The sequence below is a fragment of the Anaerosporobacter faecicola genome (genome assembly GCF_012070565.1).
In the GTDB taxonomy this organism is placed as follows: Bacteria; Bacillota; Clostridia; order Lachnospirales; family Lachnospiraceae; genus Anaerosporobacter; species Anaerosporobacter faecicola.
This window is the reverse complement of record NZ_JAAQRO010000023.1, coordinates 57,672-173,014: the sequence shown is the minus strand read 5'-3', so window position 1 is coordinate 173,014 and position 115,343 is coordinate 57,672. Positions and strand designations below refer to the sequence as shown.

The 115,343-nt window shown below is 37.1% G+C and carries 104 protein-coding genes (2 of these 104 cut by a window edge); 96 read left to right on the top strand and 8 right to left on the bottom strand.

Annotation, left to right across the window (positions count from 1 at the left end; all coding sequences use genetic code 11):
- Positions 1-400, top strand: partial view of an MBL fold metallo-hydrolase gene (locus tag HBB17_RS10630; RefSeq protein ID WP_167957472.1) — the 3' portion only. The gene continues 362 nt to the left of window position 1, outside the view; 400 of the gene's 762 nt are visible here — the last part of the coding sequence; the start codon falls outside the window, past its left edge; its stop codon occupies positions 398-400.
- Between the two features lie 10 nt (positions 401-410).
- Here HBB17_RS10630 and HBB17_RS10625 read toward each other — a convergent pair whose 3' ends face one another.
- Positions 411-962, bottom strand: a complete 552-nt coding sequence (locus HBB17_RS10625) for a TetR/AcrR family transcriptional regulator (RefSeq protein WP_167957471.1) — start codon at positions 960-962, stop codon at positions 411-413.
- 131 nt (positions 963-1,093) lie between these two features.
- Between HBB17_RS10625 and HBB17_RS10620 the strand changes: the two genes are divergently transcribed.
- The 15 genes from HBB17_RS10620 (at position 1,094) to HBB17_RS10550 (ending at position 13,703) form a co-directional block, all read left to right on the top strand.
- Entirely contained in the window at positions 1,094-1,933 is an 840-nt protein-coding gene (locus tag HBB17_RS10620; protein ID WP_167957470.1) for an SDR family NAD(P)-dependent oxidoreductase, read from the top strand.
- A gap of 47 nt (positions 1,934-1,980) precedes the next feature.
- Positions 1,981-2,736 carry a hypothetical protein gene (locus tag HBB17_RS10615; RefSeq protein WP_167957469.1) on the top strand — a complete coding sequence of 252 codons (756 nt, stop codon included), beginning with the start codon at positions 1,981-1,983 and terminating at the stop codon, positions 2,734-2,736.
- A gap of 389 nt (positions 2,737-3,125) precedes the next feature.
- Positions 3,126-4,361 carry an iron-containing alcohol dehydrogenase gene (locus tag HBB17_RS10610; RefSeq protein WP_167957468.1) on the top strand — a complete coding sequence of 412 codons (1,236 nt, stop codon included), beginning with the start codon at positions 3,126-3,128 and terminating at the stop codon, positions 4,359-4,361.
- A 24-nt stretch (positions 4,362-4,385) separates the two neighbouring features.
- Complete coding sequence (locus tag HBB17_RS10605; protein ID WP_167957467.1) at positions 4,386-4,952, top strand: TetR/AcrR family transcriptional regulator; 567 nt, start codon at positions 4,386-4,388, stop codon at positions 4,950-4,952.
- A gap of 190 nt (positions 4,953-5,142) precedes the next feature.
- The gene (locus HBB17_RS10600; RefSeq protein WP_167957466.1) at positions 5,143-5,940 is read left to right on the top strand and encodes a M23 family metallopeptidase; all 798 of its coding nucleotides are present in this window, start codon (positions 5,143-5,145) and stop codon (positions 5,938-5,940) included.
- 194 nt (positions 5,941-6,134) lie between these two features.
- Positions 6,135-6,785 carry a TetR/AcrR family transcriptional regulator gene (locus HBB17_RS10595; protein WP_167957465.1) on the top strand — a complete coding sequence of 217 codons (651 nt, stop codon included), beginning with the start codon at positions 6,135-6,137 and terminating at the stop codon, positions 6,783-6,785.
- A gap of 391 nt (positions 6,786-7,176) precedes the next feature.
- A complete protein-coding gene (locus HBB17_RS10590) occupies positions 7,177-7,761 on the top strand; it encodes a Crp/Fnr family transcriptional regulator (RefSeq protein WP_167957464.1) in 585 nt (194 codons plus the stop codon).
- A 153-nt stretch (positions 7,762-7,914) separates the two neighbouring features.
- Complete coding sequence (locus HBB17_RS10585; RefSeq protein WP_167957463.1) at positions 7,915-8,685, top strand: SDR family NAD(P)-dependent oxidoreductase; 771 nt, start codon at positions 7,915-7,917, stop codon at positions 8,683-8,685.
- A 185-nt stretch (positions 8,686-8,870) separates the two neighbouring features.
- The gene (locus tag HBB17_RS10580; RefSeq protein WP_167957462.1) at positions 8,871-9,227 is read left to right on the top strand and encodes a CoA-binding protein; all 357 of its coding nucleotides are present in this window, start codon (positions 8,871-8,873) and stop codon (positions 9,225-9,227) included.
- 269 nt (positions 9,228-9,496) lie between these two features.
- The gene (locus tag HBB17_RS10575) at positions 9,497-9,997 is read left to right on the top strand and encodes a MarR family winged helix-turn-helix transcriptional regulator (RefSeq protein ID WP_167957461.1); all 501 of its coding nucleotides are present in this window, start codon (positions 9,497-9,499) and stop codon (positions 9,995-9,997) included.
- A gap of 101 nt (positions 9,998-10,098) precedes the next feature.
- The gene (locus tag HBB17_RS10570) at positions 10,099-10,509 is read left to right on the top strand and encodes an FMN-binding protein (protein ID WP_167957460.1); all 411 of its coding nucleotides are present in this window, start codon (positions 10,099-10,101) and stop codon (positions 10,507-10,509) included.
- Between the two features lie 13 nt (positions 10,510-10,522).
- A complete protein-coding gene (locus HBB17_RS10565; RefSeq protein WP_167957459.1) occupies positions 10,523-11,017 on the top strand; it encodes a flavodoxin domain-containing protein in 495 nt (164 codons plus the stop codon).
- A 300-nt stretch (positions 11,018-11,317) separates the two neighbouring features.
- Positions 11,318-11,767, top strand: a complete 450-nt coding sequence (locus HBB17_RS10560) for a MarR family winged helix-turn-helix transcriptional regulator (RefSeq protein ID WP_167957458.1) — start codon at positions 11,318-11,320, stop codon at positions 11,765-11,767.
- Positions 11,768-11,887: 120 nt separating this feature from the next.
- Positions 11,888-12,766 (top strand): DUF6544 family protein, encoded by an 879-nt coding sequence (locus HBB17_RS10555; protein ID WP_167957457.1) that lies wholly within the window; start codon positions 11,888-11,890, stop codon positions 12,764-12,766.
- 181 nt (positions 12,767-12,947) lie between these two features.
- The gene (locus HBB17_RS10550; RefSeq protein WP_167957456.1) at positions 12,948-13,703 is read left to right on the top strand and encodes an N-acetyltransferase; all 756 of its coding nucleotides are present in this window, start codon (positions 12,948-12,950) and stop codon (positions 13,701-13,703) included.
- Between the two features lie 82 nt (positions 13,704-13,785).
- Here HBB17_RS10550 and HBB17_RS10545 read toward each other — a convergent pair whose 3' ends face one another.
- Positions 13,786-14,457 carry a Crp/Fnr family transcriptional regulator gene (locus HBB17_RS10545; RefSeq protein WP_167957455.1) on the bottom strand — a complete coding sequence of 224 codons (672 nt, stop codon included), beginning with the start codon at positions 14,455-14,457 and terminating at the stop codon, positions 13,786-13,788.
- Between the two features lie 211 nt (positions 14,458-14,668).
- Here HBB17_RS10545 and HBB17_RS10540 point away from each other — a divergent pair, with 211 nt between their 5' ends.
- From HBB17_RS10540 to HBB17_RS10410, 27 genes are all read left to right on the top strand, one after another.
- A complete protein-coding gene (locus HBB17_RS10540) occupies positions 14,669-14,884 on the top strand; it encodes a DUF4177 domain-containing protein (RefSeq protein WP_274380779.1) in 216 nt (71 codons plus the stop codon).
- 38 nt (positions 14,885-14,922) lie between these two features.
- Complete coding sequence (locus HBB17_RS10535; protein WP_408609344.1) at positions 14,923-15,705, top strand: ZIP family metal transporter; 783 nt, start codon at positions 14,923-14,925, stop codon at positions 15,703-15,705.
- 112 nt (positions 15,706-15,817) lie between these two features.
- The gene (locus tag HBB17_RS10530; protein WP_167957453.1) at positions 15,818-16,627 is read left to right on the top strand and encodes a MerR family transcriptional regulator; all 810 of its coding nucleotides are present in this window, start codon (positions 15,818-15,820) and stop codon (positions 16,625-16,627) included.
- 18 nt (positions 16,628-16,645) lie between these two features.
- The gene (locus tag HBB17_RS10525; protein WP_167957452.1) at positions 16,646-17,383 is read left to right on the top strand and encodes a helix-turn-helix domain-containing protein; all 738 of its coding nucleotides are present in this window, start codon (positions 16,646-16,648) and stop codon (positions 17,381-17,383) included.
- 269 nt (positions 17,384-17,652) lie between these two features.
- A complete protein-coding gene (locus tag HBB17_RS10520) occupies positions 17,653-18,036 on the top strand; it encodes a cupin domain-containing protein (protein WP_238483729.1) in 384 nt (127 codons plus the stop codon).
- Positions 18,037-18,306: 270 nt separating this feature from the next.
- The gene (locus tag HBB17_RS10515; RefSeq protein WP_167957450.1) at positions 18,307-21,852 is read left to right on the top strand and encodes a TrmO family methyltransferase domain-containing protein; all 3,546 of its coding nucleotides are present in this window, start codon (positions 18,307-18,309) and stop codon (positions 21,850-21,852) included.
- Between the two features lie 113 nt (positions 21,853-21,965).
- Positions 21,966-22,169, top strand: coding sequence for a DUF1858 domain-containing protein (locus HBB17_RS10510; protein WP_167957449.1), 204 nt, complete (start codon positions 21,966-21,968; stop codon positions 22,167-22,169).
- 48 nt (positions 22,170-22,217) lie between these two features.
- Positions 22,218-23,753, top strand: a complete 1,536-nt coding sequence (locus HBB17_RS10505; protein ID WP_167957448.1) for a nitrite/sulfite reductase — start codon at positions 22,218-22,220, stop codon at positions 23,751-23,753.
- A 118-nt stretch (positions 23,754-23,871) separates the two neighbouring features.
- Positions 23,872-24,609, top strand: coding sequence for a helix-turn-helix domain-containing protein (locus HBB17_RS10500; RefSeq protein ID WP_167957447.1), 738 nt, complete (start codon positions 23,872-23,874; stop codon positions 24,607-24,609).
- A 116-nt stretch (positions 24,610-24,725) separates the two neighbouring features.
- Positions 24,726-25,475, top strand: coding sequence for an EFR1 family ferrodoxin (locus HBB17_RS10495; RefSeq protein WP_167957446.1), 750 nt, complete (start codon positions 24,726-24,728; stop codon positions 25,473-25,475).
- A 105-nt stretch (positions 25,476-25,580) separates the two neighbouring features.
- Positions 25,581-26,399, top strand: coding sequence for a TraX family protein (locus HBB17_RS10490; RefSeq protein ID WP_238483728.1), 819 nt, complete (start codon positions 25,581-25,583; stop codon positions 26,397-26,399).
- Positions 26,400-26,594: 195 nt separating this feature from the next.
- Entirely contained in the window at positions 26,595-27,623 is a 1,029-nt protein-coding gene (locus HBB17_RS10485; RefSeq protein WP_167957445.1) for a sulfate ABC transporter substrate-binding protein, read from the top strand.
- A gap of 26 nt (positions 27,624-27,649) precedes the next feature.
- On the top strand, positions 27,650-28,489 hold the full coding sequence (gene cysT, locus HBB17_RS10480) for a sulfate ABC transporter permease subunit CysT (protein WP_167957444.1): 840 nt from the start codon (positions 27,650-27,652) through the stop codon (positions 28,487-28,489).
- Between the two features lie 16 nt (positions 28,490-28,505).
- Positions 28,506-29,348 (top strand): sulfate ABC transporter permease subunit CysW, encoded by an 843-nt coding sequence (gene cysW / locus HBB17_RS10475; RefSeq protein WP_207717342.1) that lies wholly within the window; start codon positions 28,506-28,508, stop codon positions 29,346-29,348.
- A gap of 2 nt (positions 29,349-29,350) precedes the next feature.
- Positions 29,351-30,412: a sulfate/molybdate ABC transporter ATP-binding protein gene (locus HBB17_RS10470; protein WP_167957442.1), complete on the top strand. Its 1,062-nt coding sequence runs from the start codon at positions 29,351-29,353 to the stop codon at positions 30,410-30,412.
- A 108-nt stretch (positions 30,413-30,520) separates the two neighbouring features.
- Positions 30,521-32,257: an adenylyl-sulfate reductase subunit alpha gene (locus HBB17_RS10465; protein ID WP_167957441.1), complete on the top strand. Its 1,737-nt coding sequence runs from the start codon at positions 30,521-30,523 to the stop codon at positions 32,255-32,257.
- Positions 32,241-32,555 carry a 4Fe-4S dicluster domain-containing protein gene (locus tag HBB17_RS10460; protein ID WP_167957440.1) on the top strand — a complete coding sequence of 105 codons (315 nt, stop codon included), beginning with the start codon at positions 32,241-32,243 and terminating at the stop codon, positions 32,553-32,555. The genes HBB17_RS10465 and HBB17_RS10460 overlap by 17 nt, the downstream gene beginning before the upstream one ends.
- Positions 32,556-32,608: 53 nt before the next feature.
- Positions 32,609-33,409, top strand: coding sequence for a sulfate adenylyltransferase subunit CysD (cysD, locus tag HBB17_RS10455; RefSeq protein WP_167957439.1), 801 nt, complete (start codon positions 32,609-32,611; stop codon positions 33,407-33,409).
- A gap of 15 nt (positions 33,410-33,424) precedes the next feature.
- The gene (locus tag HBB17_RS10450) at positions 33,425-35,155 is read left to right on the top strand and encodes a sulfate adenylyltransferase subunit 1 (RefSeq protein WP_167957438.1); all 1,731 of its coding nucleotides are present in this window, start codon (positions 33,425-33,427) and stop codon (positions 35,153-35,155) included.
- Positions 35,156-35,300: 145 nt separating this feature from the next.
- The gene (locus HBB17_RS10445; protein ID WP_167957437.1) at positions 35,301-35,999 is read left to right on the top strand and encodes a response regulator transcription factor; all 699 of its coding nucleotides are present in this window, start codon (positions 35,301-35,303) and stop codon (positions 35,997-35,999) included.
- The gene (locus HBB17_RS10440) at positions 35,987-37,231 is read left to right on the top strand and encodes a sensor histidine kinase (protein ID WP_167957436.1); all 1,245 of its coding nucleotides are present in this window, start codon (positions 35,987-35,989) and stop codon (positions 37,229-37,231) included. Before HBB17_RS10445 ends, HBB17_RS10440 begins: the two co-directional genes overlap by 13 nt.
- Before the next feature lie 226 nt (positions 37,232-37,457).
- Positions 37,458-38,129 (top strand): ABC transporter ATP-binding protein, encoded by a 672-nt coding sequence (locus tag HBB17_RS10435; protein ID WP_167957435.1) that lies wholly within the window; start codon positions 37,458-37,460, stop codon positions 38,127-38,129.
- Positions 38,126-40,528: an ABC transporter permease gene (locus HBB17_RS10430; protein WP_167957434.1), complete on the top strand. Its 2,403-nt coding sequence runs from the start codon at positions 38,126-38,128 to the stop codon at positions 40,526-40,528. The genes HBB17_RS10435 and HBB17_RS10430 overlap by 4 nt, the downstream gene beginning before the upstream one ends.
- Positions 40,529-40,610: 82 nt before the next feature.
- Positions 40,611-43,256, top strand: a complete 2,646-nt coding sequence (locus HBB17_RS10425; RefSeq protein WP_167957433.1) for a translation factor GTPase family protein — start codon at positions 40,611-40,613, stop codon at positions 43,254-43,256.
- Between the two features lie 321 nt (positions 43,257-43,577).
- Positions 43,578-44,144, top strand: a complete 567-nt coding sequence (locus HBB17_RS10420; protein WP_167957432.1) for a hypothetical protein — start codon at positions 43,578-43,580, stop codon at positions 44,142-44,144.
- Positions 44,145-44,292: 148 nt separating this feature from the next.
- On the top strand, positions 44,293-46,992 hold the full coding sequence (locus HBB17_RS10415; protein ID WP_330588202.1) for a DEAD/DEAH box helicase: 2,700 nt from the start codon (positions 44,293-44,295) through the stop codon (positions 46,990-46,992).
- Positions 46,993-47,004: 12 nt separating this feature from the next.
- Positions 47,005-49,194, top strand: coding sequence for an ATP-dependent helicase (locus HBB17_RS10410; protein WP_167957431.1), 2,190 nt, complete (start codon positions 47,005-47,007; stop codon positions 49,192-49,194).
- A gap of 170 nt (positions 49,195-49,364) precedes the next feature.
- Here HBB17_RS10410 and HBB17_RS10405 read toward each other — a convergent pair whose 3' ends face one another.
- Positions 49,365-49,733: a metal-dependent transcriptional regulator gene (locus HBB17_RS10405; protein ID WP_167957430.1), complete on the bottom strand. Its 369-nt coding sequence runs from the start codon at positions 49,731-49,733 to the stop codon at positions 49,365-49,367.
- Between the two features lie 403 nt (positions 49,734-50,136).
- On the opposite strand from HBB17_RS10405, the gene HBB17_RS10400 reads away from it, so the two are divergent.
- The gene (locus HBB17_RS10400; RefSeq protein ID WP_238483727.1) at positions 50,137-50,622 is read left to right on the top strand and encodes a Fur family transcriptional regulator; all 486 of its coding nucleotides are present in this window, start codon (positions 50,137-50,139) and stop codon (positions 50,620-50,622) included.
- 81 nt (positions 50,623-50,703) lie between these two features.
- On the opposite strand, the gene HBB17_RS10395 is transcribed toward HBB17_RS10400, so the two are convergent.
- Positions 50,704-50,922 (bottom strand): hypothetical protein, encoded by a 219-nt coding sequence (locus tag HBB17_RS10395; protein ID WP_167957429.1) that lies wholly within the window; start codon positions 50,920-50,922, stop codon positions 50,704-50,706.
- 405 nt (positions 50,923-51,327) lie between these two features.
- Here HBB17_RS10395 and HBB17_RS10390 point away from each other — a divergent pair, with 405 nt between their 5' ends.
- The 4 genes from HBB17_RS10390 (at position 51,328) to HBB17_RS10375 (ending at position 56,781) form a co-directional block, all read left to right on the top strand.
- Complete coding sequence (locus HBB17_RS10390) at positions 51,328-52,449, top strand: cysteine desulfurase family protein (protein ID WP_167957428.1); 1,122 nt, start codon at positions 51,328-51,330, stop codon at positions 52,447-52,449.
- 114 nt (positions 52,450-52,563) lie between these two features.
- On the top strand, positions 52,564-53,409 hold the full coding sequence (locus tag HBB17_RS10385) for a tRNA 2-thiocytidine biosynthesis TtcA family protein (protein ID WP_167957427.1): 846 nt from the start codon (positions 52,564-52,566) through the stop codon (positions 53,407-53,409).
- A gap of 256 nt (positions 53,410-53,665) precedes the next feature.
- On the top strand, positions 53,666-54,832 hold the full coding sequence (locus HBB17_RS10380; RefSeq protein WP_167957426.1) for a glycosyl hydrolase family 8: 1,167 nt from the start codon (positions 53,666-53,668) through the stop codon (positions 54,830-54,832).
- A gap of 11 nt (positions 54,833-54,843) precedes the next feature.
- Complete coding sequence (locus HBB17_RS10375; RefSeq protein ID WP_167957425.1) at positions 54,844-56,781, top strand: sialate O-acetylesterase; 1,938 nt, start codon at positions 54,844-54,846, stop codon at positions 56,779-56,781.
- Here the strand turns inward: HBB17_RS10375 and HBB17_RS10370 are convergent.
- Positions 56,776-57,648, bottom strand: coding sequence for an AraC family transcriptional regulator (locus HBB17_RS10370; RefSeq protein WP_167957424.1), 873 nt, complete (start codon positions 57,646-57,648; stop codon positions 56,776-56,778). The two genes, HBB17_RS10375 and HBB17_RS10370, sit on opposite strands and share 6 nt — an antisense overlap.
- Positions 57,649-57,844: 196 nt before the next feature.
- On the opposite strand from HBB17_RS10370, the gene HBB17_RS10365 reads away from it, so the two are divergent.
- The 48 genes from HBB17_RS10365 (at position 57,845) to HBB17_RS10130 (ending at position 112,271) form a co-directional block, all read left to right on the top strand.
- On the top strand, positions 57,845-59,893 hold the full coding sequence (locus HBB17_RS10365) for an alpha-glucuronidase (RefSeq protein WP_167957423.1): 2,049 nt from the start codon (positions 57,845-57,847) through the stop codon (positions 59,891-59,893).
- Positions 59,868-60,086: a hypothetical protein gene (locus HBB17_RS10360; RefSeq protein WP_167957422.1), complete on the top strand. Its 219-nt coding sequence runs from the start codon at positions 59,868-59,870 to the stop codon at positions 60,084-60,086. The genes HBB17_RS10365 and HBB17_RS10360 overlap by 26 nt, the downstream gene beginning before the upstream one ends.
- 45 nt (positions 60,087-60,131) lie before the next feature.
- Complete coding sequence (locus tag HBB17_RS10355) at positions 60,132-62,273, top strand: glycoside hydrolase family 3 C-terminal domain-containing protein (RefSeq protein ID WP_167957421.1); 2,142 nt, start codon at positions 60,132-60,134, stop codon at positions 62,271-62,273.
- 196 nt (positions 62,274-62,469) lie between these two features.
- Positions 62,470-62,892 (top strand): HIT family protein, encoded by a 423-nt coding sequence (locus HBB17_RS10350; protein ID WP_167957420.1) that lies wholly within the window; start codon positions 62,470-62,472, stop codon positions 62,890-62,892.
- A 190-nt stretch (positions 62,893-63,082) separates the two neighbouring features.
- Positions 63,083-64,054 (top strand): Gfo/Idh/MocA family protein, encoded by a 972-nt coding sequence (locus HBB17_RS10345; RefSeq protein WP_167957419.1) that lies wholly within the window; start codon positions 63,083-63,085, stop codon positions 64,052-64,054.
- 70 nt (positions 64,055-64,124) lie between these two features.
- A complete protein-coding gene (locus tag HBB17_RS10340) occupies positions 64,125-65,663 on the top strand; it encodes a glycoside hydrolase family 43 protein (RefSeq protein WP_167957418.1) in 1,539 nt (512 codons plus the stop codon).
- Between the two features lie 264 nt (positions 65,664-65,927).
- Positions 65,928-66,467: a chromate transporter gene (locus HBB17_RS10335; protein ID WP_167957417.1), complete on the top strand. Its 540-nt coding sequence runs from the start codon at positions 65,928-65,930 to the stop codon at positions 66,465-66,467.
- A complete protein-coding gene (locus HBB17_RS10330; RefSeq protein WP_167957416.1) occupies positions 66,464-67,018 on the top strand; it encodes a chromate transporter in 555 nt (184 codons plus the stop codon). Before HBB17_RS10335 ends, HBB17_RS10330 begins: the two co-directional genes overlap by 4 nt.
- A gap of 518 nt (positions 67,019-67,536) precedes the next feature.
- Entirely contained in the window at positions 67,537-67,848 is a 312-nt protein-coding gene (locus tag HBB17_RS10325) for a metal-sensing transcriptional repressor (RefSeq protein ID WP_167957498.1), read from the top strand.
- 84 nt (positions 67,849-67,932) lie between these two features.
- Entirely contained in the window at positions 67,933-68,646 is a 714-nt protein-coding gene (locus tag HBB17_RS10320; protein ID WP_167957415.1) for an ABC transporter ATP-binding protein, read from the top strand.
- Positions 68,639-70,222, top strand: a complete 1,584-nt coding sequence (locus tag HBB17_RS10315; RefSeq protein ID WP_167957414.1) for a putative ABC transporter permease subunit — start codon at positions 68,639-68,641, stop codon at positions 70,220-70,222. Before HBB17_RS10320 ends, HBB17_RS10315 begins: the two co-directional genes overlap by 8 nt.
- A gap of 350 nt (positions 70,223-70,572) precedes the next feature.
- A complete protein-coding gene (locus HBB17_RS10310; RefSeq protein ID WP_167957413.1) occupies positions 70,573-71,139 on the top strand; it encodes a TetR/AcrR family transcriptional regulator in 567 nt (188 codons plus the stop codon).
- 82 nt (positions 71,140-71,221) lie between these two features.
- Positions 71,222-72,355 (top strand): 4Fe-4S dicluster domain-containing protein, encoded by a 1,134-nt coding sequence (locus HBB17_RS10305; RefSeq protein ID WP_167957412.1) that lies wholly within the window; start codon positions 71,222-71,224, stop codon positions 72,353-72,355.
- 21 nt (positions 72,356-72,376) lie between these two features.
- The gene (locus HBB17_RS10300) at positions 72,377-72,946 is read left to right on the top strand and encodes a hypothetical protein (RefSeq protein WP_167957411.1); all 570 of its coding nucleotides are present in this window, start codon (positions 72,377-72,379) and stop codon (positions 72,944-72,946) included.
- 81 nt (positions 72,947-73,027) lie between these two features.
- Positions 73,028-73,705 (top strand): hypothetical protein, encoded by a 678-nt coding sequence (locus HBB17_RS10295; RefSeq protein WP_167957410.1) that lies wholly within the window; start codon positions 73,028-73,030, stop codon positions 73,703-73,705.
- Between the two features lie 134 nt (positions 73,706-73,839).
- Positions 73,840-74,478, top strand: a complete 639-nt coding sequence (locus tag HBB17_RS10290; protein ID WP_167957409.1) for a biosynthetic peptidoglycan transglycosylase — start codon at positions 73,840-73,842, stop codon at positions 74,476-74,478.
- A 214-nt stretch (positions 74,479-74,692) separates the two neighbouring features.
- Positions 74,693-76,894, top strand: coding sequence for a poly(ethylene terephthalate) hydrolase family protein (locus tag HBB17_RS10285; RefSeq protein WP_167957408.1), 2,202 nt, complete (start codon positions 74,693-74,695; stop codon positions 76,892-76,894).
- A gap of 307 nt (positions 76,895-77,201) precedes the next feature.
- Positions 77,202-78,317 (top strand): helix-turn-helix domain-containing protein, encoded by a 1,116-nt coding sequence (locus tag HBB17_RS10280; protein WP_167957407.1) that lies wholly within the window; start codon positions 77,202-77,204, stop codon positions 78,315-78,317.
- A gap of 139 nt (positions 78,318-78,456) precedes the next feature.
- Positions 78,457-78,675, top strand: coding sequence for a PLDc N-terminal domain-containing protein (locus tag HBB17_RS10275; RefSeq protein WP_167957406.1), 219 nt, complete (start codon positions 78,457-78,459; stop codon positions 78,673-78,675).
- Between the two features lies 1 nt (position 78,676).
- Positions 78,677-79,600: an ABC transporter ATP-binding protein gene (locus tag HBB17_RS10270; protein WP_167957405.1), complete on the top strand. Its 924-nt coding sequence runs from the start codon at positions 78,677-78,679 to the stop codon at positions 79,598-79,600.
- 78 nt (positions 79,601-79,678) lie between these two features.
- A complete protein-coding gene (locus tag HBB17_RS10265; protein WP_167957404.1) occupies positions 79,679-80,443 on the top strand; it encodes an ABC transporter permease in 765 nt (254 codons plus the stop codon).
- Positions 80,444-80,934: 491 nt separating this feature from the next.
- Positions 80,935-82,056: a radical SAM protein gene (locus HBB17_RS10260; protein ID WP_167957403.1), complete on the top strand. Its 1,122-nt coding sequence runs from the start codon at positions 80,935-80,937 to the stop codon at positions 82,054-82,056.
- A 41-nt stretch (positions 82,057-82,097) separates the two neighbouring features.
- Positions 82,098-82,799 carry a TetR/AcrR family transcriptional regulator gene (locus HBB17_RS10255; RefSeq protein ID WP_167957402.1) on the top strand — a complete coding sequence of 234 codons (702 nt, stop codon included), beginning with the start codon at positions 82,098-82,100 and terminating at the stop codon, positions 82,797-82,799.
- Between the two features lie 576 nt (positions 82,800-83,375).
- A complete protein-coding gene (gene abc-f, locus HBB17_RS10250) occupies positions 83,376-84,866 on the top strand; it encodes a ribosomal protection-like ABC-F family protein (RefSeq protein ID WP_167957401.1) in 1,491 nt (496 codons plus the stop codon).
- A gap of 202 nt (positions 84,867-85,068) precedes the next feature.
- Entirely contained in the window at positions 85,069-86,997 is a 1,929-nt protein-coding gene (locus tag HBB17_RS10245; protein WP_167957400.1) for an ABC-F family ATP-binding cassette domain-containing protein, read from the top strand.
- Positions 86,998-87,125: 128 nt separating this feature from the next.
- The gene (locus tag HBB17_RS10240) at positions 87,126-88,340 is read left to right on the top strand and encodes a tetratricopeptide repeat protein (protein WP_167957399.1); all 1,215 of its coding nucleotides are present in this window, start codon (positions 87,126-87,128) and stop codon (positions 88,338-88,340) included.
- A 24-nt stretch (positions 88,341-88,364) separates the two neighbouring features.
- Positions 88,365-89,615, top strand: a complete 1,251-nt coding sequence (hflX, locus tag HBB17_RS10235; RefSeq protein WP_167957398.1) for a GTPase HflX — start codon at positions 88,365-88,367, stop codon at positions 89,613-89,615.
- A gap of 307 nt (positions 89,616-89,922) precedes the next feature.
- Complete coding sequence (locus HBB17_RS10230; RefSeq protein ID WP_167957397.1) at positions 89,923-92,328, top strand: ribonucleoside triphosphate reductase; 2,406 nt, start codon at positions 89,923-89,925, stop codon at positions 92,326-92,328.
- A gap of 153 nt (positions 92,329-92,481) precedes the next feature.
- A complete protein-coding gene (gene thyA, locus HBB17_RS10225; protein WP_167957396.1) occupies positions 92,482-93,327 on the top strand; it encodes a thymidylate synthase in 846 nt (281 codons plus the stop codon).
- A gap of 23 nt (positions 93,328-93,350) precedes the next feature.
- A complete protein-coding gene (locus tag HBB17_RS10220) occupies positions 93,351-93,842 on the top strand; it encodes a dihydrofolate reductase (protein WP_167957395.1) in 492 nt (163 codons plus the stop codon).
- Positions 93,843-94,161: 319 nt separating this feature from the next.
- The gene (locus tag HBB17_RS10215) at positions 94,162-95,232 is read left to right on the top strand and encodes a branched-chain amino acid aminotransferase (RefSeq protein ID WP_167957394.1); all 1,071 of its coding nucleotides are present in this window, start codon (positions 94,162-94,164) and stop codon (positions 95,230-95,232) included.
- Between the two features lie 338 nt (positions 95,233-95,570).
- Positions 95,571-96,338, top strand: coding sequence for a dihydroorotate dehydrogenase electron transfer subunit (locus HBB17_RS10210; protein WP_167957393.1), 768 nt, complete (start codon positions 95,571-95,573; stop codon positions 96,336-96,338).
- Positions 96,338-97,240: a dihydroorotate dehydrogenase gene (locus HBB17_RS10205; RefSeq protein ID WP_167957392.1), complete on the top strand. Its 903-nt coding sequence runs from the start codon at positions 96,338-96,340 to the stop codon at positions 97,238-97,240. The genes HBB17_RS10210 and HBB17_RS10205 overlap by 1 nt, the downstream gene beginning before the upstream one ends.
- A gap of 118 nt (positions 97,241-97,358) precedes the next feature.
- Positions 97,359-97,640 carry a CD3324 family protein gene (locus HBB17_RS10200; protein WP_167957391.1) on the top strand — a complete coding sequence of 94 codons (282 nt, stop codon included), beginning with the start codon at positions 97,359-97,361 and terminating at the stop codon, positions 97,638-97,640.
- A 59-nt stretch (positions 97,641-97,699) separates the two neighbouring features.
- Positions 97,700-98,377: an orotate phosphoribosyltransferase gene (gene pyrE, locus HBB17_RS10195; protein ID WP_167957390.1), complete on the top strand. Its 678-nt coding sequence runs from the start codon at positions 97,700-97,702 to the stop codon at positions 98,375-98,377.
- Positions 98,378-98,404: 27 nt separating this feature from the next.
- Positions 98,405-98,557 (top strand): hypothetical protein, encoded by a 153-nt coding sequence (locus HBB17_RS10190; RefSeq protein WP_167957389.1) that lies wholly within the window; start codon positions 98,405-98,407, stop codon positions 98,555-98,557.
- 350 nt (positions 98,558-98,907) lie between these two features.
- A complete protein-coding gene (locus HBB17_RS10185; RefSeq protein WP_167957388.1) occupies positions 98,908-99,402 on the top strand; it encodes a hypothetical protein in 495 nt (164 codons plus the stop codon).
- A 923-nt stretch (positions 99,403-100,325) separates the two neighbouring features.
- Positions 100,326-100,973 carry a hypothetical protein gene (locus HBB17_RS10180; RefSeq protein ID WP_167957387.1) on the top strand — a complete coding sequence of 216 codons (648 nt, stop codon included), beginning with the start codon at positions 100,326-100,328 and terminating at the stop codon, positions 100,971-100,973.
- Positions 100,967-101,890 (top strand): hypothetical protein, encoded by a 924-nt coding sequence (locus HBB17_RS10175; protein WP_167957386.1) that lies wholly within the window; start codon positions 100,967-100,969, stop codon positions 101,888-101,890. Before HBB17_RS10180 ends, HBB17_RS10175 begins: the two co-directional genes overlap by 7 nt.
- A 16-nt stretch (positions 101,891-101,906) precedes the next feature.
- Entirely contained in the window at positions 101,907-103,583 is a 1,677-nt protein-coding gene (locus HBB17_RS10170; RefSeq protein ID WP_167957385.1) for an ATPase, T2SS/T4P/T4SS family, read from the top strand.
- A gap of 25 nt (positions 103,584-103,608) precedes the next feature.
- Positions 103,609-105,339 (top strand): hypothetical protein, encoded by a 1,731-nt coding sequence (locus HBB17_RS10165; protein WP_167957384.1) that lies wholly within the window; start codon positions 103,609-103,611, stop codon positions 105,337-105,339.
- Positions 105,340-105,380: 41 nt separating this feature from the next.
- Complete coding sequence (locus HBB17_RS10160; protein WP_167957383.1) at positions 105,381-105,833, top strand: hypothetical protein; 453 nt, start codon at positions 105,381-105,383, stop codon at positions 105,831-105,833.
- A 112-nt stretch (positions 105,834-105,945) separates the two neighbouring features.
- Entirely contained in the window at positions 105,946-106,092 is a 147-nt protein-coding gene (locus tag HBB17_RS10155) for a hypothetical protein (protein ID WP_167957382.1), read from the top strand.
- Positions 106,089-106,646, top strand: a complete 558-nt coding sequence (locus HBB17_RS10150) for a hypothetical protein (protein ID WP_167957381.1) — start codon at positions 106,089-106,091, stop codon at positions 106,644-106,646. The genes HBB17_RS10155 and HBB17_RS10150 overlap by 4 nt, the downstream gene beginning before the upstream one ends.
- Entirely contained in the window at positions 106,627-107,541 is a 915-nt protein-coding gene (locus HBB17_RS10145) for a hypothetical protein (RefSeq protein ID WP_167957380.1), read from the top strand. The genes HBB17_RS10150 and HBB17_RS10145 overlap by 20 nt, the downstream gene beginning before the upstream one ends.
- A gap of 67 nt (positions 107,542-107,608) precedes the next feature.
- Positions 107,609-108,934: an AbiH family protein gene (locus HBB17_RS10140; RefSeq protein ID WP_167957379.1), complete on the top strand. Its 1,326-nt coding sequence runs from the start codon at positions 107,609-107,611 to the stop codon at positions 108,932-108,934.
- A gap of 245 nt (positions 108,935-109,179) precedes the next feature.
- On the top strand, positions 109,180-110,421 hold the full coding sequence (locus tag HBB17_RS10135) for a right-handed parallel beta-helix repeat-containing protein (RefSeq protein WP_167957378.1): 1,242 nt from the start codon (positions 109,180-109,182) through the stop codon (positions 110,419-110,421).
- The gene (locus HBB17_RS10130; protein ID WP_167957377.1) at positions 110,418-112,271 is read left to right on the top strand and encodes a right-handed parallel beta-helix repeat-containing protein; all 1,854 of its coding nucleotides are present in this window, start codon (positions 110,418-110,420) and stop codon (positions 112,269-112,271) included. Before HBB17_RS10135 ends, HBB17_RS10130 begins: the two co-directional genes overlap by 4 nt.
- Before the next feature lie 98 nt (positions 112,272-112,369).
- Here HBB17_RS10130 and HBB17_RS10125 read toward each other — a convergent pair whose 3' ends face one another.
- The 3 genes from HBB17_RS10125 to HBB17_RS10115 all read right to left on the bottom strand — a co-directional run.
- Positions 112,370-113,632 (bottom strand): HlyC/CorC family transporter, encoded by a 1,263-nt coding sequence (locus HBB17_RS10125; RefSeq protein ID WP_167957376.1) that lies wholly within the window; start codon positions 113,630-113,632, stop codon positions 112,370-112,372.
- 127 nt (positions 113,633-113,759) lie between these two features.
- Positions 113,760-114,851 carry an HD-GYP domain-containing protein gene (locus HBB17_RS10120; protein WP_167957375.1) on the bottom strand — a complete coding sequence of 364 codons (1,092 nt, stop codon included), beginning with the start codon at positions 114,849-114,851 and terminating at the stop codon, positions 113,760-113,762.
- Positions 114,852-115,050: 199 nt separating this feature from the next.
- Positions 115,051-115,343, bottom strand: the 3' end of a protein-coding gene (locus HBB17_RS10115) for an ABC-F family ATP-binding cassette domain-containing protein (RefSeq protein WP_167957374.1). Its footprint extends 1,336 nt past the window's final position; 293 of the gene's 1,629 nt are visible here — the last part of the coding sequence; the start codon falls outside the window, past its right edge — the gene reads right to left on this strand; the stop codon is at positions 115,051-115,053.

The following is a 115,343-nucleotide window of genomic DNA, read 5'->3' as shown; positions in this document are numbered from 1 at the left end:
ATACGAAGTCTTTCAAGGAACCCCAAAACGTGTATTACAAGATGGAGATTTCATTGACCTCGGAGACCGAAGAATCACAGTGTTGCATACACCAGGCCATTCTCCGGGACATATGTGTTTCTGGGAGGCAGAACGGGAATATCTATTCACAGGAGATCTTGTATATAAGGATACGTTGTTTGCTTATTATCCGTCTACGGACCCACAGGCATATCTACAATCCCTTGAAAAAATTGCGGAATTACCTGTAAAACGTGTATTCCCTGGTCATCACACCTTGAATATACAACCAGAGATCCTTATCCGAATGCGAGATGCATTTCGTCAACTTGATTTGCAGGGAAAACTACATCATGGTAGCGGCACGTTTGATTATGGGGACTGGGCGGTGTGGCTGTAATGGAATACGGCTATATCTCCGGAGACATAAAGCCTGCTTTTAGTTTCTCAATCAATTCGGCTGCGGGGATATCCATGTCATTTTCAATCCATTTGATCAGCATACTGTGCATTCCACCTACTGCATATGCTAGAAGATAAGGGAGTTGACGTGAAAATGCATTCACGATTTCGGTGGAACGTACACATGCAAATACTTCTGGTGCATGTACATAGGAACATTCAAATAGGATTGATAGGAGACCATGTCTCTTAAGTAAACATAGCAGATCTTTCTGTGATTCCCAAAAATCAAAATACAATTGGACAACGTCCCAATAGTGATGGATATCCTGCGATCGAATCTGGGACATACATTCTGCAAATAATTTATCAAAAAGTAACTGCAATACCGATTCTTTATCTTGAAACAAGCGGTAAAATGTCTTTCTAGAAAGATCTGCTTCTTGTGCAATCTGCGTTATGGTAATCTCTTTGTAAGAGTAGCGTTCCATCACACACAGTAAAGCACAGATAATTTTTTCTCTGGACTGTTCTGCTATTCTCCCATTGGTTGTATTCATACATAGTCCTCCTTGTCACAGATTGCACCAATGTGTAACACATTACGGGCATCTATTGTAACTTCCTATTAGCAATTATATAATAACCTCATAAATGTTACAAGTGTGACAGATTAGAATTGGAGGTATCTATGATGAGAAAACGATTGATTGTGGTTGTTACAGGAGCATCAACGGGAATTGGATATAGTCTGGCTAAGGAACTGGCGGCAGATGGAAACCGAGTGTATGCAGGTGCAAGAAAAGATGAGGATATAAAACGACTTTCTGCAATAGAGAACATTACAGGTGTAAAATTGGATATAACGATTCCTGAACAGATTCAAGAAGCAGTGGATAGAATTAGACAAGAGGAAGGCATGGTTGATGTTTTAATCAACAATGCGGGAGTAACCGGCTGGGGTGCTGTTATGGATCGGGATATGGAGTATTTTCGAAAAGTAATGGAGATTAATTTCTTCGGGCATGTACAGACAATAAAGGAATTCTATCCCCTTCTGAAAAAATCTGTGAAGAATCCAATCATTATTAATGTAAGTTCCCAAGCAGGGAATTATGCGTTCCCATATTGGTCGGCTTATCATAGTAGTAAATGGGCAATCGAAGCTTTCTCCCATTGCTTAAGAAGAGAGATACAAAATTACGGAATCCGAGTTGCTATTGTCCAACCAGGTGCAATCCAATCACAAGCTTTTGTGAAAGACCAAACGGATTTTGAACACTATAAAGCAACACCAGACTCTGATTTTGTAAAGTATGCAACACCAATGTTAGAGGCTGCATTTGTTCGGTCACCAACCACAAAAGAGAAAACACCACTCTTAGTAGTTCGTGATGTCAAACGAGCAATTTATGGAAAGAAAAACAAAATCTATTATCAACCAGGACGAAGATTACTGCCGGATCTTGTGGCAGCAAAACTTCCTTATCGGATAGTGGACCGCGTTATGGCGAAGATGCAGAGAAAATAATTGTGTAACGAATGTAACATAATCGAAATAGAGGGGGAACATCAGTTATGAGTAAACCGAATCTAATCATACAACAAGCAACAATCGAATGTAATGTGAGGGAGATAACGGAAACCTTGCAAGCTGCATTTAATCAACAAAATCAAACCCTTCCATTTTTGCAGCGTGTAATCAAGATGTTACCAGAACTAGAAGGACAGATTACGAGTGATCAATCCGAACAGGAACGTAGGAAAGTGGTTGAAGGGATTCTTACAAAACGATACATAGAGGAAGAGCGTATCATTCAGAAAAAAGTAGAAGAAAAGAGAAAGTTAGTAGAAGAGAAAATCATGCCTGCTGTTGAGGAGATGCAGAAGCTCTTTCATTTAACGTATGACACGACACAGGTGATAAACGGTTATTTGGGATATTTTAATCCATTTCCAAGAGATGTGATGAGAAAAGAGTATTGTATACATTATCTTACTTCGGATGAAATATTTGTAAGAGCCTCGCTCCATGAAATCAATCATATGATATTGTTTGATAAATGGAAAGAAATGTTTGGCTATCAAAAGGTAACGGAACCGTCTTTTCCAGACCCCCTTTGGTATCTGGAGGAACTATCAATCGAGCCAACATTGAATATTCCACAAACCAGGCAGATTGCTCCCTATGAGCATAAGGCGTATGATTCTTTCTATGAAACAATAATTGATGGAAAGTCACTACCAGTTCAGATTGGGGAGATTTACAGAGATAGCACGACCATTGAGGAATACTTGGAAAGGGCGTATACGTATATAGAACAACACATATAGATCATAAAATGCAAGAAATCGATTCTTATTCGTTCGATTTCTTGCATTTTTTATAGAGCCAAAGTACCAACGAGTTCATACAGTTGCTCATCAAACTATGTCCTATATTACATGAGATTAGCTAATGTTTGTGCAAATTAACGAAAGAAAGTTTTACTAAGGGCTTTTGGCACCCAAAACAAATAGGAAAGTCCTCTGACTTTCTTATTTTATAAACCCTCCGGGGCTGTGTTCTTGTTCTCAAATTTTTTACTTGACATCATACTCGTTTTAATATACCATATGAAATATATCAATTGGTATATAACAAAAATAACAGTATAAGCGTAACAAGTAACAAATCAATTTATAAATGAATGGATATAAGAGTCAAAAAGAGGAGGATTCGTATGAACAAAATCATATGGAACATAACAAAAGGGTATTATCGATGCTATCAAGGAGTTATGCGAATGGTACTAAGGTTTATGAAGTACCCAAAACAACGTGTAATAACGGAACCAGGATGTATAACGAGGATTCCAGAAATCGTAAGAGAGAAAGGATTGAACCGTGTACTCGTGGTATGCAGTAGATCCGTACGAAAGCAAGGCTTATTAAAGGAGTTATTAGATGGGTTTGAGAAAGAACACATTACCTATGCAATATTTGACGATGTGCATCCCAACACAACTAGCCACAATGTGGAAGATGGATATGCGGTATATATGAAAAACAGATGTGAAGGGATTATCGCTATTGGGGGCGGTTCGGTTCTAGATTGTTCCAAAATCATTGGAATAAAGGTCTCCAATCCAACCGTATCATTTGAAAAGATGAAACATATGTCTGCAATCAAAAAGGCATGTCCTTGTATCATTGCAGTACCAACAACGGCTGGAACGGGATCAGAAAGTACGGTAGCAGCAGTGGTATCCATTGTGGAGAAAAAGGAAAAGTATCCAATTATATCGTTTGGAGCAATGCCTCAAGTAGTTCTATTAGATGCAAACCTTACAAGTGCATTACCAAAGGAAATTACAGCGAATACAGGAATGGATGCATTAACTCATGCGGTCGAGGCCTATATTGGAACATTTGGAACGAGATATACGAATAAGGAAGCATTACTAGCAATCAAATTAATCTTTGAAAATCTTGTTCCGGTTTACAACGATGGTTCCCTGCAACAGGAAAGGCAGAACATGTTACTTGCTTCGAATCATGCAGCGAATGCATTTACAAGAGCGTATACAGGCTATGTACATACAATTTCCCATGCCTTAAGTGCATTATATGATGTAGGACATGGAAAAACAAATGCAATTCTTCTGCCATATGTGTTAAAATATTATGGGAAATCCATAGAAAAGAAGTTAGCAGAAATTGCACGTTATACGGGTATTGGATCACCAAATGATGGACAGGAAGCTTTGGCAAAACAAGTCATTAGGAAAATTGAGTGGATAAACCAACAAATGAATATACCGACAGATATTCCAGAGATACAAAGGAAAGATATTGGAATTATTGTTGATAAAGCGATTCGAGAAGCAAATCCAGCCTATCCAGTACCGAAAATTATGAATAAACAAGAGTGTACACACATTGTCGAAACTCTTATGATTGCGAGTAGCAGAATATAATAAATGGAACAAGGAGGAACAGCAATGCCACCAAAACAGAAAATAACCAAGGACATGATCCTTGAAGCAGCAAGAGCACTTGTTCGCAGAGAAGGAATTGAGCGGATTAACTCAAGGAATGTAGCGAAGGAATTAGAATGTTCAACACAACCAATATTTAGCCAGTTCCCTACGATGGAACAATTACGACAAGGTGTGCATGATTACTGTTGCTCCATGTTTGAACAAGAGGTTTTGGCAGATAAAGAGCAGCAAGATTTTATGAAAATGAGCTATCTAAAAGTTATTCATCTGGCAAGAGAGGAAAAGAATCTTTTTCGACTTGTTTATCTGTCGGAATATTGCGGCGGTCATGAATTCCTTCAAATCCGTATGAATTATGAAAGTAATAATCGTATATTAAAACAAATAATGGGGCAATACCAATTAGAAGAGTTGGATGCCATGGATATTTTGCAGCGAAGTAGTTTACTGATTCAGGGGATCGCAACACTGATTGCTACTACCAATTGTGAATATACAGACGAAGAAGTGTGTCGTTTGGTTGAACAAACAATTCTTGATATGGTAGATGGAAAAAAGAAAAAATAAGCAGAAACGCATAACGGTAACCTAATTTGAATAGAACCGAATAGAATAGATGTAAAAAAGTTGTAAGTTTTTCTTACAACTTTTTTTAGTTTTATTAAGTAGAATGATTGGTAGATAAAGAGCATCCATTTTCAACAATGGAAAGGAAAATGGATGAAAGAATCGTGATGATTGGTAGGAGGGTATAAATATGAAAAAGAAAATGATTGCAGCGGTCCTTATTTTTTTTGAGTTATTCTGTCTGCTAAGTATCTATGTAATAAAAGGAGATCTTGCTCCATGGGTATGGAGTGGCTGGATCTTCATTCTTGCACCAGTTTCCTGTATCGCATTTTTGGTGGAGATTATTCTTATTGTCTATCGGATGTTGAAAAGAAAAGACATTCGGTGGAATGCACGCTATCTATTACTGACAGGTATTGGGGCATTTCCAATAACGATTCTATTTGGTATTTCTCCGATAACTTATCCAGACAATGTAAAAGAGAGTGCAGGGGTGGTGATGCAGGTGCCGGTGGATCATGCAGTTTTATTTGGGGGGAAAGATTATAAAACACATGCAATATGGCCATCAGAACGTTATGCGTATGACATATTAGTGGAACCATATGATGTGAATTCTAAGGATTTATCGGATTATGGAATCTATCTGGCAGAGGTTACTTCACCAGTTACAGGAACAATTATTGATTTGAAGGAAGATGAAGAAGATATACTACCGAATACCGATCAATTTACAAGTTCGCTTGGAAATTATATTGTAATGAAAATTGATTCCACGGGCACTTATGTTGTATTGGCACATCTAGAGAAGGATAGTATTGAGGTAGAAGTTGGTGATCATGTAGAAGTGGGAACGTATCTTGCAAAGGTTGGTAATTCAGGAACTACATCGGAACCACATCTTCATATCCAGCATCAGAAAAATAATCCAAAAGATATTGCATTTCCAACATGTGCAAAAGGATTACCAATTATATTCGAATAATCACATACTATATTAACGGAATGGTTTGAGAGCAATTTGCAATTGTGTTTTAAGAAAAGCGATAGCATAGGAGTAATTAAAAAACATGTGGAATTTTGTCATGTTGGATTGACAATGTATTTTTTGAATATTATAATATAAATACGTTTACAGTAAAATTGTTTATAGTAAAGCAAGAAGCATGAGGTGAGTATATGCCAAGTAGTCCTAAGATACCCAAAGAACGAATATTACAGACAGCACTTAAGATGCTGATCCGTGATGGGTACAGTGCAATAAACATTACGAGTATCGCAAAAGAACTAGGGTGTTCTACTCAACCAATTTCTTGGCAATTCGGTAATATGGAAGGGTTGCGTAAAGAACTAGTAGACGTTGCCGTTCAATATGCAGATCAAAAGATGAGTCCAAGTTCAACCAATGGGTTAATCGCTTTTGATGAAGTTGGTGTTGCCTATGTGGAGTTAGCATTCGACATGCCACATTTATTCCAGTTCCTCTATATGGGTGGTGGAAGTGGACGTGAATTTGATGGTGGGATGACATCGGTACTGACACCAAAGAAGATGGAACTGTTTGTTTCGTTTTTAACTTCTTGGTTTGGCGTGGAGGAATGGGTAGCAAGTAAGTTCATCCAGACCATGGTAATCTATACACATGGAATTGCTACATTGATTGCCGGTGGTATATTGAAGGAAAAGAAGGAAACTGTACAACAGATGATACGTGATACAGGAGATACTTTTTTAGCAGCTTATGGTGTGGATAAAAATAAGTATCTGAATGTAACATTAGCTATCCAAGGGGAGAAAACGGATGACGAAATTAAGAAAATAATTTTCTAATTATGTACAGATTTCTAGTTGGAGTTATATTGATAAGGGAGGAGGGAAATGAAGACGATTACATAGATCCAGATGGGTAGGAGTTGTTGATCATAGTGTTTGTACACTAGGGGAGAGGATTGACAGCTGGGAACTTAAGAAGATGAAACTATTGCATCTGGAGTTGACTACTTTGACAGAAGTAGTATATAGATGAGGGATAGAATAGATCACAAAAGAACAATCTTCATGAAAGCTTGGAAAGAAGTAGCTACGATGCCTACTCTTGACAAGCAGTTCATGAAAGGTTGTTTTTTTATTTCTTTTTTCCATATGTTATAATATAGTGTAAAGGTTATTATATGGTATTAAGGCAAAAGATTTCATATTTACAGGAGGAAGAAGGGGAAAGATGATCGAGTTAGCAGATGTATCTTTTTTAGAAAGTGCATTTTCTATAGTATTTTCGAAAGAAGAACAGGAATTGTTGCTACAGAAAGCCAATCGTGTTACGTATAAAAAAGGAGAAATTCCTATTATGATGGGAGATGAACTAGAGGCGGTATCGGTTATACAGAAAGGTGTAGTCCGTGGCTTTTACATAGAAGCCTCTGGTAAAGAAGTAACAAAATGCTTTAGTTGTGAGAATGGTTTGTTTGGTTGTGAAGGAATGTTTCACTCGAATAGAGCAACCTTTATGGTAGAATGTTTAGAAGAAATACAATGCATAAGAGTTCCCTATCATACAATCAGACAACTGGAGAAAATCGGAGTGGACATAAAGGATCGGATTCAACAAATTCTTTTGCAAGAGTTTGCTAAGTTAGAAAATCGATCAAAAGTGTTATTACTATGTGATGCTCCTACTCGATACCAGATGTTTTGCAAGGAATATGAACCATTGTTAGGAAGGATAAAGCAAAAATATATTGCCTCTTATCTTGGAATAAATCCAGTTTCTTTAAGTCGATTAAAAAAATATAAATATTATGAATGAATATTAGAACGCAGCATTTTTAGGTATGGCATATCTGCACAAGTTTGCGTAAATTATTCTTGTCTCTAACCTATTAAAATTAACATAGGTTAATGAAAAATACTCTTCTTTGCAATAAAATGATGCAAAAGAATTATTGAAGGAGGCATTCATATGCAAACAGTATTAGTAACAGGAGCATCATCTGGGATTGGGAAAGCGTATGCTTATGCATTTGCGAAAAGAGGAGACCATATTATTCTAACAGCAAGGAGAAAAGAAGTACTAGAGCAGGTAGCTGAGGATATAACCAAACAGTTTCATACAACTTGCACTGTGATTGTGCAGGATTTGAGTGATGATGATGCGGCAATCACGCTGGTGAAAGAGATTGAGAAACAAGGGTTACAAGTGGATATCTTGGTAAATAATGCTGGTTTTGCTACGAAGGGGTTGTTATCCCATTCGGATTTTGCAAAACAACAACGGGAACTTGCAGTGAATATTAAGGCAGTTACAGAACTGACGTATCTTTTAATCGATAAAATGGCAGAAAGGAAAAAGGGAACTGTAATTAATCTTGCATCGGCAGCAGCATTTAATCCAGTTCCCTATAATGCGGTATATTCTGCAACTAAAGCATATGTGCTATCCTTTTCACAGAGTATTGCATATGAGTATAAGGATAAAGGCGTGTATGTGTTAGCAGTTTGTCCACAAGCAACGGATACACATTTCTTTGATGAATTCAATAAGATGGAGGGAAGGATGCGACAACCAGATGACGTGGTTCGTTCAACCTTTCGGGCAATGAAAAAAAGGAAAACGATTTGTACAGATGGAAAGATGTGTTATTTACAAGCACTTATGCCACATTTCTTATCAAGAAAGATGTGTGTGCGAATAACAGGTAGAGTGGGAAAGGCTGTGTGGGGAAATACATGAAACATGAACGAAGACACGGAACGGTGAATAAATCCAATTTATTCGTGATATATTGTATACTACAATGAATAAATTATTAACTTAAACTTTGCACTTGAAGGTTTTGAACGAGTAGGCGATTGCTATATTTAATTTGAGCGAAGTTTTCATTAATGGGATGCCTAGATGGAAAAGAGGTGAGAATTATGGATTTGCAAGAAGTAATGCAACAGAAGGTATTTGCAGTGGTTGGAGATACGTTGAAGGAAGAAAAGTATGCCTATAAGATCAAAAAAGAATTGATCGAACATGGATATCAGGCATACGGTGTTGGCAAGGAGTTACTTTCATTAAATGATGTACCAGAAGAAATCGATGTGATCGATCTCTGTATCAACCCAATTCGAGGCTTAGAATTGATGAAGGAATGTAAGAAACCATTTAATACCATCGTGATTCAGCCAGGAGCTGGAGATGAAGCGTTGTTTTCGTATTTGCAGAAGGAGAATATCCCTTATATGGAAGGCTGTGTATTAGTTGGGCTTCGGGTATATGGAAAATAGAAAATGCACGATTCTTGAGCAACTATCATAAGGAAAGTAAATTTACCAAGAAAGAAAGAAAGAAAGAAAGAAATATATAAATAAATATTGACAGATTGGTAAAAAGGTAATATATTACTCAATATAGGTAATGTATTACCTTTTTTGTTTTATTTAAGAACTTCTCATATTATGTATGAAATCTTTATTGCCAATTTGAGGGGTACTGCTGTGAGAAGTTTGAGATACTTTTTAAAAAGTAAGTTTGTTTGATGGAGAAAGGAGGAGTTATGAATAAGGAAATCTTTAAACAACAAGAAAATCCAGTAGATTTTGGAGAGATGGAGCCAACATTTTTTCTGATTGGACTTCTTAATGAATTCATGAATCGTTATCAAACAGTAGGAAATCATTTCTTTGAAGAAATCAGTTGGAAGCAGAATTTTGCAATTGCCTGTATCAGCTTTTTTAAATATCCACCTACCTTAAAGGAATTATCTGAGTTATTGGGAAGTTCCCATCAGAATGTGAAACAACTGATTGTAAAACTTGAGAAAACAGGATTTGTTTCGTTGGTAGTAGATGAGTATGACAAACGGAAACAACGTATCATGTTGACGGAAAAAGCGAGAATTCTTGATGAAAAGTATCGTGATGCCAGTAGATATTTTATGGAGCAATTGTTTCAGGGGATTGACCAACAAAATATAGAGATTACAATTGACACAATTCAGAAGATGGATGAACGCCTTAAAAATATAAAATATGATGTGTTATCCCGTCAAATATGAGCAAAGTAGCATTATTTTGTGGATTGGAATGTTTGTGTGAGTTGTATGCATCGAAACTGAAATATATATGTGTTTACAGAAGAAGATGATGAGGGAGTGTAATGATGAATAAAAGAAAAAAAATTGGACTAATTATATTAAGTATTATAGTAGTAATTGGCATTGCGGGGTTTGCTGGTATATATTACATGGGGAAAATAACAAAGGAAGCGCTGGATCAACAAGTCAACGTTGATATTGATATGAATAAAGTAAAAGATGGTACATATGTGGGTAGTAGTGATGGCGGTTTGGTTAAGGTTGAGGTTGAAGTAGAAGTGAAAGATCATACCATTACAAATATTACTTTGCTGAAACATGATAATGGAAAAGGAAAACCAGCAGAGGTGATGTTAGACGATATGATAAAGAAAAATACAGACCAGGTGGATGAGGTTAGTGGTGCAACAACTTCTAGCAAAACCATAAGGAATGCGGTTAACGTAGCATTGCAGCAAGGATTACAGGAATAAGGAGAGAAAACAAATGAAGAGAATCGTTGTATATCAAAGTAAAACAGGATTTACCAAACAATATGCAGAATGGATTGCAGAAGAGCTAAATTGTACAGCAATCGATATAAAACATGTGAAGATGACGCAGATACAGGAGAATGACCAAGTCATATTTGGTGGTTGGATCATGGGGGGGATGATTAGTGGTCTGAATAAAATTCGTAAGATGAATCCAAAGAATCTTGTTGTATATGCAGTAGGTTCTACACCGGAAGATATTGTTGATCAAGAGAAAATTAAAGGGCAGAATGCGTTACAAGAAACTCCATTTTTCTATATGGTAGGTGGTTTTCAATTTAATAAATTAAACTTCTTGATTAGAGGTATGCTTAATACCATGAAAAAATCAACAGCAAAAAAAGAAAATAAGAATGCAGAGGAAACCTTTATGGTAGAGCATTTGGGCACAAATTTTGATAATTCGGATAAGAAATATACGCAAGAGTTGGTACGCTTCTTAGCCTAAGAAATAGAAAAAAATCGTATAAATTGTATAAATAATAGAAATCTCTGTGAATGGAAAATAGGACGTGTAGTGCTATATATTCCATTTATAGAGATTTTTTGGTATCTTGTTGTATACGGAATGTTATCTTACACGGAAAACATATCATAAAACAATTGATAATAAAACGATTTGACAAAATACATAACATGTTATATTATATTGCATAATATGTTATGTATTTGCAAGAACCGTTTTTATCAATTAATAATAGTTCAATAGTTACCTCAAGAACAAATCTAGTGAAAGGAAGAAAGATTGATGAAGTTAACAAATGTAAGTGAAGAATATGCTATCTATGGTACTTTATTTTCTCTATCGAATCGTATACAGACCATTGGTGACCAAGAATTTAAAGGGATTACACTAAAACAACAGTTTTTAATGATATCCATCGATATGTTTGAGCAAGCGCCAACTTTACGAGAGGTGGGAGAACTGATTGGTTGTTCTTATCAGAATGTAAAGAGAATGGCATTAAGTCTGGAAAAGGAAGGATTTCTTGTGATTCGGAAAGATGATACAGACAAAAGAAAGCTATTGTTGGTATCAACAGGGAAGATTAAGGAGGTTGAGAATGCAAATATGGAAGCGACCCTTCGTTTTATGAAGCGTCTGTATCATCAGATTCCCAAAAAGGATTTAGTAACAACAATGCGTACGCTGATTAAGATGGATCAGAATATCGGTGGATTGATCGAAGAAGCTTAGGAGGTAAGACAAAAAGTATTACCATTCAAAGACAAGGAAATTGATATTCGTGTGAAACTCTCATATGGGAAAGATTGCACAAGCAAACAAAACCTGTAACAAACAATGAGGAGTGTAAGAATGAGAAGAAAAAGGAGAAAACATATTATGATTATAATTGGATTCATATTGATCTTAGTAGGAGGAGTTTTCGTATATTGGAATATATCATATTCTCCATACAAAGCAGCTTTTGATAAAAAGATGAAAGCAAGAGTAAAGAAGATACAGACGGAAAATGCCGTATGCACAGCAGAAGAAATTGCACAATTACCAGAAGTAATGCAACGGTATTGTTCCTATATAGGGTTGGAAGGGTATCCGAAATATCCGGTGTCACATACCGAGTTTTACCAAACTGATTTTGTATTTGATAGCCAATCAGGAAAACGTTTAAAGATGGATTATGATCTGTGGCTGTTCTTTCAAGAACCGTATCGCTCTGCATATTGCTCTTCTTCCATGTTTGGTGTTCCTTTTGATGGAGTTGATTATTGTACCGATGACTTGCAGGGGGGAATGAAAGGCATTCTCGGTAAAGCAATACAAATCTTTGATGTAAAATCAAAACAAGGGTATCAAGCGATTTTGCTCTCCTGGTTAGCGGAATCTGTTGCAATTAATCCATCCGCAATCCTGTCTCCTTACGTTACATATGAGCAAATCGATGATTTACACGTGAAAGCAACGATTGCATATAATGGGGTATCAGGAACAGGAGTCTTTACACTGAATGAAGAAGGTGCCATTGTCACATTCTATACTGATGAGAGACAGGTAGAAAAAATCAATGGAGTGGACACCAAAATTGGTTGGCGCTGTGATTATGAGGATTATCGCCAAGATGAAGATGTGAAGCGAATTCATACAGTACGTTCTGTGAAAGTATTTCCTGATCGTGAAGTTGTTTATTTCGAATCGAATAATTTTAAAATTACGAATATCGGTTGGAAAGAGTAAATCAAAAGTGATTTTAATCTGACAGACTGTTGTCAGGTTATTGTGGTATACTATTCTTGTAACATGTAATTGGTCTACAATACTCGTGCCAATGTGGTTAAGGATTTTTATAGGGGATTGTGAGTTTTGTAAGATTTTTGCTGGCGCACAAGTAATTAAGAATATCATTGGGAGGATATAGATGGAGTATATTAAGATTACCGAAGAGAATTTAGAAGAGGAGCATATCTGTTGTGCTATTACGAAGAATACAGATTGTCAGGTTCAATCAAAGAAAACTTGGCTTAGAGAACGAATGAAAGAAGGACTTGTGTTTCTAAAAGCCGATGCAAGGGGAAAATGTTTTATCCAATATGCACCAGCGGAACATGCTTGGACACCTATTGAGGCAAATGGTTATATGTTCATCGACTGCTTATGGGTTTCTGGACAATTTGTAGGACATGGTTATGCAGGAGAATTGTTACAGCAATGTATTCAAGATGCAAAAGAAAAAGGTAGGAAAGGATTGTGTATCCTATCCGCTGATAAGAAACGTCCTTTTTTAGCAGATCCCAAGTTTTTAACACATCTTGGGTTTGAATGTGTGGATCATGCAGATCCATTTTATACACTTTATACATATTATTTTGAGAAGAAACAGGAAGGGGAAATACCACGATTTAAGGAAAACGTACGACATCCTCAAATCAAGGAAAAAGGATATGTTCTTTATTATTCTTCTGCATGTCCGTTTACCGCACGATATGTTCCTCTATTAGCAGAATATGCAAAAGAACAAAATATACCTTTTCAGGCAATTCAATTTAAAAACACAAAACAGGCGCAAGAAGCACCAGCGCCGTTTACTACCTTTAGCCTGTTCTGTGATGGTAAATTTCTTACCCATGAAATATTATCATTACCAAAATTTAAAAAGATTGTAGGAAAAGAATAAGACTTGTACATTTTTAATATATTAATAAGGCAAGCAACTTGAAAAAGGCAAGAGATAATACAGGACTTAAACAGTAGTTGCTTTATATAAGGGAGCGTAATCGTTTACAATCGCGAATGGTTATGGTCCCTCTTGCTAATTCTACAAGTCCTTCTTTTGAAAAGTAATTCAACATTCTTGATACAACTTCTCTAGCAGAACCTAAGTATTTGGCAATCTGTTCCTGGGTAAAGGTTAGTTGTAAAGAGCCAGAACGTCTGGACTCCTCTAATAAAAATGCAGCAAGTCTTTTGTCAAAACTGGTAAATAAAATCTGTTGCATTGCCCACATCACATCGGAAAAGCGCTCTGTTGCTAATTTGTATGAATAGAGTTCAACGTAGACATTTTCGGCAGACAACTTTGAAAATGCAGCTGCACTAAGCTGAAGAAGTTCACAATCCGTTTCTGTATCGATGGAGACATCAAAATCAATGGTTTGTAGAACACAGGAAGCCGATAATACACACACATCTCCAGATTCAAGGCGATAGAGTGTGATTTCTCGTCCTTCTTCTGAAGTGATATACGTGCGAATGACTCCACTTTTTATAAGAAGGAGACCCATGCATTCATTTCCTGGATCCCGGAGGGTCTGACCTTTTGTAATAGTGCTTACTTTAGAGTTGTCGAGTAAATATTCTTTTTGATCTTCGGTAAGATGATTCCAAAAAGATAGAGAAGATTTAATGAATGCGAAAGCATCTGGTTTCATAGGGATTTCTTCCTTTCTAACGAATTGTATTCATAAGAGTAAATTGTATTATTATTATTATTGAAAGTATAGGATGCCTTACGAGTAATTGTTTCATTAAGTTTATTGAAGTTAAACATACTTGTATCATACATGGTCTGTATCTATGAAGCAAGTTAAAAATTGAATAAAGCAGGAAATCATGTTAAGATAAAGTGGTATCAAATCGATTATGTACGAAACAAGAAAAGGAGACGATAAGATGAAACAGTATGAATACGTGAATGTACATATTAGTAAATTCTGTGGTGCAAAATCAGAAGAACATAGAGAAATCATTAATCAATATGCTGCGAAAGGGTATCGTTACGTCGGGTTCATTCCTACAAAAATTAGTGACTATGGGAAAATTAAAGATATGGATCTAATTTTTGAACTAGATTTATAAGAGGTGAAACGACCGTTACGATAAGAGAGGGGTATTCAATGAATGCAATTGTTATGAAAGGAATATTAATACCATTTTTAGGAACTTTGTTGGGTGCTGGTTGTGTTTTCTTTTTGAAGAAATCCCTAGGGAAACAACTTCAGCGTGCGCTAACGGGTTTTGCTGCAGGAGTGATGGTAGCCGCTTCCATATGGAGTTTGTTGATTCCTGCAATGGAGCAGTCGGAATCTATGGGCAAGTGGTCCTTTGTACCTGGTGTAATCGGTTTCTGGATTGGGATTGGATTTTTATTACTTCTTGATCATGTAATTCCACATCTTCATATGAATAGCGAAAAGAAGGAAGGTCCTAATAGCAAATTAAATAAGACAACGATGCTTTTACTTGCGGTAACGCTTCATAATATACCAGAAGGTATGGCAGTGGGCGTTGTTTATGCAGGTTTTTTGTCTGACAGTAACCAGATTACAGCAATGGGAGCGCTTGTATTAGCAATTGGGATTGCAATTCAGAACTTCCCAGAAGGAGCGATTATATCAATGCCACTTTTAGCGGAGGGCGTTAAAAAACCAAAAGCATTTTTATATGGTATTTTATCTGGTATTGTGGAACCAATCGCAGCTGTTATTACTGTACTGGCAGCTGGAATTGTAGTTCCAACCCTTCCTTACCTATTAAGTTTTGCAGCTGGAGCAATGCTTTATGTGGTGGTGGAAGAGCTGATTCCAGAGATGTCTGAAGGAGAACATTCCAATATAGGAACCATCTTCTTTGCAGTAGGATTTACACTTATGATGACGTTAGATGTAGCTTTAGGCTAGGTGTTCCATTATAAAGAATCGAAATTCATATTGATAATACCGTAATTATTCAATAAAAGAAAAACAAATTAGCAAGTGCTATGTACCAACCGATAAAAAAGGAGGATCAGATATGTTTCGAATCGGAGAGTTTTCAAAGATTACACAAGTTTCTATTCGTATGTTGCGTTATTATGACGAACAGAGAATCTTAATCCCTGCTTGTATTGATGAACAGAATGGGTATCGAATGTATACTGCAGAACAGATTGAACAATTGAATCGAGTACTTATCTTGAAAAATCTAGGTTTATCTGTAAAAGAGATTAAGGAGTTGCTAATCAACTGGGAGCCTGACCGTGTGAGAGATATGTTGGAAAATCAATTAGTTCGAACCCAGAAAGCGATTGAGCAAGAACAAGAACGGTATCGTCAGATTCAAGGATACCTACAAGATTGGGATAAACAAGAGGAACCACAGGTTCAGATTGTTTTGAAGAAGATTCCTGCATATTATGTGCTTTCCTTGCGAAGAGTGATGAAGAACTACTACTGTGAAGAAGAGTTATGGAAGGAGTTAATGGAAACAACTTCAGGTTTGGAAGGACATATGAGTTTTTCTGTTTATCATGATCTGGACTATCGGGAGGAAAATGTTGATATTGAAGCTTGTGTTGTGATTGACGGACAATGGGAAGCGAAGAATGGGAATGTCATCTGCAGACAGATTGAAGAAGTTCCAGTTGCTGCAAGTTTTATGATCTATGGACCATATGCAAATATATCTCCAGCGTATCGTCAATTTGCATATTGGTTAGAACAACATCCCGAATATAAAATGGCAGGAGAAAACAGACAGATCTGCCATGTATCCATGTGTCATACTGAGAATCCGGAGGAATACATAACCGAATTGCAGATTCCATTAGAATCCACTGTATAGCAGAAGGGAGAAATCAACGTGCAATACTATAAGATGAAAGCATATGATTTTGAATTCGTATGGAATGATCATGAAAAGAAAGATTATGAGAAACATAATCATGTATCAAAGTATATCATTGGTTTCGTTTGTAGTGGAAGAATACGAATTGCTACTAACGAGGAAGAATGGACCTGTGAAAAAGATGATCTCTATTGGATTCCAATCTTAAAAACACATGCAGTTTACCAAGAGGAAGAACATACAACGGTATTGTCCTTATGCCTTGGAACAAACATGCTTCATGCGTGTTCCCTTGAAGAGGGGAAGGCAGTCATACAAGAATGCCTCAACCAGATTATAGCGAATGGACATATAGAGAAAGAAAAGGCGGATTCCTTCCTACATGCATATGAGATGCTTTACTATCAAAAGACAGAAAAAATTGCATTAACGAAGGAGATGGGGCAGCTAAAAGAATTATTCGTTTCAGAACCGGAAAAAGAAATGAATCTGGAGAAGTTGGCGAATGAAGTATTCATTAGTAAATATTATATGATTCGAAAGTTTAAAGAAAGCATTGGTCTTACTCCACACAAATTCCAGATGCAGAATCGGATACGAAAAGCAAAACAAATGTTGCAGGAAGGTGAAAAAATTGCGGAAGTTGCCACAGCAACAGGATTTTATGATCAAAGTCATTTTACTAGAGTGTTTACGGATACAGTTGGAATATCCCCAGGGGAATATGTTGCGTCAATTATCCATCTAGAGTGATGGTTGTGTTATTGATCTTTGCCTTATTTGTGTGATATTTCATGGGTGGCAGTCATTATTGTGCATCCTTCTTCCATCAATTATAATAGCAAGTTTTTATGAAGTTGATTAGACAAATTATGGATAGCAAAAGAGTGCAATTTTATACAATACTACATTTATTTTGTATTGTAATATAATGCTATCGAAAAACTTCTATCCAAGATTTGGTGATATACTGATCATATAGATTTGAAGGATTTCGAAATAGGAAGAATGAGGTGGCAGTAATGAATACATTTGAAGCATTTGAGCAAGGTGCGCTGGTATTACCAGAGAAAAAAGTAGCATTTCAAGAGGTGGAGTGGTCAAAGCACCCAACTTTTCAAGGTGTTGAATTGAAGCATATCGTAACGGCAAAGGATACGGAGGGAGCATATAGTTATCATTTGGTTCGAATTGCTCCTAACTGTGCAATAGGAAATCACATACATGCAACACAATTAGAAACGCATGAAGTAGTCGGTGGTGAGGGAATCTGTGTGAATAACGGTGTGAACTTAACCTATCAGGTTGGAACGATTTCTATTATGCCAGCTGGAGTACCACATGAAGTCAAAGCGGGAAAAGACGGTTTATATCTCTTTGCTAAATTTTTCCCTGCATTATGTTAGAGGAAGAACCAGAATTAAAATATACTTTAGAAGTGATTGTTTTGTGAATGCCTTCCTTTCAATTGGCGTGTCGTCCTAACTACATGTATCAGAAAAACGAATCGAATGATCCGAATACCATAGGATTGTTCGATTTTTTTCTTGACTCTCACATCATGTGATGGTTTATCTTGTGAGTAGGACAACGACGGATACAAATGGAACCGTTGTACTAGGTCCTAGAAATTTGTGAATACATAGCAGTAGGATGATTAGAAAGGGTGATGGATATTGTTTCAATTATATTCGATTGGAGAGATAAGAAAACAGGAGGATCAAACAGTTATTCTGATAAAACCTTCATATCGGAAAGCTTTGAAGTATGTAGAGCTATTTAGTCATATCCATGTATTTTCGGTGGATAAGGGAGAAGAAAAGCAATTAGGTGTACAGATAGCACAAGTTCTATTGGTTGATCATAAGCAGGGTTACATTTTAGTAAAAGGGCTGTGTGAGGAGCTTATTGAGGGAGAAGTAATGGATCTAAAACCGTATTTTCCTTGTGAAGATACCGTTCGTTATCTAGAGGAGAGTGGAGATAAAAAGAAGTTGGTGATTAGTAAGGAAGCAACAGCTAGAAAAATTAACATAGAGCAGGAAGAAAATGCGGAATATTACAACATGAAGCCCATTGGAAGCATTCGTAATACGAACGGAAAAATCTATCTACAACTGGATTCGTGTAAGAATCTTACGTCAAATTATGTTAAGGTCATTTGGTGGTTCCATCGATTTGATGATGTGAAGTATCGGAAAGTAACGCAATGTGATCCACCTTATGAGAATGCACCAAGGACAGGAATCTTTGCTTCTCGTTCTCCCGTTCGTCCCAATCCAATCGCTATGACCGTAACCAAGGTAACGAGAGTAGATACGGAGAACAAACGAATCTATCTTGAAAACATGGAGTGTTTTGATAAAACACCTTGTATGGGAATTCTAGAATATGGTCAGGAGGATCGGGTGCTCAATGCAGAAGTTCCTGAATGGCTTGCTCATTGGCCAAAGTTTTTGGAGGAAAAGGAACCGACTAGGAAGGTGCAAGATATGCAATGGAAACGTAGTCCGCTAGAAGACATTTTAGAAAAAGAGAGTAGTAATGAGGAGAGGCATTCGGTTATATCTGAGAAAATGGAAAGAAAAGAGAAGTCGGCACTTTTTGTTAAGGGAGCATATGAGAACAATCTAAAGGGAATTCAAACGACGATTCCTTATGGAAAGATCACAGCAGTCGTTGGCGTAAGTGGAAGTGGAAAATCAAGTCTGGTGAAGGATACGATTTATGCAGAATGTAAGCGTCGTATGGAATTCTTGAATCAAGATGGGGTATTGATACCGAAACCAAAGATGGAAGGAATGACGGGTTGTCTACCTGTGGTATTCTTATCCCAAGATGCAATCCATGCCAATGCCCAGTCGACGATTGGAACCTATACGAATGCATTTGAACATCTTCGAAAAATCTATGCGACGATTGGTGTCCGTCATTGCCCTAATTGTGGGGAAGCAATACTACCATTAAGTGCGGATAAAATTATTCAGATTGTTAAGCAGGAAGAGCTACAGGTTCTAGACTTACAGAAACGACAGGTTCAGGGAGTGGATATAGAGCAAAGAGTGGAGTATGCCTTAAAAGAAGGAAAAGGAGCACTTTATGGAAGAACAAATGATGGAATAGAAATCTTATTGCAAACACGTCAGAAATGCTACCATTGTGATACATTACTATTTTCCTTAACGCCAGCAACATTCAGTTATGTGGATGCAGAAAGCCGTTGTCCAATCTGCAATGGGACAGGCGAAGTAATGGATGTTAAGGAAGAATCAATCGTTGAACATCCACATAAATCCCTATTAGAGGGTGCGTCTTCTTTCTGGGGAAACTTACGAACGTTTATTAAGAATCCAAATGCAAATTGGATGAAGGGGCAAGTTGTAGCGCTTGCTAGGAAACGAGAGGTTGCTTTAGATACGCCATGGAAGGACTTGCCAGAAGATTTTCGCCGAGAGATTTTATATGGTTGCGACGAGGAAGTAACCTTTCAATACAAGAATGACAAGAATGGGAGAAGTGGTGAAATAACAAGAAAAGTGGAAGGTGCGATTGAAATCATCAAAAGATTCTATGAGGAGAATCCTTCAACACGTTCCTTAAGACAATACCTTTCTTTTGTTCCTTGTCATGCATGTCATGGAGAACGAATTGGACAGGAGGGAAGGTTGGTCACTATAAAAGGGAAACGTTACCCGGAAGTGGCACATATGACCTGGTTGGAGTTAAGACACTGGCTGGTTACGCTGTCAGAGCAACTATCACAAAGAGAATTGGATGCAACAAAAGAGGCGCGTAATACATTGTATGAGATGACACTGTCCGCTGAAAATCTTGGAATCGAAGAACTGGAATTTGATCGTTGTACGAAAGATATATCTGGTGGGGAAGGACAACGGTTGAAGTTAATGGCGGCACTACAAAACCAGATGTCAGGTATTCTTTATATCTTTGATGAACCATCAAAAGGACTACACCCGAAAGATTATAGAAAAGTAGCACATCTGTTACGGGAATTAAAAGATGAGGGCAATACGATTCTTATGGTGGAACATAATGAAGAAATGATTAAAATAGCCGACCATGTTATTGAATTAGGTCCAAAAGCAGGAAAAGAAGGAGGATATCTTATGGGAGAAGGTAGCCTTCAGGGAATGCTTTCACACGCAGGGACGCAGCTTCATCAATATATGGGGAATACGAATTATTCCACCAAATCTTGTGAAGAGGATAGCATGCAGCAGACGAGATTGCAATTAGATTGGGAAAAAGGCAATCTGACAAATGCAGTAGAAGCCGATACATTTTTATCCTGTAATCATCTGAAACGACATAATTTGAAAGATATATCCGTTCGATTCCCGAAACAAGGAATTACTTGTGTATGTGGTGTGAGTGGAAGTGGAAAGACTTCTTTAGTTAAGGGAGAAATCTATGAACAAATGAAGAAAAGCCGTACATTTCATAAGATTGTTTTGGTGGATCAACAGCCAATTGGTAAGACATCACGTTCCGTAATCGCCACATACATTGGAATCATGGAAGGAATTAGAAAACATATGGCGATGACAGAATTGGCAAAGGAGAGAGGGTTTGATGAAGCAATGTTCAGCTTTAATAATGAAGCTGGTCAATGCTCTACATGTAAAGGAGAAGGAAGATATAAAGTTGCTTATGCGGGCGATACCTGGCTACCTTGTCCAGACTGTCAAGGAAAACGCTACAAACATTCTGTCTTGGAGATTACGAATCGAGGAAAAAATGTGGCAGAGCTGTTGGAGCAATCAGTGGGAGAAGCGTTGGATTTCTGGAAAGAGGATAATGAAATCTGTAGAAAATTACAAATGCTTGTGGAAGTGGGATTGGATTATCTGAAGATTGGACAGAGTACCATGACACTATCAGGTGGAGAAGCTGCTAGAATAAAATTAGCGACAGAATTGATGGAAGGGCAAAAAAACAATACCCTATATCTATTGGATGAACCTACAACAGGGTTACATTTTTCGGATATTGAGCGGTTACTAACTCTTTTGAAACGTTTGGTTAAGGAAGGCAATACGGTGATAACCATTGAGCATAACAAGCAAATGGTAGCAAATTGCGACTGGTTAATCGAACTTGGACCAGGTGCAGGAAAAAAAGGAGGGCAACTTTTGCAAGAAGGATTCATGAATAGAGAGCGGTTGAGTCAATTGTGGGGTTCTACATCAAATCTTTCGTAAATAGGTTGAGAAAAGAAGTAAGTTATACTACAATAGTATCTGTGTTACAGTATCATAGAAAGATTTGTGATTCATACAAATCGAAAGACTTTTGGAAAGGATATGGTGATAAAATGCAGATAACAAAGGATACACCCATTGATCGTTTGATCCGTATGGATGAAGAAATTGCGTATATATTGACTAATAATGGCATGCATTGTGTTGGATGTGCTGCTGCTTCCCATGAAACATTAGAACAGGCTTGTGAAGTTCATGGAATCAGCTGTGAGGATCTCGTGGATGAGATCAATGATTATCTCAATTGGTCAGAATAATTAAAATGTATGGTAGTCAAATACAATACGGAAAGGGCATATTGAAACATGCAAAAAGAGTATATCGACGAATTTAAGAAGGACTTAACTCAGTTTCATGAAGCAACTAGAAAATTCTATCAAAAGGAGCTATCGGTAGCAGAATATAAATCTTTGTCGGGTGGTTTTGGTAGTTATGCGCAAAGAGGTGGAGAACGTAGTATGTTACGTCTTCGATTAGCTGGTGGAGAAATTAATAAAGAAAACCTAGCATTTATCGCAAACAGCATTGAGAAATATGAGATTGACATGGCACATTTTACAACATGTCAATCTCTACAATTACACAATTTAACAGAGCAGACAGTTTGTAATTTGATTGAAGAGGCCTTTCATCAAGGTATCATTACTAGAGGTGGCGGCGGAGATTACCCGCGTAATGTGATGTGTGCTCCTTTATCAGGAGTGGAAGAGGGGGAAGCTTTTGATGTTCTTCCTTATGCCAAGGAAGCAGCCGATTATCTTCTCGGTCTAATTAATACGGTGAAATTGCCAAGAAAACTAAAGGTATGTTTTGTGAATACAAAAAAGAATGAAACCCATGCAACATTTCGCGATCTTGGTTTTGTTGCAAAAGAGAATCACATGTTTGATGTCTATGCAGCAGGTGGATTAGGTAATAAACCAAAGATGGGGCTTCTAGTTGCACAGAATATTGCACCAACGAAGATTATCTATTGTATTAAAACCATGGTTGATGTATTTACAGCACATGGGAATTATACAAATCGTGCAGCTTCCAGAACGAGATTCTTACAAGATACCCTTGGTGTGGAAGGATTTATCTCCACCTATCAGGAACAATTAAGAAAGAACCTAGAGACGGAAGACCTTGATATCTCTGTTACAGAATCAATGGTATCAAAAACAGGAACAAAAGAAATCACAGGTCCACGGCTTGTGAAACAGAAACAGTCTGGACTTTACGCAGTATCTTATTATCCAATTGGTGGTAATCCAAAACCTGGATTCTTCTGTACCTTATACGATACCATCAAAGATATGGAAGAAGTAAACGTACGAATTACACCAGATCAGGGAATCTATATTATAAATCTGAATGCAGAAGAAGCAAAAAAAGTATTAGCAATAACAGAGGATGGAGCGAATACAGAATTTGAACGTTCTACGGCATGTGTTGGTGCTACAATCTGTCAGGTTGGTATCGGTAAGTCGCAACTTCTTCTGGATGCTTGTGTAAAACGTGTAAGAGAAGAGAATTTTGCAGATCATGTATTACCTGCCATTCATATATCAGGTTGTCCTTCCTCGTGTTCCGCTCATCAAATCGGGGCTCTTGGATTCCGTGGAGGTAAGAAACCAACAATAGATGGACCGAAATTCGCATTCGCTGTTTATGAAAATGGTTGTGAACGCATTGGACAGGAGCAGTTTGGAACGGATTTAGGTGTTATGTTAGAAGAGGAAATACCAGAATTCTTAGTTGACCTTGGGAAAGCAGTGCAGTCCCATGGTTTGACATATGATAAATTCCGTGAAGAATACCCAGAGGAATTAGGGAAGATCGCAGCCAAATACATTTAATCTTGCTACCTTTTATTAATACATCTGCATGTTATGTACAATTGTTTGGTATCTTATAAATAAGACTACTAGCAAAATTAATGAACCAAAGAAAAAAAACGAAAGAAAAGGTGAAACGATGACAGAGCGGTATGATTTTCCCTATTCAACTTTACTCCTGGCCGATTATGCAGATCCTAAACCACATAAACATTTGGCATCACATCTGATGATTTCTTTGGGGGATGAGATGGAATGGCGTATTGGCGAGGATAACGTAAAAGCAAAAGGAATTGCTATTGCATCTAATATCATGCACACAGGACAGACCGGGCAGGAGAGAACGATGGTATTCTTGTTCGCAGTGGTAGGAATCTACGGAAAATGCTTAGAACGGGATTTTTTAAAAGGAAAATCCTATGCAATACTTCCCGATGACTTGGTTGAACGAGCAATTCGAGCCTATCACGAACAACAAGAGGAACAGAGGAGTAATTTACCAGAACGAATCTTATCATGCCTTGGTATTGAAGGAACAGAAGAAGAGATCTATGAACCACGGGTACAACAGATCATTCAAATGATTGGTGCGAAAGAAACAATTGAATCGGATATCGTAGAGGAGATTAGTAAACAGGTTTGTTTATCTAAAAGTAGGTTATCCCATTTGTTTCGGAAAGAAACAGGTATGACTTTGCATAGTTTTTTGGCTTTTGAAAAACTGGTGAAAACAAATGTTTATTTAAAGCAAGGGTTGAATATTACAGAAAGTTGTATGAAAGCAGGATTTGATTCTCCCTCACATTGTGCGGCAACAAGCCAGAAGATGTTTGGAATTGCCTTACGAGAGGTTTATAAAACAATAGCAACTAAATAAAAGTTTTTTTTATCATGGGGTATATAATTAATAGTAACTTATATCCCATGATTTTTTATTTAATAGGAAGTCCACCAACTTTCCTGTTATTGTTTTTAAAAAAGGAGTGATCATTTATGACAATACTATATTTTTCAACAACTGGAAATAACATATATGTAGCAAAAAAATTCGGAGGTAAAGCTATTTCTATGGTTCAAGCAAACAAGCAGGAGAAGCTAGAGTTTGTTGATGACCAAATTGGAATTGTAGTTCCTGTATATGGACTATGTATCCCTCCCTATGTAAATGAATTCTTACATAAAGTTACGTTACGTTCCCCCTATATCTTTGGGGTAGTTACCTATGGATTCTATGCAGGAGCGACAATCAATCAATTGGAGAAGATTGGTAAAGAATGTGGAATTCCATTCGCTTATATAAACAAACTGGAGATGGTGGAGAACTATCTTCCTGGTTTCGAAATGGAGAAAGAAAAGAAGAAACATGCTGATGTGGATGAGAAGTTATCCCTCATTATTAATGATGTGAAAGAGAAACAAAAAAAGATTACGCGTGCGACAGTTGTGGGCAAGTTCTTAACAAAAACACATGAGATGAAATATGCATATCCCATTGGTATTGGAACGACTACATACTTTCAGGTGGAGGATAGTTGCACTGGTTGTGGAATCTGTGGGAAAGTCTGTCCAATGGACAATATTGAATTGAAAGAAAAACCGGTATTTGGTCAGCAATGTAGCAGCTGTATGGCTTGTACTCAGAATTGTCCAAAGAACGCAATTCGTATGACCAATGAAAAGAGCAGAGCAAGATATCGTAATGAACATGTTAGCTTGGAAGAAATCATAAAAGCGAATCAATAACAAATTCTTACGACTTTTTTACAATTATCTTCTAATAGTTGTATCTATCCTATGTTTGGATTATAATGGTAACGCATTATTACGAATATGAGGGAGATTGCAATTATGGAAGAATTAAGGAGTCAAAAAGGAGATAATTGGTTAAATCGTATTATCCATAAGGGGATTAGTGGAAGTACAATTAAGTTAATAGCAATTATCACAATGTTTATCGATCATGTAGGAGCGACGATCGTCAATGCAATGGTGAAGAAACAGTATGATCATGAAGCAGCAGCGATGATCTTTAACGCAGATGGCTATTATCCAGTATTTGATAGTATGCTTTTCCATTTTTATAATGTGTTGCGTGCAATTGGACGAATTGGGTTCCCTTGCTTTTGTTTTTTACTGATTGAAGGATTTATACATACAAGAAGTCGGGGCAAATATATAGTTCGTTTAGGGTTATTTGCATTCCTTTCAGAAATTCCTTTTGATCTTGCATTTAAGCAAGAGGTATTGGAATTCACATACCAGAACGTGTTCTTTACTTTATTCCTTGGAATGGTTGTGATCACGATTATCGACTATCTACTTCAGAAGGAAGGAATGCATGTCCTTGTCAAGGGACTTGCTTCCATCGCAGTCTTTATTGGTGGTATAGCAGCTGCTATTTATTTAAAAACAGACTATGATGCACTGGGTGTATTAACCATAACTGTCATGTATTTCTTAAGGAGAAACCGCAATGCATGTATGTATGGTGGTTGTATGACATTAACTGCGTTCCAATTGCAAGAAGGGTATGCATTCCTTGGAATGATACCAATTGCATTATACAACGGAAAAAGAGGATTAAATCTCAAATATGTGTTCTATCTTTTCTATCCGGTGCATTTGTTATTTCTATTTGGAATTTGTAAATTCTGTGGTTTGTATTAACAAGGTCAACGTGCAACTGGAAAACCAGAGGTTTTAAATAGTATAAATATACTATTTAAGGCCTCTTTTTTTATTTAAATTAAAATAACATATAAAGCCTATTGACATAGTATGAAATAGATGGTATATTTTAGAAAATAATTTATATTATTCCTATATAGTATATATAGTAAATAAATTGAAGGGGGATGTTGTATGAGAAAAGGAAGCAAGAAAGTATTTACGTTAAGTGTTGTTGTACTACTTACAGTGGGAGGATTGACAGGATGCAAAGGGAATTCCTCATCTTCAGATGATTCTATTGACATTACTAACGTATCTTATGATCCTACAAGAGAATTTTATGAAGCTTATAATGTAGAGTTTGCAAAGTATTATAAGGATAAGACAGGAAAAAAGGTTACGGTTACCCAATCTCATGGTGGATCTGGAAAACAAGCTAGATCGGTAATTGAAGGAAATGAAGCAGATATTGTTACATTAGCTTTAGCGCATGATATTACCTCCATAGAAGAGGCCGGATTAATTGAGAAAGGCTGGCTTGAAGAATTTGATAAGAACAGTTCTCCATATACTTCAACAATTGTTTTTCTTGTCCGCAAAGGAAATGAAAAGAATATTAAGGATTGGTCAGATTTGATCAAAGATGGCGTGAATGTCATTACGCCAAACCCAAAAACATCTGGAGGAGCTTGTTGGAATTTCCTATCCGCTTGGGCATATGCAGATTATCTATATATCGGTGATGAAACACAGATTAGGAATTTTGTTACAAAGTTATACAAGAACGTAAGTGTATTAGATTCTGGAGCGAGAGGAGCAACAACAACATTTGTTGAAAATGGGCAAGGAGATGTATTAATTGCCTGGGAGAACGAGGCTTATCTTACACTTGAGGAACATCCAGATGAATATGAGATTATTACGCCAAGTATAAGTATCCTAGCAGAACCTTCTGTAGCTATTGTAGACGATGTTGCTAAGAAACGAAAAACGGAAGAGGTAGCAAAAGAATATTTGGAATATCTTTACTCAGACGTTGGTCAAAGACTTGCAGGAGAAAACTATTATCGTCCATCTAATCCAGAAATTCTTAAAGAATTCTCGGATGTATTTAATTTATCAATCAACATGGTTACTATTGCTGATTTTGGCGGTTGGGATAAAGCATATGAAGTGTATTTTCAGGATGGTGGAGTATTCGACCAAATCTATACGCAATAATTTATCTATGAAAGGAAGAATGTGACATGGTGAATAAGTTTAAACGAACAAAGAGAAGAAGGGTAATACCTGGATTTCCCTTATCATTGGGGATAACATTAGCAATGGTTAGTATGATTGTGCTTATTCCTATGGCATCTATTATTATCTGTGCTTCAGACCTTTCTTTATATGACTTCGTAAAAATCGTAATGGCAAAGGATGTCCGATCGGGGTATATGGTTAGCTTCTCTTGCGCACTTATAGCAGCGCTTATCAATTGTATCTTCGGTGTGATTTTAGCATGGGTATTCGTTCGATATGAGTTCCCAGGCAAACGCATACTAGATGGATTAATTGAACTTCCCTTTGCACTACCAACTGCAGTTGCAGGCATATCGCTTACTGCACTATATTCAGACCAAGGTTGGATTGGCAGTATATTTGCTAAGTTTGGAATTAAGATAGCGTATACAAAAGTGGGAATCACCATTGCTATGGTTTTTATTGGTATTCCTTTTGTAGTTAGAGCAATCCAGCCTGTATTAGAGAAGTTTGATCCACAGTATGAGGAAGCGGCAGCTATGCTAGGCGCGAATGGCAGGAAAACATTCATTAAAGTTATATTTCCTGAGATTTTACCAGCTATGTTGACAGGATTTGGTTTGGCCTTAGCAAGAGGAATTGGTGAGTATGGCAGTGTAATTTTCATAGCAGGAAACATCCCATATAAGACACAGATTGCGCCGCTATTAATCATGTCTAAATTAGAGCAATTAAAATATACGGATGCAACAGCAATTGCACTAGTTATGTTAGTGGTATCTTTCTTAATTTTATTATTGCTTAATATTATTCAAGTTCATGCAACAAAGAGAACGACTTAGAAAGCTGGAGGAAGATATGAATATAGAACAAGAATCAGTAAATCTAAAAAAAGGAACGAAGGTCACAAAAGTGGTATTAATCGGGGTAAGCTTAGTATTTGTCCTTATTATGCTTGTCATTCCAATGCTTGTACTTATCGTCTATGCATTAAAAGATGGGGGAACAAAATACATAGAAGCAATTACAGATCCCTATACCATTAAGGCACTACGATTAACAATAGTAGCAACTGTAACGGCAGTAGCGATTAATACGTTCTTTGGATTGTTCGCAGCTTGGGCGGTTTCCAAATTCCATTTTAGGGGAAAACAATTACTTCTTACAATAATCGATATTCCCTTTGCTGTTTCCCCAGTAATAGCAGGTTTGATTTTTATCCTTACCTTTGGTCGTATTGGCTGGGCACATGATTTCTTGAATGCCCATAATATAAAAGTTGTATTTGCGGTACCAGGTGTAATAATTGCCACTATTTTTGTAACATTTCCATTCATATCAAGAGAGATTATTCCAGTTTTGAATGCGCAAGGAAGGGATGAGGAAGAGGCGGCAGCACTAATGGGAGCCAGTGGATTTCACATCTTTCGTAAGATAACGCTACCACATATGAAATGGGCTTTGTTATATGGAATTGTATTATGCAGTGCCAGAGCTATGGGAGAATTTGGTGCGGTATCGGTTTTGTCAGGGCATCTACGAGGAAAGACCAATACACTTCCTCTTCATGTAGAGATTATTTACAATGAATTCAAATTATCAGCCGCATTTGCAGTGTCATCAATTTTAGTTGTGTTAGCAGTAATTATTTTAATCTTGCGAAACATAGTGGAATATAAGGCGAAGAAAGGAGGAAGGTAGATATGTACGTAGAACTGAAAGACATCAATAAAACCTTTCATAATTATAAAGCTTCTGATCACGTGAATTTTGGAATAGAGCAAGGAAAGTTAATTGGTTTACTTGGTCCAAGTGGAAGTGGGAAGACCACAATCCTTCGTATGATAGCAGGTTTAGAACAACCGGATTCAGGAGACATCTTTATCAATGGGAACAGGGTAAATGATATTCCTGCAAGCAAGAGAGGAGTTGGATTTGTATTTCAAAATTATGCATTGTTTCGTTACATGGATGTATTCGATAATATTGCATTTGGTTTAGAGATTCAGAAGAAGAATAAGAAGGAAATAAAAGACCGTGTTTTTGAACTAATCAAATTAATTGGTTTAGAAGGATTAGAACATCGTTATCCGAACCAATTGTCTGGTGGACAAAGGCAAAGGGTTGCATTCGCAAGGGCACTAGCTCCAAAACCACAGTTATTGTTACTTGATGAACCGTTTGCAGCAATTGATGCTAAAGTTAGGCAGGAACTTAGAAGTTGGTTAAAAGAAATGATTAGTAGGGTTGGAATTACTAGTATCTTCGTTACACATGACCAGGATGAAGCCATCGAAGTTGCAGATGAGATTATCATAACGAATCAGGGACGTGTAGAACAGATGGGATCTCCTGTTGATATATATAAAAAACCTACCACACCATTTGTTGCTCAGTTTATTGGTCAATCTAGCTTAGTTAATGATTACACGAGCTTAATTGGATTTGAACAGGTTGAGGGGATGCATCAGGCAGTCATTCGACCAGAGTTTATAAGAATAGCAAAACAAGGGGAGCTAAAACAGTATCTCAGTGCTGCAGAAGAAGGCATTGTGGCTGGCATTGCCTTTAGAGGAGATAACCTAGAAGTAAAGGTTCAAGTAAAAGGACAGAGCTTCACAGCCACAAGATCACTAGAAAAAGAAAGCATTCAAGTTGGCGAAAAGGTGAATGTATTGGTATATCGTTTGTATGCATTCGACGATAGTAAGACTCTTTTACTGGATAATAAAGCAATGGAAGATCGGAACTCTGTGTATATCTAGGAAGATACATCATTTCATCTAGTCTCGCCTTTTTGAATCGGTGAAGTACAAAAGCAATGAAAATGATTAAAGAGTTTTGCATTCAAAGAAAGGAACAGTGGGTATAAAATGAGGAAGAAAATTATAGTGAAAACCTATAATACAGATATCTTGATCATTGGCGGTGGGACAGCTGGTAGTTATGCGGCACTTACCATTCGGGAGAAATCTGATGCAAGTGTGATTATTGCGGAGAAAGCGAATATTAAGAGAAGTGGTTGTTTGGCAGCAGGAGTAAATGCAATCAATGCGTACATAGTGAAAGGGAGAACTCCTAGGGATTACGTGGAGTATGCTTCATATGATGCAGCTGGAATTGTAAGAGATGATCTACTTATTACAATGTCAGAAGGTCTTAATCGGGTAACGAAGAAATTAGAGGATCTGGGGCTGGTAATTCAAAAAGATGAAAATGGTGAATATGTGGCGAGAGGAAATCGCAACATTAAGATTAACGGTGAGAATATAAAGCCAATTCTTGCGAATGCAGTAGAAGCATTAAAAAATGTTACAATCTTAAATCGAGTTGCAGTCACGGATTATCTAGTGAAAGATAATCAAATCTATGGGGCGTTAGCCATTGATATGAAAGAGAATGTTCTATATGTAATTCATGCAAAAAAAGTGATTTGTGCAACTGGTGGAGCAGCAGGGTTATACCGACCAAACAATCCGGGATTTTCAAGACATAAGATGTGGTATCCTCCGTTTAATACAGGGGCAGGATATGCCATGGGAATTCAATCGGGTGCAGAGATGACCACCTTTGAGATGAGATTTATTGCATTACGTTGTAAGGACACCATAGCACCAACAGGAACCATTGCACAAGGGGTAGGAGCAAAACAAGTGAATTCACTAGGAGAAGTCTATGATAAGAAGTACAAAAATACAACATCAGAGAGAGTTTATGGAACAGTACGTGAGAATCTTGAAGGAAGAGGTCCTTGTTATCTGAAAACAGAAGGGATTACACCAGAGCAAGATCAAGAACTTCTTCGCGCCTATTTGAATATGGCGCCTAGTCAAACTCTTAAATGGGTCGAATCCGGAAAAAACCCAAGTGAACAGAATGTAGAGATTGAAGGAACAGAACCCTATATCGTCGGTGGGCATACAGCCAGTGGATATTGGGTTGATACCAATCGACAAACGACAATCAAGGGATTATATGCAGCCGGTGATGTAGCAGGTGGTTGTCCCCAAAAGTATGTTACAGGTGCATTAGTTGAAGGAGAAATTGCTGCAATTGCTGCAGTAGAAGCATTAAGAAAAGAAAAATGCAAAGAAGAATGTACAAAAGAATCGATTGAAGAAACACGAGAGATACATAGTCAGAATTTTGAAAGAATAATAGGAAATAAGAAAGCAGAGATGGAATCCATTCTAAATCGTGAAGAATCGATGTTTCCTACAGAGCAGTTAGAAGAAGCCATGCAAAAGGTTATGGATACTTATGCAGGAGGCATTAGCAGCCATTATCAATATAATGAGAAACAATTAGATTTGGCAGAAGAAAAAATTAAACAGATTAGCGAATTGAGCAAAGAGTTAAGGGCAGATAACATGCATGAATTATTGTTTGTCTATGAATTGCGCGAACGTCTTGTTGTCTGTCAAAGTGTAATAGCCCATCTCCGAGCAAGAAAAGAGACGAGATGGCATAGCTTCGCAGAAAATCTAGATTATCCAGAGCGTAGTGATGAATGGTTACAATATGTGAATTCCAAACGAGAGGGAGAAACATTGAAGATTATCTTTAGAGACCTAGTAAAGCGAGGTGAAACATATGAGCATAGCAATTAATCAGAATAAATGCGTTGGTTGTACTATGTGTACCTGCGTTTGCCCAGGTACTTTACTAGAGATGAATGATCAAAACAAGGCGTATATTCAGTATCCAAAAGATTGTTGGGGGTGTGCATCTTGTGTGAAAGAATGCAAGTTTGGAGCAATTTCTTTATATCTTGGAGCAGATATTGGTGGAAGAGGAAGTCATCTGTCAACAACCTCTAATGGTGATCTTGTAACATGGTCAATTGCAAACCCATATGGAAAAAGTAAGGAAATTGTGATCGATCGTAAGGAGTCTAATCGATATTAAAGCAAAGAAGGTAATTGCAATTTCTTAAAATCATTATATAGGAGGATTAATATATGGATCATTTAGACACATTGGAAGCGGAAAGTATATATATTCTTAGAGAAGCGTATAAAAAGTTAGGTAAGCTAGGTATGCTTTGGTCAATAGGAAAGGATTCTACCGTTTTATTATGGCTAGCAAAAAAAGCTTTCTTTGGCTATTGTCCATTCCCATTTATTCACGTAGACACCACTTACAAAATTCCAGAAATGATTGCGTATCGTGATAAGGTGGCCAAGGAATTAAACTTAGACTTAATTGTACATACAAACAGAGAAGCCATAGATGCAGGAATGGGCCCTGCCCAAGGTAGATTGGTTTGTTGTAAAGCTTTAAAAACAGAAGCATTACAGCAGGTAGTTAAGAAATATGAATTCGATGGATTAATCGTTGGTGTTCGTCGTGATGAGGAAGGTTCGCGCTCCAAAGAAAGAGTGTTTTCAGAACGTAACAAGAATGATGAGTGGGACTATTCTAATCAACCACCTGAACTTTGGGACCAATTTAAGACCGATTTTCCCAAAGGAAATCATATCCGTGTGCATCCATTATTACACTGGAATGAAGTTGATATATGGGAATATATCTTACGAGAGAATATACCTATTATCGATCTATATTTTGCAAGAGATGGAAAACGTTATCGTAGTTTAGGCTGTGCACCTTGTACGGGGCAGATTGAATCCAATGCAACTTCAGTAGAGGATATTATTGAAGAGTTGAAACATACAACAGTTAGTGAACGAGCAGGAAGAGCACAAGACCAAGAAGACTCATATGCAATGCAGAAGTTGCGAAAAGATGGATACATGTAGAAGGGAGTGGACGGAATGGAGAAAATTGAAAACATAAAAAAGGTGGAAAATATAGATCGTTTAAAAATAGTAGTTGTAGGGCATGTAGATCATGGAAAGTCAACGGTTATTGGTCGTCTACTATATGATACCCACTCGTTACCACAGGGGACCATTGATAAAGTAAAGAGAATTGCAAAGGAAACAGGAAAGCCTTTTGAATATGCATATCTATTAGATGCTTTTGAAGAAGAACAAAAACAAGGAATAACAATTGATACAACACAGATTCAATTTCAGACAGAGCAGAGAGAGTATGTTATTATTGACGCGCCAGGTCATAAGGAATTTCTTAAGAACATGATCTCAGGAGCTGCTAACGCCGAAGCAGCATTTCTTATTATTGATGCGAAAGAAGGTGTACAGGAACAGTCAAAACGCCATGCATATATTCTCTCTTTAATTGGAATTAAGAAGGTATATGTTGTGCTGAATAAGATGGATTTGGTTGAGTATTCAAAGGAAGTATATGATTCTGTTAAGAAGGATATGGGAGAATTTCTTAACACGCTTAATATCAAGCCAATTGATTACATTCCAATCTCTGCCTATTATGGTGAAAATATATTAGAAAAATCAGATAAACTCGATTGGTTTTATGGTCATTCGGTTATTGAGGCAATGGATTGTATAGAGAAAGAAAAAGGCCTTGATAAGAAACCACTTCGTTTTCCAATTCAGGATGTATATAAGTTTGATGATCGCAGAATCATTGCAGGTCGTATCGAAGCAGGAACGTTACAAGTAGGGGATGAGATTACGATATATCCGGAAGGAAAAAAGACAACAGTTAAGACAATAGAGTATTGGGCAGATCGAGATAAGACAGAAATCGTATCAGCAGGACAGTCCGTAGGAATCACGGTATCAGATGAATTCTTTAATAAACGAGGGGAAGTAATTGCTTTGGAAGATAGCAAACCGCTCGTATCCAATTCGTTCAGGGCAAGTATCTTTTGGATGGGAAAGAACAATCTTGTAAAGAATAAGAAATACAAGATTAAATTAGCAACTAGAGAAATAGAAGGTGAATTGGAAGAGATTATCAAAGTGATTGATGCATCGAATTTAGATTCTAGCGAGCAGGTTCAAAAGATCACTCTTAATGATGTTGCTGAGGTTGTAATAACAACGAAGGAACCAGTTGCATTCGACCAGTTCTCACAAAGTCAAGTAACAGGAAGATTTGTAATAGTAGACGGCTATGATGTTGCAGGTGGTGGAATTATAACCCAAGCAGAAGAAGAGAAAGAAAACAAAGAATTGGTTACGTTCTATAAGGGGGCGTTAAAAGCAAGAGGCGATGTTTTTGAAGAATTTTATTATAATGTAGAACAATTTACAGTAGACAAAACAGAAGTGTCATCCAATACATACACAGTTGGAGATGCTATTCCAATTAAAGGCGAAAGCTATAAATATCCTAAGGATTTTGATATCTTGGCATTGCGTGATCAAGTGGCAATACAAGTGAGAGACGGTAAGATTAATGATATGATTCCAATACAGAAGTATCAATATGAAGGTCGACCACTTATAAACGGAAGAGGATTTGCAATTAAGGTAAGTTCAAAAGAAGAACTAAAACATTTCTTAAAAGAGTATCAAAGTTTAGATGAAAGAAGAGAAGTTGCATTTCTTAATAAGTGGATGCGTTTTGATACCTATCGATTTGTCGTATTTCATAATAATTACTGGGTAATTTAGCAAGGAGAAGTACTTTAATTACATAATCGATTCATAGGAATGTACTTTTTATCTATGAAAATCCCATTTATTTGTGTTACAATAGGGAAGAACTTGGAAAAATGAGTTTTGTAAAATTGAGTTTCAAATCGATGGGAGTATAGCTATGAATCGGATATTGATTATAGAAGATGAAGAAAGTGTAAATCGAGGAATTGCCTTCACCCTTGAGAAGGAAGGCTACGAAGTCGAACGGGAGATGACAATTGCAGGTGCAAAGAAAAGCATATTACAGAAGGAACCACAGTTGATCTTATGTGATATTAATTTACCTGATGGCAATGGTTTGTCACTCATTCGTTGGATCAGAAAGCAGAATAAGAATCTGCATATTATCTGTTTAACAGCACTTGAGCAGGAGATGGACCAGGTCATGGGATATGAAGCGGGTGCAGATGATTATATAACAAAACCATTTAGTTTGTCTATTTTAATGCTGAAAGTTGCAGCATTCTTTAAGAAACAAGCAAATAGACAACCTAAGGTCTTACAGTCTGGTGACATTCAGTTCTTTTTAGGAGAAATGCGTGTGGAGAAGGAGGGGGAGGAAGTGCTCTTAACTAAAAATGAGTGGAAGCTTCTTCAACTGTTCCTCCTTCATCCAAAACAGATCTTAACGAAAAATCAGTTGCTGGAACAACTATTTGATTTAGATGGTAATTTTGTAGATGAGAATACCCTTGCAGTAAATATAAGAAGGTTACGGGAAAAGATAGAAAAGGATCCTTCAAAACCAGAGTATATTCAAAATATCCGTGGAGTAGGATACATATGGGAAAAGGACTGTCGAACATGTCAAGAATAAGTAGAGAATCACAGTGTAATAAAAAGATGTATGGGTGGATATGCAGTGTTTTGTTCTTATTAATTGCAGTAGTAACAAGTATTCTTTGTTATAGGGAAGTGGAACAGTATAAAGAGAAGATTGGCATCCTTGCAACAATGGTTGATACTTCAGATCCTTTACATACCGCAGCCAGTTTAATGAAGGGAGAAGAAACGACAAAGAGTGCTTCTTCTGTTCTAAAAGAATATGGATATACCAGTGCATATGAGGATTACTTTAAGAAAAATTGTATACAACAAATCTGGAAGTATATAGGTGGTGCAATAAGCATCTACATGCTTCTTCTGTTGCTGTTTTATGGGACAACCCGTTATCAGAGAAATGTTTATAGAGAACAGATGATAGATATTCAAAAAAGAGTAAGCCAGATTCGTAGCGAGTCAGACGAATGGGTGCCTCCTATTGACAAACAAGGAGAGGAAGTACAGAAAATTTATGAAGAATTAGCCGCCTTTTCTAAAACAATACATCTAATGAAAAAGCAGATGATACAGGAGAAGGAGGAGACGAAGTCACTTGTTACCGATATCTCACATCAACTAAAGACACCCGTGGCCGCCTTAAAGACCTGTTTTGAGATAGTAGAGAAACAGGAATTAAGTGAACTCGAACGAGAGGAATTCCTTGCAAGATGTAACCATCAACTACGTGGTCTTGAGAATATGCTCGCAGCATTGTTGAACATATCTAGAATGGAAACAGGCATGATTACCATACAACTGGAAGAGGCACCAATCTTTTCAACATTCGTAGAAGCGATGAACCGTGTCTATGTGAAAGCTAGAGAAAAGAAAATTGAGTTAGTAGTGGAAGCGGAGGAAGAAGTACAGAAATTACAGATTCCGCATGATCCAAAATGGCTATGTGAGGCGTTGATTAACGTGCTTGATAATGCAATCAAATACAGTACAAGGAACCAAACCATAACCATACGCTTCCTTTTACGGACAACATTTCTACGTATCGAGATAGAGGATCAAGGAATTGGGATACCAAAAGAGGAAGTAAACAAGATCTTTAAACGATTTTACAGAGGACAGTTACAAGAAGTAAAAGAGCAGGAAGGTTCAGGAGTAGGGCTGTATCTTACAAGGGAAATTCTGAATAGACATGGAGGAACCATTACCGTTCATGTTAAATCAGATGGAACGTCGGGGAGTATATTTGTTCTGCAGATTCCCAAAAAGTAATTGGAAAGTATGATAAGACTTCATTGTACATCATTCGATCGTAGAAGATGTGCAATGAAGTTTTTTATCTTATACATTTTCCAATCTTACAAATTTGTAAGTGTTTTTTCTCGCTTTGTAAGTAAGCAGAAAGAAACAACAGGTATAGTTATTGTAGCATAGAACAAATATTTGATTCGTGCGTTTGAGAAATCGGCATTCATAACAGAAAAGGAAGGGAAGAAATATGGAATCAATCGTTAGAACAGAAGGATTGTCTAAGAAGTATGGAAGTAAGCAAAATGAATTCTACGCAATTTCCAATATTAATATGGAAGTGAAGCAAGGAGAATTTGTTGCAATAGTTGGAAAGTCAGGATCAGGTAAAAGTACGCTGCTTCATTTACTAGGAGGATTGGATCGCCCAACAAGTGGAAAGGTATATTTGAATGGAAAGGACATCTATGGAATGAAGGAGGACGATTTGGCCATTTACCGTAGAAGAAAGATTGGATTTATCTTTCAAGCCTTTAATCTAGTTTCCTCTATTAATGTGTGGGAGAATATGGTGCTTCCTTTGGGGTTAGATGGAAAACAAGTGGATGAGACCTATATGAAAGAAATCATTGAGACCTTAGGATTGGAATCAAAGATTCATAGCCTCCCTAATACGTTATCGGGAGGACAACAGCAACGGGTAGCCATTGGAAGAGCATTATCTACAAAGCCAGATGTAATCCTTGCGGATGAACCAACAGGAAATCTTGATACCAAAACAAGTGATGAAGTGATTAGTTTACTGAAGTTGTCCGCAAAGAAGTACGGGCAAACGATCATTATGATCACTCATGATGAAGATATCGCACAGATTGCAGATCGCAGACTCGTGATCGAGGATGGCAAGGTGGTGAGAGAATGAATGCTTTAACAAACGTTGCAAAGTCAAATAATCGCCACAACCGTACGCGGAGTGTCCTATTGATTATATCCATTCTACTTACAACATTAGGTCTTACCGTGATCAGTACATGGGGCTATGCGATTATACAAACGAATAAGAATAATGCTGGAATTCTTTATGGACGGTATGATGGTATCTATGCAGGTATAACGAAGGACCAACTTCATGAGATGGAACTTAAGAGTGCATTTGCAAAGATTGGAAAAATGGAATACGTCGGTGAAGTGGAAAATGAGCGTTCCATTTCCCTGTATGCGACGGATCAGGTTCTTCGAGAACATCTGTATATGGATGATATGTTGGAAGAAGGACGGTTCCCAACATGGAAGGATGAGATTATTGGAAGTCGTGCATTTTATTCGTCCCTAGGATATGAATCTGTTCAAGTAGGAGATTCTATTACCGTTTCCTATCGTCCCGATCTTACAAGTAAATACGCAGATAAGGAGTTTAGAGTCAGTGGAATTTTAAATGCGCAAGGAGATGCAAACTCCATATTGGGATATGTATCAGAAGAATATTATACCAGTACCGTAGCGGAAGAGGACCAATCCTATATGGCATATTTCCTTTTGGATAAGAATGAGAAGGTGAATTCCCATAATGCAATGGAAGTGTTGAAAGAACTTGCAAGTGATTGTGGGATTGATACCAAAAGAGTGTCTCTGAATCGAGCATATGTTATGTGGGCAAGAAACCCAGGTACAGAAACAATCTTGGTGTGTGTTGTAATTATTCTTATTATCATAATGTTGTCTTTGGTAGTAATCTACAATATCTTTCAGGTTGGTATGAAACAGAGAGTCTGGGAATATGGAAAAATCAAAGCAATGGGAGCTACGAAGAAACAATTGCGACGAATTATTCGTAAGGAAGCGCTGTATCTTGGTGCGATTGGAATCCCGTTAGGTTTATTATTTGGCTATGTTATAGCAAAGATCTCCTTTCAATGGTTAGTGAAACAAGTTATGGGAATACAGGGGAATCGACTGGATAACGTTTCCTTATTCCAAGTACCAATCTTCCTTTTGGTAGCGGTACTCTCTCTTATTACCATTTTGCTTGCCATTCGAAAACCAATGAAAATTATTTCGAAAACAACGATTGTCGAAGCAATGCGTTATCAGGAACAAAGAAAGGCGAGGGGAATTCGAAAAGGGAAAAAACAAGTAACTGTAATGGGATTAACGATGGCAAATATGAGTGGAAATCGGAGAAGGACAATATCTACAATCATTACCTTAGGGCTATCCTGTGTGCTATTTGTTGTCATGGCGAATTCTCTTGGTAATATGGATGATGCGTATGAGGCAAGGAAGATTGTGGAACGAGGAAAAATTTATGTGTACTTAACATATTCGTTGAATGATACTGCCTATCCAGAAAATAATTTGGATTCCATACTCAAAGAAGATCCCCTTGATCAAGAATTTTTACAACAGGTAAGAGAAATTGAAGGAGTTACGGAAATCTATACAAACAAGATTGTACTAGCAGCCGATGAAAAACAAAATCCAATCACCATTGGCGTTCTTAACAGAGAAGAATTCAGTCGCTATAAGGCAAAAGCAGGAAAGGTAGGAAACTTGGATTATGATGCTGCTTCGAAAGAAGGTGCAATAATTTACGGGTGGGGAGCGCTTATGGAAACCTACTGTCCATATTCGGTTGGTGATCAAGTACCGATTACGTTAGAAAATGGAACGAAGATAGAACCAAACCTACAGGGAGCATTCGGATCCATTAGTTCGGACTGGGCAGTCACAGAAGACACGTATCAAGCATGGAATCTAGGAGAAGACCATATAGCAAAAGTATGGATTGATTGTACAACTGAGCAACTACGTAATGTTGAGAAGAAATTGAATGAAATCCTTCTTGGAGTGGATCATGTTGAGATAAAAACCTATGAATCGGCACTTAAAGAAACCCAACTAAGTATGAAGATGATAACGGTTGGAATCTACGCTTTATTGATCTTAACCGGATTAATTGGTTTTATGAATATGGCAAATACCATGGTTACCAGTATAACAACAAGAAGACAAGAATTTGGAGTACTTCAGGCAATTGGTATGACAAGCAAACAATTGAGCCATATGTTACAGTTAGAAGGGGTGATCTTTACAATTGGTACTGTTTTTGTATCACTGACTGTGGGAATCCCTTTGGGATATGCAGTATTCCAATATGGAAAGAATAACGGATACATTGGATTACATACCTATCATTTTCCTACAGTAGAGGTTTTATGTATGATCGGCTGCATACTAGTTTTACAAATTGTCTTAGCATATGTGTTAAGTAAGAATATTAAAAAGAATTCCATTGTAGAAAGAGTACGTTATCAAGAATAAAGGGAGTTGGTTTAGGCAGAAGAGTATGTTAGAATAGTAACGGTAAAGAATATGAACAAGAGACAATAAAGAGAGAAAATAGATGAAGAAAATAGTGATTGGAATCGTAGCACACGTGGATGCAGGAAAAACTACCCTGTCGGAAGGGATGCTCTATCTTGCAGGTGCAATACGTAAGCTTGGAAGAGTGGATAATGGAGATGCATTTTTAGACACGTTTTCCTTAGAGCGTGCTCGTGGCATTACGATATTTTCAAAATTAGCAAAGTTTACTTGGAAAGATACGACCGTTACGTTATTAGATACCCCTGGACATGTGGATTTCTCTGCAGAGATGGAGAGAACACTACAGGTTTTAGATTACGCTATTTTAGTGATTAGCGGTGCAGATGGTGTCCAGGGACATACAAAAACTTTATGGAGTCTGTTAGAAAAATATAAGATTCCTACGTTCCTTTTCATCAACAAGATGGATCAACAGGGAACGAATAAAGATGAACTCCTTGGGCAGTTACAAGCAATGCTTTCTGATGGATGTATGGATTTTACGAATCCTGAATCTGAAGAATTTTATGAAAATGTTGCCATGTGCAGTGAAGATTTATTAGAACAGTATATGGAACAGGGAGCAATTACGACAGAACAAGTTACCGAATTGATCAAAAACCGAAAGATTTTCCCTTGTTTCTTTGGTGCTGCACTTAAGTTAGAAGGAGTAGAAGCATTTTTAGATGGCTTAGAAACATATACCGTATCTCCTCAGTATGGAGATAGCTTTGGCGCGAAGATTTATAAGATTGCTCGTGACGAGCAAGGAAATCGACTAACTTATCTAAAAGTAACAGGGGGCACTTTACGGGTGAAGATGGCGCTTTCTTCTCAAGAAGAGAAGATCAATCAAATCCGTATCTATTCTGGTGTCAAATATGATGCAGTTATGGAAGCAGAAGCTGGAACAATCTGTGCAGTTACTGGACTTACCACAACAAAACCAGGAGAAGGGGTTGGTATAGAGAAGTCCTCTATGGGACCCATTCTATCGCCTGTATTAACTTATGAGATTCAATTACCAAGTGGCTGTGACCCAAATGCAATGTTACCAAAACTTCGGATACTGGAGGAAGAAGAACCAGAACTACACATAGTTTGGGATGAGGAATTACAGGAGATTCAAGCACAGATTATGGGGGAAGTGCAGATTGAGATTCTACGAAGTATGATTGCTACTCGATTTGGTATCGATGTTACATTTGGCAACGGTAATATTGTATACAAAGAAACCATTACCGATGTGGTGGAAGGGGTTGGTCACTTTGAACCCTTACGACATTATGCGGAGGTTCATCTGCTGCTAGAACCTGGAGAACCAGGCTCGGGACTTGTATTCGAAAGTAATTGCAGTGAAGATGAACTTGATCGAAATTGGCAGCGGTTGATACGAACCCATCTTGAAGAGAAAGAACACAGAGGTGTTCTGGCAGGGTGCAGTATAACGGATATGAAGATTACCCTGGTTGGTGGACGAGCGCATCAAAAACATACCGAGGGTGGAGATTTCAGACAAGCAACCTATCGTGCAATCCGACAAGGATTACGGCAAGCGACTTCTGTCTTATTGGAACCATATTTTCATTTTCAATTGGAAGTTCCAGAGAAAATGGTAGGGAGAGCCATGACGGATCTGGAACGAATGCAAGCTAGTTTTGAGATGAAGGAAAATAAGAATGGTATCTCAATCCTTGAGGGAAAATCACCGGTTGTTACGATGCGAGACTATCAAAAAGATGTGGTTGCTTATACCAGCGGACATGGAAGATTGTTCTGTGAGTTAAGTGGATATGAACCTTGCCATAATCAAGAAGAGGTCCTTGCAAGATTTGCATATGATCCAGAAGCGGATCTAGCGAATCCGACAGGGTCTGTTTTCTGTGCACATGGTGCAGGGTTCTTAGTAAGCTGGGATCAAGTACCAAACTACATGCATGTGGAAAGTTATCTGATGAACCAGAATAAAGAACTTCGTCTAAAAGATAAAGAAGTTAAAGAATATGCAACCTACCAGGAAGAACGGTTTATTGATACCGATGAGATTGATGCAATCCTCAATCGAACCTTTTATTCCAATAGTGGTTCGAAAGAAAGATATTATACCAATCGAAAGAAGGAAAAGACTTATGAAGGACCGGTTGTGCGAAACTATAAGAAAACAGAGAAACTAGAAGAGTATCTGTTGGTGGATGGCTATAACATTATCTTTGCGTGGGAAGAGCTAAACCAATTGGCGAAGATCAATATGGATGGAGCAAGAAACAAACTACAGGATACTCTATGCAATTACCAGGCAATTAAGCGTTGTAATCTTATCGTTGTCTTTGATGCTTACCGAGTAGAGGGACATCGAACGGAGATTATGGATTACCATAACATTCACGTTGTGTTTACGAAAGAAGCCGAAACAGCGGATCAGTATATCGAAAAGTTCTCTCATGAAAATAGTAAGAAATACGACATTACCGTTGCTACCTCAGATGGGGTGGAACAGGTGATCATACGAGGGCAAGGTTGTCGCTTGCTATCTGCGAGAGAGTTAGAGGAAGATGTAAAACGAATAGAAGAATCTATTCGAGAAAATTATCTGGAACAGGGAACGAATAAAACGGGTGGATTATTTGATCAGGTATCAGAAGAAACAGCGAAGCATATTGAGAAAATATTGAAGGAAGAGTAGGCATCGTCCTACATGTAAAGGATAGGAAACTGTATCGGCAATAAGAATGAATAAAGTGTGAAATTCAGACATAGTGATACATGCAAAAGAGGACAGAATAAATAGTGATCTTTTTACAACATCAAGGACAAGGATTAGGTTAACAAATGACTGGGAAAAACCGATATTATTTTAACGGGAGTTTTCGTATGACTGAAGTTTTAACATGTGCAATCCATGCATTTGTGCTCCTTGCACATGTTAAGCAGATCAGCACGTCATATTATGACTTTGTGTATAGGAGAGCGATAGAATAAGATTGTATAAAGGAGATTGAGGAGTATGAGAATTAATAATACCGTGTCGGAGTACAAGCAGATTAATACACAAAGAGAACAAGGAACGAATGGAACAGGACAGAATACAGAAACATTAGCTACGTCGAATGCGAATGGGATTACCTTGAACATTTCAAATGAGAGTAGGGAACTTTTAGAGAGTCAGAAAAGGCAAGCGGAAGAAATCCAAAATCGAGCTTTGCTAGAGATGTGTGAGGAACAATTAGAAGCAAGTAAAGATGCCGCAAAAGGAGTAGAAGATATGGGAAAGATGATGGAGATTGCTAGACGAATCGCCAGAGGAGATAAAGTTCCCATAAAGGATGAAAAGAAATTAATGGAATATAATTCGAAACTATACCAGACGGCAAAGGCTGCTGCGATGTTGAACATGAATAAGAAACACAAGAAGTACAAATCGATGTTTGATGAGGAAAATGACGAAGAGCAGGCAAAGAAAATACGGGATTTAGATCGAGAAGATGGAGCAGATCTATCCTTAGACGGTGTTTCAGAAACAGATTCCAGTACGTCAGCAGAAGAAAGTACTTCAACTGAGATTACAGAATAAAGGTCTTGATTCGTTCGTCACGTTATATGTATAATAGACGAACAGATGTTTACGTTAGATGCAGAATCTGATACAATAATGAATAGAAAAGGATAAGAATGTATCATAACAAAACATACAGAAAAGCAAGGGCTTTCGAGTCGTAATCATGAAAAAAGGTAGGAGTAGATCGATGGACGGTAAAGATTTGATCATATATGACAAGACAATTCCAGCACGGAAGGGGAGCTTTATTCCATATCCAGAAGAGCTTTCTGAAGATATTAAGAATTATCTCAGAATCAATGGAATCGAAGCATTATATTCCCATCAAGGGGAGATGTTTGAACAAGCAAGAAGTGGAAAAGATGTAGTGATCACTACCGCAACAGCAAGTGGAAAGACCTTAAGTTTTCTTTTACCTGTTTTACAGGAAATCTTAAATAATCCATTGGCACGAGCGATTTTCATCTATCCTACCAAAGCGTTAGCAAGTGATCAATATCGTGCAATCCTACCATATCTGGAGCATTTTGGACAGGAACGGATTGTGGCAGGTGTTTATGATGGAGATACGCCTGTTCATGAACGAAGTCGGATACGAAAAAGTGCCAATATCATCTTAACGAATCCTGAGATGCTCAATAGTGCATTCCTTCCCAATCATAGTAAATTTGGGTTTGATTTTATCTTTTCAAACTTACGTTATATCGTGATTGATGAACTGCATACGTATCGTGGGGCATTTGGTTCTCATCTGGCAAACGTATTTCGACGTCTGCAACGGGTCTGTAATTATTACCATTCGTCACCACAATTTTTGTGTAGTTCCGCAACCATAGCGAATCCATTAGAACTTGCAGAGAACATTTGCTCAAGAACATTTGTATTGGTGGATCAGGATGGCTCACCTGCAGCAAAGCGGCGTTATGTTTTGCTTCAACCACCAAAGGTAATGGGGGAAGATCAAACCTATTATGGACAAGTACAGCCTTCCACTGTTGCAGCGGAATTATTACCAGAGCTTGTGGAAAAGAATCAAAGTTTTATAGCATTTGCCAAATCTAGAAAATCAGTGGAGATTGTATTAAAGGAAGCAAGGGATCGTATGAGAACGGAAAGTTTCTTTGGTTCCTCCATGATGGAGCAGATCTCAGGATACCGTGGTGGTTATACGCCAATCGAACGGAAAGAGATTGAGACGAAGATGATAACGGGAGCAATCAAAGGGTTAGTATCAACGAATGCCTTAGAACTGGGAATTGATATTGGGAAGATTAATACGACAGTATTGATCGGATATCCAGGAACCAGGGCTTCTTTTTGGCAACAGACAGGACGTGCTGGACGAAGTGGAACGGGGTGCAATAATTATCTGATCCTTGATAATCTTCCTTTTGATCAATATATCGCTTTGAATCCAGAATGGTTGTTTGAGAATAGCAGTGAGAATGCTGTAATCGATAAGAATAATCTACTCATAGAACTAGCACATATACGTGCTGCAGCCGCAGAGCTTCCGCTTACCTTAGATGACATTCATTTCTTCCCTGACTTAGGAGAGACGATACCTGTTTTACTAAAGGTGGATGAACTATCCAATCAAAATGGAAGATTTGCCTGGGCGGGCGGAGAATTTCCTGCAGGAGATTTTAGCTTACGTAATATTGATAAAAACCGATACAAGTTGATCGACCAAGAGAATAATAAAGAAGTGACGGAGATGGATGAATCGCAAGCATTTCATGAACTTCATAAGGGAGCAATCTATCTGCATGATGGAATTTCCTATCAGGTGTTGTCCTTAAATCTAGATAGTAAAACGGCATATGGCATCCCCTTCGATGGAAATTATTATACAATGCCAGGTGGGGAGACGAATATTCAGGTGATCCATAAAAGTAAGGAACAAGAGGTAAAACGAGTTAAAGTTGCTTTTGGTGATGTGAATGTTCAGGATTATGTGTATATGTATAAGAAACTACAGTTTCATAATCATCAGAATCTAGGATACGAACAATTACCACAACCGTTAACGAAGGAGTTTGATACAGAAAGTACATGGATCCATTTGCCAGAGAATGTTGTTCGAACATATCGAGGATTGCTTCAGGAAACACAAAATGGACAAGTGGTACGGAATAATCATTTTGAAGGGGTGTGTTATGCCATTCAAAATGCCGCTATGATGGTAACGATGACGGAACAAGCAGATATTGGGGTTACCACATCGCTGAATGCATTAGAATTGAGTGGTCCAAGTGCAGATGATGTATCGGTCTATGTGTATGATCGGTTTGTCGGTGGGTTAGGATTCTCAGAGAAAATCTTTGATTGTATGGAAGATATTGTGGATAGTGCAATTCAGATGGTAAGCGGATGTCCATGTAAAGATGGTTGTGCGGCATGTATTGGTGATTATAAACTGGATAAGAACATGGTGCTTTGGGGCTTGAAGAATCTAAAAGAGGAACTGGAAGTTCCTGTTGGTGTAAAGGCAGTACCCTATGCGCCTGTGTCTTTTATTAAGAAGAAGTTCCTATTCAAAGAACTACCAGAACAATGGGCAGCATTCTGTGCGTATATAAAAATGAATGGCGAATCGTATGGCGATTTCTTATCGAATGTATCAAAAGTGGAGGTAGGAGGCAATAGACTGACCTTAGTCTTGCACCATGCTTTTTATGGAGAATGGGTTATGGAACCTACGAATAAAAAAAGTATCATCAATATCATCCAGTTTCATGTTGAAACACCACCAGTCATTCAATTGCATGTTCGAGTGGAAGAACAAGAAGAACAAGGAGAATTAGGAAAAGAGATTCAAAGAAAGATAGCACGTCGTTATGAACATCTGAACGAATCGTAGGAGAACGAAAGTATGAGAGAACAGGACTTCTCACAATTAAATAAGTATCAGCAGATGGCTGTTCTCGAGGATAGTAAGGCTTGTCTTGTCAATGCACAGGTAGGTAGTGGTAAGACAACCGTATTGATCTCAAAAATCCTGTATTTACATTATGAAAAACAGATTCCTTATAAAGACATGGTCGTACTTACCTTTACGAATAAAGCAGCAGAGGAGATTAAGGAACGACTGAGAAAACAAGAGGAGAACTTGTCAGTGGAAGAACTACAAGGGTTTGGGACCTTTCACCGCGTTGCCCTTCATCTCCTTAAGGAACAATTACCTATAGAACAATTCGGATATACAAGGGAATTTCTCGTTATGGACCCAGAGGAAGAAGTTGATCTAGCCTTGTCCATTCTTCAGGAAGAAAAATTAACCATCAAATACAAGAATCGATTAAAGAAGCGGTTGGAACAAGCGTTTGAACGAGAAGATTTACTAGAAGAGGATCAGCGGTATCAAGATGATCTTTCAGTGTTAGTAAAACGATTAACGGAAGAGAAGATTCGTTTGAATAAGATGAACTTTGTGGACTTGCTAAAGATAAGTGATCAATTATTACAAAAGGAATCGAGTCATTGGAAGCCTGCATGGATCATTGTGGATGAAGTACAGGATTGTGATGCGAGGCAGTTTGCATTACTGAATCATCTTCGAGGTAGGGATACCAAGCTCTTTGCAGTAGGGGACCCGAATCAGGTTATTTATAGTTGGCGAGGTAGTACCTTCGATGTTTTTCGGCGTTGGAAAGAAGAATACCAGGCGAAGGAATTATCGTTGCCTATTAATTATCGCTCCAGTACATCCATCTTAGAAGCTGCGAAAGTATTTCTACAAAATGGAAATGATTTGGTGGGAATACGAGAAACTGGTAATAAAATTATAGTAAAAAATCATTATAATGCATTTCAGGAAGCTGACTATCTGGCGAGGAAGATTAAGAAACTCCATGCTAGTGGAATTCCCTATTCTGATGTTGCAATTTTTTATCGATTGCAGAACCAATCAGAGGAACTAGAGCAGGTATTTGAAAGAGAAGAAATCCCGATTGAAGTTTCTCTTAAGAAAACAATCAAGGATATTCCGGTACTAAACTGGTTCATACGGGTATTACGTTTTTCAATTAATCCACAAGATCTGGCGTCTGGGATTGCTGTACTTTGTGATCCTAATTATGGAATAGGAATCACAGAAAAAGGTGCAAGGAAAAGAATCAGAGAATATGGGGGAAAAAAAGCTGAGACGACGTTACCGTTATTTGCATATCTTGAAAAAAAGGAAGAACCTCAAAAGTACAAAGAACCGGATATACTTTGCCAAATGCTAGAATTTCAAGAAAAGTATCTTCAACAGGCGAATACAAATATTAGCAAGAAGAACTGGATTTTTGGTATACAGGAGTATTTTCACTTGAATTACTATCTTCATCCGACAGCAGCAACATATCAGGAAGATAAAGAAGCGATTCAATCCATTCTTGCATTAATGGAGGAATTCGTAGATGAGCAATCACTTGAGCCTCAACAGGGACTACGGGAATTTCTCAATGCTTCGACTCTATATGGGAAAGAAATTATATCTCGTTCCATTCATAGTGAAAAAGACTCCGTTAAATTAATGACCCTACATGCTTCAAAAGGATTAGAATTCTCTTATGTCTTTATCATTGGAGTGAATTATGGACTCATTCCGCTACACTGTAGGGATGAAGAAGAGGAAGAGGAAGAAAAAAGATTGTTCTTTGTTGGAATTACTCGTGCGAAGGATCAATTAGAGCTTTCTTATTATACAAGTTCAGGGCAGAACCGAGTAGCAAAGGGAGCAAGTTTCTATCTCAATATGATTCCCCGTAAATTAGTAGAGAATGAGACAAGAAAGCAAGAAAAAGTGAATCTTCAAGATTTGAAACGGCAGATTATGAAAAATCGAGAAATTGCGTTTGAGAAGGAGAAAGATTCTATACAGATCGCGGTTAGTCCTGAAGTGAAACAGAAAGAAACGCAGGATACACAATCAAAACGAAATGTTCGACACCTAAAGTATGGGCTTGGCGTGGTAGTTAAAGAAGATGCAGATATGATTACGGTACTCTTTGAAGATTATGGAGAGAAAGAATTTATGAAACTGTTTAGTGAGCTAGAAGAGTTAGGAACACATTAATTGCTGAAAATGCCTTAGGATAACCCTTCAGGGCAGCAATTGAACTGTGAAGTTTGCGTTAATAAGATAAAACGTATATATAGAAAATAAGAACCCAGTACAGGAAAACGACAAGTAGCAATTGACGTATTCCTGTACTGGGTTTTTGAGATCTCTGTTCGTAAAGTTTATTATTGGTTCGCATGAATATACTTCTTGATTGCTGTAAAGCTTTCACTACTAAGAACATGTTCCATCTTACAAGCATCTTCAGAAGCAGTTTCCTTACTTACACCAATGGATTCTAGCCAATTGGATATAATATCATGTCTTTCGTAAATCATCTCAGCAATCTCTTTTCCAGCATCTGTAAGGTAGATAAAACCAGCCTCCGTTACTGTTATATAGTAATTCTCGCGAAGATTTTTCATAGCAACACTAACACTGGATTTCTTGAAATTGAGTTCATTCGCTATATCAACAGAACGTACGACAGGGAGGGTTTTACTCAATCTGAGTATGGTTTCGAGATAATTTTCAGCTGATTCGTTAATGTGCATAGTAACCTCCAATACATTCATTGCTAGTCATTTGCGTTGCTACGTAAGAGTAGCACGCTCTTTGGACTAGTTCGTTTGTTCAATCTTTTGTTAGTATAGCATAGTTTTTGGCCTTGTGCAACGCATGAACAGGAATTTTGAATTGAAAGTTATTGACAACGAATAAATGTTAGGTTATACTAACCATAGAAGACAAATGACAACGAATACCATTTAAAAGTGAGGAGGTCATGTGTATGGAAGTTGTATTTATGGGAAGTGTAGGACTCTGTATAGGATCAGTATATGTAAAAGAATGGTTGATAAGAAAAGCACATGAGATACGAAAGTAGTGAGTTCATTCATACAATGAATTATTATGTAACGTATATAGAAAGGTTTAAGGAAGAAAGGAGTGAAAGAAATGGCAACACAATGTACCTGTTCTGGTAAAGAAATGCAAGAGCGAAGAAGCTATCATCGTTCAGAGATGCAAAAGGAACGCATTATAGAAAAATTAAAGGAAAGTGGTTGTCGTATCACGCAACAACGCTTACTTATTCTAGATATCATACTGCAACAGGAGTGTTCTTGCTGTAAGGAGATTTATTATAAAGCCTCAAAAATAGATGAGAATATCGGGAAAGCAACTGTGTATCGTATGGTGAATACGTTAGAAGAGATTGGCGCCATCAATCGAAGCAATATGTATAAAGTTTTATATTCACAAGAATGCACAAGTGATAAACAGTACACCATTACATTGGATGATGGAACGGCTTATCTCCTGTCAGCAAAGAAATGGAACGAAATTATTTTGGCTGGTTTGACCAGTTATGGATATGTAAAACACCAGATGATCACCTCCATACATATGGATGAAAAAGAAGAGAGTTGCGTATATAAATAAAATCTTCAGGAATAGAACGTCCAGTGATAGACATAGGTTGTCTACACTAGACCTCCATTCATTGGAGATTTTTTTTAAATCCTATCTATATTCTTTTAACAAATAAGGAAGACTTAATAGAAAAACGAAACATTCTACGATTGGCATGATAATCCATAAGGTATTCGCAGGGAGAAAAATCGGTAAAACAAGAATACAGATTCCACTTAGGAATATATTACGAAGTAAGGAAAGAATAAGTGATTCCTTTGTTCGTAAAGTTGATTGCAGATAGTAGGACGATAAAACATTAACTCCCATTGGTAGAAGAGGGAAATAGAAACTTATGATATAATGATTTGATCTTATCTGTCTGTAGATTCATAATGATGTCCTTTCGTAAAATGATCAAGTTGTTTATACACAATAAAGCATCTTTAAAGTCAAGTGTTATTTTAAGGGAAATTACCTTGAATGCATCGTTTCAGCTCTTTTACACAACTCCGTGCTTAGAAGTATATATAAGTTATTGCTTCCTAGGAATCATTTATGCTATAATACTACTATTCCTATAAAACATATAGACAAAAATGACATGAATCATTAAATAAAAAATAGATAGCGTGTTCATGATTGTATGAAAATTTGTATGATCGAGAGGATAGGATTTAAAGTATCCTTATCATAACAACAATATATAAAGAGATAGAAAACGAGGCAAGGAAAATGGTATATCTAGATTATGCTGCCAATACTCCCACAGATGAGCGAGTATTGGCAGAATTTTGTGAAGCAAATCAAACATATTTTGGTAATCCGAATTCTCTTCACCCACTTGGATTTGCAGCGAAAGAGAAGATGGATTGTGTTACAGAGAAGATTACGCAGTTGTTGAATCTGCAGGAACAGGAGATTATCTATACATCAGGAGCAAGTGAATCGAACAATATGGCGATTAAAGGAATTGCCAGAACGAGCCGACATATTGGAAAACATATTATATCATCGGGATTAGAACATTCCTCTGTAAGTGGAACGTTAACCTATCTGCAGGAACAAGGATATGAGATTGATTTAGTTTCTGTAACGAAGGAAGGGAAGATTGACTGTGAACATTTACGTGAATTATTACGTAAGGATACGGTTTTAGTTACGGTATGTGCAGTAGATAGTGAACTAGGAATTGGTCAGCCTGTAGAAGAGATTGCTAAGATCCTTGTGGAATATCCAAATTGTCATCTACATGTGGATGCGACACAGGCATTGGGAAAAGTACAATATAATTTTCAATGTGGTGATACCATAAGTTTTACTCCACACAAATTCTTTGGAATAAATGGATGTGGTATCTTATTGAGAAGAAAAACTTGTATTATGGAACCCTTGATTCATGGAGGTGTTAGTACGACTATGTATCGAAGTGGAACTCCTGTAGTTGCAATGGCAGCTGCTATGGAAAAAGCAATCGAACTTGCTGTTACGGAATATGAACAACGGCTTGCTTGCGTTAGAGAAAATAATACCTATCTACGAAGAGAATTGCAGAAGATGGAATCGGTCATGATTAATAGCCCAAGTACAAGTGTTCCGCATATTCTGAACATTAGCGTTCCGGGAATTCGTGGTTATGAAATGCAGGAGCGATTAGCAGAACAAGGCGTGTGTTTATCAGCAAAATCAGCTTGTGCAGTGAAGAAAACACCGTCAAAACCTGTTTTTCTTCTTACGAAGGATAAGAAACGGGCAATATCGTCCTTCCGAATCAGTATGAGTCACCAAACAACGAAGGAAGAATTAGAGGAATTCCTACGTTGTTTGAGAAGCTGCGTAGAAGCGTTGAATCCGTAGTATTTAGAGGAAAAATACTTTCTGACCATTGCATTATCAGCATATGAGAGAACGAACAGTAAATGTAAATAATAATGAAATTCAAATAGAGAAAAAGGAGTATGTACAAGAAACATGAGTAGAGAACTAACAGCATGTCAAATGATTGAAAGAAGCATTAATAAAAAGTTCCGAAAGGAGATTTGGACACCATTTGTGCAAGGAATTAAACGATATGAATTGATTCAACCGGGTGATCACATTGCGGTCTGTATTTCAGGTGGAAAGGATTCCATGTTACTGGCAAAATTGATGCAATTGTTAAAAAGAATCACGGATATACCATTTGAAGTGACGTTTCTTGTCATGGATCCAGGTTATAATCCAATTAACCGTCAGAAAATTGAAAGCAATGCAAAGCTATTGGAGATACCAATCGTAATATTTGAAACAGAGATCTTTGATATTGTAAATGAAATTGATAAATCCCCTTGCTATCTATGTGCAAGGATGCGTCGAGGAAATCTCTATAGCAAAGCCAAAGAATTAGGCTGTAATAAAATTGCTCTTGGGCATCATAAAAGTGATGTGATCGAAACAACACTAATGGGAATGCTCTATGGTTCACAGATTCAAGGGATGATGCCGAAATTGCATAGTACGAATTTTGAAGGAATGGAATTGATTCGTCCAATGTATTGTATCTTGGAAGAGGATATCATTGCATGGAAAAACTATAATGACTTAGAATTCATACAATGTGCTTGTCGATTTACTGAAAATTGTACGTTATGTGACAATGGTGGCGGTGGTTCGAAACGTCAAGAAGTAAAACAGCTCATTAAGAAATTGAAAAAGGACAATAAAGCAATTGAGAATAATATCTTTAACAGCATTCATAATGTAAGTCTAGATACCTTAATAGGATATAAGCAAAAAGGAGTAGAACACAGCTTTTTGGATGATTATGAGCGTGAGTAAGAGTAAATGATAGGTAATCATCCACAATAGAATATAGTATTGTACGCCCGTAAACAAAGATACAAAACAAGTAGAATGTTTTGAAAATCCTTGTTTACGGGCTTTTTGTATCGTCATTTATGAATGAAGAGAATGGCTTAGCAATATATAAGAAATGATTCGCAATTTTTTATAAGAATGGGAAAACAGATTTTGCTATAGTTATTATAAGTCGACAAATGAAGTAATCGTCGATATTGGAAAGGAGAAGGTTCCAATGGTAGAGCATAAGGTGATAACGGTCCGAAATCTGTTTGAAGAAGCGGGAATACCAAAGAAAGAAATTGAGCAACGTCTGGAAGAGATATTTCAAACCATATTCTATGGAACGAAAGAGGAACGATTCTATGAAGAAGTAGGTATGGACATGGGTTACCTGACGGATACTGGAAATCATGATGTGCGTACAGAGGGAATGTCCTATGGCATGATGATGTGTGTGCAACTTGATAAGAAGGAAGAGTTTGACCGAATCTGGAAATGGGCAAAGACGTATATGTGGAATGCGGAAGGCAGAAACAAAGGATATTTTGCATGGTCTTGTTCACTCGATGGAAGGAAGAATGCTACAGGTCCGGCTCCCGATGGAGAAGAATACTTTGCTATGGCATTATTCTTTGCTTCCCATCGGTGGGGAGATGGAGATGGTATTTTTCAATACACAAAAGAAGCAAAAGCCTTGTTGCGAGAGTGTATACATAAAGGGGAGAAGGAAGACGGTTCCCCTATGTGGGACCCTACCAATCATTTAATCAAATTCGTTCCAGGTTGTGATTTTACTGACCCAAGCTATCATCTACCACATTTTTATGAGTTATTTGCATTATGGGCTGAGGAAGAAGATCGTGCATTTTGGAAGAAAGCAGCTGCCTGTAGTCGGGCATATCTAAAAAAAGCATGTCATCCAATTACAGGATTATGTGCGGAATATGCAGAATATGATGGGACTCCTCATAGAGAAAAGATGTGGCATGGAGAACGACACGACTTGTTTTATAGTGATGCCTATCGGACTGCTCTAAATATTGGATTAGACTACGCTTGGTTTGGTGCAGATTCTTGGGAATGTGACTGTGCAGGTAAGATTCAAACATTTTTTCAAGAGCATACAAAGCTTGAACAATTAATGACATATGAAATTGATGGAAGAGAGATAGAAGAACCAGCTAGACACCCAGTGGCATTAATTGCAACCACGGCTGCTGCATCATTAGCATCGGTTGATTGTAAGAGGACAGAAACAGAGGATTATGGTCGTTATGCAATGGAATGGGTGAAGACATTCTATCATTTACCACTACGGACGGGAGATCGAAGATATTATGATAATTGCCTGTATCTATTTGCATTTCTTGCATTAAGCGGGAAGTATCAAATATGGTAGGAGGAAAAACAATGGAACAATTGCGTTTCGATAACCTGTTTGGAGAGGGGATGGTCTTACAGCGAGAGTCTGAGATTACCATCTGGGGAACGAGCAAATCTGAATCTACGGTTCATTTCAAACTTATGAAGATACAGAAGGAAGAAATCGTGCTTGCAGAAAAAAGTACGATTGCCGATTCGTGTGGGAAGTGGGAAGTGACTTTATACACAGGTGAAGCACAAGAAAACTGTCGAATACAAGTGAAAAATGATGTAGGAGAAAAAGTTGCAATAGAAAATGTCTGTATAGGAGATGTATATCTTTGTGTTGGCCAGTCGAATATGGAACTGCCAATGGAACGTGTGAAAGATTGCTATCCGGAAGTAATTCGTCACCCAAGTAATAGGGTACGGGAATTGAAGGTAGTAGAACATAGTGATTTTCATAATCCATGTGAGACTGTGGAGAAGGCTTCTTGGAGTATTGCGACACCTGAGAATATAGAAAAATTCTCAGCAACAGCTTACTTTTTTGGAGAAGAAGTTTCGAAACGTACGAAAGTTTCAATTGGTTTGATCAATACAAGTTTAGGTGGTTCCAGAATTCAGTCATGGATGAGCAAAGAAATGTTAAAAGAGTTCCCTGTGGATCTTGCTCTTGCTAGCAAGTATGGAGACGATACCTTTGTAAAGGAACAGATTAGAAAAAATGAAAGGCAAGCAAATGCTTGGTATGACAGCCTAGAGCACCGGGATGTGGGAATGCATCATAGATGGTATGAACAGGAAACAGACCTGGATTCCTGGGATGTAATTCATCTGCCGCAATTGTTCTGTCATACACCTTTAGAAGGATTTATTGGTGTAGTTTGGCTACAAAAAATAGTTACCATTCCCAAAGAAATGGTTGGAAAAGAAGCCAATCTCTGGTTGGGAACAATGGTGGATCGGGATGAAATTTATATCAATGGGATTTATATAGGTGGAACTCCATACCAGTATCCACCTCGTAAATATACCATACCAGAAGGGATCCTTCGCGTAGGGGATAATACCATTACCATTCGTTTGTTTGTTGAGAATGGAGAAGGAAGGGTGACACCAGAGAGAGAATATGAGGTGTTCACAGGTTCTCCTGAGAAGAAGGAATCCTGTGTAAGTTTAGAAGGAAACTGGTACTATCGAATTGGAGCTACCGCAAAGCAGATTCCACCTACGGATTTTGTGAATTGGAAGCCGACAGGATTATATAATGGAATGGTAGCACCTTGCAGGAAATATGGTATAAAAGGAATACTTTGGTACCAAGGCGAAGGAAATACAGATGAGCCTATGCAGTATGGAAAATTGATGCGTGCGTTACTCTCTGGTTACCGAACCTTGTTTCAACAGGAGAATTTACCATTCTATTATGTACAATTACCCAATTTCTCCATTGATCTAGAGGAAGATACGAGTGGGTGGCCCAAATTACGAGAGGAACAAGAAAAGATATTGGATCTTCCTTACACTGGAATGGCTTGCGGGATTGATCTAGGGGAAGATAATGATCTCCATCCATTGAATAAGAAGGAAGTAGGGGAACGATTAGCCAAGATTGCATGTGCCAAGTTATATGGTTATGATTTGGAATACAGCGGACCACGAATCGGTTCTATTACGATAGAACGTGGAAGAGATAACCGGAACATTCTAATTACATGTGAACATGCGAAGATGCTATATGTGAAGGATCGGTTCACTAGGAAAGAAACAGAGAATCCGGTGATTGATTTTGAAGTCGCAGGAGAAGATGGACGATATGAACAAGTAAAAGCGGACATTGAGAAGAATCAAATAACGATACGGTGGCCACATCAAACGACACCAGTTTCTCTAAGGTATTGTCATGGAAATACACCAAAAGGTGCCATCTTGTATAATGAGGAGGGACTCCCGATGGCACCTTTTGAGCGACAGCTTTTATAGCGATTTGTGGCTGGTATTCAATTTCTTATATTCGGAAGGCGTGCAATTCTTGGCTGTTTTGAAGACACGATTGAAGGAAGACAGACTACCAAATCCAGAACGCATTGCAATTTCTGTAATGGATAATTCTGGTTCGATCAAGAGACGTTCTGCTAATTCAATCCGTTTCTGTACCAGATATTCATAACAGGTAACATTTGTAAATTGCTTAAATAACCGAATAAAATGAAATTTACTAAATCCTGCGAATTCTGCCAGATCATCCACGGAGATATTCTCAGCGCAATGTTCCGTTATGTAGGTACAGACTTTCATGAATGTCTCAATGTATTCGTGTTGTTTGGTAGGTGTAACATCAAGAAATCGTCTTACGGTTTTCATTTCATATCGTCCGAGTGCAACAAAGAATTGCAGAATATATGCATTAATGCTTGCTTCCATAAAAGGAGAAGGCTGTTCATACTCTGTACGAATGTGGTTCAACTTTTTTTGCAACGTAGGAAGAAGGATCTGATCTTCCGTTTTATTAATCTGAACAAATGGACGTAGGCTTGGAAGCAACGCAGCCATTCCATTCACATTGCATACAATTGAGTAATCCAGAAGTAGGATCAAGCGTGCTCCTGATGGTGGTGCAAGAAGCTGGTGGATAGTACCAGGTGCAATGAGGAATATCTCACCTTCTTCTACAGTATGTAGAGTTTGATCAATACATATGGTATAGGAATTCTCATAAGGCATAATGATCTCCATTGCAGTATGCCAATGAGGAGGATAATTCTCTTGCTCACGATTAAGAAATAGTTTAATTCCGGGCATATCATGATATAATACGGTTTCTTGAATTCCGTGTAGTGCTTCAATCATAGTTCACATGTCCTTTCTGTAATCGGCAGATTTGAGTAAGCAACAAGTATTTATGCCGATTTATAATAAGACCTTACTTGGATGATTATACTTTATTTTTATGAGAATGAACATCCTTTCTTGTGATATTTATGGCTTTCAATACAGCTGGAGTCGCGTGAGTGGGTAATCTTTAGAAAATATGAGGAAAAAGATAATGAGTGAATTCGAATATGCGTGGTTAGCGTATAAAAGGATCGAGCAATTTGAGAATCAGATATATTTTACGAAGATTCATGGAGAAACCATCGATCTGGTCACTATGACAGCGAAGAAAGAACTGATAATTGCAACAAAAGAGATTCTTGGGCTTGCGTTAGAAGCAGTGGGAAAAGAGCAACAGAAAAAGCAGCAAGAAGAACAACAAGAAAAACAAAAGGAAAAGCAGCAAGCAGAAGAACAGAAAGATAACAAAGGAATTTATTTTGTTCTAAATAAGAATCAAGTAAAGGGAAGCTATCATATATGGACATCAGACGCTGCGCTGTATCTAGAAGCGGCAGAAGGAACAGGTTTTTTATATGGTGTTTTCGAGATTATAAGAAGATTGCAACAAGCATTACCGCTTAAGAATTGGGAGGTAACTAAGAAACCAGATATTCCTTATCGCATGCTGAACCATTGGGATAACCTAGATGGTAGTATTGAGCGGGGATATGCAGGAGATTCCTTCTTTTTTCAAGATAATCAAATCGTACGGAATGAACGGACACGCATGTATGCAAGACTGTTGGCATCCGTTGGTATTAACGCAACGGTGATTAATAATGTAAATGTTAAGGATGCAGCTACAAGGCTGATTACGGATACCTATCTAAAATCCTTGTCAGATGTGGCAGAAATTTTTCGAGAATATGGTATTGCATTATATCTTAGTCTGAATTTCGCAGCACCAATGGAACTAGGAGAACTTACCCTTGCTGATCCATGTGAAGAAAAGGTCTGCAATTGGTGGAAAGATAAGATGAGGGAGGTATATGCCTATATACCTGATCTAGGTGGATTTTTGGTAAAGGCAGATTCCGAGGGAAGACCTGGACCGTTTACATATGGAAGAACCCATGCGGAAGGTGCGAATATGCTTGCGAATGCAGTTGCTCCATATGGTGGAACAATTATATGGCGGTGTTTTGTATACAACTGTATGCAGGACTGGAGAGATAAGAAGACCGATCGAGCAAGATCAGGATACGATCATTTCCAGCCTCTTGATGGACAATTTGCAGAAAATGTAATTTTACAGATTAAGAATGGACCGATGGACTTTCAAGTACGAGAGCCGATTTCTCCTTTATTTGGTGCATTACATAAAACGAATCAGATGTTGGAGGTACAGATTGCACAGGAATATACCGGGCAGCAGAAACATATCTGTTATCTCCTACCAATGTTTGAACAGATACTGCAATTCCATACGTACTGTGGACAGACAAAGGATACGATTCGAGACTTAATCGGAGATAATGCATATGGGCAGACGCGCTGTGGAATTGCAGCGGTTGCAAACACAGGAAATGATAGTAATTGGACAGGACATGATCTGGCAGCAGCAAATCTCTATGGATTTGGCCGAATGGCATTTGATAAAGAGGTTTCGGCCGAAGATATTCTCAAGGAATGGATTGTTATGACCTATGGAGGAAAGAAAGAAGTAAGAAGCACATTGACGGATATACTGATGAAATCATGGCAAGTCTATGAATCCTATACAGCACCACTTGGTATCGGCTGGATGGTGAATCCAAGGGACCATTATGGTCCGAATGTGGATGGGTATGAATACGATCGATGGGGAACGTATCATCGTGCGGACCATATAGGAATCGGAGTAGATCGCAGTAACCTTGGAACGGGGTATGCCTTACTGTACAAGGAACCCCTAGCAAGTCTCTATAATACGATTGATACTTGTCCAGATGAATTGCTATTATTCTTTCATCATGTTCCATATACCCATGTTTTACATTCTGGAAAGACCGTGATACAGCATATCTATGATACGCATTTTCAAGGTGTAGATGAAGTAGAAAAGATGATAAATGATTTCCAACGAGTGAAACAGGAGCTGCCCAATCTGGTGAGTCAACGAATAGAAGAACGCATGGAGGAACAGTTAAGAAGTGCAAAGGAATGGCGGGATCAAATTAATACCTACTTCTATCGAAAATCAGGAATAGAAGATGAGAGGAATCGAAGGATTTACTAGTACATGTGATGGTTATAGAATCATACATGACCATCATCGAAGAGAATACCTAGGAGGGAAGAAACAAAAGAAAAAACGGAATAACATAAGAAAAAGAAGAGTAAACAGTATGAAAGAAAAACAGATAAAAGTAATACAAGAAAAAGAAATACAAGAAAAAGAAATACAAGAAAAAGAAATACAAGAAAGATGAAACAGAACAATAAAAAATTATACAAAACAGAAAGGTGAGAATACAATGACAAAATGTGTACAAAATCAAGATAAAATTATGGAATACAAAAGAAGAGCAAAAGAATTAGTTGGTAAGATGTCCTTGGAGGAAAAATGTTTTCAGATGCTTCATAGTGCATCTGCAATCGATCGTCTTAATATCCCTTCCTATAACTGGTGGAATGAGGGACTACATGGGGTTGCGAGAGCGGGAGTTGCTACAATCTTCCCACAAGCCATTGGTTTGGCAGCTAGTTTTGATGAAGAATTAGTTGAAGAAGTTGCGGATGCGGTATCAACAGAAGCAAGAGCAAAATTCAATATGCAACAGGAATTTGGAGATACGGATATTTACAAAGGATTAACATTCTGGGCACCGAATGTGAATATTTTCCGTGATCCAAGATGGGGACGTGGTCATGAAACATATGGAGAAGACCCTTATCTAACTTCTAGAATGGGTGTACGTTATGTACAGGGCTTACAAGGAAGAGATGAGAATTATCTAAAGACTGCAGCATGTGCAAAGCATTTTGCAGTACATTCTGGACCTGAAGATGTTCGACATTCGTTCAATGCCGAAATAAGCAAACAGGATTTATGGGAGACGTATCTTCCAGCATTTGAAGCATGTGTCAAAGAAGCAAAGGTGGAAACCGTAATGGGTGCATATAACCGCACCAATGGAGAACCATGTTGTGGAAGCAAGTACTTGCTAAAAGATACGCTTCGTGGAACATGGGGATTTGATGGACATGTGGTATCCGATTGTTGGGCAATCAAAGACTTCCATGAGCATCACCATGTGACAGACTCAGCAGTGGATTCCGTTGCATTAGCCGTTTCCATGGGGTGTGATCTGAACTGTGGGAACATCTTCTTATATCTTGCACAAGCAGTAAAAGAAGGAAAAGTATCAGAAGAACAGGTGACGACAGCAGTAGAACGTTTATTCACAACACGTATGAAACTAGGATTGTTTGATGATCCAAAACAAGTACCATACAATGTAATCAACTACTCTGTTGTAGATTCCAAAGAGATGAAAGCTAAGAATCTGGAAACTTCCAAGAAGACACTTGTACTTTTGAAGAATGAGAACCATCTGCTTCCATTGAAGAAAGAAAATCTAAAAACAATTGGTATTATTGGTCCAAATGCGGATAATCGTAGAGCGTTAGTTGGAAATTACGAAGGAACTGCTTCTCGTTATGTTACGATTAATGAAGGAATACAGGATTATCTTGGGGATGAGGTTCGTGTCTTATATTCGGAAGGGTGTCATCTATATAAGGATCGAATCAGTGGACTTGGAAAAGAAAATGATCGTATAGCAGAAGTACGTGGAATCTGTAAAGAAAGCGATGTAATTATTGCATGTATGGGATTGGATTCTGGTTTAGAAGGAGAAGAAGGAGATGAAGGAAATCAATATGCAAGTGGAGATAAACCAAATCTAAATCTGCCAGGTCTACAGGAAGAAATCTTAAAAGTTATTGGAGAATCTGGAAAGCCAGTGGTACTTGTGTTGTTGTCTGGTAGTGCTTTAGCAATCAATTGGGCACAAGAGCACATACCTGCAATCGTCCAAGGCTGGTATCCAGGTGCACAAGGTGGTAGAGCCATAGCAGAATTACTATTTGGCGAATATTCACCTGAAGGAAAACTTCCAATTACCTTTTATCATACAACAGAAGAACTTCCAGCATTTACGGATTATTCCATGAAAAATCGGACGTATCGATATATGAAACAGGAAGCACTATATCCATTTGGTTATGGCTTGTCCTATACCAATTTTGAGATATCTGAATTGAAAACTTCCAGTGGAGAGCTCCATGAAGAAGGTATTGACCTTACCTGTACCATTACGAATACGGGAGAGATGGAAGGTCGAGCAACGATTGAGGTCTATATAAAAGCAGAACGACCAGGAACACCGAATGCACAACTAAAAGGATTTACGAAGGTTGCTCTTGCAGCAGGAGAAGAGAAGAACGTAACCTTACATGTGGCAAAAGAAGCATTTGCACTTTGTAATGAAGAAGGAATACGAGAAGTACTTCCTGGCACATACACGATCTACGTTGGAGAGTCACAGCCAGATGAACGTAGCATTGAACTGATGAAAAAGGCACCAAGAAGAGTAACCGTTTCTTGTTCCTAAGAAAGAACAGGATTTTGTCGGTGAATGCAAGGATTAGGGTAGTTATTTCGATGAAAATATGGTAGGATAAAAGTTAGGAAGTTTTCTAACAATTAGGTATATGAAAGCCTTAAATCTGACGAATGGACTAGAGCGAAGACTTAGGGACCCTAATTTAAATATGGCAAAATATAAGGACTAGAAGGGAATTTATTGAATGAAAGATCAAAATTGTGCGTATTGCATGCAAGGTGAGTTAGTAGCAAAGTTTGGATATCTGGCAATGGAACTCGATGGTAGCTATGTATACATATTTAAGGAACAAAGCAATCCAGGTCGTGTCATTGTTGCTCATAAAAAACACGTTAGTGAGTTGATTGATTTAACAGATGAAGAAAGAAATCAATATTTTGCTGAGATTGCAAAAGTTGCACGCGGGATGCACAAAGCATTTACACCAAATAAGATCAATTATGGAGCGTATGGAGATACTGGTCATCATCTACATTTTCATCTTGTACCGAAGTATGAAGGTGGAAGTGAATGGGGTGGTACATTTACCATGAATAGCGGAAAAGTTATGATTGATGAAGCAAAATGCGAAGAATTAGCGCAACAATTACGTAACGCTATGGAATAAAAAGGTGACCCTTAAAAACATAAAGTACTTGAGTGTACTTGTGTTTTTGAGGGACTTTTTTATTCTATAATAGGAAAGTCCACACGAGAGTGTCGCAGATACTTTGTTCTAATATTAAAGCACAAAAAGGTATGAAGTATGTGGGACACATACAAGGTTTAGAAAATAGGATTGATAAAAGGAGATAAAATTGAGAATAGGAATTCTAGGAGCAGGAAAAATTGCACAGACAATGGCAAATACGATTAATCAGATGAAAGATGTCGAAGGGTATGCTGTGGCATCAAGAGAGAAAAGTAAAGCAGATGCCTTTGCTAAGAAAAATGGATTTTCAAAGGCTTTTGGTTCTTACGAAGAATTGGTACAGGATGAGAAGGTAGATTTAATCTATATTGCAACACCACATTCCCATCATTATGAACATGCAAAGTTATGTATCGAGTATAAAAAACCTGTATTGTGCGAAAAAGCATTTACTGCAAATGCTGCACAAGCACGAGAAATCTTTGCTCTTGCAAAGGAAAAACAAGTATTCATAACGGAAGCAATCTGGACGAGATACATGCCAAGCCGTACTAGAATACAGGCATTAATTGAAGAAGGAATGATTGGAGAAGTGACTTCCCTTACGGCAAACCTAGGCTATTGTATACAAGGCGTTGAGCGATTACAGAAACCAGAACTTGCTGGAGGTGCACTTTTAGACCTTGGTGTATATCCGATTAATTTTGCTTGCATGGTATTTGGTTCCGATTATGAGAGGGTATCATCCACGGCAATCATAACAAAACAAGGTGTGGATTCTATGAATTCCATTACCCTACTGTATGGAGATGGGAAGATAGCCTCTCTTCATAGTACCTTTATGGCTCGAACGAATCGTGGTGGTGTGATCAGTGGTACAAAAGGTTATATGGAAATCCAGAATATTAATAATTGCGAAGAAATCCGTGTCTTTAATACACAAGATGTTTTGCTTCATAAAGAACGTTTTGATGATCAGATCACAGGCTATGAATATGAAGTAGAAGCCTGTAAAGAAGCACTTGAACAAGGTGAACTGGAGTGTCCACAGATGCCACATGCGGAGAGTATTAAGATTATGGAACTCATGGATTCCTTAAGAAAACAATGGGGCGTGATCTATCCATGTGATAAATAGGCAGGTAATGGCTTACGTAATAGAAGAGAATGCGTAAGCCGTAATACATATAAAGTTGGAGGAACATAAAATGACAGTAGTGAATAATCCAATTCGACCAGGATATTATCCAGACCCTTCAATCTGTGCAGTAGGAGAAGATTTTTATCTTGTGAATTCAACATTTACCTATTTCCCTGGTGTACCTATTTTTCATAGTAAAGATTTAAAGAATTGGAGACAGATTGGTAATGTGTTGAACAGAAAAAGTCAGATTTCCCTTGATGAACAATGGCATTCAGGAGGTATCTTTGCACCAAGTATTCGGTATCATAAGGGAATCTTCTATATGATCACCACCAATGTTGGTGGAGGTGGCAACTTCTATGTAACAGCAACCAATCCTGCGGGACCTTGGTCAGAGCCGTATTTTCTAAAAGATGCCCAGGGAATTGATCCTAGCTTATTCTTTGATGAGGACGGAACTGCATATTATGTGGGACAACGTGCGAATTCAGAAGGGGAGAAATACTGGGGAGATTGCGAAGTTTGGCTTCAAGAAATAGATTTAAATGAAGGAAAACTCTTAGGGGAATCAAAAGTTCTTTGGAGAGGGTCTATGAAACATGCAAATTGGGTAGAAGGACCACATCTATATAAGATTGGGGAATATTATTATGTAATGATTGCAGAAGGCGGTACGGGTTTTGAACATTCCATTACTATCGCACGAAGCAAATCTCTTCTAGGAGAATACCAATCCTGCCCACAAAACCCAATTGTAACCCATCGGCATTTTGGAAGGTCGTATCCAATTACCAATACAGGACATGGTGATCTTGTTCAGGATCAAAATGGAGAATGGTATATGGTGTTACTTGCTTCTAGACCAAAACAAGGATATTGTAATATGGGACGAGAAACGTTCTTGGCAAAAGTGGAATGGGAAGATGGGTGGCCTGTTGTGAATCCGATGGAAGGTTGTATCACAGAGACTGTGACTGTTCCCCTTGAGGAACGGGAGACCATATTCGAACCATCTTGCTATCATTTTTATGAGAAAGAATGGGAACCACAATTTATATTCTTACATAATCCCGATGAAAGTGCATATGAAAGAAGGACCGGAGAAGGGGTACTTCGATTGTATGCAAGAAAAGAAAGAATGGATGATCTGGTAAGTTCAACTTATGCTAGCATAAGACAGCAGCACCATTGTTTTCGTGCATCCACCCGTATGCGTCCAAGTATCGTAGAATCAGAAGAAGCGGGAATGGCACTACTACAAAGCAATGAATACTATATAACAGCATTTGCTTGTAAGGAAGATGGGCAGACATATGTAAAAGCAGAGATGCGGAAGAAAGAGGAACGGATTTCATTGGCAAAAGTGTTAGTGGAGGAAGGGCCAATTGAATTTGTTTTCCTTGGAGAAGAGGAGCAAGTAACGATACGATATCGACAAAATGGTCAGGATATGCTGCTTGTAGAGAAAGAAGATATTACCGCTCTAAGTACGGAAGTTGCAGGCGGATTCGTAGGCTGCACCATTGGAATGTATATTACATCGAATGGAAAAGAAGGTACTGGCTTTGCCGATTTTCATTGGCTTTCCTACGAAGGAAAATAGAGGAAAGCTTAGTGAGGTTGTATTAATCGTATATTTTGGAAAAATGACGATAGTATTTATAAAAATTGATATAGGATAAATAAAAAACTGCGATAGGATAGAAAATAGATACAAACGTATTTATTTTCCTATTGCAGTTTTTTATGTAGTGAAAGCCCAGTGCACTTCGTATGTTAATCCAGTCGACAGATTCTGTTTTCTAAGATTGAAGAATAGGCTTACGGGGTGTAAAATTGTTCTGTATTATACGAAGGAGGCACATTGATGAAAAATCATCGAGTACAGTTATTTCTAACATTTTTAAAAATAGGCGGCTTTACTTTTGGGGGTGGATATGCCATGATTCCGCTGATTCGCAGGGAAGTGGTAGATCGTGGCTGGATAAGTGAAGAAGATATGATGGATATCATTGCTGTTTCTGAGTCAACACCAGGTCCCTTTGCCGTTAATAGTGCAACGTTTGTAGGATATCAGGTAGGCGGATTTTTGGGAGCTGCGATGGCTACACTTGGTGTTGTATTACCCTCGTTTTTCATTATTTTAACCATTTCTTTTTTTCTACGACAGTTTGAAGCATTAAAGGCTGTTCAATATGCATTTCAAGGAATTCGTGCAGGGGTACTTATGTTGATTGTTAATGCAAGTTTATCGTTATTCCGACAGTGTAGAAAGAATTGGTTTAGTTATAGCATTATGGTAGTGACATTTGTTTGTACAGGATTTCTCTCGGTTAGTGCGGTTATTCTTCTAATTGTGTGTGGAGTTGTGGGGTACCTCTATTCATCAAGAAAGGAGTCTGTATGATCTTACTGACGTTATTTGTAACATTTTTTAAGATTGGTCTCTTTACCTTTGGTGGGGGATATGCCATGCTTCCTTTGATTCAAAAAGAAGTTCTCGCCCATAACTGGATGGCGATGGAGGATCTGGTTAATTTTATTGCGGTAAGTGAAAGTACACCAGGACCTTTTGCTGTGAATGTTTCTACGTATGTAGGTAGAGTAGTAGGTGGCATTCCTGGTGCTTTCTGCGCAACAACGGGTGTTGTACTGCCATCATTTCTCATTATCTTACTGGTTGCTAAAGGATATGAACGCTTTAAAGAAAGTAAAATTGTAAAAGGAGCAATGAATGGATTGCACCCAGCAGTGGTAGGGTTGATTGCAGCAGCAGCTTTATCTATTGGACAATCCGTTTTTCTTCATAACGGACAACAACGGCTTTCTATCGAAAATGGTATATCCGTAGGGATTATGATCCTTGCTGGTTTCTTATTATATAAAAAGAAACACCCGATCCTTGTGATTGTGCTTTCGGGAGTGATCGGAATTCTTTTTGGGTATTTGGTTCACTAAGGATCGTAAGAGTGGATTCATTAGTTCGAATATAAGTAGCATATCGGTTGACTTTATCAACTAAAGTCAACCAGGAATCCATTGTTTGTAATATATAAGTTGTTATAATGAAGGAATAAGATATATATGTTAGGTAATAAAGTACCAACGATTATGGGAAAACGGTATCGATTAACTAACAAAACAATGAAAGGTCATGTATAGAAATGAACCGTAATTGTAACACATGGATACAGAAATAGACACCGAACAATAGCACCTATGCAAATACCAAAAGATTCTGTATAATACTAGAGTAACAAGATTTAGAGTTATATATATTCCTAGAGTTACTGTAATCAACTGGGAATTTGATTCCTCTGTAATGAGGAGATAGGTAGCAAAAAAGAAGGTGTGAAATGGATCATATAGAACAACAAAAAATGGAAAACGAAGAACAAAATATACAAAAAAAGAAAGCACAAGTGCGAAAAGAATGGAATCAGCAAGAGTTGATTAAGCAAAAGCAACACGAACGTATGCATCAGGAACATATAGCGCATGAACATCAGGAACATATGCATATACATAGTCCGGAGGATAAAAAAGCAGTTCTTAATCGATTGTCGAGAGCGATTGGTCATATGGAAGCAGTAAAACGAATGGTAGAAAATGATGTGGATTGTAGTGAAGTCTTAATTCAATTAGCGGCTGTTCGTTCTGCTATTAATAATACAGGTAAAGTAGTATTGAAGAATCATCTAAATCATTGCATAGTGGAAGCAATTGAAGAGGAAGATCATCTTGCAATTCATCGTCTATCCGATGCCATTGATAAGTTTGTTAAGTAAGATTCGGGTATATGTGGGATAGAAGAATGAGTTGGTTGGAATAGAATAGTATAGTATTAAACAAAAGAAAATGGAGGGGTTATTATGTTAACGATTCAAAATCTGACAAAGAGATATAAAGGGGGGAAAGAAGCCGTTTCCAATCTTAGCTTGACAATTGAATCAGGGGATATCTTTGGTTTTATTGGTCATAATGGAGCTGGAAAAACAACGACGATCAAAGCGGTGGTTGGAATCATTGATTTCGATGAAGGCAAGATTACCATTGATGGACAATCCATTACCGAGCAACCATTACAGTGTAAAAAAAAGACAGCATATATACCAGATAATCCAGATCTGTATGAGCACTTAACCGGTATACAGTATTTGAATTTTGTTGGAGATATCTATCAGGTGCCAGCAAAAGAGAGAAAAGAAGCAATCAAGAAATACGCCGACGATTTTGAAATTACAAGTGCGCTAGGGGATTTGATCTCTTCTTACTCTCATGGTATGAAACAGAAGCTAGCAATTATCTCTGCTTTGATCCATAAACCGAAACTACTGGTTTTAGATGAACCATTTGTTGGACTTGACCCAAAGGCAGCGGTTATATTGAAATCTTATATGCGTCAACTATGTGAAGAGGGTAGTGCAATCTTTTTCTCTACACATGTACTTGATGTAGCAGAGAGATTGTGTAATAAGATTGCGATTATTAAGAATGGAAAATTAGTTGTTACAGGAAAAACAGAAGAGCTAACCCATGGACAGTCCTTGGAAGATGTTTTCATGGAGGTGGTGAGTCATGCTTAATCAGATCCGAAAACTTGTTTGGGTGAATATGTGTAACATGGGGGGAATTAATGTTGCACGTTATTCAAAGGACAAAAAGAAGATTCGAAATGTTTGGCTAATGAGTATTGTTCGATTGCTCTTAATAGGAATGGGAATTACGTATTTTACTATGCTGTCTTATGGATTAACCCAGATTGGCTATGCACAGATCATTCCTGCTTATTTAGTTACCATTACAAGCATTTTCATCTTAGTATTTTCTTTATTGAAAGCGGGAAGTATCTTGTTTGAGATCCATACGTATGACCTTCTGATCTCCATGCCGATCTCCCCAAGGGTGATTGTAGCCAGCCGATTTCTTAGTATATATGTTGGCAATGCCGTATTAAGTTTATTAGCGATTATTCCAGGAATGATCATTTATGGAATGGATCAAAAACCTGGTATTTCTTTTTACGTCATGATGAGTTTCGGTGTTTTCTTATTACCATTAATTCCGATTACTATAGCAACAGCCATTGGTGCCATTGTGATTGGGGTTGGCTCAAGAATGCGTCATAAGAATTTGGCAATCATCTTTTTCTCCTTCGCATTGACAGCTGGTGCTATCGCTTTTTCTATTATTTCTGGTCAAAGTGCAGAAGGTATGACACAGAATGACCTTGCCAATTTGTCCAATCATATAGCAGATATCATCTATCAAATATATCCACCAGCAAAACTGTTTTCTCTTGGAGTAACAGAACAAAATTATGGAGCGTATATGGGTTTTGCGGGTATATCGATCGGTATATTCCTCTTATTTGTAGAGATTGTTCAGCGATTGTACGTAACAATTTGTAATGCCATTCATGCAACCAATACAAAGAACAATTATGTTATGCAGGAACTAAAGAGCAATTCGATAAGAATGGCATTCTATAAAAAGGAAATTAAGAGGTATATCTCTTCAGGCGTTTATGTAATGAATACAGCAATCGGATATCTGATGTTAATTGCAATGAGTGTTGCCATATGTTTTGTTGGAGTCGAAGAGGTAGAGAAGGTAATGGAGATTCCACATGTATTGACGAATTATCTTCCTTTTGCATTAGCAGCAATGTGCTGTGTTAACTCGACAACTGGGTGCTCTATTTCAATAGAAGGGAAACAGTGGTGGATTCCAAAGACCATGCCAGTACCTACCAAAGTAATCTTGGATAGCAAGATTATGGTGAATCTGACAGTTGCACTCCCAGCGATTTTCATATCAGAAATCTTTGTTCTTTTTTCTGTAAAGGGAGATTTGCTAACGAGTCTGTATTTGATCGGTATTCCACTTGTATATAGTTTCTTTACTTCTGTTTTGGGAATTACCATCAATCTGCATATGCCAATGTTTCAATGGGAGTCAGAGACAACGGTTGTGAAACAAAGTGGAGCTTCGTTTCTGGTACTTCTTATGAATATCGTTGCATTGGTTATACCAGTTGTATTCTTGGTAATAACGAAGAATTTGAACTTGGTTTACAGTATGACCATATTAATTATGACAATTTTAACCATTGTCCTATATCATTGGAATAATAGTTGGGATTTAAGAAAATTAGATTAGAAAATCTTAGGGTAGTCACATTATGAAACTCCCTATTACAATTATTTACCTAACCAGTTTTAACGGAAAACTGAGAGGGCTACGATCTAACAGAGACACGTACGCACTTGTTTGCCGCTCGTAGCGGTACATAAGTTTGTGACAATTGCATCTGCCACAAACGAAGTGCAGACGGAGGAAAAAGTCTCATAATAGCTAGTAGCTCTCTTGGTTTTTTATTTTTTTCTTGACAAGTGAGCGAACGCTCACTATACTATAGATAGAAGGTGAGCAATTGCTAACCATAGTATGAAAGAATTCATTATATGCTAATTTGATTTGAATGGATTAGGGAATAGGAAGGGAGTAGAATGACAACAAAGGAACGAATTTTGGATGAATCATTAAAGCTGTTTGCAATTCACGGATTCGATAGTGTTTCTGTCCGAACAATTGCAGCAGCGGTGGGAGTAAGGGACAGCGCTTTATATAAGCATTTTCCTAGCAAACAAGCAATTTTTGATGAAATCGTAAAGCAAAGTATGGAACGATTTCATCAACAATATGAGAAAGTAGATATGCAGCATATACAACCCTCTGATTTGCCCGATATGTGTTTGCAGATGTTTGATTACCAAACGAAAGATCCGTGGATCAAATGTTTTCGCCAGATGTTGATCTTAGAACAATTTAAGAATCCAGATATGGCGAAGCGATACAAAGAGATCTTTATTGATATGCCAATCTATGGGCAGGCAGAGATATTTGCACAACTGATGAAAGGGGAGATTATGAAAAAGGGAGATCCGGTTGTATTATCAATGGAATTATATGCACCATTTTTTCTATATCATACGGTACCAGAAGAAGAGGAAGAGTTACGTAGCAAACTAAAAAAGCATGTTGCATATTTTATGGAGGCGTATCTGATACCATAATGGGTGATTGAGAGCATTTCGAGCAAAAGGTTAAGCAGCAAACGTAATGGAAAATAATGAAGATAATAAGGAGAGTGTAAATATGATGAAGGAGTATCCAATTATTACAAAACGTATCTGTAGGAAGAATAAAGCAATTCGTGTGAATCAAAAGCAAGCGAGAAAACAGTGGAAGCGTGTACGGGGAGGTACGGCTAAAACGAGAATTCTTAAGATTCTGCCAGGATTGGAGGCAATTCCATTCGTTAACCTCATGGAGGATACCGATATAGTAAAAAACCAGAATGGAAAGAGTCAAGGTTCTATAAGAGGAACATTTACCAAAGAAGAATTCCTTGGCCAATTGAAGGAGCAATCCATTACCGGATTAAGTGGAGATGGATTTTCAACAGCTACGAAAGTGGAAAGTTTTCTTGAAGCGAAGAAAGAACGGAAAACATTAATCGTAAATGGTGTGGAATGCGATCCTGGTTTGATACATGATCAATGGTTATTACAAAACCATTATCAACAAATCTGCGAAGGAATACGTGCTGTTGTGAAAATCCTTGGTATTAAGCATGTCATAGTAGCAACGAAATTCTTAGAGAAAAAAGAAGGAATGATTTCATTTGTAAGAGTTCCCGATCAGTATCCGATGGGAGAAGAACATCTATTGATACAGTTCCTTACAGGTGTAGAATTAACAAGAAAGCAGATTCCTGCAAAAGAAGGATTTCTTGTTCTGAATGTGCAGACAATCTACCAGATCAATGATATGCTTCATGGGAAAAAGCATACAGGACGTTTTCTGACGGTTAGTAATTTGCAGACGGCACAAGCAACGGTGGTAAGAGCACCATATAGTATGAGAGCAAGAGACATATTAGTAGCGGTGTATGGAGAACAGCAAGAACTTACGATGTACCTTGGAGGAGGAGCCATGTCGGCACATCGTATGGATGAACAGGAGTTGTTGACGCCGAAAACGAACATAATCGCATACCAGTCAAAGGTGTCCTACCAAAACGAGCAACCTTGTAAGGGATGTGGTGCTTGTACTAAGAGATGTCCTGCGAATCTTCCCGTACATAAGATGATCAAAGCGATGGAAAAGGGAAATTGGCAAGAAGCAAAAGGAATGTTACAAGAGCGTTGTATGCATTGTGGAACGTGTTCCTATTACTGTCACGCTGGGAAAAATGTTATGGAACTTATTGGTTCTTTGAATGATTAAAGTACAGAGGAGAAAAGTAAGATGAATAATGGGATTTTAAAAGAAAACAAGAAAGCGTCGAAAAGAAATAAATGGTGGGTAGTAGTCCTTTTTATTGCATTTGCATTTACCTTATATCTAGTGGAAGCTAGCCCATTTAGCAGTACAGAAGTTGCCAAGTACAATAACGGTTATGGAACATTTGATATGAAAAGTTATGATGTTGACCAAGTGACAAGTGTATTGTCCACAATGGAGGACAAGGGTTTTTCCGTTTATCGAAGTTATTTTATTTGTGATACATTTTTTATACTTGCTTTTGGTGCATTCCAATTGTATCTTGCTATGGTGGCGTTTTCCTGGTGTAAGAAAAAATCTTTAAGGTATCTTGTATATGCGGTGGTTATTGCAAGAGGTTGTTTTGATTTCGTAGAGAATGTATTACTTTATACGGTTTTGGATCGTTTTCCTGGTAAGATTGGTACGCTTGTTCAAATTGCTAGCGCCGCTACCCAAGGAAAGCTATGGTGTATCCGTATCTGGGGTGTTTCGTTGTTGATCGGTATATTTGGTTTGGTTTACACGAAAAAAATAAGAAAATCCATTTCGTAATAGAGTTATGATAAAAATTAATCATGATATTCCTTTTTGCTTACTATAATAGACATAGGAAAGAAAAAAGGAAGGCAAATTATGAAGAAACGATTCCTATTTTGTGTATTGGTACTTTTATTCCTTCTATGTGCAGTAGGTTGTAAGAAGAAGGAATCAAAGCAAGGATTCCAGCCACCAATGAAAGGATTCACATGGGGCATGTCTTGTAAAGATGCACTTGCGTTGATTGGGGAAGGCAAGTATGACAAGTTGGATCTTGAAGATGGATTGCATGTTGCCATCATACTAAAGGAAAATGTAAAATTGTTTGACGCACAGGCTCAACCATATCTTTTGTTTTCAAAAGAATTGTGTAAGGATGCTGAGGATGGCGGACGGTTACAAGCTGTTATACTACGATATATGGACATCTCAGAAGAACAATTATTTACGAACATGACAGAGGAGATGGGAGATGCAACCCGTGATTCTGCTCCAGTGGAAGAAGTTAAGAATTACATATGGGACAGCAAGACAACATTAGCAGACCTGTCCAAAAAGGATTATAAATGTATCGCAGATTTTATGAGCAACGAAGAGCAAGCCAAAAAATTGGTTGAACCAGATCGGGGAGTTGCCCTAGAAGTGCCAACGGAGGAACAACCTGTCAATGCTGTTGCCTTGAAGAAAGTAACAACAGATGGAACGGTAAATCTTAGTGTGGTTTATTATGGTGATTGGTTATACTTATTAAAAGTTCTACAGGAAGAGCAATAAGGAACCTTACAAAAATGTACGTTTGCTGTAAGTTAGATGAATGGCAGTCAATCCCCCTTTCTGATAATATAATGATAGAAGTTGAAGATTTTATGAAGCGAATATCGTTATAGTATATAGAAAGGGGTACTTTTATGAAGAAAAGAAGAATAATTGGATTTGGAATCTTAAGTTTCCTTTGTATTTGTTTTCTGGCGTCAATCATATATGTGACGCCAGTGGTAAGAGACGGTTACCATATGTATCAAAAAGCAATGGAAGAAGAAAGCATAGAGGATAAGGTACAAGAAATCCGTCAAAAAGCTACCTTTATTCCTTTGGATCAGATACCAGAAGAATATCTGACTGCATTGGTGAAATCAGAAGATCAGAGATATTATTCCCATCATGGGTTTGACTATATTGCCACAGCGCGTGCAATGGTAAACAACATAAAGGCACGTGCATTCAAAGAAGGAGGAAGTACAATAACACAACAGTTGGCAAAGAATATGTACTTCTCTTTTGAAAAGAAGCTAGAGAGAAAAGTTGCCGAACTTTTTGTAGCAAAGGATCTGGAACGAAAATTAAGCAAAGAGGAAATCCTGGAATTATACTGTAACGTAATCTATTTTGGAGAAGATTGTTACGGAATAAAAGAAGCAGCGAACCATTATTATGGGATAGAACCTGCAGAATTGTCAGAAGACCAGATCAAAGCTTTGGTATATACGATTAAATCACCAAATAACTATAATCCTAACGCGGGACAAATCTATACGATTCATAATTAAGGAATGTAAGTTGAACTTTTTCCTATAGGCAGGATGCCATATGTTGTACGAACAATGGTATCCTGCCTTTTTGAATCCATAAACCGCTTATTTCTTTGCTGCATTTTGATGATTACTGTAAGAAAAGTAGAATATAAATCAAATAGTGTTGATTTGACAGACGGAATATTGAATGGTAGAGTAGAATGGATAATAAAAAATAAGGGTGATGGTCATGGAGAAAAAAAGAAATTGGTTTGGTGTGAAACACATCTATAATAAGTGCAAACAAGGAGTCAAACGCTTTCTTGCATATTGGAATCGTAATTTTGCTGATACCTATAAAGGATTCGCAATCCTATCGATACTACTTACAGGGGTTGGGTTTGCAGCCGCAATAAGAGCGTATGTTTCTATGTTACCAGCGTGGATTTGTTTTAGTGTAGGAATTGTACTTACTGGTTTAATCCTATTTCTATTGCATATTGGTTGCTATATTGTATTTGGAGGAAAGAGAAAAGGGGTTTTCTATTGCTTCTTCCCAATTCTTCTGTTGTTCAGTTATGCTTCGTTAGCAAGTCAGGGATCCAGTATGGGAGTATCCTTTTTCGCTTCCGTTAGTATCATGATACTGGTTGATTTGTGTGGTCGTAGTATATGGGCTTTGCTTCGAAAGAAGAGACATACCATTACAATTCTATGTACATTAATCCTTACGGTCGTTTCGTTAGGAGGAGTTGGCTATTTTCTTGGTTTTGATGGCTTCGAAGATGGTTATGTGCGGGAATATCTTCAATACAAGAAAGCAGAAGAACCAAAAGATAAAACACAGGTACCAACTGGATTTGATGCGTCCATTGCAGTAGGGGAGAAGACTGTGCAAACGGTAGAGTATGGAGTAGAAAAGTCTTGTGATTTGCCATCAACCACGTATAATCTATCCTCTTTTGCGAAACGTACGTCTTTAACTGGTTGGGGAATGGACAAGTATTTTGGCAATGATCTTGCTCATACACCGATTGCGGGAAGAGTATGGTATCCGGAAGAAGATAACCAATGCCCGGTATTGTTTATTGTACATGGTAATCATAATTATACGACGCCTTCCTATGAAGGATATGCTTATCTTGGGGAATATCTGGCATCGCAAGGGTATGTAGTTGTATCGGTCGATGAGAATTATTGTAATGAATTAAGTGATGAAAATGATGGGAGAGCAGTCTTATTACTGGAAAATATGAAGAAGGTTCTATCCTATAATGAACAGGAAGGAAATATTCTCTATCAGAAAATTGATCCAAGTAAGATTGCGATTGCAGGACATTCAAGAGGTGGAGAATGTGTGTCAACGGCGTATCTATTCAATCAGTATGATACGTATCCTGAAAATGGAAATATTAAGTTTTCCTATCATTATTCCATCAAAGCAATCCTATCCATTGCGCAAACAGTCGATCAATATATGCCTGCACAACATGAAGTTGCTTTACAAGATGTAAACTATCTTTTATTACATGGCGCCAATGATCAAGATGTAACAACCGTTATGGGAAATAAACAATATAAAAACATCAGTTATAGCGGAAATAAGGATTGTTTCAAGTCCATCTTATATATCGGTGGTGCAAATCATGGACAATTTAATAGTGAGTGGGGACAGTATGATAGTGCATTTCCGAATAAATATTTTTTGAATACAGAGAATTTGATTCCAGAAGAACAACAGCAAGAAATCCTTAAGATTTTTGCTAAAACGTATCTAGATGTCACATTAAAAGAAGATAAGACTTATGAAAGTTTATTTTCTAATTATGAGGCATATGAAACCTATCTGCCAGAGACGCTTTATCAACAGACATATTCCTCATCCCGCTTTGATTGTGTCAGCAATTTTGATGAAGATTCGAATCTAGAAACAGGAACGATGGATGGGGTCCGCATTGCTACGGAGCATACCTCTCTGTGGAGAGAAGTACAGACGCCTGGAGGATATGGAGGAACTGGAGAAAACCATGCCATTCGTGTTGATTGGCGTAATACGGAAGAAGCAAAGATCAAACTAACCATACCAACATATGATGCAAGGGAAACTACGTTTCAATTTGATCTAGCAGACTTAGAAGAAGAGAGAAAAAGCCAGCCGCAGTTTCTTGGTGGAAGTGTAACATTGGTTGACGGTGCAGGGGAAGAAGCAATGGTTTCAATCCGTGATTGTGCAACGGTTTATCCATCTTTACCTGTACAGTTATATAAGGTCGATTATCTATTTGATCTGTATGAATATAAACATCAGTTTCAAACTGTACGAATGGGCATGAGCAAGTTTGAAGAGAATAATCCAAAGTTTGATCCGAGCAAGATTGTGAAGATCGTATTTACATTTCATGATCGTACAGAAGGTAAGATTAAAATCGATAATGTTGGTTTTGAACGATAATTGTATTCCACGGTAAATTGAATGAGAAGCAGTGGAAGAAGCTTCTTCAAAAACAATTTAATAAACAATTAAAAAGCAATAAAAAAACAATCTCCATGAAGGAAGATTTCAGATTTTGCGGTTAGCGCAAGAAATGGATCTAAATTCATGGACGGTTGTTTTTTTCTATATTAGGGTTTGAACGTGGTATCGTTCTAGTTAACTTTATCAACCAAAGTCAACTAGGAATACATTGCATGTTATACGAAAAATGGTATAATAGATACTAGAAAGGAAATAGAGGTAGTTACCAGACTTCTTGAAGGGCATGGTGATAAGAATGAAGGAAATTAATATTGGTGAAAAAATTATAGAAAAAAGAAAAGAAAAAGGGATTACCCAGGAAGATCTAGCGAAGTATATTGGAGTTTCCAAGGCCTCTGTCTCCAAATGGGAAACAGGGCAAAGTTACCCGGATATTACAACCTTACCATTATTGGCAACATATTTTGATATTACGGTAGATGAACTTCTTGGCTATTCCCCCCAATTGACCAAGGAGGCAATTCATAAACTATATGCATCCTTGGCTGAAAAATTCGTAAAAGAAGGATATGAACTGACATATTTGGAATGTAAGGAATTGGGGAAAAAGTATTATTCCTGTTATGAGTTACAATTTTATCTGTCGTTACTTTATGTGAATTATGGAATCAATGCACCAACTGAGGAATGTAAGAACGACATGTTTCAAACGGCAATCGAGATTAGTAAGCGAATAAAAGAAGAATCGGGAGATTCCTTACTTATGAATAATGCCAATTCGCTAGAAGCAACGGTCAATCTGTTGCAGCAGAATGCACTTGAGGTGGTGGAACTATTAGAAGATACGTTGGTTCCAAGGCAAGAAGATGAAGTAGTCTTGGCCAATGCATATTTGATGTTAGGGAAGACCGATAAAGCAATGGAGGCGTTACAGTTTCGAATATATGAAAATGTAATTTTGCTAATTGGTGAGTTGACTTCCTATCAAATGCTTTTTGTAGAGGATACCAATACATATGATGTGATTCGGAATCGAATCCAACAGATCGTAGACGCATTTCAAGTTGAAAAACTTCATCCCAGTTTGATTTGTAATATGTATCTTTCTTCAGCAACAGCTTATATGCAACAAGGAAAAACCGAAGAAGCAATAAAAGAATTACAATCCTATGTACGAACAACTAGAAATTTTACCTTTCCAGTGCAAATATCGGAAGACGATTTTTTTACAATGGTAAAGGCAAAGTATGAGGATTTTGGTATCGGTATGGTATCACCAAGAGATGAAGAATCAATAAAGTTGAGTATTGTATCTGCTGTAAGAGATAATCCAACATTTCAACCCTTAAAAGAACAGCAAGTTTTTAAAAGTATTGTAAAACAGTTGGAGAGCATGTAAAGAATCGTTTTAAATTAGTGAAGAAATAAAGAAACAAATAAACAAGCAAATAAACAAACAAATAAACAAACAAATTAACACGAAACAATAAACAGGGTAGGAAAGCCCATATGAAGTGTGTTTAAAAGGAGGAGTTCTTATGTATTTAGCAACAGGTTTTGAAGTGATAAAAGAAAATTTACCAATTATCTTACCAATTTTGGTTGTGGAACTTATATTGTTGATCACAGCATTAACACATGTTTTACGTCACCATACCTATCGTTTTGGCAATAAGATTATGTGGGTGTTGATCGTTGTATTCCTACAAATCATAGGACCTGTTATCTATTTTGCAATCGGAAGAGGAGACGAATAAGATGAACATCTTAGAAGTAGAAGAGGTATCAAAAACATTTGGAAATCAGAAGATTTTAGATGGTGTTAATTTTCATGTTCCAGAACATTCGGTATTCGGTTTTCTTGGACAGAATGGTGCAGGAAAGACTACAACGATGAAGATCGTTTTAGGATTGCTACAAGCAGATCATGGAACCGTTCGTGTGAATGACCAGAAAGTAACCTATGGACAGACGAAGACAAACCGATATATCGGTTATCTGCCTGATGTTCCTGAGTATTACGGTTATATGAAACCGAAAGAATATTTACGCTTATGTGGAGAAATCACAGGGGTAAGTAAAAAAGAAGCGGATAAGAGAATTGAAGAACTTCTGCATCTAGTTGGTCTTGAAAAAGCGAACAAGAAAATCGCCGGTTTTTCTCGTGGTATGAAACAACGGTTAGGAATTGCACAAGCATTGTTTAATGAACCAAAACTATTGATTTGTGATGAACCAACATCTGCCCTTGATCCAATTGGGCGGAAGGAGATCTTGGATATTCTGTATCAAGTAAAGGATAAAACCACAGTTGTATTTTCGACGCATATCTTATCAGATGTGGAACGAATCTGTGATACCATTGCTGTACTCAATAAGGGAAAGATACAGATGCAAGGAGAACTTTCACAAATTAAAGAAAAAAATAAACGAGAAGGTGTAGAAGTGGAATTTGCATCAAAGGATGCAAAAGAACGATTCCTAGAAGAGATGAACCAGAGACAGATTGTTTACAAACAAAGTGAAGAAAATCCTTTACTAGTGGAAGTTCGAGGAAAAGATCAAGAACAGCTTGCGAAAAGAACGTTGCATATATTAGCGGAAAAAGAAATCATACCAGTACGTTTCTTTTGTATGGAACCGACATTAGAAGATTTGTTTATGGAGGTTGTGAAGGGATAGTGTGAAGAAGCAAGTGTTCACACGATGATTTGTATATAGTACAAATCTGTCAAACTTTTGAAAGGGTATGGTACTATTATGAGAGCATATATAGCATTTACAAAAAAAGAATGGGTAGAGAGCATACGAACCTACCGCTTATTTATTCTATTAGCAGTATTCTTTGTTCTTGGAATTATGAATCCATTAACTGCAAAACTGACACCAACGTTGCTTGCCAATTTTGCCCCAGAGGGTATGGTGGTGGAAATTCCGACACCGACGGCGTTAGATTCTTGGATACAATTTCATAAGAATGTTCCACAGATGGGCTTGTTTGTATTAGTAATCATGTTCAGTGGAGCGATGACAGGGGAATATAATAAAGGTACTTTTGTTAATATGGTAACCAAGGGATTAAAACGTAGGACAATCATCTTTGCTAAGTTTACAATGTCCGTATTGTTGTGGACCATGAGCTTATTGCTATGCTTTGGATTGTCATCCTATTACACCGCCTATTATTGGAATCTTGATGGATTTACACAAATTCTACAATCCGTTATTTGCGTATGGTTGTTTGGTATTTTATTATTATCCATGCTTCTGTTCTTTGGCGCTGTTGTACGAAATGGTTATGCGTGTATGATGTTTACGGGAGGCATGGTCGTTATCTTTTTCTTACTGAATATGCTACCTTCTTTACAAAAATACAACCCAGTCTATCTAGTGGGATCCTGTCAATCGCTGATCACAGGGGAACTTGTAATGTCGGATTTTACAGCTTCCATTATAATTAGTATAGTATTCGTTGTACTGAGTATTGTTGGAAGTGTATTGTGCTTTGATCGTAAGAAATTATAATCAAAAAAATAGAATTTACAGATTGTAAATTCTATTTTTTTTTGACTAACTTATAGATGCTTAATCCTACATAGATAAACAATAGAATACATATTACGGATAATATAATATTAGTAAATCTAAGCTGTTTTACCAGATCAATATTTGCATTAGCCATATGTTCAAGCATTTTGATTAAAGCCGTATCATTAAACATGATAATAACCTCCAATCAAATTATCTATATTTTGCATTAAATGCTGTATACTGAAAATATGTAAATGATAAGTTTTTTTCGAAGAGGTAGTGTTTAAATAAGGCATTATCATAGAGAACTTATGAAAAACGATTCGGAATAACACTTGACAAGCTAACACTTGTTATCTATTATATAGATAACAAGTGTTAGCTTTTTGCTGTTATCGATGTTACGAAATCTTTTTTGATGATCTGGAATTGTTATTGCATATATAAGTTAACAGCTGGGATACAAAAGAAAGGGAGGAAGAGGAATGAGTGAAATTAATTTGGGGGAATACCTCTATGGAGGAATTGAGAAAATCATTAAGGGAGCAATGCGAACAACGTTACGGAATCCAAGAGAAACCGTATTCTTAGGAGGATTTGCAAAGAGCGCCAAAAAGGCTTCAAAGATTCGGAAAAGATATGAGGAAGAGCAGATTCATGTACCTGCATTTTTAATTGCTAGTATAACAACGAAATGTAATCTTCATTGTGCAGGTTGTTATGCAAGAGCGAATCATTCCTGTTTTGATGCAGAGAAGCAAGGCCAGATGACAGGGGAAGAATGGGGACATGTTTTTTCACAAGCAAAAGATATGGGCGTTAGTTTTATTCTTTTAGCTGGAGGAGAGCCTTTTTTAAGAAAAGATGTCTTGGAGAAGGCAACATTACATAAAGAAATCATATTCCCAATCTTTACAAATGGAACAATGTTTGATCTAGAACGTTTGGATCAATTTGACCACAATCGGAATCTAGTGCCAATCTTGAGTATTGAAGGAAAAAAAGATAAGACGGATGCAAGAAGAGGTCTTGGCATGTATGAACGCTTACAAGAAAATATGGAGCAATTAAAGAAAAAGGGCATTCTATATGGCGTATCTGTAACGGTTACAAAGACGAACCAAGAAGAAGTTATGAGTGAAGCATTTACAACAATGCTTGTAGAAAAAGGAGCAAAAGTTGTGATCTATGTGGAATATGTACCTGTGGATGAGCAAACAACAGAGCTTGCATTAACAGACGAGGATCGCAACAAAATGGAGAAGCGGTTGGCAGATTTGCGTATGGAACAACCAAATCTTGTATTCGTATCCTTTCCAGGGGACGAGAAAACATCAGGTGGATGTCTTGCAGCAGGGCGGGGGTTCTTTCACATAAATGCCATGGGCGGAGCAGAACCATGTCCTTTTTCTCCTTATTCTGATTGTAATGTTAGAGAAAAATCCTTACTAGAAGCATTACAATCTCCACTTTTCCAAAAATTACGCACAGAACATGTGCTTATGAAAGAACATATGGGAGGTTGCGTATTATTTGAACAAAAGGAGGAGGTAGAACGGATTATTAAAGAGGGAATGAAAGCAGGTAGAGAATTAGATTCAATCTGATTCCCTACACCACAAGCGAAGTATGGAAACAGGAGGATCGGATGGTAGAAAACAACCCAATTACATCAATAGATATAAAACCTACAAAAGAGGAAAAACCTACAAAAGAAAAAAGACCTACAAAAGAGAAAAAACATACAAAAGAAAAGATCCTTGAAGTGGCATTGGAACTGTTTTCCGAACGTGGGTACGAAGGGGTATCCATGAGAGATATAGCAGCGGCGGTGAATATTAAAGGGAGTTCCATCTACAAACACTATAAAGGAAAACAGGATATCATGGATTCTATTCTTGCATTGGTGGACCGACGTTATGAAAAATCGTTGCTGGAAAGCAACATTCCAATAGGAAATGCAGTAGAGGTATCTTCCATCTATGTGAATATTGATGAAGAACGACTCGTTACGATTGTATGGGATATGTTTCAGTATTTTGTGAAAGATCCTTATGTTATCAAATATCGTAAGATTCTTATGATGGAGCAGTATAAGAATAACTCGATGCAGCAAATGTTACAAAAGATTTACTATGATAATGCTTTGGCGTTTCAAGAAGAACTGTTTAAAATACTGATCGAGCAGGGGGAAATCAAGGCATATCCTCCGAAAATACTAGCAATTCAGTTTTATTCGCCAATCTTTCTGCTGATTTTTCGCTATGATGGTATGAATGGAGAAGAAGAAAAGGTAAAGGAATTGCTCAAAGAACATGTGCATACGTTTTTCACGGTGTATCATTTGTAACTGTATTTTTGTGGTTGGTAAGAAACGTATCATGCATTGCATATGCGAAAAGGGATAATATTGTTGAATTTAGGGGTTGACATCTGGAAATGCATGGTATATTATTCTGTTAGAAATGAAAAAGAAAGACGATAGATTCTTCTATCGTATATGGAGGGTTAAGATGATTATTATTACTTGGTAATTGGAATGGAACTGAATATGTATGGATAGGTTGCATTCGGTGCACTATCTTTGTCATGCCATTTAGCAAGTAGTAGAATATTCGTTTACCCTAATAGAGGATTGTTTGGATGATGTAGATGCAATAGATCATGGAATTCATGGTCTTTGGTTTACTGTTCCTTTTGGATGATTGAATGATGAGACACTTGGTGATTGCCAGGTGTTTTTTTAATTTATAGGAAAGTTCTCGAACTTTCCTATAAATTAAACCCTCCGGGGGAGGCACACTCGCCCATCAAACGTTTCACTTGTTTTGTCCCGTAGAGGTTTTTATTCGTCGGAAACGCGTATGCACCTACTTTCGAAACGAATTACGAACGCGAAATGGCTTAAGGAAGGTATGGTGGTTAAATGTCATTAATTCAAGTGCGTCATTTAACATTTTCTTATGAAGGAAGTTATGATGAAATCTTTCATCAAGTATCATTTCAAATTGATACGGATTGGAAATTAGGATTTGTAGGTCGCAATGGAAGGGGAAAAACTACATTTTTAAATCTTTTGCTAGGTAAGTACCCGTATTCAGGAACAATTACTTCTTCTGTAGTATTTGAATATTTCCCGTATGAAGTGAAGGATAAAACAAAAACAACATTTGAAATTTTAGAACAGATTAATCCGAATTATGAGTTTTGGGAAGTGTGTAAAGAGTTATCATTGCTTGGAGTTGGGGATGATATTTGGGATCGTCCATTTCAAACGTTAAGTAACGGAGAACGTACAAAGGTTTTGCTTGGCATCTTATTTACAAAAGAAAATATGTTCTTGCTCATTGACGAACCAACCAATCATTTGGATGTGGAAACACGTGATGTTGTAAAAGAATATTTAAAGAAAAAGAAAGGATTTATCTTGGTATCCCACGATCGGAATCTACTAGATGCATGTATTGACCATGTGTTATCCATTAATCGTACCAATATTGATGTAGTGCAGGGGAATTTTACTTCATGGTATGAGAACAAACAAAAGCAAGATGCTTATGAAATGGCAAAGAATGACCAACTAAAGAAAGAGATTCATCGATTGAAAGATGCAGCGATGCAGTCAAAGCAATGGGGAGATGAAGTGGAGTCTACCAAGATTGGACCGAAATCAGAGAAATACGAGAAATGTATTGATACACGTGCATATGTTGGAGAAAAGGCAAAACGAATGCAACAAAGAAAGAAAAATCTTGAGCGACGGCAACAGCAAGAGATAGAGGAAAAGGCAGGTTTGCTTAAGAACTTGGAAACAAAAGAAGATCTGATTTTGAAACCAGTGGAGTTTCATCAACGAATTGTGGTGGAGGCAAAGGAAATCAAACTATTCTACGGAGATAAGGTCGTTTGTCAGAATATGAATTTTCAGGTACCGGTAGGTTCCTGCGTTGCACTGCAAGGTCGGAATGGTTCTGGAAAATCTACAATATTAAAGAAAATCTTAGGAGAGGAGATCCGTATGGAAGGAACCCTTCGAGTACCACAAGGATTAAGAATCTCTTATGTACCACAGGAAACAGATTTTCTTAAAGGAAACTTGCGTGATTATATCGAGAATTGTGGTGTGGACCGAAGTTTGTTCCTACAATTTTTGAGAAAATTAGACTTTTCTAGAGAACAGTTTGATAAGAATATGGAGTCTTTTAGTGAGGGACAAAAAAAGAAAGTTTTACTTGCAAGAAGTTTATGTGAGCAAGCGCATCTCTATATCTGGGATGAACCACTTAACTTTATTGACCTTCTTTCACGAATACAGATTGAGGAACTTATATTAAAGTATCATCCGACAATCCTTATGGTGGAACATGATAAGACCTTTATCGAACATGTCGCAGACCAGGTGATTGTTTTAAAGTAAATTAATGCGTACTAATTTTGTTTGATGTTCTGTAGGAGAATGTGTGGAGTTTACACGTTGTTCTGGATTGGTAGGAATCTTCCTAATCCACTCATCGCAAAATTAATTCGAAAAGAAGTTAAGGTTCGTTTTTGGCCAGGGGAATGCTATAGTAGAGGATGATACAAAAGAATACGTGTTAGACATACGGAGGAGAGTATACATGAAATATCAAATTATGGGTGGCCTTGTTAAATTTGCAGCTACTACAATATTAGAAAATATAAATTTTGAAATTCGGGATCATGAAAAGATTGCAATCGTAGGAAGGAACGGTTGTGGTAAAACAACATTATTAAATCTGATTGCTGGAAACATCGAGTTAAGCAATCTAGATAGTGATGAAGATTGTGGGATTTCCATGGCGGGGAATCTCAAGATCGGATTTTTAAAACAAATTGACTTTACCGATTCCGAGGAAACGATAGAGGGAGAAATTCTAAAGGTGTATGCACCTGTTTTTGAGATGAAAAAGAGAATGGATGAATTGGTCACTCTTATGGAGAACAATCCTTCTGAACAGATTCTTAATGAGTATGGTAGATTGTCTCAAGCTTATGAAAATGCAGGTGGCTATACCTATCGACAAGATATGGAAACGGTGTTTCAGCGGTTTGGATTTGAACTGCGTGATTTAGCAAGACCAATTCAGTCTTTATCGGGAGGACAACAAACAAGAATCGCATTTGTAAAACTGTTACTGAGTAAACCAGATATTTTGTTGCTTGATGAGCCTACAAACCATCTGGATATGCCGACAATTGAATGGCTGGAAGGATATCTTAAGAATTACAGCAAAGCGGTTGTTATTGTATCCCATGATCGAATGTTCTTAGATCATATTATTGATGTTACGTATGAAATCGAGTATAAGACAATCAAGCGATATCCTGGCAATTATTCTGCATTTATTCAGAGAAAGCGATTAGATGCGGACAAACAGGAGAAGGATTATATTGCACAGCAAAAGGAAATTGCAAGATTGCAGATGCTTGTTGAAAAGTGGAAGAATACACCAACGAAAGTAGCCATGACTCGCTCAAAACTAAAAGCGATTGAACATATGGACAAGATTGAAAAGCCTAGAAGATTTGATACAAAAGCATTTCATGCTAGTTTTTCTCCTAGAATTGAGTCTCATAAGGAAGTTATGCGAATTAAAAAACTAGAGATTGGATATGATTGTACGCTAAGTACCATTAATCTGGAAATTCTGAAAGGACAGAAGATTGCGGTTATTGGCGAGAATGGAAAGGGAAAATCTACTTTGCTAAAGACGTTAGTTGGTCAGATTCCTGCACTTGGTGGTTCCTATGAATACGGAATTGATGTTGAGATGGGGTACTTTGAACAGCAAATGGCACAGTATACCAGTGAAGAAACCATACTGGATGATTTCTGGAATACCTATCCAAACTTGAAACAGGTTGAAGTAAGAACAGCGCTTGGACATTTCTTATTCTCTCAGGATGATGTATTTAAGAAGATCTCACAGTTATCAGGAGGGGAAAAAGTGCGTTTGGCGTTATTGAAAATCTTCCAGACCAAGCCGAATTTTCTCATGTTAGATGAGCCAACCAATCATATGGATATGGTTGGTAAACAAGCGTTGGAGAGTATGCTTCGTTCCTATGAAGGAACGGTACTATTCGTATCCCATGATCGATATTTTGTCAAGGAAGTTGCCACAGCTATGTTGGTTTTTGAAGAAAATCAAGTGAATTACTATCCTTGTGGATATGAGGAATATCTTGAGGAAAGACAAAAGAGAAACAGTGCGGAACGGAATAAATCCAATAATATAGGAAAAAGCAATGTAGCAAAACAACAAATGCAACAAGAAGAACAACCTGCCAAACAGGAAGTAAAATCATACAATCCAGGAAAAGAGGAAAGTAAGCGATTACGACAAATTAAAAAATTAGAAGAAAAGATCGCAGAATGTGAACAAAAGATAGAAGAACTAAGACAAGAAAGCCAAAAAGAAGAATACGCAACCGATTATAAAAAGTTAGAAGAACTCGCTACCAAGACCCAGGAAGTCGAAGAAGAATGGGAACAACACATGGAAAATCTAGAAAGCCTACAATAACCAACCTTGCAAAACCACTTATTACAAACTATAATGAAAAGGTGGACAGCGAAGCTGCTTAGACTTACGAAGGAAGTCTGACTCCGAAGGAGCACGAAGTGGTAAAATTTGATTGGAGGATATACGTCATGGTGAAAAGGATTAGACGTGGGAAAGTGATTTTAGCGGCATTGGCAGTTATGTTTATAGCGACATCATGTGGTGGAAAGATGAGTGCCAGTGATTATTATAAACAAGGGATGAAACAATACAAAGCAGAAAAATATGAGGATGCAAGTGCAAGCCTGAAAGAGGCAGTGAAAAAAAATCCGAATAAAGCAGAGTATTATATTGATTATGGAATGACCCTAATCCAGTGTCAGAATTACGAAGAGGCATTAATCCAGTTTGATAAAGCAATTCTGGATAAGGATAATAAAATCGTTCGAGAGAACAATAAAATGGCATATCGAGGAAAAGGAATTGCCTATTATTGTTCTGCAGATTATGAAGCAGCTATAAAAGAATTTCAAAATGCATTGAACATAGCGGATCGTTCGGATCTCGATGTGGATTTGGGATTCTATTTGGGAGATGCCCAGACAAAGATGCTAGATCAAACAGGAGCGATCGAAACCTATACGAAGATTATTGATCGTCATCCAGATCAAAGTGATGCATATTATAAACGAGCAATTTTAGAAGGTCAGACTGGAAGTTTGGAGGATTCTATTGCAGATTTTGATAAAGCGATTTCTTATGAAAAAGAAAACTATGAATACTACTTTGGAAAATACGCCATCCTACTAGAGCAAGGGGACAATGCTGGAGCGCAGGAAGTACTTACTAAGGCTTTGGCAATTAAGACGAAATCCAAAGAAGATTATTATAATGTTGCAATCATACATTTCTATCAAGAGAATTATGATACAGCAAAAGCAGAATTTGCAGAAGCCATTAATAATGGCTTTACTGGAGCGTATTATTATCTTGGAGAAATTGCTATGGTCGAGAAAGACTATGAAACCGCTGCGTCAAATTATGAGCAGTATATACAAACCATGGGAACACAAAAATCTGCAATGGTATATAACCAATTGGGAGAAGCATATCTCAAACTAAAATCCTATGACCAGGCATTGCAGGCATTTGAAGATGGAATTGCTCTGAATGATAATAGTGTAATGCAACCATTAAAATATAATCAGATCATTGCCCTTGAATATAAAAGTGACTTTAAGAATGCGTATAAGAAAGCAAAGAAATATGTAAAAGAATATCCAGAAGATGAGGGCATGTCAAAAGAAGTACAATTCTTAAAAACCAGACAAAAAGGAGCCCTCGTGGACAATACAACAAAATAGATTGTTATTAGGAGGACTATATACATGGCCGAAACATATGAAATAAAAGAGCAAGAAGAAAGAATGATCCTAGTAGGTGTTGCAACCTGCGATGGTGATGATACAGCACAGTCACTTGATGAATTAGAAGAATTAATCAAGACAGCGGGTGCAACAACCGTAGCAAAAGTAATCCAAAATCGAGAGAGCATACATCCAGGAACGTATATTGGAAAAGGTAAGATAGATGAAGTACGGGAGTTGGTAGAAGAATATGATGCTACAGGTGTAGTATGTGATGACGAATTATCACCTGCACAGTTAAAGAACTTAGAAGAAGCATTACAGATTAAAGTAATGGACCGTACAGTTACAATCTTAGATATCTTTGCCCAGAGAGCATCTACAAGAGAAGGAAAGATACAGGTAGAGTTAGCACAACTTCGTTATCGTTCTTCTAGACTGGTAGGGTTACGTAGTTCCTTATCTAGATTAGGTGGTGGTATTGGAACAAAGGGACCTGGTGAGAAAAAGCTAGAGATGGACCGTCGTCTGATTCGTGATCGAATCTCACAATTAAATAAAGAGCTAGAAGATGTGGTTCGAACAAGAGAAACGACAAGACAACAGCGAAGCAAGAATCCAGTTCCTGTAATTGCGATTGTGGGATATACCAATGCGGGGAAATCCACGTTACTTAATACATTGACCAATGCGGGTGTGTTATCAGAAGATAAATTATTTGCAACCCTGGATCCTACGACCCGAAACCTGAAATTGGAGAGTGGACAAGAGATTTTACTTACAGATACGGTAGGATTTATTCGTAAATTACCACATCATTTGATTAATGCGTTTCGTAGTACCCTAGAAGAAGCGAAATATGCAGATATTATTCTACATGTTGTAGACAGCACCAATCCAGAAGCGGATAAACATATGCACGTTGTATATGAGACATTGGATAATCTGGGGGTTCGTGATAAAACGATCATTACCGCATTCAATAAAGTGGATAAAACAGAAGAAAAACCAGTGTGGAAAGACTTCAAAGCAGATCGTACGGTTCAGATTTCATCAAAGACTGGAGAAGGGCTAAATGACCTCTTAAATACCCTTGAAGAAATTTTAAAGGAACACAAGATATTGATTGAGAAAATATTTCCATATTCTGAAGCGGGAAAGATACAAAATATTCGGAAATACGGTCAGTTACTACAAGAAGAGTACCAATCAGAGGGGATTTATATTCAAGCTTATGTACCAAAAGAGTTATATTTGCAACTAGAAAAATAGTTCTAAATGCCTAATCGATACACAATATGTAGTAGTTTAAATTATTAGAACATATAGATATGGTAGTAATAGTACTTGACTATATACTTCTATTCTGCTACAATTTAACCGATGAAGAAATTATTTCTAGCAAGTGTTAAGTTCAATCGGAATTTACGATTGAGACCACAAGATGTATGGAAATAATATTCTTTGTCGGTTTTTTTTGTACCTAAAATAGGGTTTTTCATTTGACTGACTTACTATGACATACAATATATAGTGGTACATAGTTGAAAGAAAAAAGTAGCGAAGGGAGAACGGTTTTATGTTTAATGTGGTTAAGAGAGATGGGGAAATCGCAGAGTTTATGGTTGCAAAAATCTCTGATGCGATTTCAAAAGCATTTAATGCAACAGAAAAGCTTTATAATGAAGATGTCATTAATCTCTTAGCGTTACGTGTTACATCAGATTTTCAAAGTAAAGTAAAAGATGGCGTAATCAGTGTGGAGGATATTCAAGATTCTGTAGAGCATGTCTTAGAAGAGACAGGATATACAGATGTGGCAAAAGCATATATCCTATATCGTAAGAACCGTGAAAAGATTCGAAATATGAAATCAACGATTTTGGATTATAAAGAAATTGTTGATAGTTATGTGAAGGAGGAAGATTGGAGAGTAAAAGAAAACTCAACAGTTACCTATTCAGTAGGAGGATTGATCCTTCATAATTCAGGTTCCATAACAGCAAATTATTGGTTATCGGAAGTATATGATGAAGAGATCGCTGCTGCACATAGAAATGCAGATATCCATATTCACGATTTATCCATGTTAACTGGATATTGTGCAGGTTGGTCATTAAAGCAATTGATTAAAGAAGGGTTAGGTGGAATACCAGGCAAGATTACGTCTTCACCTGCAAGTCATCTATCAACTTTATGTAACCAGATGGTGAATTTTTTAGGTATTATGCAGAACGAATGGGCAGGTGCTCAGGCATTTTCCTCATTTGATACATATTTGGCTCCTTTCGTTAAAGTGGATCACTTAACATATAAAGAAGTAAAACAATGCATTCAATCCTTTATCTATGGTGTGAATACACCAAGTCGTTGGGGAACGCAAGCTCCATTTTCCAATATCACATTGGATTGGACCGTTCCAAACGATCTTGCCAACCTGCCTTGTATTGTAGGTGGTAAAGAGATGGATTTTATGTACAAAGATTGTAAAGAAGAAATGGATATGGTCAATAAGGCATTTATTGAGATCATGGTAGAAGGAGATGCCAATGGACGTGGATTCCAGTATCCAATTCCAACCTATTCCATTACAAAAGATTTTGATTGGTCGGAAACAGAGAATAACAAGTTACTTTTTGAAATGACTGCCAAATACGGAACACCTTATTTCTCTAATTATATTAATAGTGATATGGAACCTAGTGATGTTCGTTCCATGTGTTGCCGTTTACGATTGGATCTTCGTGAATTACGGAAGAAAACAGGTGGTTATTTCGGATCAGGAGAAAGTACAGGAAGTGTTGGTGTTGTTACCATCAATATGCCTCGTATTGCATACCTTGCCAAGAATGAAGAGGATTTCTTCAAACGTCTAAATCGTATGATGGATCTGGCTGCTCGTTCTTTAAAAGTAAAGAGAAAAGTCATTTCAAAATTATTAGAGGAGGGATTATATCCATATACAAAGAGATATCTTGGTTCCTTTGATAATCATTTTTCAACGATTGGTTTAATTGGAATGAATGAAGTCGGATTAAATGCAAGATGGCTTGGAAAAGATATGACCAGTGTGGAAACACAGAACTTTACAGCTAAAGTGTTGAACCATATGAGAGAACGATTATCGGATTATCAAGTAGAATATGGGGATCTCTATAATCTGGAAGCTACACCAGCAGAATCAACATCCTATCGTTTGGCAAAACATGATAGAAAACGTTGGCCAGACATTAAGACGGCTGGACATGAAGGGGATACACCTTACTATACCAATAGTTCTCATTTACCTGTTGATTATACAGATGATGTATTTGCTGCTTTGGATATTCAAGACCGTTTGCAGACACTCTATACATCGGGAACTGTATTCCATGCATTCCTCGGAGAAAAACTTCCGGATTGGAAGGCAGCAGCGAAGTTAGTACGAACTATTGCGAATAATTACAAATTACCATACTATACCATGTCACCAACTTATTCTATTTGTAAGAACCATGGTTATATCAGTGGAGAACATTTTACTTGTCCAGAGTGTGGTGAGAAAGCAGAAGTATACAGCCGAATTACAGGCTATTACCGTCCAGTACAGAACTGGAATGAAGGAAAGTCACAGGAATACATGAATCGTAAGGTTTACAAAACCGTTCAAGTATATGATGCAGCATTGTTTGGTGATCAAAAGGATTTTGTTAGTCAAAGCAAGAAAGAGGTAGCTGCAACTGAAACGGAAACAGAGAAACTATCTGAAGATGGCTTATATCTGTTTACCACAAAGAGCTGCCCGAATTGTGTGATGGCAAAGACGTATTTGGAGGAGTTACCATTTACTGTTGTAGATGCAGAGGAACATATGGACCTTGCTGCTGAATTAGGTATTATGCAGGCACCAACATTAGTTCAGGTAAAGAATGGCGATGTGAAGAAGTATGTGAATGCTTCAAATATCAAACGATTCGCTGAAGAAAACGTTGTTGTTGTATCATAACATAAGATAAATTATCGCTGTTTCCATTGCAGATTATGTGATGGTAAATATAGGCTTTTGCGGAATCACAGCAAAAGCCTATTGTTTTTTTAGTAGTGATACTTTAAAATAAGTATGTTAAGCACAAATTGAAAGGAAAACGAGGAGGCAGGCATGAGTTTAGCAGATCGCTTATTTATAGATATGTGTACAGATATTTTGGAAAATGGTTTTAGTACAGAAGGAGAAAAAGTTCGTCCGAAATGGGAAGATGGATCGTATGCGTATACCATCAAGCAGTTTGGTGTTGTGAATCGTTATGATCTGACAAAAGAGTTCCCTGCTATGACACTTCGTAGAACGGCAATCAAGAGCTGTATTGATGAACTTCTTTGGATCTGGCAGAAAAAATCAAACAATGTTCATGATCTAAACAGTAAGATCTGGGATAGTTGGGCTGATGAAGATGGATCTATTGGAAAAGCTTACGGTTATCAAATGGCCGTAAAACATACTTATAAAGAAGGTATGATGGATCAGGTAGATCGAGTAATCTATGACCTAAAGAACAATCCTTATAGTAGAAGAATTATGACAAATATATATTGTTTTCAGGATTTACATGAGATGAACCTTTACCCATGTGCCTATAGTATGACCTTTAACGTAACAAAACGGAATGATGGAAAGATGTACTTGAATGGAATTCTAAACCAACGTTCCCAAGATATATTAGCAGCAAATAATTGGAATGTGTGTCAATATGCGGTATTAATCCACATGTTAGCTCAAGTATGTGGTATGGAAGCAGGAGAATTGGTTCATGTTATTGCAGATGCGCATATCTATGATCGTCATATTCCGATTATTAAGGAATTAATCACAAGACCGACGTATGATGCACCAACATTCTGGATGAATCCAGAAATCAAAGATTTCTATCAGTTTACTGTAGATGACTTCCGTCTTGATAATTATGTAACAGGACCAAAGGTGGAGCATATTCCAGTAGCTGTATAGATGAATAAGAAGGGGCAAAGAGAATGAATTTAATTGTAGCAGTAGACAAAAATTGGGCAATAGGGAATAAGAACGATCTATTGGTTCGAATTCCTGCCGATCAGCGTTTCTTTCGACAAGAGACTACAGGTAAAGTAGTGATTATGGGAAGAAAAACATTAGAAAGCTTTCCACAGAAAAAGCCATTGCCAAACAGAATGAATGTAGTGATTACGAAAAAGGCAGATTATAAGGTAGATGGTTGCGTTGTAGTTGGAAGTATCGAAGAAGCTCTTGATTATGTAAAGGATTATAAATCAGAAGATATCTTTGTTATTGGTGGCGATTCCATATACCATCAAATGCTACCTTATTGTGACGTGGCGCATGTAACAAAGATCGATTATGCATATGAAGCGGATACATTTTTCCCGAATCTAGATAAGATGCCAGAATGGAAGATCACAGAAGAATCAGAGGAGCAGACATATTATGATTTGGAATATTCTTTTGTGAAATACGAAAAGAAAGCATAAGAAGAAGTAAAGTAGGAATAAGCAGGTATTATGCTAAGGATACAACTGTATAACTATGATGAATAGAAGATATGAGTAAATAATATAAACAATCTAATGCAAAACTCTTGAATTATGAATTTAAGAAGACTAATATATATAAAAGTATTCGCATACATGTACAGATTTGCATAACTACGGATAAATCAGAATCGTTCGAACTGAAGCAAGAATTATATGAGATGGATTCAGAAGTAAACAAATAGGAATTCATATACGAAATACAATATAGAAGCTTGAATCAGTTGAATGGATATTACAATTAGGAAGGTGAATCATTATGTTAAACATCAGATATGAAAAAACAACAACACCAAAAGAATTACTAAAAGAAGATAATCCACTTAAGTTTGGTACCATTTTTACAGATCATATGTTTATTATGAACTATGAAACAGGAAAAGGCTGGCATGATGCCAGAATCGTTCCTTATGGACCACTTAGTTTAGAACCTTCATCCATGGTATTTCATTATGGTCAAGAAATGTTTGAAGGACTAAAAGCATATAAAACGGAAGATGGAAGAACGTTATTATTCCGTCCTGATAAGAATATCGAAAGAGCGAATAACACAAACCGTAGAATCTGTATTCCTGAAATACCAGAAGAGGATTTCTTAGATGCAATCAAAGCAATTGTAAAAACAGATGAGGCTTGGATTCCTGAAAAACCTGGTACATCTTTATATATTAGACCATTTATCATTGCAACGGATCCATTCCTAGGAGTACGTCCATCTGATACGTATATGTTTATTATTATCTTATCACCAGTTGGTGCTTATTATCCAGAAGGATTAAATCCAGTTAAGATCTGGATTGAAGATGAATATGTTCGTGCTGTAAAAGGTGGTGTAGGTGAAGCAAAGACAGGTGCAAACTATGTTGCATCTTTAGCTGCACAAGTAAAAGCACATGATGATGGATACTCACAAGTCCTTTGGTTAGATGGTGTAGAAAGAAAATATATCGAAGAAGTTGGAGCTATGAATATCTTCTTTAAGATTAATGGTACAGTTGTAACACCACAATTAAATGGTAGTATCTTACCAGGAGTAACAAGAAACTCCGTTATTCATCTATGTAAATCTTGGGGTATTCCAGTTGAAGAGAGAAAAGTATCGGTTGATGAATTATATGAAGCATCAAAGAATGGTACTTTAGAAGAAGTATTTGGTACAGGTACTGCAGCAGTTATCTCACCTGTTGGTCACTTACGTTTTGAAGATCATGTAATGCAAATCAAAGATGGTGGAATTGGAGAACTTAGCCAAAAAATCTATGACACGATTACTGGAATTCAATTAGGAAAAGTAGAAGATACATTTAACTGGACAGTAGAAGTTAAGTAATAGTAAGAACGAAGTAAGTGGTAATAAGTTTATATAAGAATGTTTTTCGCTTGAGAAACATGGCAAGAAAGGGTTGTTGCATTCACTCCATTCGATTTGGATGGGAAAGGAATGCGTACAGCCCTTTCCTTATGCGAGTGGTATGTAAAAACAAACATTAAAAGTGTGAAGTTTGACGACCAAACCAGTAAATTGTTTTCTCGTATAATAAGGAAAAATAGTTGTCAGTTGAACATTAATTTGTTAGAATAATTAGAAGATTCTTATGGGTACCGTTCCATTTTATCTTCGTGGGAAGACAGAAAATAGTAGATTTCAGAAAAGAGAGGTACAATGTAATGGCAGAGAATTACAGAAATACAGCCGTAATCACTAGTATAGTCAAATTGCAAGAAGATATTGTCAGCATGTGGTTGAAAGACCAGGAGATCGCCATGGCGGCAAAGCCAGGACAATTTGTCTCCTTCTATTGTAAAGATGGTAGTCGTCTCTTACCTAGACCAATCAGTATCTGTGAGATCAATCGAGAAGATGGTACATTGCGTTTTGTATTTCGTCTTGTTGGCGAAGGTACGAAAGAAATCGCAACCTATCAAGTGGGAGATACGATTACAATTATGGGACCATTGGGAAATGGTTTTAAACTGGAAGGGAAAAAAGCAATATTGATCGGTGGAGGAATTGGTATTCCACCTATGCTCGAGTTATCAAAACAGTTGAACATAGAGAAGAGCATTGTACTTGGATATCGTGATGTTACCTTTATGACAGAAGATTTTGCGCCATATGGAGAAGTATTTATTGCCACAGAGGATGGAAGCAAAGGAGTCAAAGGAAATGTTATTGATGCCATTCTGGAGAATAAATTAGAAGCAGATATCATATTTGCATGTGGCCCTACACCAATGTTACGAGGAATCAAAGCATATGCTGAGAAAAATGGTATTAAAGCACAGATTTCCTTGGAAGAACGTATGGCATGTGGAATCGGTGCATGTTTAGCATGTGTCTGTAAAACCAAAGAAGTGGATCACCATACTCATGTACATAATACAAGAATATGCAAAGATGGTCCTGTATTCTATGCTGAGGAGGTGGATTTATAATGAATCTAAAAGTGAATCTAGCTGGTGTAGAATTGAATAATCCTGTTATGACAGCATCCGGTACATTTGGATCGGGTATGGAGTATAGCAGTTTTGTGGACTTAAATCAATTAGGAGCTGTTGTTACAAAAGGCGTTGCCAATGTACCTTGGCCAGGTAATCCAACACCAAGAATTGCAGAAACATATGGTGGAATGTTGAATGCAGTCGGATTACAAAATCCCGGAATTGATGTTTTTGTGGAACGGGACTTACCATTCTTAAAACAATATGATACGAAAGTAATCGTAAATGTTTGCGGAAAATCCACGAAAGATTATGTAGAAGTTGTTGAACGATTAGCGGATGAAGCCGTTGATCTTTTGGAGATTAATATCTCATGCCCGAATGTAAAAGAAGGCGGAATCGCATTTGGACAAAATCCCAAAAGTGTAGAAGAAATCACACGAGAAGTAAAACGAGTTGCAAAACAACCAATTATTATGAAGTTAAGTCCGAATGTTACGGATATTACAGAAACAGCGAAAGCAGCAGAAGCTGGTGGAGCGGATGTTTTATCCTTGATTAATACGTTGACGGGTATGAAGATTGATGTGAATCGTCGTTGTTTTGTTCTTGCGAATAAAACGGGTGGTTTATCTGGCCCAGCTATTAAGCCAGTAGCTGTTCGTATGGTTTATCAAGTTGCCAATGCAGTAAACTTGCCAATTATAGGAATGGGTGGTATTATGAATGTAGAAGATGCATTAGAGTTCATCCTAGCAGGTGCGACAGCAGTATCCGTTGGTACGGCTAATTTCGCAAATCCTTGTACTACGATGGAAATCGTACAAGGACTACAAAAGTATCTTGAGAAGAATAAGATTGATGATATCAATTCCCTAGTGGGATTGGTAAAGTAAAGGAGGATTGTATATGACTACTACGGAAGTTATACGTGCATAGCAAAGGCTATTGCATGGAATAGAATAAAATAGCCTTTGCTCAATTCCAAGAGTTTAATAAATTGGGAGGAGCACAATGAGCTATATAAAGGCTGAATTAATTTTACCACAAGAAGTATTAGAACTTGTCCAAAAATACGCAGATGGACAGTGTTTATATATCCCTCGTAAGAAGGGAAACATGAAAGCGTGGGGAGAGAATACCCTTAGCCGAGAATTAATGAAAGAGAGAAACAAGAGTATTTTTCTGGATTATTGTAACGGATTATCCACTGCACAGTTGGCAGAAAAATATTTTCTTTCTATTAAGAGCATACAGAGAATCGTATTAGTGGAAAGAAGAAAAAAAGCTAGCTAGCAAGGATAAGGTCGTAACACAGGAATCTCAAATTGCATCAGGAAATAGGAGGATATACAATGGAACAGTATAAAAAAGAGTTTATTGAATTTATGGTTGATTGTGGTGTTTTAAAATTTGGTGATTTTGTTACGAAAAGTGGAAGGAAAACGCCATTCTTTGTAAACACTGGATTTTATCGTACTGGTGCACAATTACGTAAATTAGGTGAATATTATGCAAGAGCAATTGAAAACAAATTTGGTTTTGATTTTGATATACTCTTTGGACCTGCTTACAAAGGTATTCCTCTTAGCGTTGCCACTACGATGGCAATAAGCGAACATTATGGCGTAGATATCGGATATTGTTCTAATCGAAAAGAAGTGAAAGACCATGGAGATAAAGGAATCTTACTTGGTAGTCCAATTGAGGATAACAGCCGTGTAATCATCATTGAGGATGTTACAACAGCAGGTACTTCTATACAAGAGACACTACCAATCATAAAAGCACAAGGAAATGTATCAGTATTAGGTTTGTGTGTATCTGTTGATCGTATGGAACGCGGACAGGGTACAAAGAGTGCATTACATGAAATCGAAGAAAATTATGGACTTCAAACAACGGCAATTGTTACAATGGCTGAAGTTGTTGAGCATTTGTATAATAAACCTTATAATGGTAAGATTATCATTGATGATACATTAAAAGAAGCAATTGATGCATACTATAAGCAATATGGTGTAACGCAATAGGTTTCAATCTTAGATTGGAGGGAAAAGATGAGCGAAAAAGTATATAAGACAATGCGGTCAGTAGGAACAAGTAATCTTGTATTAGGAATTTGTATGATCGTCTTTGGAATAGGAGTAGGTGTTGCAACGATTGTTAGCGGCGGAAGACTCTTGAATAAAAAATCAGATATCTTATTTTAAAGACTAGATGTGTTAATTAATCTTGATTAATCTTGCTCTGGATTTTGTGTTGGTATTACTTGTACTTAGTATCAATACGAGATCCAGAGTTTTTTCTGTGTATTGCCTATTTTATAACAGTAGAGAGACAGTTCGTCAACAAAATTCTTCTGGAAAAATAGGAAAAAAGAACTGAATATGTAAATAAAATATTGAAATTATGTTTCATTTCTGTTACGATATTCATTGTAGCCAATGGTTACATACATAAGGGTTACGTACAATCAGATAAAATAGCAGAATTACCACGTTCCTATCTGATTGTATTGTGGTAATATCATAGTAATCTATGATATGAGTCGGGAGGTAAGATGAAGAAGATTAGTAAAATTGTAATTGCTGTGTTAACTGTACTTTTTGCAATGGCATTAACGGGATGTTCCGATCGAAAAGCAGAACAAAAGTATTATGATGATGTTATGGCTGCCGTTAATAATGCAACAACTGCTAATTCTACATTGATCACAGATTTACAGGCTTATCTAGGTGATGTGACAAATGAGGATAATAAGAAAGCAGCATTGGAAGATCTTGATACAATGGAGAAGGAATTTACTTCATTAAGAGATTTGTCTGCACCAAAACGTTATAAAGAAGCACAGAAATTATTTAAAGAAGGTGCTGAAGAAGCACTTAACGGAATTGCTTCTTATCGTACAGCAATTGAAGGCTGTACAGCTGATGTGGCTACTGATCAAGAAGCATATGATGCATTCTATGCTGGTGTATCAGAAGGCGATGAATTTATGTCAACGGCTAATTCAAAAATTACAGAGGCAGCTAAACTTGCTGATGATGCAGATTAAAATTGAAGGGGTGCACAGATGTGGCACCCCTTTTACTTTTCTAAGATTAGCATATTTACGTAAACGAGAAATACCATATTCAAACACAATAATAAAGCAATACATCTAGTACTATGGGATGAGACCGAAACGATTAAAGAAAGTGGATTCAAACAAAAAAAAGAGTTTACAAAATGGGAAATATAGGATATAATCATCATTAACCGAAACAAGTAAGTAATCTGGTCTATCTAATCTGAATGTAAGAGTAAATTTTACATTTCATTAATTTCTAGTCTGTCTTACGTTTTTCAATCTTTAATTCACGAATTCTTTCATAGGACGTTGTTTCAACGGCATGGTAAAGGCGATGAATGTTAAGTGCATTACCTTAAGCAATGAATACGAATCCTAATCAAATGAACAATTCCAATCCATTAAATCAAAAGTAATTGAGAACTTTTGGCTGTGAATAACCAAAAGAATATTGAAATAATTACTTTAAGGAATTAATTAAAACAAATCAATCAATTTCAAACAGATTCATTAAAAGCATCTATTCTATCAAATCAAATCAATTCAATCAAGAAAAATCATTCAAACAAACCATATCAATTCAATCAAGAAAATTCATTCAAACAAACCAAATCAATTCAATCAAACAAACGCATTCAAGTAAACGAATTCAAACTAATAATTCAAGCAAACTATATCAATTCCATTCAGACAAACTCGTTCAAACAAACCATATCAAATCAAATCAATCTAAGAGAATCAACAAAACTATAAAAACGACTATCGTAGATGATGGACTTTAATGAGTAAAATGTCTTATGGAAGGAGATAGAAGGTTTAGAAAAACAAAAAAGTTTGGGAAAGTCGTTAAACGTACATAAAGTAGAAAGAATGCTTAAGAAAAATAATGGAGGGAGGAAGGAAAACAGATGGCAAAAACCGTTGCTTTTCTTGGTGGTCCCATGCATGATCTTGTGTATTATGTAGGGAATATGCTAAGAATGTGGAAAGAGGAAGTTTTGGTCGTGTCAATACATGAGGGGCAAGAACAGGAGTATCAACCTAATTATTATATGGGGTTGGATTGGTTGAACTGCAATTATAGTTGGTTGAAAAATCATCCAGATATGCAAAATTCCTATACCTATGTATTGATCGAGATTGCCTATGACCAGTTGAACGTGTTTGGAGTTGAACAGGAAGAATGGGATTATCGCATAATGGTTACGGATCTTCATAAACAAAACAATGATCAAATTGCAAAAATTATCTTACAAACACAGAAAGATTGTATGTTGTTGGTGCGGGATATTTGTAATAAACGATTATCTTCGCGATATTTTCTACGAATGTACCCAGAATGTGGGTCACTATGTTTTGTACAGGAGATTTGGCTGGACAGTTATGATCGATATTATCGCTTATGCTTAGAATTGGAAGAATCCATTCTATTAAAAGAATTATCTGTGGATATGCAAAAAGCGCTACTTCGAATAGTAACAGATATTAGTGGATATCCAGAAGAAAAATGTAAGTATGCATTACAGCAATTAAAGAAAGGAGTAGTGGAATGCTGATTGTTTTCTATAGCGATATACGAGGAAATACAGGGACCACAAGTAATTTATGCAGTATCGCATCATATTTGGCTCTTACAAAAGAGGAAAAGATCATATTGTGGGCAAACCATAGAAATTGGAATGAGATTCAAGATCTAGTTACACCAAGGACGCGCTACCAGCTATTGAAAGAGGAATTAACGGAATATCACATGAATGGAACGAAAGAGATATTCTGCCAACTTCATAGAGGGAGAACGGAGGATAAAATTGATTTACAACATTTCTCTAAAGAAATATATCCGGGTAAGTTGTACCATCTGATAAATACGATACGGAGTGAAGTGGTATTTGAAAAAGAGATTAGTGAGGTGTTACAAGAATTTATAACCCTATGTAAGGATAGTGATGATCTCATCCTATGTGATTTACAAGAGAATAAGCAACGAAGTACAACTCAAATCCTTGAACAAGCGGATCTGGTAATATTTAATGTTATGCAACACAACAAATCAGTACAATCAGCTATGCGTATTGGTAAACAATATCGTCATGTCAGTTACTTGTTTGGAAAATATCAATCTTCCTCAAAAATTAATCTAAGAAATATAAAAAGAAAATATGGTTTATCAAAAGAACAGCTGAATTACCTTCCATATGAGCCCGCATTTGCAAATGCGATACAGGAGGGAAAAGTATTGGAATATTTGATAGGACAATTAGAAGGAGAGAAGCGTGAGAAAACATGCTCCTTTGCCCATGCAATAGGAGTAAGTGCAGAGCAAATTTATGATGCTGTCTATGCGATACGGCGAGAAAAGGAGGAGTTCAAGAAAGTAAGAGCAGCGATATCTGTGGATCAGGTAGGAATATCCAATGACCATAAGGGAGGTGCTACGACTGTTTCATATAAAGAAAGCATTGCAAGTGTATAAAAAACAAGAAAGACAAATGAATTTGCAAGATTTAAAAATAGAGATTCAGAATACCTTTCATCAAATTTTGCAAGAACATCTGTATGATCATTCTATGGCAGTTGAAGAACAACAGAGGCTTCGTTTAAAAAGAAGAGAACTGAGACAAGCATTAAAAACTTGTACGTTTGGAGATTGGTATGCTAAGAAGTATATTAAGGAATATATCGCAGATATTCTTCTTACCAAATATAGTCTTACGGAGGAAGAGCTTGAGCAATTGATTCCTTTTGAGAGCAAGGAACGTACTGCAAGAGATACCTTTGACATATTGCTCTATCATTATACGCAAAAGTATGACAAGCAGGCACTTTCTGTTATGATTGATCAATTTCATCTTGATGACCCAAGTATCAATGAAGAGGGAGAATATTATTATGAAATTACGGAGAAACAGATTAATGCAATCTATAGAAAGAAACATATCGAACTTGATTTTTATGATAAGCTTCATATTGTAAGTCAAAGAATCTATTCCTGGTACCGTGGGAATGGCGTAATCGATGAGATTCGAGACCAAGCCATTGATGGTATATCAGCTGGGGTTTCTGGAATTACCCCAGGTATGGAATTGGAACGTTTACAGGAGGTTCAAGATCTTCCAGCCTCCTACAAGAGTATTTGGCTATTTTATAAGGGAAAATCGATTCATCTTTCTTTCCTCGGCTTTGAAAATGAGAAGGAACTCATTCGAGTATGCAAGAATATCTATCGATATAATAATCCAGGACACTTATCCGAAGTTCGTGGGTATATAGTAAATGAGATGATGGATGGTTCTCGAATTGCTGTAGCCAGACCACCTTTTTGCGAAGGCTGGGTGTTGTTTGTACGAAAATTTCATCAGGAGTTACAGAAGGATTTACATACTCTAATAACGGATAACAACTGTATGATTCCAATTCAATTATTAAAATGGCTAATGAAAGGTTGCCAGGTAGTTGCAATAACAGGAGAGCAAGGTTCTGGAAAAACAACGTTGTTAATGTCCTTAATACGGTATATTCGTCCTACATTTAATCTACGTGTACAAGAGCTTTCATTTGAATTACATTTACGAAAAATCTATCCGACAAGAAATATCGTCTCTTTTAAAGAAACGGATTCGATTGGAGGAATGGAAGCATTAGACTTCGGGAAGAAGACAGATGGTACAGTAAACATACTTGGCGAAGTTGCTTCAGCACGTGTTGCAAGTTGGATGATTTCTATGTCTCAAGTTGCATCCCTTTTTACTTTGTTTACACATCATGCAAAAACGACGAGAGATTTAATCTATTGGATGCGCAATGCCTTGCTTACAGAAGGAGGCTTTCATAATGAAGTAGCAGCTACTAGACAAGCAGTAGATGCTATACAATTTGATGTTCATATGAGTAAACATGTAGATGGGCATCGTTTTATTGAACGAATATCACAGATCGTACCGGTGAAACAACAGATAATTCATACGTCGTATCATGCAATGACAATGAATACAAGTACAGAACAACAATTTGAAACCAGAGATCTTGTAGTATATGAGCATGGAAAATATGTGTTTAAGCATGCCATACGGGAGGAAGAACTGCTCCAGATTAGTAAACATTTATCTACACAAGAAGAGGAAGAATTCCATCAAAATATCTTGGAATGGAGGAATCTTAGTGAATAGGAGCTATAGAAATAAACAAGATCGCATGCGATTTACGAAAGAGAGACGAAAAAACAGGTTATTTGGAATCTATTCTTATCTAGAACAAATCCCTATATTCTCTGGATTCCTTTACAAAGCAAGAAGAATTCAGGAGTGGTATACCCCTGGTGAGGAAGAGCAGATACGTAATCGTACAATAAAGTATCTTAGAACAGAGTGTATATACGAAATCTTGTTCCTATTGCTTGCTTGTTTCGTATGGAATGCAACACTAGAACGAATCATAATGATTGGAATTGGGATTTATCTCGTACATGCTATATACCAATTTATATATATAAGAAAACGATATTACCAATTGTTAGTGGAATTGGAGCAATATCTTGTAGTAGTAAGAAATGAATACCAAAACTGTGGTATGGTGGAGGAAGCATTGCAGGAATCCTTGTGGGATTCGAATCATGCAATCGGTAGTCATATCAGACAATTATATGAAGCATTGGAATGGGAAGAACAGGAGGAACTTCAACAGTATAAGGAAAACGTGTCTATTTCTTATTTACTAACATTTTTTATACTATGTAAATCATGTATGACTTATGGAGATACATACGTCTCTGGAGGTTCCTCCTTTTTGAAAAATATTGGACACATGAAAGATGAGATTCATAATGAATTGTTATATCGTAAGCGTTTAGCCCATCGTTTTAGCGGTGTATTATTTGTTACGGTGTTTCCTGTATTCTTTTTAGATTTTATTCGAAATTGGAGTGTTTGGAATTTACCAGAATTGATCCGCTATTATGATGGAAGTTATGGAATCTTAATGAAATGTTTGATCTGTTTTGTCACAGTTATGGTTTTGGAGATTAACCGCTATCTCTTAGAACCAAAAATTTTAGTAAAAGGGTTTCATCCCTGTTTAGAAGCTATCAGTAAAAGAAAAAGCATACAACATTTTCTTTTACATGTGATACATAAGCGAGAAAATGTTTGGGAAGCCATTCATCGTAAGTTACAAATTGTATCTTCATCCTATAATGTAGTAACTTTTTTATTACTTAAGATGTTATGTGGATTAAGTGCTTGGCTTGCAATGGTTTGGTTAAGTGTAACGTTGATTGTCCGAGAGAATCTTTTGGAATATACCATTCAACCAATTACGCTGCTCCAAGATGAAATTACATTGCGAGGAAGTGATATACAATGCATTCCATTGGTGTTGGGGTGTATCATCGTGCCAATCTTGGTATACTGGATTCCGAATTTGCTATTAACGATTAAAGCGGGATGTAAGAATCGAGATCTGGAGGAGGAAACAATGTCCTTACAGGCTATTTTGATCATGCTTACACCGATTCCTAAGATGACAATTGAGATAATGTTAGAATGGCTATGTTATGGCAGTAACTTATTTCAACAAGCACTTCTAGACTGCTCAGAACAATACGTACAGGATCAGGAAAAAGCTTTGGAGGAGCTTTATGAAACGATGACATACATTCCGTTTCGACAATTAATCAAAAATCTAGAAGTTAGTGATCGGATTGGGATATATCAAGCGTTCGAAGAACTTCCGGCAGATTATGCCTATACCATTGAGAAAAGAAAACAGGACAATGAAATTAATACCGATGATCGTGGAGCTGTTGGACAATTTGTATCATTTTTTCCATTAGGAATGGTTATTGGAGGATATTTGATTATTCCATTTGTATTAGAAAGTATTACGCAATTTTTAAGTTATGTATCGCAAATGCAGAGTATAACGTAGGAAATGGATTATAGACACATATTATAGAAAGGAAATGAAAGATGGATAATAGTTTAAAAGGTTTAATTTTAGCAGCAGGTACCATTATTACCTGCATTGTAATATCATTAGGTTTTTACATCTCGAGAGAGGCAAGGGATACAGCAGCCAGTGGAGCAGGGCAAATCTCAAAACTAAATGCAGAATTCAATGAAAGTGATAAAGTTATGTATGATGGGTTAAATGTTTCGGGAAGTGAAGTTGTCAATGTGATCAACAAATTTAAAAACGGAGACATTGCGATTATGGTAAATACAAAAAAGAGTTCAATATACTATGATAATGTCCTAGATGATAAGCAGACGGAGGTAATTGGGACAAGCAGTGCATCGGTTAAGTCAGCACAGAATACACTGAGTACTGCATATATCAATCCTAATGCACAATTTTTAGGAAGTATTGTGCGGGATGTGAACTATACCATTATTGGCATTACTTTTACACAAGTGAATTAATAGCAAGTTGTTCAGAGGCAATATGTTCTGTTTCAACATTGACTCTGAACATTCTCATCAAAATATGAAAGAAGGGTACCTGACATATATGGAAAATAGCAAAGAGGTGATTATGAGTACGGCTGCAGTTGTGGTCTTTTGTTTGGCTTTATCGGGATTAATCTGGTTCAATCATTTGATGAATCAAGAAATTACCTGTGTTAAACAACAGCTCTATGAACAACATGCAATTTATCCAAACGACGGAGGAATGAGATGAATGCATTTGGAAAAATAGTTGCAATTTTTGTTGCAGTGCTCTTATTATTTCTCTGTCCCATACAATATGTAGCACAGAAACAAGATCTACTCATGCAACAACACATTACTATGCAGACAACCTATTTCGTTGATTCAATTCGCAACCTTGGCTATGTAACGAGGCAAATGTATGAAGAATACCAAAAGAACATACAAATGGGAGCGCAACGATATGAGATCGAGATAACCCAGTATCATTTGCAGTATGTTTTGAACAATGGAGAGATGCTTGAAGAAGATGAATGGGAAGAAGTACCATATTCCCAGCAGATGTCGACGTTCATGAAACAGTATCATTGCTTTTATACAGAGGATTTGCTTACTGTTCTTTATGAAACAGAAGAGAAGTTTTATCCTTTTCATCAAGGGGATTATATTACTGTGAAGGTTAAGGAAAAAACAAAGTCCCTTGCACAGCGGATGCAAGAAATGGTGCTAGGAACAAATCCACTACAGGAACAATATGTTGCAATATACGGAGGGATGATACGAGATGAAGCATATGAACCTTAGTTTGGTTTTCACGGCAATTTTTCTGATTGTCGCACTTGTAATCAATGAAAAAATAGCTGCACTCACAGCAATATCCAGGGCACAAAACCGTTATAACAATGCATTAGATAATGCAGTTTCTGATGCACTATTGGAAGTGGTTGACTGTGACATGGGAGAAAGAACAACGATCGACTATGCGGAGATTACCCACTCATTCTTTCGATACCTATCATGGAATTTGGGCGCAAGTCCAGAGAGTTTAACGGAGAGTATGCTACTTCAATATACACCTGTGATTGCCTATGTTGTAGATGATGGAGTATATCTTATGAACCAAAAGATTGAGGAATCTTCAATAAATGATTCAATAGGTGGCACTTCTGTAGTAAATATTCCTCCAGTAATAAGTTCAACAATGTTGGAAGATCAGCCGTTATTATGGGAGAATCAAAGTGTATGGAATACAAGCATGGAGATCAGTAAAAAGTATCTCTTTTATAAAGAACGAAAGGGGTTTGCTATTCAATATACCTTATCGGATTATATTCGAATTCAAAACCTAAGTACAATGGAAGTAGAAGAAGGTGTATATAATGATTTGGTAGGAATGTATCCAGAAATTCTTCCTGAGAGCAGGGAGGCATTTGATCAGGAACGACGGCTTGTTATTATACAGTGCATTACAGAAGAATTCAGCCGTTCCATTGAACAACATAATCGAATAGCGAAAAAGTATGGAATACAATATCAATTTCAACTTCCTGTTATTCCGAATGAGGAATGGTATCGTACGGTTAATGACATTAGTATGATTGTGCTGTTTCAGGGGTATCCATATGGGAATTCCACATTGGGGTATTATAATAAGGTGGCACTGGGAGGAGCAAGGCTCTATAAGGAGAAGGGAAAGTGATGGAGAAAAAGGATTCACTGTGCTATACTAATAGTAAATGAATCATATAAAAACAAAGGAGAAAACAATGACGATACTTGTTTTAGGGAATGGTTTTGATCTGGCACATGGTCTGCCTACGACCTACAAGAATTTTCTAGATTTTATGTGTGTTGTCAGAAAAATCGGGAAACACAAAGACAATGCCAGTAAAGTAAAGTGTATACAACGTTTTACAGATCGATTATGTGAAACACTCAAAAATCAATTGAATCAGCCAAATGAAGATACCGTCCAATGTATCGAAGAGTATAGAGATTGTTTGCGGGACGAATTGGTGAAGAACTTTTGTGATTCTAGAACAGAACAAGACATTATGGAACGAAATCGCTTTTTACTGGAGAATGCCAAGAACAATACATGGATTGCCTATTTTATTCAGGTGCCAATGTATGAGAAAGAAAATTGGATCGATTTTGAAAGTGAGATTAGTCATGTGATTCAATCTGTGGATGCGGATATGAGTGGAAACGAGGAAAAAGAAGTAGAGACATTAACGAATGTATTCTTACGAAATCGGTTTACCAATGATAATCCAGATCATGCATGGACATTGGATCATGGCGATTACTCTGGAACACTGAAAAAGAAGATTACGTTTTCTAAACTGATTTATATGTTATATGATGATCTAAATCGCTTAACACGTTGCTTAGAAATCTATTTGGCAAATTATGTACAAAAACTGGAGAGTTCCATACAGTCACCAGATATTTTAGGAATTAAACCTAATAAAATCCTTACATTTAATTATACGGATACCTATAAGAAGATCTATGAACATGGGAAAGTAGAATATGATTACATACATGGGAAAGCAGAACTAACCCATACACTACAAACCAATAACATGGTACTTGGAATTGATGAATATCTTCCTGAAGAGAGAAAGAATAGTGATATTGCGTTTATCACATTCAAAAAATATTATCAAAGGATTCGAAAGAGGACCGGAAACAAATATCGTAACTGGGTAGGAACTATCCGAAAACGGTATGAAGAAGAAATTGAACGTAGTAACAGAGAACAGGATCATGGACTAGGCTTTCGTGTTCCTGTGTCTGCTTTTACCCAGCAGCATTACTTATATATCTTTGGTCATTCTCTCGATCTTACCGATGGGGATATTATACGAGATCTGTTGTTAAATGATAACGTAAAAACAGTGATCTACTATTGTAATGATGAGATATTTGGTCGACAAATTGCAAATCTTGTAAAGGTAATCGGGCAAGATGAACTGATTCGAAGAACTGGTGGACCGACTAAGACCATCACTTTTCAACCACAAAAGGCAATGAAAAAAAGACTACCATCTTGCGAGTCTGGTAGTCTTCCAAGGGAGGAATTATGAAAAATCATCTATAAAAATTCATCTATAAAAAATGGTTATTGTTCCTTTCATGTATATAGAATACCAGTTAAATGTGTAAAAAGTATGGAGAGGAATTGAAGAATATGTGAACGGTTTGTAAAGAAAATTGGTTGCATACTTTACTTTTGTTAAGTAAATTCGTAAAAATTGCCGATGTATATAGTATAGGAGTTTGTTCTTAACGGAATAGGCCTTAAGTTCATGAAAGCAAGGATGCGATGAGTATGGATATATTAGAATATTTAAAAAAGAAAAACAATGGTTTCGATTCCGATGAGATTATTCACCCATTTGCCTATAAGGATAATACCTTTAAGTATAATTATTGTTTTGGATTAGGTGTGCTGGCATATGGAAATGTAAAGAGTATGAAAGAATTGCTTGATGAATATCAGAAAATTCTTACGTATATTAAACTCCCATCTTCTTATGCAGGGAAGATTGTAGAAGATATGAATAACAATTTTGACTACAAGATTAATGATGTATTTGAAATTCTTGATACCAAGGAAAAACAGTACACCTTTACCTCTGATCTTTTAAGGTTAAGCAATTATTCATTATGGTCTGAAGAATTTGCCAAAGAAATATGTCGTAATTATTTTGCAATCTTTAAATTTTCTAAAGAAGAAAAGGACTTCTTTGTTCGATATAACGAAGCAGCTTTTCATAAGGATACGAAAAAGGCAGTAGAATTATACCAGCAGTTTATCAAAGATGGCTATTCAATTAGTTATAATTTATTAAAATATATCTGTAAGGATATCTTAATTGAAGATACCTATGATAATTTGATTCTAAATGCTGGTGAAAAATTTATTATTGATAAACCGTCTCGTATTCATGGACAGGTAGCTGTAACGAATGGTGCGGTATTGATCTTGAAAAACTGTGAGATTAAAATCAATGGTAGTATTATGGTTGATGGTGGAAGAATTGTGATTGATACCGTTCGTATGACAGTAGAGGATTGTAACAGTGATACCTTGTTTCATATAAGTAATACAGCACATGCTGATGTGAATACATTAGATTTGAATTGTAACTTTAAGTGTGGTGCATTTGTACAAAACAGAGGTTGTTTGACGATTAATAATGCAGTAATTACCAATACGCAATTAGCTCCTGCAATACGTTTTACAGGGAATTCTTTGATTCTCAATGGAACGACGTTTGCAGACTGCATGGTAGGTGGTATACGCGTGAAAGAGTTAGGGCGATTGGAAGTTGATGATTGTGAGTTCTTTCATTGTATGGAGGAACATGGAGGAGCAATCTATTCCAATGCATTATCAAATTCCAGCATAACTAACAGCCGTTTCACCAACTGTAGTGGTAAATACCTTGGAGGAGCAATCTATTTTGCATATATGAAATATGGGCAGAGAGTTTACCGGTGTGAATATGAACGATGTGAACCAGAAGACAGTATCGTATTTAATGCATGTGAGGAGGAACGCCCATGAAACAGACAGATTTATTGACCAAATTCAACAGGAAGAAGAAATCATGGATGTCTCCTAAACACCCATTGTTCTTAGAAACAATGGAACAAAAGATAGCATATTGTGAAGGAGTGTTTTCTCATGCTACCTTGAACAAAGATAGTAATACATTGAATAACTATGAATTAGGCCGGCTGATGGTAAAAGGACTTGGTCTTGACCCAAAGCAGATTGCGAAGATCATAAGAGTTGCTACAGAAGAAGTACGGGTTGCCGACCACGTACTATGGAATGTAGCAGATCGTCTGAAACAATACCTGTTTATTATGGATTTGATTAATGTAAGCCTGCGAAAAGATGCGTTAAGCAAGGAAGAAAAAGATTCGATTGAATATTACCGTAATTTATTCTGTATTCCTAATGAAATCCTTCAACTGTTATGGGCATTTGTCCAAGCAGCTTACGATAACAATATGGATCAGTGCATTCGGCTGTTTGCAACTATGCGTAAGGAGAACTTACCATTGACCATGACAGAATTAAAATACTATATGCCTGACATGGAATATGTGACGGAGATTGAGAATAAATCGGTTTTACCTGGAAAAGAGACAAGAATAGTGGATGCCTGTACGATTAAGGATCGATTGATCGTTCCCAAAGAAGGAACGTTGGTATTGGATCATGCGGTTATTTACTTGTATGGTTCGATCATTGTGGATGGTGGTACTTTGATCATTCGGGATACAACGATCATTAATAAGGCGGATTCTGGTAACTGTTTGATCGAAGTGAAGAGCTATTCTGATGTTTCCATAGAGAATTCCATTATCGATTGTCGTTATGTAGGTAGTGCGATCAATCAAAAGAATGGAAATCTTCGAATGAAAGACTCAAAGATTTATCATACAACAAAAAATAGTGCAATCAAATTCTGGGGAAACCAGATAGAAATTGATACGAGTAGTTTTCATAAATGTTATACCAATGAAAATGGGGCAGCCATTCAGATTCAACAGGGGAATGGAAATGTCAGCAACTGCATTTTTACAGAATGTGAAGCACAAAATGGTGGGGCCATTTATGTTGGAGCACAGATTATCATAGCCTGCTGTTCATTTAAGCATTGTTATGCTCTTGATCATGGTGGAGCAATCTTTTATAACAATGAAGTAAAATCCAACGTAATGGATTGCCAGTATATTGAGTGTTATCCAAAAGAAGAAGAGATTATACAGTATCTTCATGGGCATGAAGAAAAGGTCATTGATAAGGAATATCGGATTCATATCGCAACCATTTTGGATATTCCACTGCGGGTAACGGAACTGGGAATCTTAAATCTGGATCATGTTGTAATCTACCAAAGGCAACCTATTCTATGCAAAGGTATACTTGAGATTAAGCGTTCAAAAGTGATTGCAGATGGGTTACGCCAGCGGGATATGTTCGAAGTAAGTCGCTGTCGTGGAGTTGTGATCGAGCGAAGTGAATTCGATGGAAGAGGAACCAGTTCTGTATTTCGTGCTACAGGCAGTCGAATGATTGTTGTTCATTCTTTGTTCCAGAATATTAAGAATGGCCGTGCAATCTACGATGCAATGGAGCCGAAGATAAGCGATACAATCTTCTCTTATTGTCAGGATGGGGCAATCTATTCTTGTGCAGGAACAATTCAAAACTGTTTGTTCATTAATTGCCGACAGAAGAGTGGCGCTGGTGTGATTATGTACGGTTCACGAGGAGAAATATCCAATTGTCGATTTGTACGGTGTGTATCTGAGTATAGTGGAGGAGCAATTGATAAATCAGGTGGTCATCAGATTATTCATTGTGAATTCAAAGAATGCAAACCAGATAATATTGCCTAGATCAAATAAAACAGCTGCTGCAAGATCAACTTCGAACGAATGAGTAGAAATTAATCTGCAGCAGCCTTTATTATCTTATGAATTGTGCGAACACAATATTATTCTTCTTCGGGTAGAACAACGATATGAACTTTATCAATACGATTTTTATCTACCGCATCTACGGTATAGATTACATGGTCATCTTCTACTGTTTCACCTTGAGAAGGTAAGTGGTCTAAAAGACCGATTATATGGCCAGCAATGGAATCATAATCGTCGGATTCGATATGGAGACCAATGATCTCATTAATATCATCTAGTTTAGTATTTCCATCTACAACATATTCATTTTCTTTAATACACTGTATGGAATCTTCTTCATCAGAATCATATTCATCTCTGATGTCGCCTACGATCTCTTCGATGAGATCTTCTAACGTAAGTAGTCCAGCAGTTGCACCGTATTCATCCAGTACAATCGCTAAAGGTATGGATTCCTTTTTCATTTCTATGAATAATTCTGATGTCTTCTTATATTCATACGTAAAATAAGGTTCTCGCATGATATCTTTCAGCTTGAAATCTTCCTTTTTCCCTTGATAGAAAAATACATCTTTTAGGTTAACAATTCCTACGATATTGTCTCTGGTTTCCTGATATACAGGCATACGTGTAAATTTCTCAATAGAAAAGGCTGTAACTAATTCATCATAAGTAAGATCATAATCAGCAAATTCCATGTCAATACGAGGTACCATTACATCTTTTGCAAGTGAATCACCAAAATCCACAACATTGGTTATCATTCTACGTTCTTCACTTTCAATTACTCCTTCCTCATGACTGACATCAACAATGGTACGCAATTCATTCTCTGTAATCGCAGATACTTTTGCAGTTGGATCAACACGAAGCAGACGCAAAAGAAATAAAGAGATACGATTAACGATAAATATTACAGGTGTCAATAATTGCGTAAGAAAATATATGCTACCTGCATAGCGAAGAGAGAGTTTCTCTGCGTGAATTGTTGCTAGGGTTTTTGGAGTTATTTCTCCAAAGATTAAGATCATGATCGTAAGAATACCAGTTGCTATACCAGCAGCTACACTACCAAAATGATTAATTGCGAAAGAAGTAGCAAGAGAAGATGCGGATAAGTTAACAACATTGTTACCAATCAAAATAGCACTGAGCATCTTAGATGGGTCTTCAATCAATTTGCTAACGGTATCAGCGGCTTTTACGCCATCCTCTGACAAGCTACGTATTCGTAGTTTATTAACTGTGGTTAGTGCTGTTTCTGCTGATGAGAAAAAGCAAGATAGTAGTAATAGAATTAGTAAAATAATAATCTGCGTGACATCACTCGGGTCCAAAATATCATCTCCATTTAATCAATATAGTTTTATATTACATGCCTAGGGCAGTAATATTTGTTTGTAAAGTTCCTGTTTAAGAAATTGTTCAGTAACTGATATAGCTTAGATACTGAACAATTGTTTTTTATAACATTTTTTGTATTACGAGATCATGTTGTTTCGATAAATCAACAACTCCATCAGCTACTTTGATAACAGGTTTTGATAATGCATTCTTGTTTAACAGAATAATCTCGCCTCTTCTTCCATCGCTTAATTGTACATTGTTATTGATATATGCTTGACCAATACGTTCAAGGAAGTTAATCAGAATCTTTGTATCGTATTTTTGGAAGCCTTCATCTTCAAAAAGACGAATAACTTCGAATGGACATAGCGCATCGCGATATGCACGGCGAGATGTCATGGCATCATAGATATCAGCTATGGCAACGATCTTAGCAAATTCTCCAATGGTATCGCCTTTTAACATAGAAGGGTATCCTGTACCGTCACAACGCTCATGGTGTTTTAAGATGGCATCTTTGATTCGAGGATCAATATCTTCATCTTTTACAAGGTCGTAACCCATGATAGGGTGAAGTTTTACCAACTGAAATTCTTCATCAGTAAGTTTTTCGGGCTTTCTCAATATATCTTCTGGTACCATTAATTTCCCGATATCATGAAGCAAACCAGCTAGCGTTAACATCTCGATATCATCTTCTTTATAGCCAATCCAATGACCGATAACATTACAGATCAATGCAACATTCAAAGAGTGGGAGTATGTGGAATCATCGTAATCTTCAATGTTATGTAACATATCGAATACACTAATTGTTGTATCGCTGATACGTAACATAGAATACGGTTCTTTATTCAATTCTTTTAGGTCCACATCACCAACTTTATTAACGAATGATGTGATACTTGTCTGAAACTGTTTTACATTAGCACTGAATGTCTTCTTGAATTCTTGGAACTTCTCACTATTTTTAATACGTTGTGAGTACGTATTGGTGTCAATAACAGGTGGAGCAGGCTGAACTTTAGCAGCAATTTCTTTGTCATAAACAGTAATCTTCATGATGGAATAAAAACTAAGCATTTCTTTTACTTTCCCGTTGATTTCTGTTCCCTCAGCTACCAATAATTGTCCTGATGAATTAAATACATCTTTCGAAATACACATTCCGTCTTTTGCTTGGAATGTAAAAATAGTACGTGACTTCATTGGTGAAAACCTCCCTATCTACATTAACTTCCAAATCTTTAAACTTTGTTTGAATAAGAGAGATGGAATCCAAACAAAACCAGCCTAATAGACAGGAAGAACCAATGTTAAGATCCAAAGCATTCTCTTATCAAAACAATCCCTTTATATATCTTGTATTGCTATAACTTAAATAAAATAACGAAAACAAAGTAGGCTATTAATCTTCGTCTGTTGTCATGTTCATGACTTGACGTTTTCTAGCGAGTTCATCATTATCAAGATATTCATCATATGTTGTAATCTTGTCAATAAGACCATTTGAGGTTATTTCCATAATTCGATTTGCTATTGTTTGAATGAATTGGTGATCTTGTGAGGTGAATAGAAGAACACCAGGGAACTTGATCAATCCATTATTAAGAGCAGTAATGGATTCCATATCAAGATGGTTAGTAGGCTCATCCATAACTAAAACGTTTGATCCTAATATCATCATCTTAGATAGCATAC

Coding starts and splice junctions, on each gene's coding strand:
- HBB17_RS10240 (WP_167957399.1), top strand. CDS start 87,126: ATGGTGAAAAGGATTAGACGTGGGAAAGTGATTTTAGCGGCATTGGCA.
- HBB17_RS10260 (WP_167957403.1), top strand. CDS start 80,935: ATGAGTGAAATTAATTTGGGGGAATACCTCTATGGAGGAATTGAGAAA.
- HBB17_RS10315 (WP_167957414.1), top strand. CDS start 68,639: ATGCTTAATCAGATCCGAAAACTTGTTTGGGTGAATATGTGTAACATG.
- HBB17_RS10210 (WP_167957393.1), top strand. CDS start 95,571: ATGGCAGAGAATTACAGAAATACAGCCGTAATCACTAGTATAGTCAAA.
- HBB17_RS10565 (WP_167957459.1), top strand. CDS start 10,523: ATGAAGAGAATCGTTGTATATCAAAGTAAAACAGGATTTACCAAACAA.
- HBB17_RS10160 (WP_167957383.1), top strand. CDS start 105,381: ATGGATAATAGTTTAAAAGGTTTAATTTTAGCAGCAGGTACCATTATT.
- HBB17_RS10545 (WP_167957455.1), bottom strand. CDS start 14,457: ATGAAACCAGATGCTTTCGCATTCATTAAATCTTCTCTATCTTTTTGG.
- HBB17_RS10200 (WP_167957391.1), top strand. CDS start 97,359: ATGAGCTATATAAAGGCTGAATTAATTTTACCACAAGAAGTATTAGAA.
- HBB17_RS10450 (WP_167957438.1), top strand. CDS start 33,425: ATGGAGAAAATTGAAAACATAAAAAAGGTGGAAAATATAGATCGTTTA.
- HBB17_RS10595 (WP_167957465.1), top strand. CDS start 6,135: ATGCCAAGTAGTCCTAAGATACCCAAAGAACGAATATTACAGACAGCA.
- HBB17_RS10625 (WP_167957471.1), bottom strand. CDS start 962: ATGAATACAACCAATGGGAGAATAGCAGAACAGTCCAGAGAAAAAATT.
- HBB17_RS10120 (WP_167957375.1), bottom strand. CDS start 114,851: ATGAAGTCACGTACTATTTTTACATTCCAAGCAAAAGACGGAATGTGT.
- HBB17_RS10615 (WP_167957469.1), top strand. CDS start 1,981: ATGAGTAAACCGAATCTAATCATACAACAAGCAACAATCGAATGTAAT.
- HBB17_RS10175 (WP_167957386.1), top strand. CDS start 100,967: ATGCTGATTGTTTTCTATAGCGATATACGAGGAAATACAGGGACCACA.
- HBB17_RS10575 (WP_167957461.1), top strand. CDS start 9,497: ATGAATAAGGAAATCTTTAAACAACAAGAAAATCCAGTAGATTTTGGA.
- HBB17_RS10145 (WP_167957380.1), top strand. CDS start 106,627: ATGAAGCATATGAACCTTAGTTTGGTTTTCACGGCAATTTTTCTGATT.
- HBB17_RS10310 (WP_167957413.1), top strand. CDS start 70,573: ATGACAACAAAGGAACGAATTTTGGATGAATCATTAAAGCTGTTTGCA.
- HBB17_RS10440 (WP_167957436.1), top strand. CDS start 35,987: ATGTCAAGAATAAGTAGAGAATCACAGTGTAATAAAAAGATGTATGGG.
- HBB17_RS10495 (WP_167957446.1), top strand. CDS start 24,726: ATGACAATACTATATTTTTCAACAACTGGAAATAACATATATGTAGCA.
- HBB17_RS10285 (WP_167957408.1), top strand. CDS start 74,693: ATGGAGAAAAAAAGAAATTGGTTTGGTGTGAAACACATCTATAATAAG.
- HBB17_RS10540 (WP_274380779.1), top strand. CDS start 14,669: ATGTACGAAACAAGAAAAGGAGACGATAAGATGAAACAGTATGAATAC.
- HBB17_RS10385 (WP_167957427.1), top strand. CDS start 52,564: ATGAGTAGAGAACTAACAGCATGTCAAATGATTGAAAGAAGCATTAAT.
- HBB17_RS10300 (WP_167957411.1), top strand. CDS start 72,377: ATGAATAATGGGATTTTAAAAGAAAACAAGAAAGCGTCGAAAAGAAAT.
- HBB17_RS10590 (WP_167957464.1), top strand. CDS start 7,177: ATGATCGAGTTAGCAGATGTATCTTTTTTAGAAAGTGCATTTTCTATA.
- HBB17_RS10570 (WP_167957460.1), top strand. CDS start 10,099: ATGATGAATAAAAGAAAAAAAATTGGACTAATTATATTAAGTATTATA.
- HBB17_RS10435 (WP_167957435.1), top strand. CDS start 37,458: ATGGAATCAATCGTTAGAACAGAAGGATTGTCTAAGAAGTATGGAAGT.
- HBB17_RS10620 (WP_167957470.1), top strand. CDS start 1,094: ATGATGAGAAAACGATTGATTGTGGTTGTTACAGGAGCATCAACGGGA.
- HBB17_RS10170 (WP_167957385.1), top strand. CDS start 101,907: ATGAATTTGCAAGATTTAAAAATAGAGATTCAGAATACCTTTCATCAA.
- HBB17_RS10600 (WP_167957466.1), top strand. CDS start 5,143: ATGAAAAAGAAAATGATTGCAGCGGTCCTTATTTTTTTTGAGTTATTC.
- pyrE (WP_167957390.1), top strand. CDS start 97,700: ATGGAACAGTATAAAAAAGAGTTTATTGAATTTATGGTTGATTGTGGT.
- HBB17_RS10275 (WP_167957406.1), top strand. CDS start 78,457: ATGTATTTAGCAACAGGTTTTGAAGTGATAAAAGAAAATTTACCAATT.
- HBB17_RS10470 (WP_167957442.1), top strand. CDS start 29,351: ATGTACGTAGAACTGAAAGACATCAATAAAACCTTTCATAATTATAAA.
- HBB17_RS10420 (WP_167957432.1), top strand. CDS start 43,578: ATGAGAATTAATAATACCGTGTCGGAGTACAAGCAGATTAATACACAA.
- HBB17_RS10410 (WP_167957431.1), top strand. CDS start 47,005: ATGAGAGAACAGGACTTCTCACAATTAAATAAGTATCAGCAGATGGCT.
- HBB17_RS10395 (WP_167957429.1), bottom strand. CDS start 50,922: ATGGGAGTTAATGTTTTATCGTCCTACTATCTGCAATCAACTTTACGA.
- HBB17_RS10165 (WP_167957384.1), top strand. CDS start 103,609: ATGCGATTTACGAAAGAGAGACGAAAAAACAGGTTATTTGGAATCTAT.
- HBB17_RS10305 (WP_167957412.1), top strand. CDS start 71,222: ATGATGAAGGAGTATCCAATTATTACAAAACGTATCTGTAGGAAGAAT.
- HBB17_RS10415 (WP_330588202.1), top strand. CDS start 44,293: ATGAAAAAAGGTAGGAGTAGATCGATGGACGGTAAAGATTTGATCATA.
- HBB17_RS10555 (WP_167957457.1), top strand. CDS start 11,888: ATGAGAAGAAAAAGGAGAAAACATATTATGATTATAATTGGATTCATA.
- HBB17_RS10430 (WP_167957434.1), top strand. CDS start 38,126: ATGAATGCTTTAACAAACGTTGCAAAGTCAAATAATCGCCACAACCGT.
- HBB17_RS10500 (WP_167957447.1), top strand. CDS start 23,872: ATGACAGAGCGGTATGATTTTCCCTATTCAACTTTACTCCTGGCCGAT.
- HBB17_RS10340 (WP_167957418.1), top strand. CDS start 64,125: ATGACAGTAGTGAATAATCCAATTCGACCAGGATATTATCCAGACCCT.
- cysT (WP_167957444.1), top strand. CDS start 27,650: ATGGTGAATAAGTTTAAACGAACAAAGAGAAGAAGGGTAATACCTGGA.
- HBB17_RS10520 (WP_238483729.1), top strand. CDS start 17,653: ATGAATACATTTGAAGCATTTGAGCAAGGTGCGCTGGTATTACCAGAG.
- HBB17_RS10585 (WP_167957463.1), top strand. CDS start 7,915: ATGCAAACAGTATTAGTAACAGGAGCATCATCTGGGATTGGGAAAGCG.
- HBB17_RS10375 (WP_167957425.1), top strand. CDS start 54,844: ATGGAACAATTGCGTTTCGATAACCTGTTTGGAGAGGGGATGGTCTTA.
- HBB17_RS10425 (WP_167957433.1), top strand. CDS start 40,611: ATGAAGAAAATAGTGATTGGAATCGTAGCACACGTGGATGCAGGAAAA.
- HBB17_RS10510 (WP_167957449.1), top strand. CDS start 21,966: ATGCAGATAACAAAGGATACACCCATTGATCGTTTGATCCGTATGGAT.
- HBB17_RS10605 (WP_167957467.1), top strand. CDS start 4,386: ATGCCACCAAAACAGAAAATAACCAAGGACATGATCCTTGAAGCAGCA.
- HBB17_RS10490 (WP_238483728.1), top strand. CDS start 25,581: ATGGAAGAATTAAGGAGTCAAAAAGGAGATAATTGGTTAAATCGTATT.
- HBB17_RS10400 (WP_238483727.1), top strand. CDS start 50,137: ATGGCAACACAATGTACCTGTTCTGGTAAAGAAATGCAAGAGCGAAGA.
- HBB17_RS10610 (WP_167957468.1), top strand. CDS start 3,126: ATGAACAAAATCATATGGAACATAACAAAAGGGTATTATCGATGCTAT.
- HBB17_RS10390 (WP_167957428.1), top strand. CDS start 51,328: ATGGTATATCTAGATTATGCTGCCAATACTCCCACAGATGAGCGAGTA.
- HBB17_RS10135 (WP_167957378.1), top strand. CDS start 109,180: ATGGATATATTAGAATATTTAAAAAAGAAAAACAATGGTTTCGATTCC.
- HBB17_RS10220 (WP_167957395.1), top strand. CDS start 93,351: ATGAATTTAATTGTAGCAGTAGACAAAAATTGGGCAATAGGGAATAAG.
- HBB17_RS10550 (WP_167957456.1), top strand. CDS start 12,948: ATGGAGTATATTAAGATTACCGAAGAGAATTTAGAAGAGGAGCATATC.
- HBB17_RS10355 (WP_167957421.1), top strand. CDS start 60,132: ATGACAAAATGTGTACAAAATCAAGATAAAATTATGGAATACAAAAGA.
- HBB17_RS10580 (WP_167957462.1), top strand. CDS start 8,871: ATGGATTTGCAAGAAGTAATGCAACAGAAGGTATTTGCAGTGGTTGGA.
- HBB17_RS10265 (WP_167957404.1), top strand. CDS start 79,679: ATGAGAGCATATATAGCATTTACAAAAAAAGAATGGGTAGAGAGCATA.
- HBB17_RS10465 (WP_167957441.1), top strand. CDS start 30,521: ATGAGGAAGAAAATTATAGTGAAAACCTATAATACAGATATCTTGATC.
- HBB17_RS10460 (WP_167957440.1), top strand. CDS start 32,241: ATGAGCATAGCAATTAATCAGAATAAATGCGTTGGTTGTACTATGTGT.
- HBB17_RS10130 (WP_167957377.1), top strand. CDS start 110,418: ATGAAACAGACAGATTTATTGACCAAATTCAACAGGAAGAAGAAATCA.
- HBB17_RS10205 (WP_167957392.1), top strand. CDS start 96,338: ATGAATCTAAAAGTGAATCTAGCTGGTGTAGAATTGAATAATCCTGTT.
- HBB17_RS10535 (WP_408609344.1), top strand. CDS start 14,923: ATGAATGCAATTGTTATGAAAGGAATATTAATACCATTTTTAGGAACT.
- thyA (WP_167957396.1), top strand. CDS start 92,482: ATGAGTTTAGCAGATCGCTTATTTATAGATATGTGTACAGATATTTTG.
- HBB17_RS10320 (WP_167957415.1), top strand. CDS start 67,933: ATGTTAACGATTCAAAATCTGACAAAGAGATATAAAGGGGGGAAAGAA.
- HBB17_RS10295 (WP_167957410.1), top strand. CDS start 73,028: ATGAAGAAACGATTCCTATTTTGTGTATTGGTACTTTTATTCCTTCTA.
- HBB17_RS10350 (WP_167957420.1), top strand. CDS start 62,470: ATGAAAGATCAAAATTGTGCGTATTGCATGCAAGGTGAGTTAGTAGCA.
- HBB17_RS10255 (WP_167957402.1), top strand. CDS start 82,098: ATGGTAGAAAACAACCCAATTACATCAATAGATATAAAACCTACAAAA.
- HBB17_RS10370 (WP_167957424.1), bottom strand. CDS start 57,648: ATGATTGAAGCACTACACGGAATTCAAGAAACCGTATTATATCATGAT.
- HBB17_RS10180 (WP_167957387.1), top strand. CDS start 100,326: ATGGCAAAAACCGTTGCTTTTCTTGGTGGTCCCATGCATGATCTTGTG.
- HBB17_RS10365 (WP_167957423.1), top strand. CDS start 57,845: ATGAGTGAATTCGAATATGCGTGGTTAGCGTATAAAAGGATCGAGCAA.
- abc-f (WP_167957401.1), top strand. CDS start 83,376: ATGTCATTAATTCAAGTGCGTCATTTAACATTTTCTTATGAAGGAAGT.
- HBB17_RS10505 (WP_167957448.1), top strand. CDS start 22,218: ATGCAAAAAGAGTATATCGACGAATTTAAGAAGGACTTAACTCAGTTT.
- HBB17_RS10380 (WP_167957426.1), top strand. CDS start 53,666: ATGGTAGAGCATAAGGTGATAACGGTCCGAAATCTGTTTGAAGAAGCG.
- cysW (WP_207717342.1), top strand. CDS start 28,506: ATGAATATAGAACAAGAATCAGTAAATCTAAAAAAAGGAACGAAGGTC.
- HBB17_RS10215 (WP_167957394.1), top strand. CDS start 94,162: ATGTTAAACATCAGATATGAAAAAACAACAACACCAAAAGAATTACTA.
- HBB17_RS10560 (WP_167957458.1), top strand. CDS start 11,318: ATGAAGTTAACAAATGTAAGTGAAGAATATGCTATCTATGGTACTTTA.
- cysD (WP_167957439.1), top strand. CDS start 32,609: ATGGATCATTTAGACACATTGGAAGCGGAAAGTATATATATTCTTAGA.
- HBB17_RS10230 (WP_167957397.1), top strand. CDS start 89,923: ATGTTTAATGTGGTTAAGAGAGATGGGGAAATCGCAGAGTTTATGGTT.
- HBB17_RS10530 (WP_167957453.1), top strand. CDS start 15,818: ATGTTTCGAATCGGAGAGTTTTCAAAGATTACACAAGTTTCTATTCGT.
- HBB17_RS10140 (WP_167957379.1), top strand. CDS start 107,609: ATGACGATACTTGTTTTAGGGAATGGTTTTGATCTGGCACATGGTCTG.
- HBB17_RS10270 (WP_167957405.1), top strand. CDS start 78,677: ATGAACATCTTAGAAGTAGAAGAGGTATCAAAAACATTTGGAAATCAG.
- HBB17_RS10445 (WP_167957437.1), top strand. CDS start 35,301: ATGAATCGGATATTGATTATAGAAGATGAAGAAAGTGTAAATCGAGGA.
- HBB17_RS10330 (WP_167957416.1), top strand. CDS start 66,464: ATGATCTTACTGACGTTATTTGTAACATTTTTTAAGATTGGTCTCTTT.
- HBB17_RS10245 (WP_167957400.1), top strand. CDS start 85,069: ATGAAATATCAAATTATGGGTGGCCTTGTTAAATTTGCAGCTACTACA.
- HBB17_RS10190 (WP_167957389.1), top strand. CDS start 98,405: ATGAGCGAAAAAGTATATAAGACAATGCGGTCAGTAGGAACAAGTAAT.
- HBB17_RS10155 (WP_167957382.1), top strand. CDS start 105,946: ATGAGTACGGCTGCAGTTGTGGTCTTTTGTTTGGCTTTATCGGGATTA.
- HBB17_RS10405 (WP_167957430.1), bottom strand. CDS start 49,733: ATGCACATTAACGAATCAGCTGAAAATTATCTCGAAACCATACTCAGA.
- HBB17_RS10280 (WP_167957407.1), top strand. CDS start 77,202: ATGGTGATAAGAATGAAGGAAATTAATATTGGTGAAAAAATTATAGAA.
- HBB17_RS10325 (WP_167957498.1), top strand. CDS start 67,537: ATGCATCAGGAACATATAGCGCATGAACATCAGGAACATATGCATATA.
- HBB17_RS10290 (WP_167957409.1), top strand. CDS start 73,840: ATGAAGAAAAGAAGAATAATTGGATTTGGAATCTTAAGTTTCCTTTGT.
- HBB17_RS10150 (WP_167957381.1), top strand. CDS start 106,089: ATGAATGCATTTGGAAAAATAGTTGCAATTTTTGTTGCAGTGCTCTTA.
- HBB17_RS10185 (WP_167957388.1), top strand. CDS start 98,908: ATGAAGAAGATTAGTAAAATTGTAATTGCTGTGTTAACTGTACTTTTT.
- hflX (WP_167957398.1), top strand. CDS start 88,365: ATGGCCGAAACATATGAAATAAAAGAGCAAGAAGAAAGAATGATCCTA.
- HBB17_RS10360 (WP_167957422.1), top strand. CDS start 59,868: ATGAGAGGAATCGAAGGATTTACTAGTACATGTGATGGTTATAGAATC.
- HBB17_RS10335 (WP_167957417.1), top strand. CDS start 65,928: ATGAAAAATCATCGAGTACAGTTATTTCTAACATTTTTAAAAATAGGC.
- HBB17_RS10485 (WP_167957445.1), top strand. CDS start 26,595: ATGAGAAAAGGAAGCAAGAAAGTATTTACGTTAAGTGTTGTTGTACTA.